Origin of the sequence: Sporocytophaga sp., assembly GCF_017745095.1 — a bacterium.
Taxonomy (GTDB): Bacteria; Bacteroidota; Bacteroidia; order Cytophagales; family Cytophagaceae; genus Sporocytophaga.
Map to the genome: position 1 here is coordinate 20,997 of NZ_JAGHZZ010000010.1, position 115,343 is coordinate 136,339.

Annotated in this window: 78 protein-coding genes (1 of these 78 only partly in view); 34 read left to right on the forward strand and 44 right to left on the reverse strand. The window is 36.2% G+C overall.

Features of this window, described 5'->3' with window-relative positions:
* The first annotated feature begins 226 nt into the window (after positions 1–226).
* Together J7604_RS16170 and J7604_RS16175 are read left to right on the forward strand one after the other, a co-directional pair.
* Positions 227–2,590, forward strand: coding sequence for a glycoside hydrolase family 3 N-terminal domain-containing protein (locus J7604_RS16170; RefSeq protein ID WP_293897543.1), 2,364 nt, complete (start codon positions 227–229; stop codon positions 2,588–2,590).
* A gap of 265 nt (positions 2,591–2,855) precedes the next feature.
* Positions 2,856–3,269 (forward strand): hypothetical protein, encoded by a 414-nt coding sequence (locus J7604_RS16175; protein WP_293897544.1) that lies wholly within the window; start codon positions 2,856–2,858, stop codon positions 3,267–3,269.
* A gap of 96 nt (positions 3,270–3,365) precedes the next feature.
* Here J7604_RS16175 and J7604_RS16180 read toward each other — a convergent pair whose 3' ends face one another.
* The gene (locus J7604_RS16180) at positions 3,366–3,821 is read right to left on the reverse strand and encodes a DinB family protein (RefSeq protein ID WP_293897546.1); all 456 of its coding nucleotides are present in this window, start codon (positions 3,819–3,821) and stop codon (positions 3,366–3,368) included.
* A 325-nt stretch (positions 3,822–4,146) separates the two neighbouring features.
* On the opposite strand from J7604_RS16180, the gene J7604_RS16185 reads away from it, so the two are divergent.
* Positions 4,147–4,746: a hypothetical protein gene (locus tag J7604_RS16185; protein WP_293897548.1), complete on the forward strand. Its 600-nt coding sequence runs from the start codon at positions 4,147–4,149 to the stop codon at positions 4,744–4,746.
* A gap of 234 nt (positions 4,747–4,980) precedes the next feature.
* Here the strand turns inward: J7604_RS16185 and J7604_RS16190 are convergent, their stop codons facing one another.
* The 3 genes from J7604_RS16190 to J7604_RS16200 all read right to left on the reverse strand — a co-directional run bounded on the left by J7604_RS16190 (position 4,981) and on the right by J7604_RS16200 (position 8,344).
* The gene (locus J7604_RS16190; RefSeq protein WP_293897550.1) at positions 4,981–6,003 is read right to left on the reverse strand and encodes an ADP-ribosylglycohydrolase family protein; all 1,023 of its coding nucleotides are present in this window, start codon (positions 6,001–6,003) and stop codon (positions 4,981–4,983) included.
* Between the two features lie 258 nt (positions 6,004–6,261).
* Positions 6,262–6,990 (reverse strand): acyl-CoA desaturase, encoded by a 729-nt coding sequence (locus J7604_RS16195; protein ID WP_293897552.1) that lies wholly within the window; start codon positions 6,988–6,990, stop codon positions 6,262–6,264.
* A 349-nt stretch (positions 6,991–7,339) separates the two neighbouring features.
* Positions 7,340–8,344 (reverse strand): NADP-dependent oxidoreductase, encoded by a 1,005-nt coding sequence (locus J7604_RS16200; RefSeq protein WP_293897554.1) that lies wholly within the window; start codon positions 8,342–8,344, stop codon positions 7,340–7,342.
* A 255-nt stretch (positions 8,345–8,599) separates the two neighbouring features.
* On the opposite strand from J7604_RS16200, the gene J7604_RS16205 reads away from it, so the two are divergent.
* Positions 8,600–11,020 carry an Ig-like domain-containing protein gene (locus J7604_RS16205; RefSeq protein WP_293897556.1) on the forward strand — a complete coding sequence of 807 codons (2,421 nt, stop codon included), beginning with the start codon at positions 8,600–8,602 and terminating at the stop codon, positions 11,018–11,020.
* 80 nt (positions 11,021–11,100) lie between these two features.
* Here the strand turns inward: J7604_RS16205 and J7604_RS16210 are convergent, their stop codons facing one another.
* Positions 11,101–12,423, reverse strand: coding sequence for a T9SS type A sorting domain-containing protein (locus J7604_RS16210; protein WP_293897558.1), 1,323 nt, complete (start codon positions 12,421–12,423; stop codon positions 11,101–11,103).
* A gap of 365 nt (positions 12,424–12,788) precedes the next feature.
* On the opposite strand from J7604_RS16210, the gene J7604_RS16215 reads away from it, so the two are divergent.
* From J7604_RS16215 to J7604_RS16225, 3 genes are all read left to right on the forward strand, one after another.
* Positions 12,789–14,651: an exo-alpha-sialidase gene (locus J7604_RS16215; protein WP_293897561.1), complete on the forward strand. Its 1,863-nt coding sequence runs from the start codon at positions 12,789–12,791 to the stop codon at positions 14,649–14,651.
* A 168-nt stretch (positions 14,652–14,819) separates the two neighbouring features.
* Positions 14,820–17,078, forward strand: coding sequence for a magnesium-translocating P-type ATPase (mgtA, locus tag J7604_RS16220; protein ID WP_293897564.1), 2,259 nt, complete (start codon positions 14,820–14,822; stop codon positions 17,076–17,078).
* The gene (locus tag J7604_RS16225; RefSeq protein WP_293897567.1) at positions 17,053–17,400 is read left to right on the forward strand and encodes a cation transporting ATPase C-terminal domain-containing protein; all 348 of its coding nucleotides are present in this window, start codon (positions 17,053–17,055) and stop codon (positions 17,398–17,400) included. The genes mgtA and J7604_RS16225 overlap by 26 nt, the downstream gene beginning before the upstream one ends.
* Positions 17,401–17,609: 209 nt before the next feature.
* Here the strand turns inward: J7604_RS16225 and J7604_RS16230 are convergent, their stop codons facing one another.
* On the reverse strand, positions 17,610–18,218 hold the full coding sequence (locus J7604_RS16230) for a bifunctional 2-polyprenyl-6-hydroxyphenol methylase/3-demethylubiquinol 3-O-methyltransferase UbiG (protein ID WP_293897570.1): 609 nt from the start codon (positions 18,216–18,218) through the stop codon (positions 17,610–17,612).
* Positions 18,219–18,405: 187 nt separating this feature from the next.
* On the reverse strand, positions 18,406–18,756 hold the full coding sequence (locus J7604_RS16235) for a hypothetical protein (protein ID WP_028978379.1): 351 nt from the start codon (positions 18,754–18,756) through the stop codon (positions 18,406–18,408).
* A 111-nt stretch (positions 18,757–18,867) separates the two neighbouring features.
* Here J7604_RS16235 and J7604_RS16240 point away from each other — a divergent pair, with 111 nt between their 5' ends.
* The 3 genes from J7604_RS16240 to J7604_RS16250 all read left to right on the forward strand — a co-directional run bounded on the left by J7604_RS16240 (position 18,868) and on the right by J7604_RS16250 (position 21,559).
* Positions 18,868–19,755 (forward strand): helix-turn-helix transcriptional regulator, encoded by an 888-nt coding sequence (locus tag J7604_RS16240; RefSeq protein ID WP_293897575.1) that lies wholly within the window; start codon positions 18,868–18,870, stop codon positions 19,753–19,755.
* 144 nt (positions 19,756–19,899) lie between these two features.
* On the forward strand, positions 19,900–20,610 hold the full coding sequence (locus J7604_RS16245; RefSeq protein ID WP_293897578.1) for a head GIN domain-containing protein: 711 nt from the start codon (positions 19,900–19,902) through the stop codon (positions 20,608–20,610).
* Between the two features lie 109 nt (positions 20,611–20,719).
* On the forward strand, positions 20,720–21,559 hold the full coding sequence (locus J7604_RS16250) for a DUF2911 domain-containing protein (RefSeq protein WP_293897581.1): 840 nt from the start codon (positions 20,720–20,722) through the stop codon (positions 21,557–21,559).
* A gap of 66 nt (positions 21,560–21,625) precedes the next feature.
* Here J7604_RS16250 and J7604_RS16255 read toward each other — a convergent pair whose 3' ends face one another.
* From J7604_RS16255 to J7604_RS16270, 4 genes are all read right to left on the reverse strand, one after another.
* A complete protein-coding gene (locus tag J7604_RS16255) occupies positions 21,626–23,323 on the reverse strand; it encodes a sodium:solute symporter (RefSeq protein ID WP_293897584.1) in 1,698 nt (565 codons plus the stop codon).
* A gap of 105 nt (positions 23,324–23,428) precedes the next feature.
* The gene (locus J7604_RS16260; protein ID WP_293897587.1) at positions 23,429–25,960 is read right to left on the reverse strand and encodes a PIG-L family deacetylase; all 2,532 of its coding nucleotides are present in this window, start codon (positions 25,958–25,960) and stop codon (positions 23,429–23,431) included.
* A 141-nt stretch (positions 25,961–26,101) separates the two neighbouring features.
* Positions 26,102–27,268: a hypothetical protein gene (locus J7604_RS16265; protein ID WP_293897589.1), complete on the reverse strand. Its 1,167-nt coding sequence runs from the start codon at positions 27,266–27,268 to the stop codon at positions 26,102–26,104.
* Positions 27,269–27,743: 475 nt separating this feature from the next.
* Entirely contained in the window at positions 27,744–29,033 is a 1,290-nt protein-coding gene (locus J7604_RS16270) for a hypothetical protein (RefSeq protein ID WP_293897591.1), read from the reverse strand.
* 270 nt (positions 29,034–29,303) lie between these two features.
* Between J7604_RS16270 and J7604_RS16275 the strand changes: the two genes are divergently transcribed.
* The 10 genes from J7604_RS16275 to J7604_RS16320 all read left to right on the forward strand — a co-directional run bounded on the left by J7604_RS16275 (position 29,304) and on the right by J7604_RS16320 (position 46,055).
* Positions 29,304–29,696, forward strand: coding sequence for a hypothetical protein (locus J7604_RS16275; RefSeq protein WP_293897594.1), 393 nt, complete (start codon positions 29,304–29,306; stop codon positions 29,694–29,696).
* A gap of 264 nt (positions 29,697–29,960) precedes the next feature.
* Positions 29,961–30,326, forward strand: coding sequence for a heavy-metal-associated domain-containing protein (locus J7604_RS16280; RefSeq protein ID WP_293897597.1), 366 nt, complete (start codon positions 29,961–29,963; stop codon positions 30,324–30,326).
* A 46-nt stretch (positions 30,327–30,372) separates the two neighbouring features.
* On the forward strand, positions 30,373–31,644 hold the full coding sequence (locus tag J7604_RS16285) for an efflux RND transporter permease subunit (protein WP_293897600.1): 1,272 nt from the start codon (positions 30,373–30,375) through the stop codon (positions 31,642–31,644).
* Positions 31,645–31,703: 59 nt separating this feature from the next.
* Positions 31,704–33,641, forward strand: a complete 1,938-nt coding sequence (locus J7604_RS16290; protein WP_293897602.1) for an efflux RND transporter permease subunit — start codon at positions 31,704–31,706, stop codon at positions 33,639–33,641.
* Positions 33,628–34,905 (forward strand): TolC family protein, encoded by a 1,278-nt coding sequence (locus J7604_RS16295; protein WP_293897604.1) that lies wholly within the window; start codon positions 33,628–33,630, stop codon positions 34,903–34,905. The genes J7604_RS16290 and J7604_RS16295 overlap by 14 nt, the downstream gene beginning before the upstream one ends.
* A 76-nt stretch (positions 34,906–34,981) precedes the next feature.
* Positions 34,982–36,166, forward strand: coding sequence for an efflux RND transporter periplasmic adaptor subunit (locus tag J7604_RS16300; protein ID WP_293897607.1), 1,185 nt, complete (start codon positions 34,982–34,984; stop codon positions 36,164–36,166).
* A complete protein-coding gene (locus tag J7604_RS16305; protein ID WP_293897610.1) occupies positions 36,166–37,362 on the forward strand; it encodes an efflux RND transporter periplasmic adaptor subunit in 1,197 nt (398 codons plus the stop codon). The genes J7604_RS16300 and J7604_RS16305 overlap by 1 nt, the downstream gene beginning before the upstream one ends.
* Positions 37,363–37,496: 134 nt before the next feature.
* On the forward strand, positions 37,497–37,868 hold the full coding sequence (locus tag J7604_RS16310; protein WP_293897613.1) for a DUF3703 domain-containing protein: 372 nt from the start codon (positions 37,497–37,499) through the stop codon (positions 37,866–37,868).
* A gap of 429 nt (positions 37,869–38,297) precedes the next feature.
* A complete protein-coding gene (locus tag J7604_RS16315) occupies positions 38,298–39,008 on the forward strand; it encodes an OmpA family protein (RefSeq protein ID WP_293897616.1) in 711 nt (236 codons plus the stop codon).
* 390 nt (positions 39,009–39,398) lie between these two features.
* Positions 39,399–46,055 carry an OmpA family protein gene (locus J7604_RS16320; RefSeq protein ID WP_293897619.1) on the forward strand — a complete coding sequence of 2,219 codons (6,657 nt, stop codon included), beginning with the start codon at positions 39,399–39,401 and terminating at the stop codon, positions 46,053–46,055.
* Between the two features lie 76 nt (positions 46,056–46,131).
* On the opposite strand, the gene J7604_RS16325 is transcribed toward J7604_RS16320, so the two are convergent.
* From J7604_RS16325 to J7604_RS16345, 5 genes are all read right to left on the reverse strand, one after another.
* Entirely contained in the window at positions 46,132–46,320 is a 189-nt protein-coding gene (locus tag J7604_RS16325) for a hypothetical protein (RefSeq protein WP_293897621.1), read from the reverse strand.
* A 12-nt stretch (positions 46,321–46,332) separates the two neighbouring features.
* A complete protein-coding gene (locus J7604_RS16330; RefSeq protein ID WP_293897624.1) occupies positions 46,333–46,674 on the reverse strand; it encodes a hypothetical protein in 342 nt (113 codons plus the stop codon).
* A gap of 134 nt (positions 46,675–46,808) precedes the next feature.
* Complete coding sequence (locus tag J7604_RS16335) at positions 46,809–47,468, reverse strand: hypothetical protein (RefSeq protein ID WP_293897627.1); 660 nt, start codon at positions 47,466–47,468, stop codon at positions 46,809–46,811.
* A gap of 263 nt (positions 47,469–47,731) precedes the next feature.
* Positions 47,732–49,411: a DUF1501 domain-containing protein gene (locus J7604_RS16340; RefSeq protein WP_293897629.1), complete on the reverse strand. Its 1,680-nt coding sequence runs from the start codon at positions 49,409–49,411 to the stop codon at positions 47,732–47,734.
* A 26-nt stretch (positions 49,412–49,437) separates the two neighbouring features.
* Positions 49,438–51,360, reverse strand: a complete 1,923-nt coding sequence (locus J7604_RS16345; protein ID WP_293897631.1) for a DUF1800 family protein — start codon at positions 51,358–51,360, stop codon at positions 49,438–49,440.
* Between the two features lie 275 nt (positions 51,361–51,635).
* Between J7604_RS16345 and J7604_RS16350 the strand changes: the two genes are divergently transcribed.
* A complete protein-coding gene (locus tag J7604_RS16350) occupies positions 51,636–53,036 on the forward strand; it encodes a T9SS type A sorting domain-containing protein (protein ID WP_293897633.1) in 1,401 nt (466 codons plus the stop codon).
* Between the two features lie 102 nt (positions 53,037–53,138).
* Here the strand turns inward: J7604_RS16350 and J7604_RS16355 are convergent, their stop codons facing one another.
* On the reverse strand, positions 53,139–54,311 hold the full coding sequence (locus J7604_RS16355) for a VWA domain-containing protein (RefSeq protein ID WP_293897636.1): 1,173 nt from the start codon (positions 54,309–54,311) through the stop codon (positions 53,139–53,141).
* Between the two features lie 194 nt (positions 54,312–54,505).
* Between J7604_RS16355 and J7604_RS16360 the strand changes: the two genes are divergently transcribed.
* The 4 genes from J7604_RS16360 (at position 54,506) to msrA (ending at position 58,765) form a co-directional block, all read left to right on the forward strand.
* The gene (locus J7604_RS16360) at positions 54,506–56,443 is read left to right on the forward strand and encodes a tetratricopeptide repeat protein (RefSeq protein ID WP_293897639.1); all 1,938 of its coding nucleotides are present in this window, start codon (positions 54,506–54,508) and stop codon (positions 56,441–56,443) included.
* A gap of 13 nt (positions 56,444–56,456) precedes the next feature.
* A complete protein-coding gene (locus J7604_RS16365) occupies positions 56,457–57,203 on the forward strand; it encodes a LytTR family DNA-binding domain-containing protein (RefSeq protein WP_293897642.1) in 747 nt (248 codons plus the stop codon).
* Positions 57,204–57,326: 123 nt separating this feature from the next.
* On the forward strand, positions 57,327–58,022 hold the full coding sequence (locus J7604_RS16370) for a TIGR04283 family arsenosugar biosynthesis glycosyltransferase (RefSeq protein ID WP_293897645.1): 696 nt from the start codon (positions 57,327–57,329) through the stop codon (positions 58,020–58,022).
* 203 nt (positions 58,023–58,225) lie between these two features.
* Positions 58,226–58,765: a peptide-methionine (S)-S-oxide reductase MsrA gene (gene msrA / locus J7604_RS16375; protein WP_293897967.1), complete on the forward strand. Its 540-nt coding sequence runs from the start codon at positions 58,226–58,228 to the stop codon at positions 58,763–58,765.
* Here msrA and J7604_RS16380 read toward each other — a convergent pair whose 3' ends face one another.
* Positions 58,766–59,566 (reverse strand): DnaJ domain-containing protein, encoded by an 801-nt coding sequence (locus J7604_RS16380; RefSeq protein WP_293897648.1) that lies wholly within the window; start codon positions 59,564–59,566, stop codon positions 58,766–58,768.
* 108 nt (positions 59,567–59,674) lie between these two features.
* Here J7604_RS16380 and J7604_RS16385 point away from each other — a divergent pair, with 108 nt between their 5' ends.
* Positions 59,675–61,945 (forward strand): PrsW family intramembrane metalloprotease, encoded by a 2,271-nt coding sequence (locus J7604_RS16385; RefSeq protein WP_293897651.1) that lies wholly within the window; start codon positions 59,675–59,677, stop codon positions 61,943–61,945.
* 474 nt (positions 61,946–62,419) lie between these two features.
* Here the strand turns inward: J7604_RS16385 and J7604_RS16390 are convergent, their stop codons facing one another.
* From J7604_RS16390 to J7604_RS16410, 5 genes are all read right to left on the reverse strand, one after another.
* A complete protein-coding gene (locus J7604_RS16390) occupies positions 62,420–75,301 on the reverse strand; it encodes a gliding motility-associated C-terminal domain-containing protein (protein WP_293897654.1) in 12,882 nt (4,293 codons plus the stop codon).
* A gap of 285 nt (positions 75,302–75,586) precedes the next feature.
* Entirely contained in the window at positions 75,587–77,209 is a 1,623-nt protein-coding gene (locus J7604_RS16395; RefSeq protein WP_293897657.1) for a hypothetical protein, read from the reverse strand.
* Between the two features lie 52 nt (positions 77,210–77,261).
* The gene (locus J7604_RS16400) at positions 77,262–78,884 is read right to left on the reverse strand and encodes a hypothetical protein (RefSeq protein WP_293897660.1); all 1,623 of its coding nucleotides are present in this window, start codon (positions 78,882–78,884) and stop codon (positions 77,262–77,264) included.
* Between the two features lie 27 nt (positions 78,885–78,911).
* On the reverse strand, positions 78,912–79,943 hold the full coding sequence (locus tag J7604_RS16405; protein ID WP_293897663.1) for a type IX secretion system membrane protein PorP/SprF: 1,032 nt from the start codon (positions 79,941–79,943) through the stop codon (positions 78,912–78,914).
* 31 nt (positions 79,944–79,974) lie between these two features.
* The gene (locus tag J7604_RS16410; RefSeq protein ID WP_293897666.1) at positions 79,975–80,268 is read right to left on the reverse strand and encodes a hypothetical protein; all 294 of its coding nucleotides are present in this window, start codon (positions 80,266–80,268) and stop codon (positions 79,975–79,977) included.
* 219 nt (positions 80,269–80,487) lie between these two features.
* Between J7604_RS16410 and J7604_RS16415 the strand changes: the two genes are divergently transcribed.
* The 3 genes from J7604_RS16415 (at position 80,488) to J7604_RS16425 (ending at position 84,296) form a co-directional block, all read left to right on the forward strand.
* The gene (locus tag J7604_RS16415; protein WP_293897669.1) at positions 80,488–82,062 is read left to right on the forward strand and encodes a hypothetical protein; all 1,575 of its coding nucleotides are present in this window, start codon (positions 80,488–80,490) and stop codon (positions 82,060–82,062) included.
* Between the two features lie 35 nt (positions 82,063–82,097).
* The gene (locus J7604_RS16420) at positions 82,098–83,981 is read left to right on the forward strand and encodes a glycoside hydrolase family 97 protein (RefSeq protein ID WP_293897673.1); all 1,884 of its coding nucleotides are present in this window, start codon (positions 82,098–82,100) and stop codon (positions 83,979–83,981) included.
* 90 nt (positions 83,982–84,071) lie between these two features.
* Positions 84,072–84,296 carry a hypothetical protein gene (locus J7604_RS16425; RefSeq protein WP_293897676.1) on the forward strand — a complete coding sequence of 75 codons (225 nt, stop codon included), beginning with the start codon at positions 84,072–84,074 and terminating at the stop codon, positions 84,294–84,296.
* A 14-nt stretch (positions 84,297–84,310) separates the two neighbouring features.
* Here J7604_RS16425 and J7604_RS16430 read toward each other — a convergent pair whose 3' ends face one another.
* Entirely contained in the window at positions 84,311–85,270 is a 960-nt protein-coding gene (locus J7604_RS16430; protein ID WP_293897679.1) for an ADP-ribosylglycohydrolase family protein, read from the reverse strand.
* Positions 85,271–85,729: 459 nt separating this feature from the next.
* Here J7604_RS16430 and J7604_RS16435 point away from each other — a divergent pair, with 459 nt between their 5' ends.
* The 4 genes from J7604_RS16435 to J7604_RS16450 all read left to right on the forward strand — a co-directional run bounded on the left by J7604_RS16435 (position 85,730) and on the right by J7604_RS16450 (position 89,570).
* The gene (locus J7604_RS16435) at positions 85,730–87,598 is read left to right on the forward strand and encodes a T9SS type A sorting domain-containing protein (RefSeq protein WP_293897682.1); all 1,869 of its coding nucleotides are present in this window, start codon (positions 85,730–85,732) and stop codon (positions 87,596–87,598) included.
* 309 nt (positions 87,599–87,907) lie between these two features.
* The gene (locus J7604_RS16440) at positions 87,908–88,882 is read left to right on the forward strand and encodes an NAD(P)-dependent alcohol dehydrogenase (protein ID WP_293897685.1); all 975 of its coding nucleotides are present in this window, start codon (positions 87,908–87,910) and stop codon (positions 88,880–88,882) included.
* Positions 88,883–88,981: 99 nt separating this feature from the next.
* Positions 88,982–89,371, forward strand: a complete 390-nt coding sequence (locus tag J7604_RS16445) for a DUF1801 domain-containing protein (protein WP_293897688.1) — start codon at positions 88,982–88,984, stop codon at positions 89,369–89,371.
* A 25-nt stretch (positions 89,372–89,396) separates the two neighbouring features.
* Complete coding sequence (locus J7604_RS16450) at positions 89,397–89,570, forward strand: hypothetical protein (protein ID WP_293897691.1); 174 nt, start codon at positions 89,397–89,399, stop codon at positions 89,568–89,570.
* 76 nt (positions 89,571–89,646) lie between these two features.
* Here the strand turns inward: J7604_RS16450 and J7604_RS16455 are convergent, their stop codons facing one another.
* From J7604_RS16455 to J7604_RS16490, 8 genes are all read right to left on the reverse strand, one after another.
* A complete protein-coding gene (locus tag J7604_RS16455) occupies positions 89,647–90,708 on the reverse strand; it encodes a TIGR03032 family protein (RefSeq protein ID WP_293897694.1) in 1,062 nt (353 codons plus the stop codon).
* A 75-nt stretch (positions 90,709–90,783) separates the two neighbouring features.
* Positions 90,784–93,348, reverse strand: a complete 2,565-nt coding sequence (locus J7604_RS16460) for a T9SS type A sorting domain-containing protein (protein WP_293897697.1) — start codon at positions 93,346–93,348, stop codon at positions 90,784–90,786.
* A gap of 277 nt (positions 93,349–93,625) precedes the next feature.
* Positions 93,626–94,426, reverse strand: a complete 801-nt coding sequence (locus J7604_RS16465; RefSeq protein ID WP_293897700.1) for a hypothetical protein — start codon at positions 94,424–94,426, stop codon at positions 93,626–93,628.
* A gap of 82 nt (positions 94,427–94,508) precedes the next feature.
* On the reverse strand, positions 94,509–95,330 hold the full coding sequence (locus J7604_RS16470; protein WP_293897703.1) for a hypothetical protein: 822 nt from the start codon (positions 95,328–95,330) through the stop codon (positions 94,509–94,511).
* Positions 95,331–95,500: 170 nt separating this feature from the next.
* Positions 95,501–96,166 carry a hypothetical protein gene (locus tag J7604_RS16475; protein ID WP_293897706.1) on the reverse strand — a complete coding sequence of 222 codons (666 nt, stop codon included), beginning with the start codon at positions 96,164–96,166 and terminating at the stop codon, positions 95,501–95,503.
* On the reverse strand, positions 96,163–97,149 hold the full coding sequence (locus J7604_RS16480) for an alpha/beta hydrolase (RefSeq protein ID WP_293897709.1): 987 nt from the start codon (positions 97,147–97,149) through the stop codon (positions 96,163–96,165). The genes J7604_RS16475 and J7604_RS16480 overlap by 4 nt, the downstream gene beginning before the upstream one ends.
* 114 nt (positions 97,150–97,263) lie before the next feature.
* On the reverse strand, positions 97,264–98,280 hold the full coding sequence (locus J7604_RS16485; protein ID WP_293897712.1) for an AraC family transcriptional regulator: 1,017 nt from the start codon (positions 98,278–98,280) through the stop codon (positions 97,264–97,266).
* A 116-nt stretch (positions 98,281–98,396) separates the two neighbouring features.
* Entirely contained in the window at positions 98,397–98,939 is a 543-nt protein-coding gene (locus tag J7604_RS16490; RefSeq protein ID WP_293897714.1) for a MepB family protein, read from the reverse strand.
* Positions 98,940–99,157: 218 nt separating this feature from the next.
* On the opposite strand from J7604_RS16490, the gene J7604_RS16495 reads away from it, so the two are divergent.
* Positions 99,158–99,595, forward strand: a complete 438-nt coding sequence (locus tag J7604_RS16495; RefSeq protein ID WP_293897717.1) for a hypothetical protein — start codon at positions 99,158–99,160, stop codon at positions 99,593–99,595.
* A gap of 34 nt (positions 99,596–99,629) precedes the next feature.
* Here J7604_RS16495 and J7604_RS16500 read toward each other — a convergent pair whose 3' ends face one another.
* The 12 genes from J7604_RS16500 to J7604_RS16555 form a co-directional block, all read right to left on the reverse strand.
* Positions 99,630–100,301: a hypothetical protein gene (locus tag J7604_RS16500; RefSeq protein WP_293897720.1), complete on the reverse strand. Its 672-nt coding sequence runs from the start codon at positions 100,299–100,301 to the stop codon at positions 99,630–99,632.
* Positions 100,302–100,497: 196 nt separating this feature from the next.
* Complete coding sequence (locus J7604_RS16505) at positions 100,498–101,886, reverse strand: MATE family efflux transporter (RefSeq protein WP_293897723.1); 1,389 nt, start codon at positions 101,884–101,886, stop codon at positions 100,498–100,500.
* Positions 101,887–101,914: 28 nt separating this feature from the next.
* Entirely contained in the window at positions 101,915–102,469 is a 555-nt protein-coding gene (locus J7604_RS16510) for a dihydrofolate reductase family protein (protein ID WP_293897726.1), read from the reverse strand.
* Positions 102,470–102,480: 11 nt separating this feature from the next.
* Positions 102,481–102,906, reverse strand: coding sequence for an SRPBCC domain-containing protein (locus J7604_RS16515; protein ID WP_293897729.1), 426 nt, complete (start codon positions 102,904–102,906; stop codon positions 102,481–102,483).
* Positions 102,907–102,947: 41 nt separating this feature from the next.
* Positions 102,948–103,163, reverse strand: coding sequence for a hypothetical protein (locus tag J7604_RS16520; protein WP_293897732.1), 216 nt, complete (start codon positions 103,161–103,163; stop codon positions 102,948–102,950).
* Positions 103,164–103,232: 69 nt separating this feature from the next.
* Complete coding sequence (locus J7604_RS16525) at positions 103,233–103,610, reverse strand: DoxX family membrane protein (protein WP_293897735.1); 378 nt, start codon at positions 103,608–103,610, stop codon at positions 103,233–103,235.
* Between the two features lie 64 nt (positions 103,611–103,674).
* Positions 103,675–104,109 carry a VOC family protein gene (locus tag J7604_RS16530; RefSeq protein ID WP_293897738.1) on the reverse strand — a complete coding sequence of 145 codons (435 nt, stop codon included), beginning with the start codon at positions 104,107–104,109 and terminating at the stop codon, positions 103,675–103,677.
* 397 nt (positions 104,110–104,506) lie between these two features.
* Positions 104,507–105,034, reverse strand: a complete 528-nt coding sequence (locus J7604_RS16535) for a DUF2911 domain-containing protein (RefSeq protein WP_293897741.1) — start codon at positions 105,032–105,034, stop codon at positions 104,507–104,509.
* A 96-nt stretch (positions 105,035–105,130) separates the two neighbouring features.
* Positions 105,131–105,949: a serine O-acetyltransferase gene (locus J7604_RS16540; RefSeq protein ID WP_293897744.1), complete on the reverse strand. Its 819-nt coding sequence runs from the start codon at positions 105,947–105,949 to the stop codon at positions 105,131–105,133.
* A 108-nt stretch (positions 105,950–106,057) separates the two neighbouring features.
* The gene (locus tag J7604_RS16545; RefSeq protein WP_293897747.1) at positions 106,058–108,001 is read right to left on the reverse strand and encodes a family 2A encapsulin nanocompartment cargo protein cysteine desulfurase; all 1,944 of its coding nucleotides are present in this window, start codon (positions 107,999–108,001) and stop codon (positions 106,058–106,060) included.
* Positions 107,985–108,905 (reverse strand): family 2A encapsulin nanocompartment shell protein, encoded by a 921-nt coding sequence (locus tag J7604_RS16550; RefSeq protein WP_293897750.1) that lies wholly within the window; start codon positions 108,903–108,905, stop codon positions 107,985–107,987. Before J7604_RS16550 ends, J7604_RS16545 begins: the two co-directional genes overlap by 17 nt.
* Positions 108,906–109,657: 752 nt before the next feature.
* On the reverse strand, positions 109,658–115,343 hold the 3' portion of the coding sequence (locus J7604_RS16555; RefSeq protein WP_293897753.1) for a papain-like cysteine protease family protein. 971 nt of this gene lie beyond the right edge of the window; 5,686 of the gene's 6,657 nt are visible here — the last part of the coding sequence; its start codon lies beyond the right edge, outside the window — the gene reads right to left on this strand; the stop codon is at positions 109,658–109,660.

The window sequence follows — 115,343 nt, forward strand, 5'->3', positions numbered from 1 at the left end:
TTTACTTTAATTAAGAATTATGTAATTCTAAACTTGCTTAAGTTGACGACCATGTCCTACAGGGAAGGATTTAGGAGGAGGTCTTTAATACAAAAGCCAGAAGAGCAATCTACTGGCTTTTTGTTTTTATTTTTTACTCTTTGTTACAAGCTATGTTTTTGGCTTAAATGTTTGTATTTTATATCTTTATCTCTCAGTCATTCATTAAATTTTATAATTCTGAAAAATGTTCAATTTTAAAAGTAAAGTCTTTTTTAAGTTGGGGTTATGCGTTGTTTGTGTAATAATTTGTTCGGCATGGTTTTATAAATCTGAAGATAAACCGCTATATAAAAATGCTTCATTATCCGCGGAGGAGAGGGCTGCAGATTTACTTTCCCGAATGACCATTGAAGAGAAGACAGCCCAGCTTATTGGCTTTTGGGATATTGACGGAACAAAAGTACTTACTGGAGACAGTACATTTAAGGAAATGATTTTTAAAGAAATCTTCAAAAATGGTATAGGTGAGATAGGTCCCATGAATATGCCAATAGAAAAAGATGTGAACTGGAAAAATGCTGCACAGAAATTCTTGGTGACCAAGACCCGTCTGGGTATTCCTGCAATTTTCCATGATGAAGGTTGTCATGGTCTTATGAAGCCTGAAGCGACCTCTTTCCCTATGACAATAGGTCTTGCATCATCCTGGGACGAAAAATTATTTGAAGAAGTATATGATGTAACAGCCCGCGAGATGCGTTCCCGTGGAGGTCATCAGGCACTTACTCCAATACTGGATGTCGGAAGAGATCCGAGGTTTGGAAGGATCGAAGAGTTTTACGGAGAAGATCCTTTTTTGAACAGCCGTCTTGGTGCAGCGCAGGTAAAAGGTTTGCAAGGTGGAAACACTGGAGAGGTAGATAAATATCATGTTCTTGCAACACTTAAACATTTTACAGCTCATGGCAGTCCTGAAGGTGGCTTAAACAGAAGTTCAGGCAATATCAGCATGAGAGACCTTAGGGAAATTCATATATACCCATTTCAATATGTAATTGAACAATCAAAGCCTGCTGCAGTGATGGCATCATACAATGAAATTGATGGTGTGCCATCGCACGCAAATGTATGGTTATTACAGGACATACTAAGAAAGGAATTAGGTTTCAAAGGATTAATAGTATCCGATTATGAAGGGGTAAGACAACTACATGCTGATCATAAAGTAGCCGAAGGACCTAAAGAAGCTGCATTACAGGCACTCAAGGCCGGGATTCAAATTGAGCTTCCGCTTCCTGATTCATATAACATGATTCCAGATTTGATTAAAGAAAGCAAACTGGATATCTCTTTGATAGACTCGTATGTTAAACAAATATTGATCTTGAAATTTAACCTTGGTCTATTTGAAAATCCCTATGTAAAAGTATCCGATGCCATTACAGAGGCTAAGAAAGTAGAGTCACAAAAGCTTGCCTTGAAGGCAGCGCAAAAATCAATTATTTTATTAAAGAATAAAGATAACCTATTGCCCCTCCATATAAACAAGTATAAGAAAATAGCTGTAATAGGCCCTAATGCGGATTTTGCATATTTGGGAGGTTATAGCGGAACCCCTTTCTATAATGTTTCTATTCTAGACGGAATAAAAAAACGGGCAGGAAACAATGTTGAAATACTATATGCAAAAGGTTGTGAAATCACTCAAAATCATAGAAAGAATTCTTTTTACAACTGGAAACATGCTTTAGATATAAAACTTGCAACACCACAACAGAATAAGCCTCTTATCGATGAAGCGAGAAAGGTTGCTTCAGCTGCAGATATTGTAATTCTTGTAGTGGGGGACAATGAGACTACTTGCCGTGAAGCATGGATGAAAGGGCATGAGGGTGATAGAAGTTCTTTGGATCTCTTGGGTTCTCAGAATGAACTAATTAATTCTATAGTAGCAACAGGAAAACCTGTAGTCATTTATCTGATGGGTGGGAGGCCTCTGGCTATTGGTAATCTTAAAGACAATGAAGGGGTGAGAGCTATCCTTGAGGGATGGTATATGGGACAGGAGACTGGCAATGCTGCAGCTTCAATATTGTTTGGAGACATTGCGCCCTCTGGTAAACTGACTGTTTCACTGCCAAAGTCTGCTGGACATATACCTGCTTACTATAGCAGAAAGTCCATGTCACGCGCATTCGATTATGCGTTTTCCGATAATGAACCTTTATATGCATTCGGTCATGGATTAAGTTATGTAACCTTCGAGTATAGTAGCCCAAGATTAAGCCAGCCAACCATGAATAGATCAGGTTCTGTGACTCTTAATGTTGATGTAACAAACACTGGGAATATGCATGCAGATGAAGTTATTCAATTATATATCAGAGATCAGGTAGCTTCAGTAACACGGCCAGTTAAAGAACTGAAAGGTTTTAAGCGAGTGACACTGAATCCAGGAGAAACGAAGACCGTCTCATTTACCATAAATCCATCTTTATTATCTTTCTATGATATCAATATGAATTATGGAGTAGAGCCTGGAAAATTTACACTCATGACAGGAGGAAACTCGACAGATTTAAAAAGTATCGAATTGGAAGTTAGGTAATTATTCCGTGCTTAAGGATTGGACTGTGTTAAAATTCTCACGAAGAATAAGGTATTGAGAGATTTACTGATCTTAAGTTTATCTATCTTTCTTTTATCTTATTTATTGTTTTTCTGAACGATATATGAGTTAATGTTCCTTGCAATATTGATAAATTGAGTAGTTTTTGAAACACACATCCCGTCGCAGGACTATGTACTTCCGCAACAATAACAGATTGGGACCGTAAATGAGAAAGGCGTATAAAACTTAAAAATCAATAATAATGAAAAAAATAATTTTACTAATGTTTTTTGGTCTGATAGGAACTTTAGGGTTCTCGCAGTCAATTCCTGAAAAGGCAAATACAATCATAATTTCTCTTCCGGATTCTAATGGCGTGTCCGACAAAGTAAAGGAAGTCTTTTCTGAGAAAGATTATACTTTAAGGGGGGGTAAAAATACTTCTAAAGTAGCCACAAATCCTAAAACGCTTAAGGGAAGCAAGACTAGAGTGAGTCTTGTTGCGGAAATAAAGGGTGCAGAAGTTTGGCTTACAGGAAGTATATCTGTTGCCGCTCAAGATGGAATGAGAATTGAATACAAAGGAAATAAAGGCACTGCCATTATGGACTCATGGGAAGAAATGGAAAAGGTAGCGAAAGCGATTGGGAAAAAACTTAAGTATGAAGTGAAATAAGCTCTTATATTTTCTATTGCAGCAAGGGTTTCATTATAGAAACTCTTGCTGTTTATTTTTTTAATACCGAGGTAAACAGGCTTCTAGGTTAATCACTTAAACAAACTTCCTTATGTTCATCATAAAACCTAGATGAAGCGCTTCATGATAGTTGTTAAATTCAAAGGCTTCTGTTAAAGATCCAAGATGAAATCCGGTGCCTGTCGTACGTTCATTGAAAGTAATGAATACTCCATCATGAAAATCCTTTCTGGTTTTTTCAATAAGAGAAGTTAAAAGTACTTTTAAATTATCAACTTCTTCCTGCGTAGTATTTCCCGTGGGCTTAGTGCCTGATTTATACAGATCAAATAATTCATCAGAAATATGCCAAGGTAATTCCGAGGATTTATAAATCAATGCCTGTTGAGCAACTATGATATGTCCTATATTCCAGACTAGGTTATTGTTAAACCCGTTGGGAATCTTGTTCAGTTGCTCTAATGAATATTTATCTAAATATTCTGAGTAACGTTTTCTGCTTGTTTCCCAAATTTTGAATGTCGTTTCCATATCATTTTAGTTTTAATTATTCCCCAATTTTTAAAGAAAAACCGAATGTTCAAAGGACATTTTATGGCAGTTTTTGCAGGAAAGGAAAAATTGATAAACCCCTTAGGATATCGACATAAGGGACTAATTGTAGATGTACTAAATTTAATATGTTTATAAAAATGAAATCAGGGATAGAAATTTTATAAGAATATTACCTAATGATTTGTAGTGAAAGAGTTCGTTTTTGGTACTTAATTGAAGGATATTCACTAAATTGTAATATAACCAAGGTCGAAAAAACAGAATACTGTAGGAGGTTTTTTAGGATTTCAAATATTATATAATGACCACAAGAGAAGCATTAATAGGGTTTTATAAATTTAATAAACTGAACTTAAGTGAAGATTTTAAATCTCATTGTGTGAGAGTTTATATAGGTTGTATTTTAGCTCCTGTACCTAATGTGAGTGCTAGAAAAAAGTATCTTAAATTTCATGATCTCCATCACATTATGGCAGGATATGGGATAGGTAGAGTAGGAGAAAGCGAAATAAGCGCCTGGGAGCTTGGATCCAGAAGTTGCAGAAAACCTTTGATCTCCATAATGAACTTATTTGCATTATCTACTGGCTTTATTTTAAAGCCTAAACGAGTAATAAATGCGTTTTACAGAGGATGCAGAAGTAAGAATTTATATTATTTATCAGAAACAATGTCTGATCAAGAAATTGATAGATTAAATCTAGATGAAGTAAAGAAAAATCATTTGGAAATTACTAATGAAATTAAATACAAGATGCTAAGGCAGATTGAGTTTGTGGGGTACATAATAATTTCTATGTTTATTCACATATTCATGCTGGTTGCAGGAAAGTCACTTTTAATAGCAGAATCAATTAAGAACAAAATATTAAGTGCTTACTCATCAAAAAAGAATGCATGAAAAGAGTTGTCAAGTCTGGCAAAAGTCACGCTGAATATTATCCTTTTCAAAAAACATATATACTTATTTAGATGATTTGAATAGAGAGTAAATATGGTTAAAAGGCTTTCTGTATATGGTAGGACTTTCGGCGATTATATGATGATGGGTAGAATCTTTTTCAAGTCGATTTCTTTCGTTGTAAGGATTGTCAATAAATAAAATTGCAGTGATTGGTATCGTAATAAATATAATTTATAGCTCTGAAGAATAGTAATAATTTTGCCATAGATCTGCCAATTTTAATAATTTAGCTTTCCCTTCCACATTTTCTTTCATATAATGAGGCATACTATCAAGTCCATATCTTCCTGCCAGTATTCCAGTAATGATAGATGCCACTGAGTCAACATCGCCTCCAAGGTAAATTGCTTGCTTAAAGCCTTCAAATGTTGATTTGGAATGTTTTAAGATATAAAGAGTACTTAAAGCGGTATACATTGCATCTGACGGAAGGCCTGTAATACCTTCAGGATAATAAGGTTTTATGATCGGCTGAGCCCCGCAAAGATTGGAATATTCAGATTCTGAAAGTTGAGAAAAGTTTTGGAAAGTGTTTACTGTTTTTAATTTCTCATAAAATTCGGTATCTATGTTTTGGATAAAGGGTAAACAATAGTCTATGATTTTTTCAGATTCCAATTTTTTAATGATAAGGTATTCTGTCGCTCTTGCAATACAAATGCTTGAAGCAACTGCTTTAGGATTCGGGTGTGTGGCATTTGCATTGATGGTAGCAAAACGATCAATATGATCTTCGCTTACAAAGGCAAAGGGGATCGCGCGCATGGTAGGGCCGTTGCCAGGGTTTGGTCTGTTCTTTTGAAAGTCCCGAACCTCTTCAATTGTCTTTTCTCCATTATAAACCCACCGCATGGATCCATGACCATGACGACCTATACCTTTTTGCTTTTTATCTTCTTCATATTCCTTTATCCAATGCTCCATTAATAGATCTTCGGAAAACTCTTTGTTAGAAAGTAAGGCTTTTATGCATCCTATTGTCATTTCAGTATCATCAGTATAATCCCATTCATTATAGTTTTTTACTGTGTTACCAAAGGAATCAACAACATCAGCGAGGTCAGTCCTTTTGTTTAGAAAACAAGAAAAGTCTATATTCTTTCGTATCCAGTCTCTGTCCTGAAATTCAAGTCCTGCGCCATATGCATCGCCAATAGCTATTCCCAGAAGTATATCTTTAAATTTAATATCCATTGAGTGTTAATGGTAAATAAAGATATTAATATACCTTAATTTACAAAACAATGCAAAAGGAGAGTAGTAATGAATTGAAAAGAAAATTGCTCACTTTAGTAAATTAAAAAAAGAAACGAGGAATGATATAACTTAATTATCTATGTGTATTAAGATGATGGTTTTTAGTTATAAATTTTCTCAGTTTAAAATATCAAAGCCAAAAGGAAATACTTTGACCTTTGACTTTTATTATTCTTTCAATCCCTAAAGCCTGATTCAAAGTTTTTCCATCTTTATAATCCGAAAGAATGAAAATATTTTGATGAAAGGAAATACCGGATCAAATTCAAATTTCTTAATACCGAAGTTTGCTCGACTTGCGTATTTGTGATGGTTGTTCTGGAATAATTCACCAAGCATCAATAAATCTACGGGGATAGTATTTTTTGATTTGTCACCATTCTCAAAATTGCTGTATCCAATTTTATGACCAAACCAGTTTACTATAGCTCCATGTACTGGAGACATAAGAAAATGTAAAGGAAGTAACAGGAACATCCACCATTGTGTGGCAAATATGATATAAAAGGCTATATATATCAAAGCCCATAATATTCTTGATATTCCCATTTCTCCAATCTTATCAATAAGTTTCCATTCGGGAAGATTTTTCTTAAAACCAGCTTCTGCGTTTAGATTATTGTCGACAATGTCATTATAAATCTTCCTTGTCTTCCACATCATAGTAAATGCATTTTTATTATGGTGTGGAGAATGAGGATCTTTTTCGGTATCACTGTAAGCGTGATGCATTCTGTGAAGAATTCCATACACTCTTGGTGTCAAGTATGATGATCCTTGGCTGATATATAGAATGATGTAAAAAAAATTCTCCCATGTTTTATTCATAGTGAACATTCTGTGGGCGCTGTACCTATGCAGAAAGAATGTTTGAGAAAATAATGAAATGTACCAATGTAATATAAAGAAGATTATGATGATCATAATTTTGGGGTCTTAAGGAGATTTGGATGTTTTTGTAAAATGGATCAGACTTTCCCTTATCGATTTTCATCGAAAAAAATACTTATCTAAATTGAAAATTCCTCCGTCTGAGTTTTATAAAATTGATTATCCTTTATAATCAATAAATAGAAGAATTGTTTTAACTCTGATGGGAAATCCAAAAACTGGGTAAAGCCAGAAAATGAAAGTTGAAGGTAAGTAGTTATGTCGGAGTTCTTTAAAAAAGATAATTAGCTTATCAAATGACAGCATTATCAATTCGCCTATGTGAAATGATTTTCTTTCAATAAAAATGAAGAGAGCATTTTTTATGCTCTCTTCATTTTTATTAGCCTTTTGTTTTTTGATCCACTGTTAGTATTATCTTGCCCTTTGCATGATGCGTTTGGCTTAATTGATGAGCCTCTTTTACGTTCTCTAATGAGAAGGTCCGATCAATTATTATTTTTATTAAACCTTTTTCAATTAAGCCTCCAATCTCAGCTAATTTGGCGCCATTAGCAATGGAATAATACGCTATTGTTTTCACATCTGAACGAGGAGATTTTTCGGCAGCATTAACACCTACTGTTGAAACTAAAACTCCACCAGATTTAAGTACCTGTAAAGATTTTACTTGAGTGTCACCTCCAATAGTATCTAGCACGACGTCTATATTTTTCAGCTTAGTGCTGAAATCTTCACTTCTATAATCTATTACTTGATCTGCACCAATACTTTTGACCATTTCAATATTTGCTTTAGAACAAGTTCCGATTACATGAGCACCTGCAATTTTAGCTAGCTGGACTGCAAATGTACCAACACCACCGGAGGCGCCATGGATCAAAACTTTTTGATCTGCTTTTAAGTTAGCTTTTTCAAATAATCCCATCCATGCAGTCATGGCCGCGAGTGGAACACCTGCAGCTTCTATCATAGAAATACTTTTAGGAACGAGAGCTGCTTCGTAAGAGCGGATTGCAATGTATTCAGCATAAGCGCCATTTCTTGCTGTAGTTGGATTTGCATATATTTTGTCTCCAGGTCTAAATCTGGTAACCAGATCGCCAACTTCAGTTACTGTTCCTGCAACATCCCAACCCAGAATTCCAGGATTATTATTATCCAAAAAATCTTCTTTGTACCCTTCTCTAACCTTCCAATCTATAGGATTAATTCCTGCAGCTTGTACTTTAACTAAAATTTCATCTTGTCCAATTTTAGGAATAGGCACTTCTTCTGTACTGAGAACACTAATATCGCCATAATTATGGATTACAACGGCTTTCATTTTATCTCCTGATACTTTTGATTTGGTTCCTATTCCTTCTGATTGTTGAGTCGTTTTCATTTCTTTATTTATTGGTTGATATAACAATGGTCAAATTTGCTCACTGAAACCTTTGGAAATCTCTTATATCCCAGAGGTTAAATAAAGGAAATCGAGAAAAGTAAAATTTGTTTGAAATGAATTTTTAGGAAACTCTAATATTTTTTTTATAAAAATGTTACTTGTGCATTTTGAATGGGGTATTCCTCCTGAAAAAGATGATTAGTCTGTTTGCAAATATGATTGTAAAAGGATGATCATGAAAAACTTAACAATATGAAATCATTCTATAATGTATCCACATTTGGGGCAATAGTATTCTTACTTCTATTCCACACATCTTATGCACAACAACTGGCATTTCCGTCCGCAGAAGGCTATGGGAAATTCACTACTGGTGGAAGAGGTGGTAAATTGTACATCGTAACCAATTTAAATGACGCTGGAAGTGGCTCTTTGAGGGAAGCTTTGCAAGCAATCGGCAAAAGAACTGTAATCTTTAAAGTATCAGGCATTATCAACCTTCAATCCAGTATCAATATCAGCAACGGAGACCTTTCTGTATTAGGTCAGACTGCACCTGGCGATGGAATTTGTATTGCCAATTACACAGTTCAATTATCAGCAAGTAATATAATAATCAGATATATGCGCTTCAGGCCTGGAAGCATTCAAACCAGTGAATACGATGCTTCATGGGGGCGGAATAACAGTAATATTATTTTGGATCATTGTTCTTATTCATGGGGGAATGATGAGCAAGCTAGCTTTTATGACAATACAAATTTCACCATGCAATATTGTATCATCACTGAAAGCTTTTATCATTCTACACATCCTAAAGGAGATCACGGTTTTGGCGGTATCTGGGGGGGTATGGGGGCAACTTTTCATCACAACCTGATTGCTAACCATACCAGTAGAACTCCACGTTTCTGCGGAGCACGCTATCATTTAACAACAGCGTCTACTGAGAAAGTTGATTTCAGAAATAACGTGATATTCAATTGGGGCTATAACAACGTGTATGGTGGTGAATCGGGCAATCATAACCTGGTGAATAACTATTACAAGCCAGGTCCTGCTACCTCAACCGGAAAAGTAAGATATCGGATTGTAGAACCTTCTGATTCAAAATCAGCAGGAAATCCCATCAGCAAGTGGTATGTCAGTGGTAACTATGTTGATGGAAATGCAATAGTGACATCGGACAATTGGAACGGAGGAGTACAACCGGGAGATGCTTCTATTGCACTTAGCGAACTAAAACTTAACTCAGCTCTCACTGGCATAAATATCAATACTCAATCGGCAGCGGATGCTTATACAAAAGTACTTGCTATAGCCGGAGCTAGTCTAAAAAGAGATGCAGTGGATACACGTACTGTTAACTCAGTTAAGAGCGGAACGTCAAGTTATGGAGGAGCTTATGGAGCAAAAACGGGAATTATTGATAATGAATTACAAGTGGGAGGGTTTCCCACTTATTCAAGTTCAACAGCCCCGGCAGATTCAGATAATGACGGGATGCCAGATTCATGGGAGATTGCACATGGCTTGAATAAATCGACAGCAGATCAAAATGCAGATCGTGATGGAGATGGATATACCAACCTGGAAGAGTATGCAGGATGTCTGGTTGGTGAATTTACCACATGCGATCCTACTTCTGTTAATATACTGCCAACAGTGAATATTACATTACCCACAAACAATACCAGTTTCAATGAACCTGCTTCCATTACAATCAATGCTACTGCAACGGATACAGATGGTTTAATATCGAAAGTGGAGTTTTATAACGGGGTAACTTTGTTAGGAACTGATGCTACCTCAGCATATAGCTATACCTGGAGTGGAGTAACTGCTGGAACATATACTATCACTGCTAAAGCAATAGATAATTTAGGAGCGGCAACTACATCTTCTCCAATCATAATAATTGTAAATTCAATACCAAAAGATTGCAACGGTACCACCAATGGCACAGCTACTTTGGATAATTGCAGTCGGTGCGTTGGAGGAACAACGGGTAAAAATCCATGCGCATCCGTGAGTGAAGCTGAAACAGAAACTTGTAGCTTTGATGGTGTTATTGAAACAAAAAATGCAGGTTATAAAGGGACTTCCTATCTCAATATTGACAATGCAATCGGAACTTCAGTCATATTTAAAATTTCTGCAAGCAGCTCAGGTATTGCTATAATCAGCTTCCGGTATGCAAATGGAGGAACAACAGACAGACCCGCTGAAGTTACTCTTAACGATATTGTCCTTTCCAATAAACTTGGCTTTCCATCCACTGGTGTTTTTACTACATGGAGTTCAGTAGATCTGCAAATAAACTTGCAGGAGGGGATTAACACATTGAAATTATCTTCTATTACCATTGATGGACTGCCGAATATAGATCAGTTGGGCTTTGTTAGTCAGGGAATTGCTTTTGCAAATTGCCAGGTTGTTACAGCCTTGGAAGATATCCAAAAGGAAAATTCTGTTTCAATTTATCCGAATCCGAGTAGCAGTAATTTTTATATCAGCTTAAATAAACCCCAAGATATTGAAATTACAAATGGGGAAGGAAAGATCTTGAAAAGCTTCAGTAATGTGTCATATCAAGAGTTTGGTGATGATCTGAAGCCGGGTTTATACTTTGCCAAAACTCTGAATAAAGTTTATAAGTTTGTCAAGTATTAGAAATAAAAAGAGGGCATTACTAATTTGCAATGACCTCTTTTTATACTATTAATATTTCTGAAATGTATTTCTGATCAGAATCATTTTTGAATTATAATTAATCTATTGTAGTTATTGTCTCCTTGTTTTACTTGTAATTGATATGTACCATTACTCAATCCTGGAACTTCTATAATGCCTTTCTCCAATGAGATCTGTTCCTGATATACTTCAATGCCATGCATGTTTGTAATTGTTATTAATGATTCTTCAAGTTTTAAATCAGAGTCTATATACATTAATCCATTTGATGGGTTAGGGTAAATCTGAAATCTTTCGTTTTCATTTGTGGATGTACTGATATTAAGGATTTGTGGATCAGAATCATCTTTCACTTTTAATAAATACATATCCGTTATGTTTTCAGGTTGTCCAAACGAATAGGAACCACTCACAATAAAATATCCATCGGCGTAAGAGATCTTACGAGGACTACCATAAAAAATTTTTGTCCAAAGAGTGTCTCCGTTCTGATCGATTTTAATCATGCTATTTAATTGGTCTGCTCCCCAATTAACAGAACAAATTACGACGAAGTTACTATCATATGCGGTGGTCATGCTATACGTAGAGAGGATTTGATCTTGATGAGTTTTTGTCCAAAGTGTATCACCATTTTGGTCTATTTTCATAAGAGTCAAAAAGATTCCTTTGTTGAGATAAAAAGTACTGCAAGCAGCCATGTAGTTTCCATCTTTTGTCAATTCAATGCCCTTAATATAAGAGAAATAGGCATCCTTTAATTTGTGTTCTTTGCTGAATATTAAATCGCCTGCTGCATTGTAATGCGCAATTATGCTATATCCCGCAAGTACCACTCCATCGGAAACCTTTTTCATTGTAGCAGCAAATTCATTTTCTTTAGTACCTGTCGTTCTTGTCCAAATCGTATCGCCATTGATATTCGTTTTTATCAGATGCAAATCCATTGAAGAATTAGCTTCTGAATATATATTTCCACCAAGATAAAGGTTTCCTTCCTTGTCTTCTCTTATAAAACTAGCTCCATTTCGTTTCTGAATACCTGATTTTTTGGTCCATAGAATATCACCATTTTGATCAAATTTACCCCATACTGATTCATTTTGATAGGACCCGGCAAATGCAAAGTTACCGTCAAGCGTTCTTATCACATCATATGCGGAATTGCCAGTAATTTTTTTTACCCATAAGGTATCTCCATTGGCATGTGTTCTAACTATTAAGAAAGAACTTTCATCCCCGTTATTGCTATCTTTTCCATTTCCTACACTAATTATATCTCCATTTTCAGCAGGAGCGCTTCCATATAATTCTTCAATTGTGTATTTATTTATTTTTCTTTCCCAATCTTGACCGAGACATAATGAGAATGAAAAAGTCATTATTGCAATGATTAGTTTAAATCTTAAGGTTAACATAATAGATTTTAAAAATTGAAATTTTATTTGAAAAGTTTAAATATTATTCAAGTTAATTAATTTTGACAAGTTTATAAAATAAGCTTCTCAAAGTGTATTACTGTGCCATCCTTTTGTCTCTACATTCTATTGTTATCTGACCAAATCAGCCGCTTAGATTTTATTAATTATATTTTTTAAATATATGTTACTTCTAAGTTTTCCTCTGGGTATTCTTCTTGAAAATTTGACCTATTTGCTTTATGTACCCAATTTCTCCATGCCTCTCAAATGTGTGCAAATCTTGGTTGTCAATAGTTATAGTTAAAAAGATTCTCATATCCTTTTTAATGCTATTATGTTTAGGACTATATTCTTATGCTCAGTCATTTACAACTAAAGAAGGTTTGTATGACCAGAGTAAAACCAATGATCTTGGACTGCAAATGGCTATAGGCACAGAAACTGTGACTGTTTTTAAACCTACTGCCACTTCAGATCATTATAGCAATGGGGTGGTTATGGTTGGCTTTAAAGGTTATTTGTACTGCCAATGGCAAAGTTCTTATACCAATGAAGATTCACGGGATACTTGGGTAGCATATAGCAGAAGTAAAGACGGAAAAACCTGGACAGCTCCTATGAGATTAGCCGTGCCGACGAGTACTTATTATTGCACATCAGGCGGTTGGTGGGTAAATGGTGATACACTTGTAGCCTATGTAAATGTTTGGCCAACATCTCTTTCTCCCAGAGGTGGATTAGCCTATTATTCAACAAGTACGGATGGCTTAACATGGTCGTCGATAAAGCAGGTAAAGATGTCTGATGGAACCGTAATGAAAGGAATCATAGAACAAGATCCGCATGCCTTACCAAATGGTCGCATCATATGTGCAGCACATTTTCAGCCAGGATTGATTGCTGCTCCGATTTATACCGATGATCAGTCGGGTATTAGAGGATGGAAAAGAGCAACATATACAAACATGACGTATACCGGTGATGTTACAAGAGAAATTGAACCTAGCTGGTTCTGGCAAAGAAATGGCTCTGCTGTGATGATCTTTCGAGACCAGACAAGCACTTACCATAAATTATCAGCCAAGAGTACTGATAACGGGAAAACCTGGTCTACAGCAGTACTTACAGATAATCCGGATTCAAGGGCAAAACAAAGTGCGGGTAATTTGCCAGATGGTAGTGCTTACATGGTGCATAATCCCGTCCCTAATAAAAACAGAACGCCTTTAACCATAACTTTAAGTCAGGATGGGCAATTGTTTGACAGAGCATTTGTGATGAGAAAAGGAGGGAATGATCTACAAGCGCAGCAATATACAGGAACCGCTAAAACATTAGGATACAGTTATCCGAAATCAACAGTGTGGAATGGCTATCTGTATGCTGCCTATTCTACTAATAAAGAAGATGTGGAATATACAAGAATACCTTTGTCTAGCTTGGGAATGGTCAATCAATGTATTTTTGGGTCATTTGATGAATGTGGTAATTGTACAGGAACAATGACAGGATTAAATCCTTGTGGGTATGAGTCGGAGTTTGTGGCTGAAGTTGAAGTCGATGCTTGTAAGTATGATGGGGTCTTTGAAACTAAAAATGCAGGTTATAAAGGAACCGGATATATCAATATCGACAATGCAATTGGTACTAGTATTACCTTCTCTATCAATGCATCTACTTCTGGAAGTAAGACAATAAGCTTAAGATATGCGAATGGTGGAACTGCTGACAGACCAGCGACGATTATACTTGATGGTTATGACTTAAGATATACTCTTAGTTTCCCTGGCACCGGAGCATTCACTACTTATAAAACAATAAACCTTACAATAAATCTCAGTGCAGGAGCACATCAGCTAGAACTCATTTCTGCTACATCAGATGGATTACCAAATCTGGATCAGATTGATTATTTGAGTAAAGATGTAAGGAAAGATTCTTGCATAACCGTTGTTACCGATATAGTTGAAAGTAACAGTAAGCCAGTATTAGAGTTATATCCGAATCCTAGTATGACTAGCTTTCATGTTAAATTGAGTGTTCCGAAAGATCTTGAGATTTACAATGTTGATGGAAAGCACATCAGGGTCTACAAGAATATATCTGTGCTTGAATTTGGGAATGAATTACTGCCAGGAATATATTTTGCTAAAATTGGAAATGAAGTGCACAAGTTTGTAAAGTATTAAAAAAATAAATTATGAAGGTCTTCAATTGGGTTGTCTTTCTTTTGCAGTTTTTCTCCATACATTTTTTTTGATACTGGGCAAATAATTGATTTAAATCATCTTTTTTGGAAGACCTGATCATTTTTTTTAGATTCAGACTATTCTTTCTTGCAAGTAAGATTTGTTACGATGGAAAAAAATGATTTAAGGCAATTGTCAGGGCAACAATGTGAAAAGGTTTTTGAATTAATGAAATCCTCCGCACATGGAATCGCAGAATATGAGGCTCAAGCAAGACTTAAAATCCACGGATTGAATAATTTTATTAATGAGTATAAGTTCTCATGGGCTAAAAAACTTTTTAAATCATTCAGAAATCCATTTAACATACTTCTAGTTGGTTTGGCCGGTATCTCCTTATTGAGCCATGACAAGAGAGCTGCTATTGTTTTAAGTGTTATGGTTTTATTTAGTTCTATTCTCCGATTTATTCAGGAATATAAATCAGGTAAAGAAGCTGAAAAATTAAGGGCTTTAGTGGGGACTAAAGCCATAGTATATAGGCCAGAAGCAGATCTTGCAAAAAAGTATGAGATTGCCATAAAAAATCTTGTTCCGGGAGATGTCATTCATTTGTCGGCAGGAGATATGATTCCCGCAGATGTCAGAATTATTTCTTCAAAAGACCTTTTTATTAATCAGGCTACACTTAGCGGTGAAGCCTTTCCTGTTGAAAAAACATCTAATGTGTCTGTGAATTTGGAAACAGATCTTTTCGATCTTGAGAACATTGGATTTATGGGATCTAATGTAGTAAGCGGATTTGGAAAAGCCATTGTTCTGAATACCGGTAAGCTTACCTACCTGGGATCTATTTCTGAACATGTTCTTGAAGAACGTGAAACTACAGCATTTGAAAGGGGGATTACGAAATTCAGTTATCTTTTGATAAAATTCATGTTTGTTATGGTGCCTTTGGTATTTGTGATTAACGGGATATCAAAGGGAGACTGGATTCAGGCCTTTCTCTTTGCAATTGCAGTGGCAGTGGGACTTACTCCTGAGATGTTACCAATGATTGTGACTACGAATCTGGCCAAGGGAGCAGTAGCCATGGCGAAAAAGAAAGTAATTGTTAAGCGACTGAATTCTATACAAAATTTTGGAGCTATAAATATTTTATGTACAGATAAAACAGGGACATTGACTCAGGATAAAGTGGTTCTGATAAAGCATATTGATGTAAAGGGTGAAGAGTCTGATGATGTATTAAAGTATGCATATCTGAATAGTTATTTCCAAACAGGATTGAAGAATTTGCTCGACGTCGCGATCTTAAGCCAGGCTGATCTAACAAATGAATTAAAAGTATGCACTGATTATTCGTTAGCTGATGAAATTCCTTTTGACTTTGAGCGAAGGAGAATGTCTGTCGTAATTAATGAACTACATGATCATCATGAGCTAATCTGTAAAGGCGCTGTGGAAGAAATTTTTGATGTATGCACCAAAGTGAAGATAAAGGATCAAATATATGACCTTGATGATAGCAGAAGGTCCGAAATATATCATTTATCTGAAGAGCTGAATCAAGATGGATTAAGGGTTATAGCAATTGCATACAAAGAAATTCCTAATATAAATAAAGTATATTCCAGAGAAGATGAGAATGATTTGATTTTATTGGGGTATGTTGCCTTTTTAGATCCCCCAAAAGAATCGGCTGCCCCAGCAATAATATCCTTAAAGAATGCAGGTGTTACAATAAAGATTCTAACAGGAGATAATGAATTAGTAACCAGAAAAGTTTGCAATCAAGTAGGAGTGCTTTCTGACAAAATAATTTTAGGAAGTGAAATTGAGAGATCACCAGAAGATGAGATACCGGTCATAGCAGAACAATACAACGTTTTTGCAAAATTAAATCCTGATCAAAAGAGGAAAATAATTAAAGCTCTACAATCAAAAGGCAATGTTGTAGGATATATGGGCGATGGAATTAATGATGCACCAGCCCTTAAAGTATCTGATATAGGCATTTCTGTTGATTCAGCAGTGGATATTGCAAAAGAGGTTGCCGATATTATTTTGCTTGAGAAAAGCTTGATGGTTCTGAAAGATGGTATTATCGAAGGTCGCAGGACTTTTGGAAATACAATTAAATATATCAAAATGTCGGCCAGCTCTAATTTTGGAAATATGTTTAGTATGGTTGGAGCAAGCTTACTTCTTCCTTTTTTGCCAATGCTTCCAATACAACTCTTAATTCAAAACCTTTTATATGATATATCTCAAACAGCAATACCTTTTGATAAAGTTGATGCAGAATATACTTTGATTCCCAGAAAATGGGATATATCTAATATTACCAAATATATGTTTTTTATAGGTCCGATTTCTTCGGTATTTGATTATATTACCTTTGCCCTGCTCTGGTACATATTTTAGAGCCAATACAGTTGAGACCCAATCGCTTTTCCAATCAGGGTGGTTTATAGAAGGATTATTTTCTCAGACAATTATAGTTCATGTTATAAGGACTTCTAAAATTCCATTTGTTGAAAGCTGGGCAAGTCCTCAATTATTGTTTACTACTTTGTTGGTTCTTATAGCAGCTATCTATATCCCTTTTTCTCCAATAGGTACTATTTTAGGATTTCATGCACTTCCGCCGGTATACTTTTTATATTTGATAGCTTTGATAGGCGGATATATGGCAATAACACAAGTAATAAAGACGTGGCTAATTAGGAAGTATGGATTTAGCTAAATCTGATACTCGTTAAAACTTGCAGGCTTGAGGAGAAATGTGATTTATATGGTTTAAAAATGAATTAACTTTTTTTATACCAAATGGATATTGGGTTCCGCTATATAATAAAATGCATTCTGGGTATATTTGATTGCATTGTATGTTCAATTCTAAATTTGTTATTATGATATGACGGTAGCTAGAATTATATTTTCACAATAACGACTCTACCTCTTTTGCAAACACCATGTGGTCATACAGCGTAGGTTCTGTACATTAGTTGTTTTAATAGGCTCAAAAAGAACTCCATTTAGTTTGGAGGTATATTCCAATAGCGCTTCTTCATCAATAAGATATCTTACAGAACCGTCAGGCAGCAGCCATGTTCCATTTCCTATATCTTTAATCAGATGTTCTATACCAATGGAAGACGCAAGTCTTGTAAACAAGTAACCTCCAGGTTTTAGTACATTCCATATAGAGTTTAGCATTTGTTCAAAATGAATTTGATCTTTAGCAAAATGGAGCACTGCGCTGCAGATGACAAGATCAAAGTAGTCCTTTGAATAAGGGAGAGCTTCTGCAACACCAGTAATAAAATGATCAGAGGATATGTGGGGGTTCAAGGAAGTCGATAATTTACGTACTTTGCTGATAGCTTCCGGATCCGGATCTATGCCATAAACATCAAATCCATTTTTCAAAAAATATACAAGGTTTCTGCCACCTCCGCATCCCACATCAAGAATGGTTTTGCAGTGATCAAAACGTCCTTTGAGCAACTGATCAAACAGATAGATGTCTATGTCTCCGAAATATTCTTTTAACGCATTCATAAGGTTGATTCAATGTATTAACCCAAAATGAAGCATTCGCCATTGAAAAATCTTGTTAATCACTATAATCAACCGCTTGAAAATATTTTCAAATTGTTAGATTAACATCGATATTTGCTAAATGCTTAATCCCGGTTAAAGATACCAGAATCAACCTTATTTAGGGAGCAATTAAAATAAAATGTTATCAGTCAATTCCGGAAAATAAATAAAGCCATACTACTCTTGAAAATCTAAAGTTGAATGGCGATAATAAAATTATAGCAAGAATAATCGCAACCAGATTAATCATATCAAACATGCCGGTGCCAAATATTCTGCAGATAAAGTAAGTAATAAAGGCTTCAGCAGTTCCCAATGCATAGCTTACATACATAGAGCCCCAGAAGTATCCCGGTTCTCTCATAAACCTTGCTTTGCAATGAGGACAATCATTGTTCATCTCTCCAGACCTATAACTGAAAAGGTTAGGGTTTTTAAAGATCAGTCCTTCATGACAGTAAGGACAACGGTCTTTTAATATATGAATAAGTGCCATAGTAGTAAGTGTTCTGAATCTCTAATGCAAATTTATGGACATAAGTTCTTAAAGTTGAGGCAAAAAGTATCTATTAATAGGATTATCCGGACATTTTAATTATTATTCGGGATGAAAAAAATACCTGTTTATGGCATTAGGGAGTTCTCAAAGAGTGGTTATGAAAATTACTTTTATTCTAATGATTTGCCTAACCACCTGAAAAGCCATCAGTTCATCAATAATCCTCATATTCACAGTACTTATATCACCATTCTGTTTACAAAAGGGAAGGGTGAACATCAGATTGACTTTTCCAGCTATCCTGTGAAACCAGGTAGTGTGTTTTTACTAAACCCAGGCCAAGTCCACTGCTGGAAGCTTTCTGAACAAGCAGATGGCTTTGTCTTCTTTCATACAAGAGAGTTTTATGACAGTATTTTTACGAATAGAAAAATTACAGATTTCCCTTTTTTCTATCTGCAACAAAACCATCCGGTTATATATCTGGATAAAAATGAAATAGCTTCAGTAAGATCTAGGTTTGAAGAAATTAATCAGGAGTTCAATTCCTTTAATTCATTCAAAACGGAGAAGCTTGGTTCTCTGATTGACTTGTTGTATATAGAACTTTCAAGGGTATATAATAAAGATGCTCACGATGAAAATACAGAAACCTCGACCAATTACTTCAAGATAAAAAATCTTCAGAAATTGATTGATGAACATTTCAGAGGGCTTAAGCTGCCACAACAATATGCAGATTTGATGAATATGAGTACCAGGCATCTTAACAGACTGAGCAGGGAAGTGTTAAATAAGACAACAGGTGATCTCATTGCTGAAAGGATAATTCTGGAAGCGAAGCGTTTGTTGATTCATAATGATATACCTGTCGCCAATGTGGCCGATCAGTTAGGGTATGAAGATGTATCCTATTTTATCAGAGTATTTAAAAAACATACAGGACTTTCGCCGAGAGAGTTTCAAAAGAATACAGTGAAGCCATTTTCTGGGTAGGCATAGTTTTTTTTAAAAATATTTTTATCAGGAATAGGGGGAGTTTCAATATTGATTGTCTTGTTATCAGAATGAGCGGAAAGAGGTATCATTTCTGTGAATTCTATATATACCAACAAACTATATTGAAACAAAATGAAACTGATGAAACTAATCTTTCGCCTATTTGTAATTTTATTATTTATACACTTCAGTGCATCATGCGGCAGATGCAAGAAGGGCTCTGGAGATATCGCTAGCATTGAAAGAAGTTTGCCACAATTTAATGGTGTTGAAATCAACGGAAGCTTTGATGTACATATAAAAAAGGATTCTGTTCAAAAGGTTGTTATAACTGCAGACGACAACATCCTTCCAATAATTGAAACAGAAGTTGAAAATGGTATACTTGAAATAGAAATTGATGAGGATGAGTGTTTGAGAAAATCAAGTAAGGTAGATCTTTACATATCTATGCTTTCATTGAGGAGAGTGAGGCTTAATGGTTCTGGCAATGTCAATGGGGATGGGCAATTCACAGGTGATGAAATGGATGTTTCCATTAATGGCTCAGGAAATATTTCTCTGAATTTCAATGGGGGGAATTTGAGAAGCAAAATTGATGGTTCTGGAAATATCACATTGTCAGGAATTTCATATAATTCAACTCATGAGATCAATGGTTCGGGAAGAATTAATGCAAAAAATATGGAAAGTCAGAAGGTAGATACAAAAATTAACGGGTCAGGAAATATTTCAGTGAAAGTAATGCAGACCCTAAAAGCCAATATCTCTGGCAGCGGATCGGTGGGTTATTCCGGAAATCCTGTAAGTGAAGTTTCCATATCAGGTTCCGGCAAAGTCTTTAAGGAATAGGTAATTATAATTTTATCCCGAATGATATCAGAAAATGGTTGGTTTTTTATTGACAAGCTGTATATTCGTGGCAACAAATTTTGTCCACCAAATAATCTACAACACATTCATGAAAAAACTTTCATTATCAGCATTATTCTTCTTTGCTGTTTCAGCCATGACGATTTGTTATGCACAAATTAACTCACCGAAACCTAGCCCTCTTTCAACTGTAACTCAAAAAGTTGGATTGGCAGATGTTTCAGTAACCTATTCAAGACCAAGTGCTAAAGGACGTAAAGTATTCGGCGATGTCGTAGCATTTGATAAAATCTGGAGAACCGGTGCTAACGAACCTACAAAAGTTAGTTTCTCAGATACTGTATCTGTAGAGGGAATCAAGCTTGTTCCAGGTGAATATGCACTTTATACAATCCCTGGAGCTTCTGAATGGACTGTATTATTCGGTAAGAATACAAAAGTTCAGGCAGGTGATTTTAAAGAAGCTGACGCAGCTGCAAAATTTAAAGTGAAATCTGAAAAAGCATGTGCTCATGTTGAGTCTTTCACAATTCAATTTACTGATTTAACTATGACTTCAGCGAACATTCAAATAAGCTGGGAAACTACAAGCGTCAAATTTAAAGTTGAAAATGATGTTGATGCTAAAGTAATGACCGATATCAAAATGAAGACTGACAATGTATTTACTTACTTTCAGGCTGCTGGTTATTACTATGATACCAACAGAGATATGAAGCAAGCTCTGGAGTGGGTTAACAAAGCAGTAGAAAAGAATCCTGCATTCTATATCCTTCATTTGAAAGCAAAAATACAAGTAAAACTTAATGACTGCAAAGGTGCTGTAGAAACTGCAACGAAATCACTTGAAGCTGCTAAGGCTGCTAAAAATGATGACTATGTGAAGTTGAATGAGAAGCTTATCTCAGAGTGCAAAGGCAAAAAATAATATTCGTAATAGTGTTTAATTAATTTTGAGAGTCGGTGTTAATACATCGACTCTCTTTTTTTAGTTTTAAATTTCTGTTTGTTCCTTTTCAGATAAGATTAACTGCAATATATACCCCGCAGCAATCACGATGACTGGCCCGATAAGATTGTACCATAAAAAAGCAATGTCTGAATAGAAATACAAGAAGAATATTGTGACCTGTGCCATTATAGCTGCAATAAATACGGCATTAGATTTTATATACTTAAAGTAAAATGCACATAAGAAGATGCCAAGAATAGTCCCATAGAATAAACTACCTAGAATATTAACTGCCTGTATCAGATTGTCTTGCTTAGATGCGAACAATGCAAACAAAATAGTAAGTAATCCCCATACTATTGTAAGTGCTCTTGAAGCTTTCAGATAATGCCGTTCAGAAGCGTGCGGGTTTAAAGAACGTTTATAAATATCCACACATGTAGTAGATGCTAGAGCATTCAATGCTGAAGCAGTTGAAGACATGGCAGCACATAGAATAACAGCAATTAGAAGGCCCACTAATCCTTGAGGCATCTGGGTCATAATAAAAGTGATAAAAACGAAATCTACATCTTTTACTTCAGAATCAGGAGATGCCTGAAGAATCACTTTTTTTACATCATTACGAATAGTCTGTTCTTCTTTTTTAATTTCAAGTAATTTGCCCTGACTGTTATCAATTGCTTGCTGGTCTTTAGCTTTAAGCGCTGTAACAAGTGTATTTACCTCATCTTTTTTTCTGATAAAATTCTTATCATATTTTTCTTCTAGTGTTTTTAGTTCACCTGCATAAACGGAATTTTTAGCGATTGCAAGTCCCGTTTTGTTGAAAAAAACAGGAGCCTGATGAAATTGGTAAAATACAAATACAAGTAAGCCTATAAATAGAATAATGAATTGCATTGGTATTTTCAACAGTCCATTAAATAACAGTCCCATGCGGCTTTCAGTGATTGATTTCCCTGAAAGATAACGCCCAACCTGGGATTGATCAGTTCCAAAATAGGAGAGGGCAAGAAACATTCCGCCAGTAATACCAGACCAGAAATTGTATCTGTCATTAGGCTGAAAGTTAAAGTCTACTAAATTCATCTTTCCCAGTTTTCCTGCAACCTGCACAGACTCGAATAAAGAGATATCTGCTGGAAGCTTGTAAATAATAACAATACCAGCAAGTATAATTCCTCCCATCATTACAGCCATTTGTTGCTGTTGGGTTACACTAACTGCCTTAGTACCTCCTGTAACTGTGTATAAAATTACAAGGCTTCCAATGATGATATTTGTGACGTTTAAGTTCCATCCCAGAATGGTAGATAAAATGATAGAGGGTGCGTAGATGGTGATTCCAGTACTTACACCTCTTTGAATAAGAAATAAAAGTGCTGCAAGCGTTCTTGTTTTAAAGTCAAATCTTCCTTCCAGGTATTCGTAAGCGGTGTATACATTCATCTTTGCATACAAAGGAACTGCTGTAATGGCAATGATAACCATTGCAATCGGTAGTCCGTAGTAAAACTGAATAAACCGCATTCCATCGTCATAGGCTTGTCCCGGTGTTGAAAGAAACGTTATGGCGCTAGCCTGGGTGGCCATAATAGAAAGGCAGATAGTATACCAGGGCATAGTCTTTGCAAGAAGAAAGTCTTCTATATTCTTACTTCCCCTTGTTTTCCAAATGCCATAACCGATAATAAACGTGAGCGTTCCGCAAAGTACGATCCAGTCTGTAATACTCATTTAAAGTAAATTGTTAATATGTAGAACAGCAGGATAGTAAAAGCAAGATTGAGCAATACAAACCAGTACATTGCTTTCCAGCTTTTAAAGAAAGGAGGCTGATCATCATTTGCCATTTTTTTTCTTTTTTCCTTCGTTGCCCGAAGACAATAGATTTACAAATATTCTGTAAGCTCCCGGAACTCCTGCAGGAAGCTGTCTGAACCATGAATAACTGGTGTATATATAGGTTCCCTTACCAAATTTGGTATAAAGAAGTCCTCCGTCTTTAGGTGTTTCGCCAATGTCGTGGCAGGACAGTAGGGCTTGATATTCTTTACTCCATTCATTGGGGAAATAAAGTCCTCTTTCCTGTACCCAGTTTTCAAAATCTTTATCAGTGATTTTATTAGGAGTATTAAGTACTGGATGTTCAGGTATTAAAAACTTCACAGGAGCGTCTTCCATAGTAACCCTGTCATTAGAGAGTTTGAAAGGATAAGGTCCTATTGAGTCAGTTACCATTCTTCCATCTCCGAATCTTGATGGCATAGTGTTGTATTGCACCACAAGTGTTCCTCCGTTTTTTACATAGTTTAGCAACAGAGGATTAATGTATCTTAATTTTTCTCTTGTATTGTAGGCTCTGATACCTATTACTATGGCATCAAAAGAAGATAATAGAGTTTGAGTAATTGCATCTTCCTTCAGAACGGTAACTTTGTATCCTATCTGGCTTAATGCTCCAGGAATGTCATCGCCAGCGCCTTGCAGGTAGCCAATATTTTTCCCTGAAATTTTGAGATCAAGCTTCACAATCTTTGCATTAGATTCAGGTAACAGTAATTGTGGCTTGATATGATCATATTTGATGTTGATATTACCATTCTGAAGGGTATCATTTCCTGAAACTGCAAACACTTTTAACGTTCCGATCATAGCTTCTCCGGAAGGAAATACTTTAAATTTATACCCATCTTCATTCCCTTTACCCTTGATGGAAAAGTCTTGTACGGAAGGTTCTGCTTTCCAGCCCTTAGGTATTTCTATCATTAGTTTTCCGGAGATATGATCAATCCCGGATTTTAATCTGACTTCCAGTTCTTTTGGAGTATTATCCCCGAAGACAAGCAGACGTTCGGAAAGGTTTACAAATAATGGAGGAATTATCTCCAGTGGTCTGTATTGCTCGCCTTTAGCCGGATCAGCTTTTTTATAAACCACAGGTGTAGAATAACGAATACTTTGTCCATTAATCACAAAGTCAAACGTTGTTTCAATAGCAGGATCATTTTCAGGTTTGCCAATAAGCTGTTGGTCGTTTACATCAAACATTCCCTTACTACCTCTGTGTACCAGCCAGTAAGGCTGTGAATAGGGCATATTTGAAGGAACTTTTATCTGAGTGGAAAATGTCAAAGGAACATTATCCTTTAATGAACTTGTGAAACTACTGTCTTTATTGACCGAAAAAGAAATCTTCTTTATTTCGACAGGAATTGAAGAACGATTAATCAGTTCTACATTTGCTTTTATCTCTTGTCCAGGAACAGCGCTGTAATCTGAAGCGATTACTTCCGTCCATAGTCCAAGACAGGTTTTGATCACATCTTCTATTTCCTGTAGTTTTATGTCTTTCCAATAACTGTCTGGTAGGGCTTTGATAAGCGTTCTGACTTCAAGCAAAGGAGTTACAGAAGCAGAAGGATTGGTTGTGTTAAAGCCAGAATAGATCTTATTCAGCAATTCGCCGATCTTCGCACCACCCTGAATCCTATTCCATGAAACATCAATGTCTTCAAATATATCCGCATTCGGTTTAGGTCCTTTGGTATGTTGAAGATATTCTATAGCAGTACCTCTGGTTCCACTGGTTCCGAATCCCTGGCTTTTATGCATGCTTCTGCTTGCGGCGGCAATTTCAGTATATGATTGTCCTAATGTAGGATTAAAAGTACCTACATCTATCTTTAATAATCCTTCAGTTTTAAAGTCTTTTTCACTTCCATAAAACCACCAGTTGGTATTCCATAATAAACGCTTAGGTTGCCATACCTGAACATACTTCAACTGCTCAGGAAATTTTGTTGGATCTCCTGCAGCTTCAAAGGCTTCCGCAGCAAGGATTGCAGAAGCAGTATGGTGTCCATGAGTTTTGCCTGGTTCTGTATTGAAACGGGTTATCAGTACATCCGGTCTGAATTTTCTGATTACCCATACCATATCAGCAAAGACTTTTTCACGGTCCCAGATCATAAATGTTTCATCAGGGTTTTTGGAAAAACCAAAATCTTTGGCACGAGAAAAAAATTGTTTTCCTCCATCTGTCCTTCTAGCTTCCTGAAGTTCTTGAGTTCTTATCACTCCTAGCTGTTCATTCAGTTCGGAGCCTATAAGATTCTGACCTCCATCGCCTCGGGTAAGGGAAAGATATCCAGTATTATATAGCTTGTCTTTGGTAAAGTAAGTGATAAGTCTTGTGTTCTCATCATCTGGGTGTGCTGCAATATATAGCACACTACCCAATACGTTCAACTTCTTAATGGCCTGTTGAATTTCGGCAGCATTGTACCTTTCATTAGGTTGGGCAATGCTTGAAAATGAATTAACTATGAATAATAAAAATAAAAAGAAAATGCCGGGTTTCTGATTCATCATATTATAGCCTGATCCGATTTTATGATTATATTTTAGTTTATAATGCCGGATCGAAGGGCCAAATTAATGTTGGATGGGTAAATAACAAAATAAAGTTTTCAACCCCGGCATTAATTTAACAAATTATTTAATTGTGGATTTCTAGTGATAGCTATTGAACTTCAGTTGTTTAAGTCCTGATGGTGTCTGTAAGCTGATAATATAAAGGCCTGAAGGTATATCACTGCTGACGGCACAGGAGTTCTCACAGTTCCCGCTTAAGATGTTATTTCCCATAACGTCATGTATTTGATAGTAGAAAAAGCCTGCTGTTTCAATTATTTGCCTGTTTACATTGGTATCAAAATAAAACCTGATATCATTTTGTGTATTCTGATTTATCGAAGTGACACAATCATTAAAAGTTTTTTCACCTGGAATAATTTCTCTAATGCTGACCATCTTGTATTCAGCCTGGTCACCATCTGTTCGTAAAAGGAAGGTACCATGTCCTTCCAGTATTATCGTTTTTGGATCGCTATACGTGCATCCTGTTATCATTGAAGGAGCTGCAGGCCAGTTACCCTCATCAGTTACTTCTCCTACTTTCTCCCAAAAACCTCCATTGACAAGATTTCCATTTGATAATGTGTCTATATACAATTCTAGTGTTACTTTCGAATTATCTTCGATATTATAAATAATGTATTTCATTCCTATCCATTTGTTTTCAGGCATTGGCAGGCCATCCCAGATAGGATCTTGTTTGTGGAAGCCTGATCCTGACCAATAATCACTTGTGGGATGTTTTAGTTCTTTCTCAAAGTCCCATTTGCCATCATGTCTGAAGCGGGCATAGTAGGTTGTAGCATCGCAGTCATTTCCTCCTTGAGAAGCATGTCCCAGGGGACCGCTTCTTGCACCAACCACCATACCTCCATAAGCAGGGCCTGTATTACCTATCCTTCTGTAATAAGCGGTAAATTCAGTATTTAAAAATTGCTGTGCTGGTACTTTCTTATTTATTAAGGAATTGATATGAAATCGAGGGCTTCCTCCGGACATGTTCATAATTCCGTTTCCGTCTATTTTAAATCCGTTGGTACTTCCACTATGATCTTCAGTCCATCCAGTTGGATCGTAAGCATCGGCAGCGTATCTAATCGTTCTAGGAATTCCGTTATTCCAATGAACAGAGTTCCATTCAACTGTTCCGGGTTTGGTCGGATATATTTGTATGATTCCGAATGCATCAGTGGTGCATTGGGCAATTGCATTGTAGCATTGTACAGTAAGTGCTAGTAGTAAAATGGATACAGCTTTTTTCATATATTAATAGCTAATATATATTTTTTTTTCAATGAATCTGTGGATTAAAGGGAGTATACGGAAGAATATTGCGGTAAACCATAAAAAACAGTCCCAACAAAAATGTTTTGTAAATTAATAAAATGACTGAGTGTTGTCTGTATAAATAGTTAGCTATTTGTTTGTGCAAATGACCTTCTTTATTATATTAGCCTTTTCCAGGCTCTAAGTTTTTTGTGACATCGAATTAACGTTCATAATTTTTCATACAATGTTTATCGTCTTTCGAAATGGATTTCCATTGAGAAGAGCTTCTGAATGTTTATCCTTACTTAAGTATAATTCGTTAGGTGAAAATGGCAATCGTTTAATTCATAAGTTCCATTTGCATTAGTTACTGATGATTCGTCAGAAAAAAAATTAAAATTGCTGCGGCTAGTGCTGATTTATTGAGCTTTCTGTTGCCTGAAAACATGTATGTATTCAGGTATACTTTTTAAAAGAATAATGATGAAGCAAAAGATAAAATATATCCTGTTTGACCAGCCAGATAGTACCCAAAAGTGCTCCCTGTAGGAGATTTAAAAACCTTTATTAGTTGTGCATTAACTCGAAAGTTTCTTGTATTAGCTGGATAGAAGTTTGTACCCGCAAGAAACTCATGGCTATTCCTGAATTGTCCGAAAATTTGCGAAGTAGCAGTATAGGCTTCGAGTTTTTTAGGAAGTACCATATATCCGGCCTGTATGTAGAATCCATTGTCGAATATAGAACTTACAGGTAAAGGGCCATCAGCATTAAATTTGCTCAGTGTGCGGAAGAAATATTCAGTCTGCAGAAATAAACCTTTATATTTTATTCCTGCATCAGCAGAGAATAATTTATAATTAGCATCCATTACAGTTACATCTTTTGCAAGGGATCCTGTTTGAAATAAAAGTAGTCCATCAGAATTTCTGATTTGCGTGTTATCCGGTGATTTTTCATTTAAATCATTGTATCTGTTTTCTCTGCTGAACGTGAAGCAACCTCCAATGCGGGTTGCAAGTTTTTGATGATCTTCATAGTCTCCATATGCTCCACGTGGGCCAAATTCACCCGTTGTAGGCATCCACCAGATACTGGCAGAAGGGGTAAGTTTTCTAGTTATTTGAACTGCATTGATACCCAATTGACTAAGGTTATTTCCAAGCATGACTTTATAGAAAATCTTTGGAAGTATTTCACCATTCACCCATACACCACTAGTGAATCCTGGTCTGAAAAATTCATCTGCCATTACTCGGTCTCCGCCAAGCCAGTATGGATGTGAACCCAGCATGGAGCGTGTGCCCGCATTCCCTGAAATACCTGAAAAAAAGTTAAGTGACTTGTTAAAAGAATACCCCAATGCTCCAACTATTGCAACCTGATTGGTAGAGTTGACAGTCCATAAAGTAACAACATAGGAAAGTTTGGGCAAGTATATAAATCCGGAAATATTTCCCAGTATACGGTGGAGTTGTATATCGTTTCGAGGATCAATTTTATGAGTTACTCCCAAGTGATCAGTAAAACTTTGTACACCAGGTAATTGGTTTATGTATCGGGCCAATATATAAAGACTTATATTTATTGTACCATACTTTGTTTTAGCAACCTGAAAACCTTTACCAGGGTCTATAAAGCCCCAGGTTTCCGGCACACGTTGATCTTCATAATTCAGCGTATCTTCATTGCTCTCTTGTCCAATGGCGTTTATAGTAAAAGCAAATGAGAATATGTATATAAGAATGAAAATTCTCATTAATTTCTAAAATTTTCGGATTGAAGGATTGTATGTAAGAACCTATGTTATTATAAAATGTTATTGATCGAATCTATAGTATTATGACTTATAAAAGTTTTGATAGGGGTATAATTCTAATTGGAGCTGATATTTAGGAGAATGCACGTTTTTGATCAATTGAGTTTTTATTAAAGTTTATCTTTTAATTTCTAAGGAGATCCAAAATTTTGTAACTAATACCCATAAAAGTGTAAAAACAAAATAGGGAAAAACTGCATATTTGCATAAATGAAAAGAATTGCCACCATATCTATTTTAATGTTGTACATGGTCTTCAGCACCGGACTTTCCGTGTATACTCATTATTGTGCTGGTAAATTAGCTTCGATATCATTTTTTACTCCTAAAAACAAAGGGTGTGGTAAGTGCGGTATTAAAATAACAAAAGATTGTTGTAAGGATAATCAATACAACTTTTCTTTGGATGACTCACAAATACGTAGCAAAAGCAATTTTGTATTTTCTGATTACTCCAATATCATTGCCATATTACCTTCATACAAATATGAAGTACAGCCACAATTTTCGCTTGAAAATTCAAATTCAGTAAAATTATACTCCTATAAAAATGGGCCACCTAAGACGCCTATTTATATACAGATTCGCTCACTTATAATTTAATATTTTTTCATTTCCCTCTTTGGTAATATTCCTGTTGTGTATAGGAATAGGCTCTGTGCTATCTTCCAATTTAGCATTCCAAATTTTATCAATTTTAATTTAAATGCTTTCATTTGTAGCATTTGAAGATGTCTTGTTATTTGTGTATTGACGTTGTCGAATTAAATGACACTCATCAATCATACAAGAGCAAATCCATTTATACACCCTTTCGAAGAATTTTCGAGAGGAAAAAAAATATTTATCACTATAAACTCAACATATATGAAATCTCAAATTAAAATCTTCGGGTTTGTTTATACCATTTTAATAACGTTGTTCACTGCCAACACATTTGCTAATTCATTACATAATGAAACAGCAACATTCAAAGTATATGGTAATTGTGAAATGTGTAAAAAAAGAATTGAATCTTCATTAAAAGGAAACTCAGCAATTATAAGTGCTGCTTGGGATGTGAAATCTAAAGTGATTAAAGTGGTATACGATCCTCACTCAATTAGTATAGATAAAATTCATCAATTGATAGCTGAAGCTGGGCATGATACAGAAAAAGTAAGAGCCAGTGACGGAACTTACAAGAAACTACCCGGATGCTGCCAGTATGATAGAAAAAAAATATCTGAATAAAATGTAAAGCATAAAGCCTGTCACAGATGTGACAGGCCTAAAAATTATGGTAGAAAAAATAATAGAAATATCGCTCAAAAACAGATGGACTGTTCTATTCATTGCAGCCGGATTATTTGCTTGGGGAATATACTCAGTGCAAAAGAATCCAATAGATGCCATACCGGATTTATCCGAGAACCAGGTAATTGTTTTTACAGAGTGGATGGGACGAAGTCCTCAGGTAATCGAAGACCAAGTCACTTATCCTCTTGTGTCCAACCTTCAGGGAATACCTAAAGTGAAAAATATTCGTGGTTCCTCTATGTTTGGGATGAGTTTCGTGTATGTGATATTCGAAGACAATACAGATATCTATTGGGCCAGAACAAGAGTATTGGAACGTTTGAACTATGCACAAAAGCTGTTACCTAATGACGTGTCGCCATCCTTAGGCCCGGATGGAACAGGAGTGGGACATATTTTCTGGTACCACCTGGATGCTCCACTTATGGATTTAGGAGAGCAAAGGGCTTTGCAGGATTGGTATATAAAATTTGCCTTGCAAAATGTGCAAGGTGTTGCAGAGGTAGCCTCATTTGGTGGATTTCAAAAACAATATCAAATCGTAATTGATCCTCATAAACTTACTTATTATAACCTTCAACTGATGGATGTGCTAAAAACTGTAAAAGCCAATAATAATGATGTGGGAGGCCGAAAATTCGAAATGACTGATATGGCCTATATCATAAGAGGCTTGGGGTATATTAAGAACATAAAGGACATAGAGAACATGCCTGTTAGTATGAGGAATTCTATTCCTGTTAGAATTAAAGATATAGGCAATGTACAAATGGGAGGAGATCTTCGCCTCGGCATATTTGATATGGATGGGACCGGAGAGGTCGTAGGCGGTATAGTAGTAATGAGATATGGTGAAAATGCAGACCAGGTAATTAAGAATGTAAAGGCGAAAATAAAGGAAGTTGAAAAGGGATTGCCTGCTGGTGTTAAATTTAAGGTTTCATATGATAGAAGTACACTTATTGAAGAAGCAGTTGATTCTGTAAAAGGGACGCTTTACGAGGAAATGATCACTGTGTCTATCATCGTAATCTTATTTCTGTTCAACTGGAGAAGTGCATTAATTATCATTATACAATTACCAATATCTGTAGCTGTAGGGTTTATTTTGCTTGAAGCATTTGGGATATCATCCAATATTATGTCACTAACTGGTATCGCATTGGCGATAGGAGTTGTAGTAGATGATGGAATTGTTATGGTTGAAAATGCTTACAGACATATTTCTGTGGAACATGAAAAAAGGGGTTAGCTACAAATGATTGAAAACATTTAAATGTATTCATATCATGAATTAATCATTGAAAAAAAATGAAAAATATATTTCAAAAGTTGTTTAACCGAAATACGGATCCACTTACTCCAGATGAACGGATGGAGATCATCACTGCTTCATCAAAGCAAGTTGGACCTGGGGTGTTCTTTTCTACCATAGTGGTGATCACTTCCTTTTTACCTGTTTTTCTTCTCACTGGTATGGAAGGGAAATTGTTTCATCCACTGGCCTGGACAAAGACATTTATTCTTTTGGTAGATGCATTTCTTGCCATCTCTTTAACCCCAGTGCTAATATCATTTTTTCTTAAAGGTCGATTAAAACCTGAAAGTCAAAATCCAATTACTCATACGCTTGAAAAAATATATACACCTATTTTAACCTGGTGTTTGCATTGGAGAAAAACGATTATTGCCGTTAATGTAATTTTGTTGCTTTCAGGGGGAATTATGCTTTCCCGTTTGGGTTCTGAATTTATGCCACCTTTAGATGAAGGTTCTTTATTATTCATGCCAGTAACCTTGCCCGATGTATCTAATTCAGAAGCAAAACGCTTATTGCAAATTCAGGATAAGTTAATTAAAACAGTACCGGAGGTGATGCATGTGCTAGGAAAGGCTGGCAGAGCTTCTACGGCGACCGACAATTCTCCTATAAGTATGATAGAAACCATCATACTGCTAAAACCAAAATCTGAGTGGAGAGAGGGAATTACGAAGACTGATATTCTCAATGAGTTAAATGCTAAATTACAAATTCCTGGTGTTACCAATGGCTGGACACAGCCAATTATAAACAGGATCAATATGCTTTCTACAGGAATCAGAACAGATGTTGGTATTAAGGTTTATGGACAAAATATTGATTCCATCTATTCTTTATCGAATAAGATAAAAGAGTCATTAAAGAATGTAGATGGGGTAAAGGATTTGTATGTAGAACCCATTGTTGGAGGAAGGTATATCGATATAGAAGTAAATAAAGAAGCTATCGGAAGGTATGGACTTACCACTGATGACGTAAATATGGTAGTTGAGAGTGCACTGGGAGGAATGAACCTTACTAATACCTTTGAAGGCAGACAAAGATTTTCAGTTAATGCCAGAGTTGCCCAGGCATATCGTGAAAGTCTGGAAGATCTAAAACGTCTTCCTGTACAAACAATGCAGTTTGGAACCATACTTCTTTCTGATGTTGCAAATATTAGAATCTCCGAAGGTCCTCCGATGATCAATTCAGAAAATGCTATGTTGCGTGGAACCGTGCTATTTAATGTACGTGAGCGTGACCTGGGAAGCACTGTTCAAGAGACACAAGAAAAACTTAATACCATGATTGCTCAAATGCCACAGGGGTATTTTATTGAGTGGAGCGGACAATGGGAAAATCAGATTCATGCCAATAGAACATTAAAGCTAATTATGCCTATAGTGATCTTCATCATCTTTATGGTTTTGTATTATACTTACAAATCAGCTAAAGAAGCAATGGCAACAATGATCACAGTTCCATTTGCACTTGTCGGCGGTGTATTTATGGTTTATTTCTATGGAATCAATCTTTCGGTAGCTGTCGCAGTCGGTTTCATAGCTTTATTTGGAATGGCAATAGAAACAGCAATGCTTATGGTTATTTATCTGAATGAGGCTATGCAGCAATTAGTTGAGGAAAAAGGAAACTCAAGAGAATTTATTACAAATGAAGATTTACGTGAATACGTGATTAGAGGTGCTGCTAAAAGGTTAAGACCTAAGCTAATGACAGTCTCAGTTTCTTTGTTCGGTCTTGTGCCAATTCTTTGGGCGAGCGGAGTAGGAAGTGATGTGATGTTACCCATTACAGTACCTCTCATCGGAGGTACTATATCATCTGTGATTTATGTATTGCTGGTAACACCAATTGTATTCGAAATGATGAAAGAACACGAATTGAATAAAAATGGTAAAATTGAATTGCTCGATGTCAAAGAATAAATATATATGCTTCCTAATATTAGCCTTGCTGAGTTTTAATGCACCAGCGCAAGTGCTTAACTTTGATTTTGTTAAAAAATCCATCTTATCAGATAATCCTGAGCTTGAAATGTACAGACAGCAAGCAAAGTCGATGGATTTAATGGCTGAAGGTGCAAAGGCATGGGAAGCTCCACAAATAGGTGCTGGTTTTTTTATGACTCCTTATAAGACTTCTTATTGGCGTCCCCAGGTTGAGACTTTTAATGGAATGAATGCAAAGATGCCTGGTATGGGTAATTTTATGATCCAAGGAAAACAAATGATTCCCAATCCTGCAAGATTAAATGCCAATCAGGAATATCTACGAAGTGTTTCTTCAATTGAAACCCAATCCGGAAATACGATTGCCAATAAGCTGCTCTATGATGCGAAAAAGTTATTCAATGAAATTCAAATCATAGATCGAAAAATAGTTATTCTAAAGGATGCAGAGCACATTCTGGAAACAATGATAACCTTTGGTGAAAGTAAGATAGCCTACAATCAGGAAATGCTTTCGAGTATTTATAAAGCTAAATCCCAAAAAGCCCAATTGCAGAACGAACGTATCATGCTGGAAAATGAACGAAAACAAAAGCTGTATTATCTCAGCTCTCTGATGAATAGAAGCAGAGAGGAGCTTTTTCAAGTGGATTCACAAATTGTGGTAAAAGACTATGAAAAGTCTGTAATTGATACAGCTTATCTAAAATCTAATCGAAGTGATTTACTAACACTGGATAAAAATATACAGGCTACTTTCTTAAAGCAAAAAGTAGAACGTTACAAATCACGTCCTGATTTCGGGGTTGAATTTGGCCATATGTTTGCTTTTGGAGATAACCCCAACCAGTTTACCCTAATGGGTATGATGAGTATTCCTTTCGCTCCATGGTCATCAAAGATGTATCGGTCCAATGCATTAGCTTACGATTACCAATTAAAAGCTTATTATAGTCAGAAACAAGCCATCATGAATGAATCAGTTGGTATGATATATGGATTAAAAAGCGAAATTTCTTCCGCCAAATATCAGATGGAATTATATAAGACTATGATTTTACCATCTTTAAATAAATCATATGATTTGGCAATGCTTGCTTACTCACAAAATACGGGAGAACTTTTTGTAGCGCTTGATGCTCAAATGAACTTTCAGATGGCAAAAATTCAATATGAAGACATAACATTAAAACTACTGCTTTTGCAGGCTGAATATGAGAAACAATATCAATTATTTTAATATAGTAATCTTTATTTTGTCAGTTTTACTTATTGCTTCATGCAATTCAAAATCTGATAAACATATAGATCACGAAATGGAACAAAATACAAAACATTCGGATCACAAGTATTATTGTCCTATGCATCCTGAAATTGTCTCGGATAAACCAGGAACTTGCCCTAAATGTGGTATGGACCTTGAACTCATGACTGAGATAAAAGATACTTTAAGTTACCTTATTGAACCTACTAATCAGGTTGTTATTTCTTCTCTTAAACCTATTGTATCTTCATCCAACAAAGGAAAGAGTCAAATAAAAGCTCAGGGTTACTTAACATATAATCCAAATCAGACTAATAGCATTTCAGCCCGTGTTTCCGGTAGAATAGAAAAGCTCTATGTGAAGTTTAATTTTGAAAGAGTTCATAAAGGACAACTTCTTATGGATGTTTACAGTCCAGAATTGCAATCTGCGCAAGATGAGTATTTGCTTATTTATAAATCAGCCTTAGATTCTGAACATAATATTATTAATGCTTTATATCAAAAGCTTATTAATCTCGGCATGACTGAGGCTTCAATTAAGCAACTTGAAAAGAACGGAATGGTAAATGCTACTGTTTCTATTTATTCACCTTATGAAGGTCATATCCACTTTTTAACTCAGGCAAGTGAAATAGCAAATCATGGATTGGAATGGCCTTCTGCATCAGGTTCAAGTACTATGAGTAATAGTCTTGAGGAATCGGAGCTTTTAGTAAAGGAAGGTAATTATATTAAAAAAGGTGATTTGCTTTTTACCATTGCAAATGAAAAAGATATATGGGCAATGTTTAAAATTTACCCGAACGACATACCTCTAATCCAAGAAGGAGAGAAGGTAGAGGTAAACATAAATAACAATATTTATGATGGCAAAATTGATTTTATTGAAAAGTCGTTTGTCGGAAGTATTGATTTTTATTCAGTAAGAGTGTACTTGAATTGTATCAATCATAATAATTTAACTATAGGAACTCTTATTGAAGGAAATATTGCTATTAAGAGTGATCAAGCTCAAAAGCTTTGGGTTCCTAATTTATCTGTTATACATCTTGGTAAGTCTCGCTCAGCTGTATTTGTAAAACAAGATATTGGATATGTAGCAAAAGAAGTTCGTACAGGAAGTACAATGGACGATTGGACTGAAATACTTTCTGGAATATCAGAAAATGACAGTATTGCACCGGTGGCATCTTATTTTGTAGATAGTGAGGCATTTATAAATATTAAACACTAATGAGAAAATATATTTCAATACTATTCATAGTAACGTATCTACTTTCCTGTGAAAGTAAAACAAAACATACTGATCATTCGGATAATGATTCTCTCTATTACACGTGTTCAATGGATCCTCAGGTAATGGAAAAGAAGCCAGGTAAGTGTCCCATATGTAAAATGGAATTAACTCCTGTTAAAATAAGCAATTCTATAGGGATAAAACTAAGTGAACAACAGGAGAAGCTGGCAAACATCAAAACTTTACGTGTTGGATATGATTATATTGACAGTAAGATTTATGCCACTGGGGTTGTTAAAGAAAATGAAAACAATATTATTTTCATCAATGCCAGAATGGATGGAAGAATTGATAAATTGAACTTCAAGACAAAGGGTGCATTTATTAGAAAAGGAGACATCATTTACAAAATCTATTCAGAAATGCTGGCTTCTACTCAAAGTGAGTTGATAAATGCTAACAAAAAGCTTCAGGGAAATCCTAATGATGTATCTATGCGAGCTATTATGGATGCAGCTATTAAGAAGTTGGAATTATGGGGTGTTTCCAAAATACAAATAGAGAAAATTAAAATACAGAAGAAACCTTCTATACCATTTCCGATTGAAAGTCCATCTACGGGATATATAAATAATGTTAATATTACGGAAGGAGCTATTGTAATGGAAGGAAACCCCTTGATTGAACTAACTAATTATAAAACCCTTTGGGTCGATGCTGAATTTTATTCTACAGAAATTATAAAAATTAGAAAAGGAAGCTTGGTTGACGTGAAGATAGAAGGCACACAAGATTCCATGATAAAAGGAAAAGTTATAGAAGTCTTGCCACAAGTTTCTTCTGGTTCTGCAGTAACCATTGTAAGAATTCTTGTCGTACCGGATTCGCTAAATGCACGGCCAGGTATGCAAGCTAATATTTATTGGCATCATTCTAACGAAAAGACACTTATGGTTCCATCTAACGCTGTATTGAGAGATAGTAAAGGAACAATTGTATGGGTTAAAAAAGGTGGTATTTATGAATCAAAAATAGTACATATTGGAGAAATTTCCGGTGACAGAGCATCTATACATCATGGATTAAATGAAGGTGATACTGTAGTAATCTCCGGATCTTACCTTTTGCAAAGTGAAAATATTTTGAAGAAGGGTGGTAGTCACATGGAAGGACATAACATGTCTACCATGTAGAATTTACTTGCAGTATATAGTCTGCAATCGAAATATTGCCGAATTGTAATACAGCAAATTTATTGTTAATTTACTTTAATAAGTATTTGAATCTATATGATTTAATTAATTTGAATGCTATAAAAATATCTATCATGAAACTTTATTTTAAAATTCCTCAGAAATTAAAGACCTATTTCGATAAAGAAATAACGTTATATCAACAGGCTTTTAATGATGGAGAGCTTCAAGTTGCATGGCGCCATTTAGAAAGAGCTCACATACTTGGACAAGCTTATCCTTTTGAGCATTCATATGCCCATTGGCTGATGTTGAGATTCGGAATTAGGATAAAAAGTATAAAAGAAACAGTGGGGCAAATTCCACGTTTGCTTGTGGGTGGTGTAAAATCATTCGTAGGGATAATTCCTGTTGGCAATACAGGTGGATCTAATGTTCCTCCTCTTAAAACTATGGAAATTCCAGAGGATCTTAAAGAGATTTTATTACTACATAGTGGATTATAAATTTGAAAAACTGCGTTTTATCACTTTTTCATTAGTTTAACATGGGACATTTTATTGTCCCTTTTTTTTGAGTTTTATCTTACTTGATTGGTTTATCCTTCTTATTTTTAATATTTATCCATCTATGATTTAGGATACTCTTTGCTCTCTTTAATAGTGAATTTGTGCAATACGGAAATTCCTTTAAAAGGATACATATTAAATGCTATTTAGATACTAAATGGAAAGAAACTATATCTGTGTAAAAATATTTTTGGGAAATTAAATATATAGTTATTTCAAGGGTAGACAGAGGATTTTTATGAAGTTAAATTTCTACCTGTAGATTTTTTCGAACACCCCTGAAAACATCGTTAGGGAATTGTCGTATAGGGTCGAAGTGCTAATGTATATTATAAATTTTATATATAGTTAAGCAATATTTCGATTATGAAAAACGCATTTTATATCATTTTATCATTATGTATTACAGCATCGGGTTTAAAATCACAGAACCTTGTGAATAATCTTAATGCTAAAGAGACAGAAGCGGTTTTAATAGGAATAGTTACAGATAAAAATAAAATTCCTGAAAAAAATATTGTCTATACCATTAAAAGTGACGATAAAACTTACAATAAAAAAGGACTTACAGATGAAGATGGAAAGTTTACTCTCATCGTGCCTAAGGGAAAGAAATATAATGTAAAGGTGACTAAAATGGGGTTTGAATATGATTTCACATCTCAAGTTCCCACTGTTAAAGGCCCTCTTGAAATCGTTCAGAATTATATGATGACCTTTACTATGGATTTCAGACGGACCTATAAACTTGAACATATCTATTTTGACCCAAATAAATGGGATATCAAAAGTGAATCACAACCTTCATTGGATTCATTGGCCAATACATTTGTTACAAATCCAATGTTTGTTGCTGAAATTGCAGGATATACAGATAATGTTGGAGATGATGTAGATAATCTAAGATTGTCACAGAGAAGAGCAAATGCTATAAGAGATTACTTACTAGGTAAAGGTGTAGATCCTGCTCGTGTTTACGCCAAGGGATATGGAGAGAATTACCCAATAGCATCTAATGAAACTACAGAGGGAAGAAGTAAGAATAGACGTACAGAGGTTAAAGTGATGTTTGAATGAGTATCCTGATTTTGCTTATTTCATTATTTATTAAAATTCAGTTTTATCGAAGAAAATTTACAAATAGACATATGTTTACAGGTTCAAAAGAAATTATTCAAATCAATAGTGCTTGATTTTTTGTATAAATGAATTTAGAGGTTAGGTTAAATAAACTTCTGATTCAGTCAATCGTCAGCTAATTCAATAGATACAGGTATTATTTATTTATATATATACCTGTAGTGCATATTTACTTTAAATCAATACTCCTAAGAAAATTCTTGTGAATCATTCTCTTTAACAGAGAGATAGAGGGTTATATATTGAATATTTATAAATAGGAAAGTAGAATGGTTTATTGGATCACAGATTTTTCAACAGCAATTATTATATCAATAACCTAATTATATGCATTTAAAACGACAAATTAAGCATATATTATTTTCTCTCTTGCTCTTGTTCATGTACTCTCATGGATATGGGCAGACAGATGAAAATAGTTCAGGAGTAAGGATTACTCAATCAACTTTGACTAAAGTTAAACTAGTCTATTTAAAAAATAACTTATGTAATGGTGACAATAAAGGTGCCATTGATATAAACGTAACTGGTGGTATTCCTCCGTATTCATACAAATGGAGTAACGGTGCAACAACCCAGGATATTACTGGTCTTAAAGCCGGAACATATAAACTTTATGTTGCTGACTCCTATAAATGTAAAGACTCAATTGTAGTGGAAGTTTCTGAACCTTCTAAATTAAGTGTAGAAACTGATTCGGTAGCTCATATACTATGTTTTGGTTTTAAGAAAGGATTAGTAGCAATATCAGTTAAGGGAGGTGTTGAACCATACAAATATAGTTGGAGCAACGGTGCTACAACTCAGGATATTCATGAAGTACCAGCAGGTACTTATTCTGTTTTGGTTTCTGATGCTAACAATTGTCAGGAGATTCTATCTGTAAATGTTGAGCAAAAGCCTTTAATTGTAAGGTCTATTGATGATGTCTCAAATATTAAATGTAGTGGAGATAGTACCGGAAAAGTTGATATATCAGTTTCAGGTGGTGTTCCTCCATATCGTTATTTGTGGAATAATGGATCAACAAAGGAAGATCTTCATAACGTGCCTGCCGGCAAATACTATGTTGTGGTAACAGATGCGAACAATTGCCAGGAAGCATCAACCACAAATGTAAAGGAACCTGATAAGCTGACTTTAAAGATAGATGAATTAAAGCACATCAAATGTTATGGAGATAAAGGTGGTGCAATAAATGTTTCAATTCATGGTGGCGTAGGTCCTTTTAAATATAAATGGAGCAATGGTGCAACGACCCAGGATATTACGGGGATCACAGCAGGTAGCTATACTTTAAATGTAGTAGATTTTAATGGTTGTAAAACAACTATATCTGCTACAATTAATCAACCTCCATTATTAAGTGCTGCATTAGGTGAACTTAAAAATGTTAGCTTTTTCGGTGGAAAAGATGGTTCGATAAATATTAAAGTGGATGGAGGCGTTCCTCCTTATTCTTATAAATGGACTAATGGTGCAACGACTAAAGATGTTTCAGGGCTTCAGGCTGGTAGTTATTCTGTTATAGTATCTGATGCTACAGGATGTAGTAAAACTGTAATTGTAAATATCACACAGCCTCAGTTGCTTTCTCTAAAACTTGATAATCTTAAAGATGTTAAGTGTAACGGAAATAAAGAAGGAGAAATTCAGATTGCTGTAACTGGTGGTGTGGCTCCTTATAAATTTAAATGGAATAATGGTGCAACTACACAGAATCTTTCTGGAGTTGGAGCCGGAAATTACTCTGTTGAGGTAATTGATGCTAATGGTATAACAAAAAGTTTGAGCTTTGTTATCAATCAACCAGAACCTTTTACGTCCAAAGTAGAAGGAGTAGAAAATATTTTATGTAATGGTGATTACAAAGGAGCTGTGAATATATCAGTTGGTGGAGGTATTAAGCCTTATACATATAAGTGGAGCAATGGAACAATTACAGAAGATTTGGTTAATATTCCTGCAGGAAATTATTCAGCAGAAATTAAAGATGCTAATGGCTGTTTAACTTCTGTTAGCACAACTATTACAGAATCTCCAGCGATTGCATTACAGGTTGGTGAGGTTAAAAATATTTTATGTAACGGAAATAAATCCGGGGCTATTAATATTTCAGTTAATGGAGGGATTGCTCCATATTCCTATTCATGGAGTAATGGTGCTACAACAAAAGATCTCGCAAATATTGGTTCAGGTGATTATTCACTTAAAGTAACAGATTCTAAAGGATGTTTTAAAACAGTTAAGGCAAGTGTTACACAACCAACTCCTCTTACTGTTGATAAGCAATCATTGAAAGATGTTAGCTGTAATGGCGGTAATAATGGAACAATAAATATTGCAGTAGCAGGTGGTGTTCTTCCATATACATATAAATGGAGCAATGGGACAACTTCAAAAGACCTGAGCAATGCAATAGCTGGAAGTTATACTGTAAATGTTTCTGACGCTAATGGATGTACTAATTCTTTAAGTGCTACCATTACTCAACCTACTAAAGTAGTTTCTACTTTGGAAGCAGTAACTAATATTAATTGTAATGGAGACAGTAAAGGTGCTGTTAATATCTCAGTTTCAGGAGGTGTACTTCCTTATTCTTATAAATGGAATAATGGAGCTACTACTCAGGACTTAGTTGGCGTTAAGGCTGGTTCGTATTCAGTGAGTATCGCAGATGCTCATGGATGTAAGGATACTTTGTCTGCAAAGATCAATCAAAATTCTTTGATGGAAGTTTCAGTAGAATCATCTAAAGACATTAAGTGTTTTGGCGAAAGTAAAGGTGCTGTAAATATTTCTGTTAAAGGTGGTGTTACTCCATATACATATATTTGGAATAATGGTGCCGTTACACAGAATATTTTAGATGTTCCGGCGGGATTATATTCAGTAACTGTTACAGATGCTGTTGGATGTAAAAAAATAGCTAGCTCTAAAATTTCTGAGCCAGTTTTATTTCAAGCTAATCTTGATGGTGTGACAGATGTTAAATGTCATGGAGATAGTACAGGATCAATCCAAGTTTCTGCTAAAGGTGGGGTAACACCTTACTCTTATAGATGGTCAAATGGATCTACTTCTGAAGACATTTCAAAATTAAAAGCTGGTTCTTATTCTTTGAAAGTATCTGATGCGAACGGATGTACTGAAAATATTTCAGCTAACATTTCTCAGCCAACTACTCTGATAACTTCCATAGAATCTTTAACAAATGTTGAGTGTAATGGTGAGAATACAGGTATAGTCAATATCTCAGTTAAAGGAGGTACTAGCCCATATTCGTATACTTGGAGTAATAGTGCAAAAACAGAAGACTTAACAAACGTTTCTGCAGGTAATTATTCTGTAAAGGTTTTAGATGCCAATGGATGTCAGAAGTCTTTAACCGCAAATATTACTGCACCTCCTGCACTAATTGTTTCTCTTGATGCTGCGAAACATATCAATTGTTATGGAGAGAAAAAAGGAGCTATCAGTGTTTCTGTAAAAGGTGGAGTAGGTCCGTATTCTTATACCTGGAGTAATGGAGCTACTACTGAAGATATTATGGATGTACCTGCTGGAAACTATACCGTAAGGGTTTCTGATGCAAAAGGTTGTATTACTACTTTAAATCAAGAGATTAATCAGCCTGCTATGTTAACTGCTTCAGTTGATGCGGTTAAAAATATTCCATGTTATGGAGATACAACTGGCTCAATTAATATTTCTGTTAAAGGTGGATCCCTACCATATAATTTCAAATGGAGTAACGGGGCAACTACTGAAGATCTTAAAGGATTATCAGCTGGAAACTATACTGTAACTATTACAGATGCTAAAGGCTGTATAGAAACTCTATCTGCTAAAGTTTCAAGCCCTGCAGCTTTAACTCAATCTCTGGAGTCTGTAAAGCACGTTCAGTGTAATGGCGATAAAAGTGGAATTGTAAACATAACTGTTGTGGGTGGTACTGGACCTTATGTTTATAAATGGAGCAACGGAGCAACTACACAAGACTTAACAGAAGTTGGTGCTGGTTCATATTCTGTCACTCTTTCTGATGCAAATGGTTGTTTGGGTAAAACTATTTCTGCTACAGTAAACCAACCCACAAGTCTGGTTGCAAAAGTTGAATCTGTGAAAAACATCATTCGCTATGGAGAAAACACGGGTGCAATTTCTGTTTCAGTTTCTGGTGGAGTTGCTCCTTATAAGTTCAGCTGGAGTAATGGTACCTTTGCTCAGAATTTAACTGCAGCTCCTGCTGGAAATTATACATGTCTTATTACAGATGCTAACGGATGTTTAAAATCTGTAAGTGCTGTTATTGAAGAACCTTCTTCTTTGGTAGCTACTATAGAATCAGTATCTAATATTCGTTGCGCTGGTGAAGTTTCTGGTGCAATTAATATTGCAGTAACCGGTGGTAACCCTCCTTATTCTTATACATGGAGTAACGGATCTAGTACTGAAGACCTTAACAATATTCCCGTTGGTGCATACTCTGTATTGATTAAAGACGCAAACGGAAGTACTCAAACTTTAAAAGCTAATATCACTCAGCCTTCAACATTGAAATTAAAGGTAGCTGAAGTTAAAAACCTTTCTTGTTTTGATAATAATTCAGGATCTATTACTACAACGATCACTGGAGGAGTACCTCCATATAACTTTGTATGGGATAACGGTGCCAGAACTCAGGATTTGAGCGGTATAGCTGCGGGAACATATTCAATAAGCATTACAGATAAGAATGGCTGTTTAAGTTCAGAGAAAGTTACAGTGAAACAACCATCTGTACTAACTGCGAAAATAGTTGATGTTAAGAATTTGTCTTGTTTCGGTGATAATAAAGGAGCTCTTGATCTTTCAGTAGAAGGCGGGGTAGCACCTTATAGCTATAGCTGGAGCAATGGCGCTAAGGTTCAGGATATAACCGGCTTGAGCAAAGGTAACTACTCGGTAAAAATTATCGATGCTAATGGATGTACTGAAACAGTTGCAGAGTCAATTTCTGAACCCGAATTATTGACTGCGAGTATTGCTTCTGTGAAAAGTAACATGTGTGCAGGTGAAAAATCAGGATCAATTAACCTTTCTGTATCAGGTGGAACGGCTCCATATAAATTTAAATGGAATAGTGGCGATTCCCTTCAGAATCTACAGAATTTAAAATCTGGTAAATATAGTGTAGTTATTTCAGATGCCAAAGGATGTACTGCAAAGGCAGAAGCTACGATTGAGGAACCTAAGTTACTTTCGGCTACATTGGATAATCTAAAAGACATTAAGTGTTTTGGTGAAAGTTCAGGTGAAATAAATGTTACCGTTGCTGGTGGTGTTGAACCGTACGCATACAACTGGAATAATGGTGCTACAACTCAGGATATTGCCGGAATTGAAGCTGGTGATTATAACCTCACTGTTACTGATAAAAATGGTTGTGCAAATAATAGTATAAAAGTAAATGTTAAACAACCGTCTTTACTTTCAGTGAAATTAGATTCTGTAAGTAACATCTCTTGTCAAGGCAGCCGCCAAGGATCAATTAATATTTCTGTAACAGGTGGCACTCAACCATATGTGTATAATTGGAGTAACGGAGCTATTGTAAAGAATATTTCAGGCCTAAGCGCTGGAAGTTACACTGTTAAGATCAAAGATCACAATGGTTGTATGGAAACTTTGACTGCTGATATTTCAGAACCAGCTGAACTCGTTACTGCTATTGAAAGTGTTCGTCACATGAAATGTAATGGTTTAAGCGAAGGTGAAATCATCATATCTGTGAAAGGTGGAGTTGCTCCATATAAATTTAAATGGAGTAACGGTGAGACTTCTCAGAATATTCAGAATGTTCCTAGTGGTGACTATTCTGTGACTATCACTGATGCTTTAGGATGCAGCAAAACACTTAAAACTACTATTGAGCAACCTGTAATGCTTGTAAAATCATTGGATGCTATTATGAATCTTAAATGTAATTCAGATACTTCAGGTGAAATTCATGTGAGTGTTAGTGGAGGTGTTCCACCTTATAGCTATCAGTGGAATAATGGCGCTACTTCTCAGGATCTTATAAGAGTGCCTGCTGGAGAGTATTCTCTGACAATTACAGAAGGAAATGGTTGTTTAAGTACTATTACAGCTACAGTTACAGAACCTACTTTATTTAGCGCAAAAGTTGCCAAAGTTACTGACATACTATGTCATGGTGAGAAAAAAGGATCAATTGTACTTGATGTAGAAGGTGGAGTTCCTCCATACAAATATCAGTGGAGTAATGCTACCAACGCTAAAGACCTTTTTGATCTTCCTGCAGAAAGCTATTCTGCCTTGATTAGCGATGCTAATGGTTGTCTTAACTCTGTATCTGTAGATATCACGCAGCCAAATCCACTTTCTCTTAAAATTGACTCTCTATGGACAGTTAAATGTTGCGGAGACAGCAGTGGTGCGATCTTTATCTCAGTTACCGGTGGTGTAGGTCCTTATTCATATCAGTGGAGTAATGGAAAGACAACTGAAGATGTGATTGGATTAAAGATGGGACAATATTCTGTAACTGTAACTGACGTTAACGGTTGTTCTGTAAGCACACCAAAAGAAGGTATGACTCTTTATGATCAAATCATGAGTCAAGGTAAATTCGTAACTAGAAATATCTTGTTTGATGTAGGAAAAGCGACTATCAAAATGGAATCATTCCCTGAGATCATGAAGATTGCCACTGTTATGAAAGAACACCCTGAATTGATGTTCAGTATTGAAGGCCATACAGACAGTGATGGTGATCCAGTGAAGAATAAAATTCTTTCTGATGACAGATCAAAAGCTATCAAAGAAGCATTGATTAAAATGGGTATAGATAGCCAAAGACTTGAGTCAAGAGGTTTTGGACAGTCTAAGCCTATCGATACCAATACTACTAAGGAAGGGAAATCTAATAACAGAAGAGTTGAGTTCGTTCTTATAACACCTACAATTTCTGCTAAATAATAGTCTAAGGATTTAATTTTTAATAAAAAAAATAGTCCGTACATAATGTACGGACTATTTTTTTATCTATATATTTTTAATAAACTCTATTGCAATTGATACTGAATGTTGAAAGAGGTAACCATTGCCAATCTTCTCCGCCAACACAACCTAGTTTAGTCCATTTGTTTAATAAGTCAGAAAATGAGTTTGCCATTATATATCCATGCCCTTCGCCATCATCGTGACCTAGGTATACAATCTTGCCGTAGTTATTAGGTTCCAAGTCAATTGAAATTTAATCAACATTGCCCACTTCCTGGAAAACAAATTTGTTGTGCCAAACCTTATCATATTCGTTGTCAATATTGGGGAATACTTCTTTTATCCAACCATCTTTACTTTCGTTAAATTGTAATATGAAGTTAAGTCCCCAATGCAATTCTCCACAAAATATTTGTCTTAGTTGTTCTGGCAATGGAAGGTCGTCAGGTAAAAACCATTTGAACTCGCAGTGAGATGAAACGGTTAATAATGTATTTCTAGAGTCAGCAGGTAATTGATAGGTCAAACTTTTTTCGTTGTCTTTAACGTCTGAGACCGTTGCAGGTTTTTCACAAATTAAAATCCCGACAGTCACCTCCTAATTTGTCTATATGGGTAAAATATTTATCTAAGAGTTCTTTCATGACATAGCGTACTGCAATATGTGTTTTGGTTCATTAAATCTCTGATATTGGCTAAAAGCAAATGCTTCGATATTGACAATTGAAATTATGGAAATTCAACCCAATTTTTACTGCTTATATTTGCTTTGTGCTGTTTAATTTTTTCAGAGTATTGAACAGCTTCTGTGTCATTGTTACTCATTAAATATTCGTCTAAAGCTTGTTGAGCTTTGTCATTCGCTACTTTGGCATCTTCAAGTTGATTGGAAATATATAAAAACCAACTATACTTGTCCCAGGCGAAATAATTAGTTTTTCTTGTTTCCTCATTTAAGATAGTATTTAGATTAACTATATAATATATCTTATAAGAGGGAGTATAAGATAAGACAAGAGAAAATGCAAAGCATACAAACAATACAATTTGCGGAAATCTAACTTGCACTTCTTTAGTGGTATGTAAAACCAGACAGATTATGCTAGATAGAATTGGTATTAATACCATTATTTTATATCCAGCAATATCAATTCCTACAGACCAATATTGAATTCGAAACAAAAAATAAATTGCCCATAAGGATAGTGATAAGTTTAAAAATGAAATAGGTAAATCTGTTTTGAGTTTTTGTATCAAATAGATAATGCTATGAATAAATAGCAATAAGCAGCTAAGTGCTAATAATGCGGAAGATCCTGATATATGGAATAGCTTAAATAGTACTCCTATTACGAATATTGTCCAGGATATGATTTGAAAAATTTTCATACAAATAATGTAATTTGTACTAAAATATCGATTTAAAGGATAATTAACAAAGTCATCTAATGTTGAGCTAATAATTTTTGTATTACCGAAGATTAAAGAATTGTGTCAGTTTGTTTTACATATTGAATATTTCTTACAGACATAGGTTTTTAAGCTTGTCTTTTTGGTTATAAAATTAACTTAAGCCTTTCGCTTTCAGCTTAAAAAAAGCTGGTGCAACAACCTCGAAACATTGCACCAGCTAAAAATGTAATCACACTGACTTAATATATCACCAATTTTTTAGTTGACTGATAATTCTCTTTACGCATCCTGACTAAGTAAATCCCTGGCTTCAAGTCCTGTTTTTCAAAAGACATTTCGTGGTAACCTTGGCTAATTTCTTTCTCCACCAGTGATCTGACTTTATTGCCTTTGGTATCAATCACCTCTAAACTTATTGAACCACCTGTAGTATTGAATGAAATGGTACCAGATTGCTCAATTGGGTTAGGAAATATATCATGTAGCTTATCCACTCGCTCTATATTGGACGTATCAGTATTAGAGGTCACTGTGCCCGTACGGAATAAGTCATGGTATTGACTTGCATATTTTGCTGTCTTCGTAGCACCGCCAAATACTGACTCCAGCTGAGAGTTTGTAAGACAGAACCAGTCTTTCAATACGGAATAGTACACACTTCTATAGTCAAATTGAATAGGTACCTGTGTTTCAACTTTATTAGTATCTGGATTTAACAATACCGGATTAGTACCATAGCGACCACCTTTTAAGGATGAACCAAATAACCAGATAGGAGTGGAGCGCCCATGGTCAGTTCCTTTACCACCATTAGATCGTACTGTTCTTCCGAATTCAGTAAAGACAATTCCTATTACTTTATCTGCTACTCCCATTTTTTCTATATCTTGCTGAAAGCCTGATATTGCTCTGGATACGCTATTTAACAGACCTGTATGTGTACCATCATATGTATTGCCTCCGACCTGGCTTGTATGTGTATCAAAGCCACCTTGATATACAGTGTATACGCGAGTTTGTAAACCTCCTTTGATCAATCTGGCCACGTTTCTAAGGTCAGTCGACAAGCGATCATTTCCGTACAGCAGGGATTTAGGAAATGAACTGTCTGGTGCTTTACTGGCTGCGCTTACAATTCGCGCATTATATTTATCAGTATCTACTGAAACCTTTCTTAAGTAAGTTAATTCGTCCCCAGCGCAATTCTGAGGAGCGAGATCACCATATCCACCCAATAGGGGATAATCGTTTGTGATCGATGTAACTGAAACTCCTGCAGCCACACCTGTAAGGTCATTCAAAGCAAGGGGAGACACAGAACCCATGTTGATACATAGAGGGTCTTCATATCCATTTTTAAGTAGTTCTGTTGGATCAGGGAATCCATAGCCACCATAAACACTTTCCAATTCCCTTCCAATCCATCCTGATGAAAGAAACTCATTAGAATCTGCTCCCATCATCCAGATGTCTGTAGCCCTGAAGTGTGAAAAGTCAGGATTGTCATAGCTACATCCCATGACAATTGACATTTTGTTTGCTTCAAACAAATCATATAAGCCTTCCATCGCAGGATGAAATGCAAGATCTGCATATTTACTCGTGGTGGTCTTACGGCTACCAAGAGTAGCTGTTCCATTATTAACAGCAGTAGCAAATCTTAGATTGTTTTCTGCTATCATTACATTTGATCTTACTCCTTGTAAGGTTGAGTACTGGTCGAGTGGTATGAATGTATTCAATCCGTCATTTCCACCGAATAGTTGCACAACAACCAATATATTATCAGTGCAGGAGCCTGAAATAGCGTTAAGAAAAGAACTTTGAGCATACAGACTCTGGCTTCTCATGATCTGTTCTACAAACATAGTTGCTGCACAAGCCTTTATTCCATTATTTATAAATTTTCTACGATTCATAGTTGATAGATTTTGTTTGTTATGTTTTAGGTTAATTGAAATTCTTCCAGCCTTACAAGCACGTCAAATAAAGATTTCAATCTGGTAGTGACTACATTTTTCTGCTGGGTAGTTGCACCGGAAGCAGCTGCAGCATTCCAGGCCTGAGTCCAGTAATTATCAGTTGTCTGTCCAGTGAGCAGCGTTTGCATCTTGATAGTGCTTTTCTGATTGGAAGTAAGAGGAATTCCTAAAAACAATTCACTCAACTCATTTATAAGAGCATTTGGATCGGAGGCGTCAGTAAGTGTTTTACAAAATTCTATATGATTCAGTGTAGGTTGAAATGCATCGAAAGACCAGGTTCCGCCACCTCCATTGCCACAATAGCGTTTGGCAAAGTCCTGTCGTTTTGGTAATGTATCAGAGTTGATCCAGAGTTCATGGAACTGTGGCATTTGATAGTATGGAGACCATCCTGCAACATTTGGAGATTCTATTGCACCCATTGCCATACCCAATGATTGCTGATGCAATGCATTAAAGTGTGTATAACGTTGTTTTACATCTGTTACATTAACTAGTGACTCTCCATTTGTCGTTCTCAATAGGCCTATAACTACATCATAAGGCGTTTTTATCATAGCTCCTCTGTGACGCATGTCAAAGAAATGTTGACTCGCAAGGAGCGTTTTTACTACAGGAAGTATTTTAAAGTTGTTCTGCTTGTAAAGGTTAGCAAGTGGCTTAATTACATTGGTCTTTATATTGTCATCTATATAAGAAAATACAAACCATCTGTATAATTTCTTGACAATAAAATCGGCAACAATATCAGCTCTAGACCAACCCTGAAATTCAGTACCTGCAAGGGTTGCAATGTTTTTGTCGGTATCATCGAACATGATATCCACCAGTTGGTTTAATTCGCTGTCACCGGCAGTGGCCGAATTTCGTGTACTATCCGTAATTGTCTTGTTACTATAAAATGCAGAAAGCTTTTTAGCGGGTTTTGCAGGACTGCTATTTACTCCATAGTCATGGTCAGAAGGTTGAAATCCATAATCAGCCCCCAAAAAGTTATAAGTAGTACCTTGTCTGAATATTATGCCTTTGTGACCAGTTAGGCAACGAGCAAATATCTTTACATCATCTTCAGTATATCTTTTATCGAATGGAACTTCTTTACCTATACAAAATAGCTCCTGAATTTCTCTGGCAAAGTTTTCATCAGGGTAGTTGACAGTATTATCTTGGCCGTTGAGATACATTAGGTATGCAGGGTCTTTGGTTATTCCTTTTACAAGGTCCCTTAAATCAGAATTGACGTTTTCCCTGATAAGCTTTGTGTAAAGAAAAGATCGCTGAGAGTAATTGAGCGTAATGGAATTCATGGCAAAATGATTGAGCCAGAATAGGACGAGCTTTTCATAGACACTTCGTCCCTGGTTCAATGCAATACCAATGTTCCATTTCTGTAGAGATCTATCTCTCCAGAAGTTATCCGCAGTGGGGTCTGAAATTCCAAGTTGTCCTCCACTTCCGGAAAGAATATTTTCAGTACGGCCCCATTCTTGTCCAAGAGCCACGCCACCCCAATCTACAGAGCCATCACCATTTTTACCTACTGTAGAATCATATTCCCGTAATGGGTAGTGGGGAATTGCCGTGGGAAGGCTGCCAGTCAGCTCATTTACGACCTCTGTCAAAGATTTTCCGGTAAAGTAATCCAAATCAGATTTTTTTACCCCGTACATGGCGCGCTTAAGCAAATGGATTAGCTCGGCTCTCCCAAATGTGCCAGTATATGGACTAACCCCCGAAGTGGTGGTAGTACAATTGTCGCCTTGTGTTCGGGCATTGGCATTGCCTTCATTGCTTTTTCTTGCATGAGGGCTGATGTTCTTTAAAAGGGGGTCCTGATCTTTGTCAATGGTTAAAAAAGACCTTCTCGACAATGTGTTTTTCATGTTAAAATGGGTTTAATATAACATCTTGCTTCGGGTGGGAATAAAGCAAAAAGAACCGCAACACGATAGCATTGCTATGCAAAGGGGGAAAGCCTTTACAGGTCCTTTAAAAACATCAATTAGGGAAGGGAAATTCTTTACTATATTACTAGTAATGAGATTGCTAATATAATAGGGGGTAAATTAGCAAACAAGGAAAATCCAAAAAAATATTTTATAATTACAATTGTAATCATGTATCTTCAAATTCTCCGAATTATAAAAATCATATAATCATGGCACTTCTCTCCCTATACTCACTTACAAATATGACATATACAATGGTCAGAAATAGTATTAAATTCACGACCATCCTTGTGGTACTGATCTTTATATTTCTGTCAAAATCTGGTTACAGCCAGGTGTCTGATTTACCATTTTATTATGAAAAGAACCTGCCATTAACCGGACATCCTCCGAAGGTTGAAGAATATTATTATGAATATCATTCTCAAACAAAAGCTCATTATTATAATCATTTTATTGAATATGATCTACAGGGAAGGGTAAAGAAACATATTAAAACCAATGAAGGGTTGCTGGATGATGTACCTCTGATATTTCAATCTATCATTGATCCAAGACCAGTTACCATTACATGTTCCTTTGAATATGATGATAATAACAGACTGGTGTATTTTGTAAGAAATCAGCAACAGGTAGAAGTGGACGATTGGAGGCAGGATGAAGAATGGATATATGATACTTACGGAGCCATTATGGAACATAATTTCTGGGATGTGTCAGAGGGACAAAAAGTTATTAAAAATCCTTCAGTAAGGTGGAAATATCAGAGAAATGATAAAGGACAAGTAGTAAGAGTTGAAAAACAAAGCTATTCCTTTAGTGCAGCAGGTCTTGTTTTGAGTGAAATAACTGAATTTGGATACAAACAGGATGTGTTGGATACTATTTCAGTTTATCGAGTACTCAATGGAAATGTTAATCTTAAGGAAAGACGCTTCCAGCTTAGCTTTCAGAGATACAATGATTTACTTCCTGATTCTATCCTTTTATCTTCCTTTGTTAGTATTGTATCATCAAGTGATACTACACTTCAGACGATCACTTATGACGAGCAAAACAGGAAGCTTTCATCTTACACTGTTGGAACATCAGATGACACAATTTCTCATATAGATTGGGTGTATGATGAGTTTTCTGTTAAACAAACTTCTAATAACATTGACAGACTTGAAATTTACTATGATGAAACAGGTTATGAAAAATATAGGGAAGATTTTCAGAACAACCAATCACTTGCTGTTCCAGCTGACCTTAATACGCGCGTTCTAAATAACGGTAAAATGATTAGTGCACTTAGAGAAATATGGGATCCTGTAACTTATTTTTACCGAAAGGATACTGAATATCTTTATTACTATGATATCACGTCAATAAAGGCAGGATATTCTGTAAGAAATAAGATTTCTGTATATCCTAATCCCGGATCAGGCACATTTTATCTTGATAGGTCTAATGATGTGGTAGAGCTTAATTTATATGCAACGGATGGTAAAGTATGGAAGTTTTCCCCAGGAGCAAGCTTCACATCAGAATGTTCTGCAGGGATCTATTTACTTGTAATAAAAATGAAAGATGGTAGTGTTGAAAAGACGAGGATAGTTATCGAGTAAGAGAGCTGATAAGATATCTATCTTAATAAAATTATTTGTTCTTCAATAGAAAAAAGAGAAAGGCCCAATCACCTTTCTCTTCCAGATAAAAATATAGTAAGCTTAAAAAGTGAGATTTTTCTGAGCTGCCTGTTTTTTTATGGCTTCTATCATCGCTTTGTCTAGCGTATTTTCAGGAGCTTCAGATTTTTTCTGTTCAACAATATATTTTTCTCTTTGCACATTTAATTGTTGTATTTCTGTCTTGATTTTTTCTCTGTCAGCCTTCTTCGTTTCAATATACTTCTGCTTCTGAGCTATAGTCATACTTTGCATTTCCTGAGGTAGATCAGAGGTTTGAACTTCTTCTACTTTGAAGTCTTTTTCATCTGAGGCATCTACCAAATCCCAGCTTTTGTTTTTATAAACATATGAGCTCTTGCTCACTGCTCTGTTTACTTTATTTTCTTTGCCGTATTTCTCAGCATTAGCATCTTGTTCTACCTGTTTTATTTTCTTTTCCTTACCAAGATTACCATATTCAATATATGTGGTATTTAATTGAGTGTTCAGGTCAGAAATTTTGTCATCATATGGAGATGGTATATAAACTGTCTTTCTATCCTGTTCAATACTCATATAATTCCCTTTGGTAATGTCCGCTCCACTTTTCCAAAGGCCATTAATCCCTTCCTGATATGGACCACAGTAAATTGTATTGACAATCACATTTCTGGAGCTTGCGAGTGCACAGGCCTTTTGATATGGAACTCCTCCCTGGTTAAACGGCTCATTTCCTGCTATGAAGATTACCTGCAAATCGTTTCCATCTGGAGACCAGTCCAGCTGATTGCATGCTGTCTGTATCACATGGCCACAAAATTCGCTACCTCCATTGGTCGTCAGTTTAAAGAGATCTTCTGAAATTTTATCAAGATCATCAGTAAGTGGAGTAACCATTTTGATATAACCTTCCATAGCGCTAAGTCTGTCATTTCCATATTCATATAAAGCTATCTGGATTGTAGGTTTGATACCATCACACTTAGCCTGAGCAAGTTCATTGACAATTGTCCAGAGTTGGGATTTAGCCTGATCTATCAGTCCATCCATACTGTTACTGGTATCCAGTAGAAGTGCGACTTTAATCTTCTTTTGCTGGGGCGATGGATTCGGAGGTGTTAATGCTTCTTCAGTACTTTTCTTTTTAAATAGCGAAAGGATGTTATTTCCGTAGAGAGAACAGGCAAAAGCAAACCAAAATGTAGTAAGCAGGAAAATGTTTTTTTTTCTCATTAGCATATCCATAAGCGTTTTATTTTTTCAGAAAGGTATATGGAATAAAGACATGCGTAAAGTGAAACTGAGCCAACATACGGTTCTACTTAGTGAACTTGTCTCAGGACTTAGTGAAAATATTTATAGTAATGTAAAAATCTGTTAGTCAATTATTTTGTAATTTTGTCGTTGATGGTTTTAAATGAATTGTGATGCGGAAATTAGTATTGATAGTTATTGTGCTGTTAGTAGGAGTGCATCTTCAGGCACAGGATAAAAAGATAAAAAAGATTAGTAAGTCTTCAATGGCTCCGGATCCTGCTTATTCACTTATAAATAAAGCTGAAAATATAGCTAGTAAAGATCCCGCCAAGGCTATTGATTACATCCAGGAAGCTTTGACTTTAAACCTTAAGGAAGGAGATAAAAGAGTAGAAGGATTATGTTACAAGTTGCTTGGAGAAATTAATACAAATCAAGGTATATATTCCAAAGGTCAGGAGAACTTTCTGAAAGCACTTGAGATCTTCAGAAGTTTAAAGGAATTTGACCTTGTAACTGAGACTCTTATTGGCTTGTCTCTTTCATATGAAAAAAGTAATAATTCTAAAGAGGCTATTGAAATTAATAATCAATTAATTAAAGATGCATTAACTAAATCCAATAAAAGGGATCAGATTAAATGGAGAAATAAAAACGGGGATCTGTATCTGCTACTCGGAAATTATCAGCAGGCTTTAGCAGAATATACTACTGTACTTGCTATAGAAGAAAAGGATAAAAACAAAGAAGGAATAATTGAGGCGAACAACAGGATAGGAAAGGTTTACCTGGAACAGGAAAAAACGAACAAGGCTATTCAGCATTATGAAAAACTTGAAGAAATAGCAGAGGGAAGCAAGGATGAAAAAACCAAGGCGGACATTTACAATAACATTAGTCGCGCTTATAGCAAGCAAAACAGAATTGATGATGCATTAAAGGCTAAGCAGAAATCATTAGAGGCAAATATAAAGCTTGACGATAAAAATACATTGGCAAAAGAATATGTTGATGTCGGCAATTTATACCTGGAACAAAAGAGTTCTGCGAATGCAGTACCTTTTATTGAAAAAGGAATTCAGCTTTCTGAAGAATCCGGAGATCTGATAAAAAAAGCTGATGGATTAAAAGCCTTGTCAAAGGCTTATAAAGAATCAGGTAATATTAAGAAGGCAACGGCTTTGTATGAAGAATATCTATCTCTAAAAGATTCTATTTTGTCAAAGAAGGAATATGAGTTGAATAATTTTTTATATGGAAAAGATGATCTTATTTCCAGACAAAAGAAGTTAGAAATACTGGAAAAGGATATGGCTCTGAATCAAAAGACCATTGACTTGTTACGAAAGGATCAGAAGATCAGAGAGGCTGGATTGAAGCGTCAGCAACTGATTATCTATGGCTTATTGTCAGGGCTCTTGCTTGTATTTGGCAGTTCGTGGATAGTATTTGCCAGCTCACGTAAAAGAAGGATTTCCAATCAGCAGCTGGCATTAAAATCCTTGAGTAGTCAGATGAATCCTCATTTTATTTTTAATGCATTGAATTCAGTGAATAACTTCATAGCAAAAAATGATGAAAGATCTGCTAATAAATACTTATCTGATTTTTCAAAATTAATGAGAGCAGTAATGGAAAACAGTCAGCACGACTTTGTTCCGATGGCCACAGAAATAAAGATACTTGAGTTATACCTGCAGCTGGAACATTCACGCTTCCCGGATAAGTTTGACTATAATTTTGAAATAGATGAATCCATAAACAGGGAAATTGAAATTCCTCCTATGTTGATTCAGCCCTATATTGAAAATGCAGTATGGCATGGATTAAGATATAAAGAGGATAAGGGAATTCTCAATGTTAAAGTTTCTCAGGTACAGGGTGGTATAGAGGTAGTGATTGAAGACAATGGTATAGGAAGAAAGAAGTCTAAAGAACTTAAGACCCAGAATCAAAAAGAAAGTACTTCTCTTGGTATGAAGAATATTGAAAGCAGACTTGGAATTATTAATGAATTATACAAAACGCAGATGAAAGTTGTGATAGAAGATCAGGATGCTGCCAGTCAGTCTGGTACAAAGGTTATAATCACAATTGGCACAAAATAAACTCAGGTCGGATATGGTATTGAAAGCAGTTATTGTAGATGATGAAGTTTCTGGCAGAGAGACATTGTCGCATTATATTCAAAAGTATTGTGAGGATGTGGAAATAGTAGGTTTTGCAGATTCAGTAAAATCAGGTTTGGAGGTTATTGAAAAGAGTAAACCGGATATACTTTTCCTTGATGTGGAGATGCCATATGGCAATGCCTTTGATTTGCTGGAGCAGGTGAAAGAAATAACATTTGAAACTGTATTTGTGACTGCCTTCAGCAATTATGCAATGAAAGCTCTCAATTGCAGTGCTGCTTATTATATTCTCAAACCTATAGATATAGATGAACTGGTTGCAGCTGTTGATAAAATAAAAGCTCAAAGGGAAAAGTCGAAAGAATTCATTCATACTAAAATTCTTATTGAGAATATTAATATTGTAAATAAGCAATTGCAGAAGATTGTATTGCCTACAATGGAAGGGTTTGAGGTAGTTCAAGTGAAAGATATTATAAGGTGTCAGGCAAATGATAATTTTACAGATATCATTTTAGCAGAAGGTAAAAAGATGCTTATCTGTCGAACTCTGAAATACTTTGAAGGATTATTGGAAGACTATGATTTTATGCGGGTACACAAATCTCATCTGATCAATATCCAATTTATTAAAAGATACAGGAAGGGTAAAGGTGGACAGGTAGTAATGTCTGATGGTTCTGAAATTGATGTCTCTCCGGCAAAGAAACAGGATTTACTTGACCGTTTTGGATAGAACTTTTTATACTAATAGAGTTTATTTTTGTTTTTTATTTTTCATTAATCTCTTTTCCCTAAGTGGTAAACCCTTTGGAAACATTGAGATTTGATCAATGTTATTTTTGATATTTTAAACTCTATGAAAATCAGTGTAATAATTCCCACTTTTCAGGAAGAGGAGAATGTTGGACGATTAATCAAGTATCTTAAAAGACAAGCAAACACCGCTCTTTTGCAGGAGATCATAATTGCTGATGGCAATAGTGATGATGAGACTGTAACGATCGCCCGCCAGCAGGGAGCCAGGGTTTTGCCATGTCCTGTAAGAGGAAGGGCGGCACAAATGAATTATGCTGCAGCGCGCGCAACCGGAGATATTCTTTATTTCTTGCATGCCAATACTTTTCCTCCGAAAGGTTTCTGTGACGATATTATTTTTGCAGTGAAGGAAGGTTATTCTGCAGGCTGCTTCAGGCTTAAGGTTGATCATAATCACTGGTTTTTACAGCTGAACTGCTGGTTTACCCGATTTGACTCTGATTATGTAAAATTTGGTGATCAAAGTTTATTCATAACTAAAGAACAGTTTAATCATTGCAATGGCTTTGATGAAAAGCTTTATTTTCTTGAAGATCTGGAATTAATTCAAAGAATTAAAAGTAATGCTAAGTTCAAAATTGTTAGCAAGCATGTTCTGATTTCTGCGAAAAAGTATCTTGAGAAAGGCATTTATAAACTTCAGATGACATTTTTTCTGTTGTTTATTATGTATAAATTAAAGTATTCTCAGGATAAAATGCTGGAGGCCTACAAACGAATGACTCATTCCAGATAAAATCGATTGAAAGAAACAAAAAAATGTCCGATAATTGTTATCTGTTAGTTGTACTTTATCCAAAGTATATAAAGATTACTATGTTGAACAAACTAAAGTTTCTTTCATTTGCATCTTTGCTCCTTGCTTTTTGCTTGACATCATGTGCAAAATCAAAGGTGAAGGAAAACAATTCTAATGTTAAAGAAGAAATCATAGATCCAATGGCGAATATTGATACTGCCACATTCGGAGCGGGATGCTTCTGGTGTGTTGAGGCAATTTTTCAAGGCATGAAAGGTGTGCAGAAAGTTGTGTCAGGGTATACAGGTGGACAAGTTGAAAATCCTACTTATAAAGAAGTTTGTACCGGTAATACCGGTCACGCTGAAGTGATTCAGGTTTATTATGATCCTGCAGTGGTTTCTTTCAAAGACTTGCTGGAGGTATTCTGGCAAACCCATGATCCTACTACTCTGAACAGGCAGGGCAATGATGTTGGTACTCAATACCGCTCATCGGTTTTTTATCATAATGCAGAACAAAAAGAACTAGCGGAGAAATATAAAAAAGAGCTTGATCATTCAGGAGCATTCAGCAGCCCTATTGTAACAGAAATTGTACCTATCAGTAAATTTTTCCCTGCAGAAGACTATCATCAGAATTACTTTAATTTGAATCAGGGACAACCGTATTGTACCTATGTAATAAAGCCAAAGGTTGAAAAATTCAAAAAAGTGTTTGGTGATAAGGTGAAAAAATAATCAGCTTTTTGCCAACAAGAATTGAACTATGATAAATAAGATCATAGATAATATTGAAAGGGAAAATCCTGTCTCGTTGGATTTTACAAATAGAGCTGCACAACTGGCTGCCATGGCTAGCAGAATCAAGAATGTAAAAGGGTAGTAGATTGAAAAGCCATCAGCATAATTTAACTTTTCATCTGAAATTGGATGGCAGGATTTTACTATACCAAAGATGGGAGTGATGTCTACACTGATTGTATCATAGGGTGTTATAGAGTTAGCTGTTTCAGAGTTAAAATTAAAATCAATTTTTGAACTCTGTATTTCATGATTGAAGTGATCCGTATAGTTTGAGGTTTTAGCTTCAAAGTGTGAAATATCTTCTACGATCGTATTATCATATCTTTGAGAAATCATATAATCGATACAAAGGATGAGGCAAAAAAAGAATACAAAAGAGGAAAAAAACTTTCCTTTTAATGCATAGCTTTTATAAGGGTCTTTGTTTTTAAACTTCTGTTTGCCAGGAGATTTATGAAAAGGTCTGTGGCTGTCTGTAGTCGATTTTTCTCCGGAATAGCTTGCTTTTGATTGAAATGACTGATTTAACCGGAAATCATAATTATTTTTTTTGACAGGATCACTAAGTACATCATATGCTTCGTTAATTTCCTGAAATACAGCTTTAGCCTGAGAAGATGGATTTTTGTCAGGATGAAATTGCAAAGCAAGTTTTCGGTATGCTTTTTTAATTTCCTCCGAAGAAGCTGTGGATGAAAGATGTAAAACTTTGTAATAGTCCTTCAATTTCAACAAATTTGCCTGTTTTTAATAATTTTCCTTTGGTGTAAATATTCTTCTGAGTTCGGAAAAAATTTCGCCAAAGAAAGTATTAATTTAGGAAAATTAGCGAAGATTTAATTAATGAATTTTAAAAAAATAATTACGTTTATCACATTGTGTTTCTGTCCTTTTTTGCTTTTTGCTGAAGGGAAAAAAACTTTTTTTGTAGGCCGTTCACTGTATTTCTGGGTTTTGCTAGGTGGGGGAGTTTATATCTTTTACCTGTATCATATTAATAAAGCTGAAAAGAAGGAGTTTTTTAAAATTCCTTTTGTCCGGTCGCTTTCCTTGTCATTGATACTGCTGCTGTTATCTTTTTTTGCAATCAATTTTTTTATTAAAGAACCTGATATAATAAAAAGTCCGACAGAAGCTTTTGATGAAGAATATTTACCGGTAAAGGATTTAAATCAAAAGGAGGATTTATATATCAGAAAACTGGAAATGTCTTTTTCTGATCCGGATCTAAATTTTGAATGTATTCAGAATCATTTCAGAATACCTCAGTCCTGGGAAGAGAATAGTCGATATTATGAAAGAGATGATTATACATTATTGAATTTTTTTTCTGACAGACTAAACTTTAGTGATTCTGCTTATGTGGATCAGGCAAGATTGTCTATAGGATTGTTCAAATATTTTTCCGATAGTCTTCCTTCAGCCATATCTTATTTCAATAGCGTAAACAACAGGAACCTTCCATATTTGAATTATTATTCAGCCGTTACTTATCTGAAAACCGGTGATACTCTGAAGGCCAAAAGGTTTTTTAGTAATGCTATTCAGATCAATGATGTTTTTAAAAATGCAGCATTTGAAGAATATACTTTGCTTCTTGAAAAATATAATGATGAAGAAGGTGTCAAAAAATTACTCTACTCAGCCAAGACTGAACAGTTTGTGCCATTTCAAATGGCAACAAAATTCTATTTCCTTAATGGAGATTATATAAAATACTATTTAAAAGTTCTATCTCATTCATTCAAAGATTTTAAGTGGACTGGGTTTTTAGCTGCCTTGGGAATTATGTTGGTCTGGTTGTTTTATATTATCCGTATCGATATTTATGAAAAGGAAGATTGGTTTCCCTTACTATTAACGCTCTTGTATGGAATGACGTTTACATTCCTTGCATTCTTCTTTTATGATTTTTTCAGATACTACTTATATTTTGACAGGTCTGGAAATTTTTGGAATGATTTATTGTATTGCATTTTTGGGATAGGTGCTATTGAAGAATTTGTTAAGATTATTCCTCTATTCTTACTTGTTGCTTTTTTTTCTGAGCACTTGAATGAGGCTTATGACTATATTCTGTATGCATGTCTTAGCGCATTAGGGTTTGCGTTTGTTGAAAATATCCTGTATTTCGATGGAGACCTTGCTGGAATTGTACAAGGCAGGGGAATGACATCGGTTCCTTCTCACATGATTGCATCATCCATAGTTGCATATGGCTTTGTATTAAGTAAATACAGATTTAAAAATTTCCCCCTCTGGATTTCGTTTCCTGTGTTTTTTCTGCTTGGCAGCATTACACATGGATTGTACGACTTTTGGATTTTTAAACAGGTTTTCCCTGTATTTCTTTTACACTTTGTGATTTCTGTTTCAGTATGGATCATTATTATCAATAATTGCATGAATAATTCACCTTATTTCAACTACAAAATGAAATACAGGTCTGAAAACATGCAAACCTATATGGCAGTATCTTTAACCGCAATTTTTGTGCTTCAGTATGCTTTGGTGGCATGGGAGAGAGGTCCTTCAATAGCAGGACATTCTCTGACGACTGCATTTATCATAGGGGGAATCTTTACTGTTTACTATACGGACAAATTAACCAATATGGACCTTGTAAAAGGTTACTGGAATACAATATCAGTTCATTCTGTTACAGACAAAAGGAGAAACAATGCATTCAACCTTCGCTTGTTTTTTGTAAGGCTTATTTCAGGAGATATTATTCCTCATCATTTTGTCGGCGACAAAGTCAGTCTTTCTTGTGAAAAAAATAATCTTAAGTTGCTTACTCATTTTCCACATCCGATTAATGGAGAGATCATTGATAGGCTTGTTGTCACTTGCAAAGTTCCAGGGACTGGACACTTGTTCAAAGATCCATACTGGTTTAAATTAATAACTGAAGAATCAATAAGTCCTGGTGCTGATCCTGAAACAATATTTTTATTCAGATTTTCTGATGATCAACCGGCCTTTAATGAAAACAAACCATTGTTAATTCATTTGTACTGTTTTAGAAATCACCATGTCAAAGACGACCTACTTCAGAAAGAAGATCTAAGGTCATTGGGAAAGGCAATGTTGAGATTAAGGTCAGTTGAGTAAGCCTTTAAAATTATTATTCATATTGATAAAGTTATCTGAGGTGTTTGATTTAGGTCCTTATGCGGACTGCTAGAGAAGGCATGCATGACTTCACTCTAGCTAATCTTGGCATTTTTGATTGAATCTTCATGACTTGCTCCCGAACTATTATAAGTCCTTGACTCTTCTTTATGCATAATAGAAGGTAATTCTTCCCAGTTCATTATACTATATTCTTTACTCAATTTGGAAAGGTTGTATGACCTTGGATGCCATATTGAAGATCTGCTTGATCAAAATGTAATCCCCGTTCTATTTCTCTAACTACTGTAATTTAAAGGCTAAACTGTAATCTCGTTGGCTGTGCTTTCGCCTTAGGTGTGTGAGGCTTGTCATATTGTTGATTTCGGTGTCAACTTATTACAGGATGACAGTACTATAAAAGAAAAGACTGCCCTTTTGAGACAGCCTTTTCTTTTACAAAGTTTAAGAATTCTATTTTAATAATGTTACTTTACCTTCTTTTTTATAAGGCCCTCTGCTTTCTGGATCTTCCCCTTCATATGTGATGATATATGGGTAGGTTCCGATAGGCATTAACTGTCCTTTATAATATCCATCCCAGGCTTCATCTTTATCTCCTGTTTCAAATATTATTTCACCCCATCTGTTGAAAATCATCATTTTGTAATTAACAACATATTTTCCATATGCTCTGAATGTTTCATTTTCAGGAGTTTCATGCTTTCCTGGAGTGAACACGTTTGGTACATCCAAACGAGGGTTGCAAAGATCCCTCACGAGAATTGTATCAGTTATAGAACAATTTTCTTTATTTGTTATAAGTACAAAATATGTTCCAGGTGTAGGTACTTCAATTTTACTTGTGTCTTTGTCAGATACAGGATTTATTGATGTCCATTTGTACATGTAGTTTACATTGTAACCTGCATCAAGTGTTACTTTCGCTCCATATTCAGGACAAAGTTTGGTGAATTCAGGTAGTTGTGATACTGGTAATGCATTGAATAGAACATGAGCAGAATCATTAGTTGTACATTGACCTAAAGTTATTGAAACTACATATAATGCTGACTCTGTTACATTAAGTGAATCGTTATTTACATGCATGTCATTATTTTCTTTAAACCATGCATAGTCAGGAACAAATGGTGCAAATTTATCCATGTTTGAAGGTGTTCCAACCAAAGTTACTGTTTGTCCTGCACATGACACCACATCAGAAAGATTGATAATTGGTCTTTCTATACCGATAACCATTACACTATCAGAACTATTGCAACCAAGAATATCCGTAACAGTTGCTCTAAAATAGTTTGTATCTGCTGCAACCGGAACATTAATGGAATTTAGGTCTCTACCTTGCTCACCAGTTATCCATGAATAGTCAACATTGTTAACATCAGATACTATTGTAATTGGTAAAGTAGTACCAATACACCCAAGAACCGGCTGTCTTGTCAGAGCAGGAGGGTTGGTTACATTGGTTGTCTTTTCAGTAGAACAGTTACCATATTCATAAACAACTCTGAACAAACCATCGCTTTGTGGTGCTATGGCAGATTTGTTCTCACTATTTAGAATGACACCATCTCTGTACCACTGATATTGACCAGGAACAGCTGGTAGTCCACTTGCCAAAGAGTGAATGATCAAAGTATCACTGTAGCAATAATGATCAAGCATATCAAATTTCGAATTGTTGAAATCAAATACTCCTACATTGATACTGTCTAAAACTGGGCATCCTTTATAGTCTTTAACTGTCAGAGTAATCGCTGAATCACTTGCAGCAGTTATGCTAAAGACAGGATCAGTGCTGATAATAGTACCTGCTTTGTTTTTCCACTCATAAGTAATACCCGGACTAGTTTTAGCTTCAAGGATTATCGTGGTTCCTCTACACACAAACTGATCTTTTCCTGCATCTGCAATTGGCAGAGGATCAATTTTCAACACAGTACTGTCAGAGACAGCAGGGCAAGCGCCATTGATGAATGAAGTAAGTTTAAGTACTACCTGTCCCTTATTAAAATCATCCATAGTAGGGTAGTATTTAGCATTCAGGTCTGCTGCATTTATTGCAAATACTCCTGTTCCTGAAGTAGACCATTTACCACCAGAAGCATTTTTGATATCTCCAGCAAGCTGTGAACCATCCTCTATGGCACAAATCATAGCTGTTCCAGCATTCACAATAGGAGATTTGTCAACATAAAGCGTCATGGTATCCTGACTGAATTTGCATATACCATTTCCTGTTGTGATAAATACTAGGTCTACAGAACCAGATGTTTTATCTGCATCTGATGGGAAATAGATTGCATCCGGTTTGTTGAAGTCGTCAAATGAACCTGTACCCGATGTGAACCATGCCCCGCTTGTAGAGTTTTTATGTATTCCATTCAGACTATAAGAATTCAATATATTACAAGTTGTCTGATCAGGCCCAGCATCTGCTTGTGGAGCCGGAAGTATAGTGATTACCGAAGTTTTTGAAGTTGCAGGACAGCTTCCTTTTCCTGCAGCAGTTAATTTTACCACTACCTTTCCTATAGATTTATCCGCATCTGTAGGAGAATAGATTGAAGTTACTTTGTTATTAGGATTAAATGTTCCTGTTCCTGTACCTGTCCAGGTAACTCCATTATCAAACTGAGAAGTTCCTCTTAAAACAAGCGTTACAATGTCAGAGCAGTAGGATTTGTCTGTTCCTGCATCTACGACTGGTGGTTGTATAATTTTTACCTGAGTAGTTTGCATTACTGGAGCACATGTTCCATTACCTGTTGAGGTTAATGTTAATCCTACTACTCCATTTTGTATATCAAGTTTTGATGGGAAATAAGTAGCAGTAAGTGTTGCAGCATCTACTGCAAATACACCAGATCCACTTGATTTCCAGATACCACCGGTTGCTATTGTTACATTACCATTTAATGGGATGGAGGCCTGAGCTAATCCGCATATGTCAGGATATGATCCTGCAGTAACAACAGGAATAGGTGTCAAAGTTACACTCATATCATCTGATACCGCGCTACATTGGCCGTTATTAGCAGTTGTTAAGGTCAATACAAAATTTCCAGTAGCTTTATCTGCCAATGATGGAGTATAAGAAGCATTTAGAGTATTTATATCAGGAGTAAATGTTCCAGTACCTGAAGTTGACCATATTCCACCTCCGGCATTTGATACATAACCTGATAATTTTACAGATCTGAGATCTTTACACGTAATTATATCTGCTCCTGCATTTACTATAGCTGATGGAGAAGGGATCACATTGATTACAATGAAGTCTGAAACAGCATTACACAATCCGTTACCTGTGGAATTCAGCGTAAGTATTATCCCTCCGGCTTCGTTATCTGCAGGTGAAGGAATATAAGTAGTGGATAAAGATGTTCCATTAGCAAATGTACCGGTACCTGTTGTAGACCAAACACCTCCAGTTGCGTTTAGTACTGTTGCTGAAAGGATTGCGTTAGCCTGACCTGCGCATATTGTCTGATCAGCACCGGCATTTACCACTGGTTTCGGTGCAATGTCTATTTGGAGATTGTCAGTAACTGCATTACAAGTTCCATTGTCTGTTGAGATAATAGAAAGTGTTACAGCGGTTTGTCCTTTATCAGCATCTCCAAGGTAATACACTGTACCTAATGAATTTGCACTCGGTGCAAAATAACCATCTCCGTTACTGCTCCATTTTCCACCAGCAGCTACAGTTACAGCTCCAGCAATGTGGATAGTATCTTTGTCTGCGCAAATTGAATGATCTAATCCGGCAGTGATAGTAGGTGCTTTAGTAAAGCTTAGAACCAATTGGTCACTTACTACATTACAAAGGGGATTACCTGCTGAAGCAAATGTCAATGTCACACTACCGTTGGTTTTGTCAGTTGAAGATGGTGTATATATCGCATTAAGAGCATTTGCATCATCAAATGATCCGGATCCTGATGTTGTCCAGATACCTGCCGGAGCATTTTTAACTTTTCCGGCTAACTGGTAAGAATTAACATCAACGCAGGCAGATTGATCCAATCCGGCATTAACAACAGGTATTGGAGTAATCAAGATGGAAACTGTACTTGAAACTTCATGGCACAATCCATTATTGGTAGTTGTTAATGTTAGGTTTATCGACCCTGCCGCTTTCTCAGCTGCTGTAGGAGTATAGGTTGTATTTAAGCTGTTGGGATCAGCGAAAGAACCACCGCTTGTACTGCTCCAGATAGAGCCGAGTGCCACAGTTCTGTTTCCTGACAAGGTAATTGCGGTATTGTCAGCGCAAACAGTCTGACTTGGACCAGCATTTACAGTAGGTGCAGGATTAATTGTAACAACTTTATCTTCTGACACAGGAGTACATGTACCATTTCCTGTTGTTGTAAGAGTCAGAGTTACTCCTAAGTTGTTAATATCATCAGCAGAAGGGATGTATGTAGCATTTAGGGTATTGTCATTAGGACTAAATATCCCGGTTCCGGAAGTAGTCCAATGCCCTCCTGATGCAATCTGAACAGAACCATTCAATACAATATGGTTAGCATCAGCACAAATGGTTTCATCATTTCCTGCATCTACAGTAGGTGCAGTGCCGATATTAATTACAAGGTCGTCATAAACAGTACTGCAATTGTCTGTAGGATTTGATGTTAAACGTAGAGTAACACTTCCATTGCTTATATCGGCAGGGGATGGCGTGTAGCTAGTTGAAACTAGTGCAGCGTTTGCAAAAGTACCGCTTCCCGATACTATACTCCAAGAACCTCCAGTTGCCCCTGTAACTGTACCTTTAATATTGATAGCACCCACATTTGCACAAGAAGTGATATCGCTACCTGCATCTACTGTTGGAGCAGGAGTAAAGGTAAGTGTCAGCGTGTCAGCTTCAGGTCTACAAATATTGGTGTTTATTGTAGTTGCAAATAATCTTATAACACCAGTTATAATGTCTTGAGGTGATGCAGTGTAAACTGTCGATGCAGAAGATGCATTAGAGAATGTTCCGTTACCTTCTGTTTTCCAGATGACGCCGTCAGCATCTGCATATGTTGCGGTAATATTTGCTATAGGATTATTTTCACATATAGAAAGATCAGTTCCTACGTCTATTGACGGTCCGCGTAATAAATCAATTACCATGGTATCTTTACCCGCTATACAAGATCCTAAGGCTGCTCCGGTTAATATCAACTGTACTTTTGTACCTATTTCAGCTGCAGTTGGTGTATATGTCGCACTCAAGGAAGTAGAATCTGAGAATGTACCCAAGCCGCCTGACCAGGTTCCATTACCAGAACCATTTAATTGTACTGGTAACATATTTGAACAGAATTGCTGATCCGGCCCTGCATCTACTGGAGTAATTTTAAAGCTTATGGTCATGTCATCAGTAACAGGAGTACAGAAACCATTACCTGTTGAAGTAAGTGTTAACTGAACAGTACTTCCGTTTACATTTTCAGCAGCTGAAGGCACGTAAGTTGCATTCAATGCAGTAGGATCCGGAACAAATGTTCCAGTTCCTGAAGTAGACCAAGTTCCACCTGTAGCTTTCTTTACTGTTCCGGAAAGTGCTATTCCTGGAGCTCCGGCACAAACCTGTACATCAGGTCCTGCATTTACCACTGCAAGTGGAGAAATATTAATTACAAGATTAGCTGATACTGATTTACAGTTGCCGAATCCAGTGGTTGTAAGTGTCAGGTTAGCCTTGCCATTAGCAATCTGATTTGCAGAAGGCATAAATGTCGCATTCAAATCTGTGTTTGAAGGACTAAATGTACCATCTCCTGATCCTGTTGCCCAAATTCCGCCAGTAGCACCTGTTGTTATGACTCCATTTAATGGAACTCCTGTTGTAGTTGCACAAATGTTGATAGTAGGACCAACATTTACAGTTGGAGCAGGAGTTATAGTAACAGTCATGTTATCTGTTACAACTGAACAATTCCCATTCCCTGTTGAGGTAAATGTAAGTGTTACATTTCCGCTGGTTTTATCCTGAGCAGATGGTTTGTAAATTGCATTTTTATCATTTACAGAAGGTGAGAAAGTACCTGTTCCTGATGTAGTCCATATTCCACCTGTAGCGACTGTATAGTCACCACTAAGCTGTATATTTGCATTGTTAGCACAAACAGTTTGATCAGGTCCTGCTGTTATTGTCGGAGCAGGAGTTAAAGTTACATTCAACTGATCTGAAGTAGCGTTACAAGCTCCGTTTCCTGTTGTTGTAAGTGTTATTGCAACTGAACCTCCAGCAATGTCATCCGCAGATGGAATATAGGTTGCTGAAAGTGATGTATTTCCTGGTGAGAATGTTCCATCTCCAGAGCTTGTCCACATAACGCCTGTAGCAATAGTTTTAACTCCACTTAAAACAACGTTAGAGTTATTAGCACAAAGCGACTGATCGGCTCCCGCATTTACTGTCGGTACTGGATTGATAGTATATATTTTCTGATCTGATGCAGGTGGACATGCACCATTACCAGTTGAAGTTAATGTAAGTACCAGCGAAGTTCCAGAAAGATCTGCAACTGAAGGGTTATAAATCGCATTGAGTGTATTGTCATCAGGAGTGAAGGTTCCACTTCCGCTTGTACTCCATGTTGCGCCAGTTGCATTTACAACACTACCTGACTGCTGAAGGAATTCTTTGTCAGCACAAATCGTTTCATCAGGCCCTGCATTTATTATTGGAGTTTTTTGAATGGTTACAATAAGACTATCAGAAACAGGAGTACAATTTCCATTACCTGTTGTAGTAAGTGTCAATGTCACTTTTCCACTGATGGTATCATTAGCGGAAGGTACATAAGTAGCAACAGTGCTAAATGCATTCGGACTGAAAGTTCCTGATCCTGAAGTTTTCCATGAACCGCCACTTGCAACTGATATTGTTCCGTTCAGAGGTGCACCTGTACCACTGGCACAGATAGTCTGATTCGTTCCGGCTTCAATAGTAGGAGCAGGTGTAATAGTTATATTGACTGTATCTGAAACAGCATTACAATCGCCGTTGCCGGTTGAAGAAAGAATAAGTTTCACAGAACCAGCAGTATTATCGGCTACAGAAGGAGTGTATGTTGCAATCAGACTGTTTGGATCAGGTGAAAATGATCCACTTCCAGTGGTAGTCCATGTTGCTCCGGTAGCAACCGTAACAACACCATTTAGTGAAATCTTAGAATTATTTGCACATACGGTTCTGTCAGCTCCTGCATTAACAGTAGGTGCAGGTGTGATAGTAACAGCCAGTTGATCGCTAACTGGTTTACATAAACCGTTTCCTGAAGAAATTAATGTAAGAGTAACGGTTCCTCCTGAAATATCTAATGGAGAAGGTATGTATGATGCATTTAAAGAAACTGTATCAGGAGTAAAGGTTCCTGTTCCGCTTGATCTCCAGTATCCTCCGGTCGCAACAGATACTGTTCCATAAAGGCTAATTTCAGCATTGTTTCCGCACACAATTTTATCGGCTCCTGCATTAACAGTAGGTGCTGGTGTGATTGTAATATTCATTGTATCGACAACAGCATTACAATTTCCGTTTCCTGTTGTAGTTAATAATAACCTTACTTTTCCTGACGCTCTGTCAGATACTGAAGGAACATATGTCGCAGTTGGAGTGACCTGGTTAGGGAAGAAAGCGCCACTTCCTGAACTTGTCCATTCAACGCCTGCCAGACTGGTTCCGGTAAATGAACCTGCAAGTGTAACTCCCATAAGGTCTTCACAAATAGTCTGATCTGGACCAGCATTAACTGTTGGAGATGCCCCTACAGAAATAGTCATCTGGCTGGTTTTGGCTTTACATAGTCCGTTTCCGGTAGTTGTTAATGTAAGTGTTACACTGCCATTGTTAATTTCAGAAGCAGAAAGATTATAGGTAGCATTCAGAGCCGAACTATTCGCGATGAATATTCCAGTTCCTCCGGACCAGATTCCTCCAGATGCTACAGTTACAGATCCATTAAGGGTAAGCGTTGCATTATTAGCACATACATTTCTGTTGGTACCTGCATTAACTGTCGGAGCAGGAGTGATGATTACCGCAACTATATCTGATACCGGTGAACAAGCACCTGCTGCATTGGTAGTTAGAGTAAATGCTACTATTCCCTTGCTTATATCTGCTGCTGAAGGAATATAAGTTGTAATAGGCGAATTCGAATTCGCAAATGAACCCGTTCCATCTGAAGTCCAGAGGCTACCAGATGCAACTGTGATTGCACCGTTTAGGTTGATTGCTGCAGTATCAGCACAAACTGTCTGATCCTGACCTGCATTTACAGTAGGCGTTGGATTCAGGTTTATAATAACTTGATCAGATGTTCCGTTACAAATTCCACTTCCTGTACTGCTAAGTGTTAATGTAACAGCAGTACCTTTATCAGCTTCAGATGGTATATATGAAGCATTCAATGCTGTAAAAGAAGGAGAGAAGGTTCCACTGCCTGATGTACTCCAACTAGCGCCTGTGGTATTCGCTTTATAACCTGCTAATTGTACCGATGGAACATTCGCGCAGAGAGTCTGATCTGGTCCTGCTTTTATTACTGGAGCAGGTGTAAATTGGATTGTTACATTATCAGTAACTGAAGCACAAGTAGGTGTGCTGGCAGAAGTAATTGTTAATGTAACTGATTTGGCTGCAGTATCCGCGGATGACGGAGTATATGTTGCCAGCAATGTTGTTGCGTTTGGCGTAAATGAACCAGTTCCAGATGTAGTCCAGGTAATTCCTGTTGCATTATTTGCAGTACCATTTAACTGAATTCCTGTAAGACTTGCACAAAGGGTTTGGTCAGGACCTGCATTTACGGTTACAGTTGGTGATATTGTCAACTGCATTGTATCTCTGGTAGTTGAACAAATCCCTGTTCCTGTAGTGGATAATATTAAATATACCGAACCTGCAGTTCTATCAGCAGTGGATGGTGTATAAGTTGCACTTAATGTTGAAGCGTTAGGAGTGAATGAGCCAGTTCCGGTAGTTGTCCAGAAACCTCCCGTCGCAGCATTGTTTATTGTTCCGTTAAGTTTGTAATTCGTTAAATTTCCGCACATTACAAAGTCAGCTCCCGCATTGGCGGTAGGAGCAGGTGGAATTGTAAATTTAACCTGATCAGAAACTACAGGACATGCACCACTTGCTATTGTAGTAAGAGTTAGCGTAACTGTACCAGTGGTTATTTCTGATGCAGAAGGCATATATGTACCATTCGAAGTATTAGCATTTGGCGTAAATGTTCCGCTTCCTCCTGTCCAATTTGCTGCTGATCCTGAACCTGCTAATTTTATAGGAAGGTCATTAGCACACACTACCTGGTCTGGTCCCGCATTTACAGTCGGAACGGTTGTAAAGGAAAGTACAACCTGATCTTTAATTGCTTGGCATAGGCCATTACCTGTCGTAGTTAATGTTAATGTTACATTTCCTGCAGTTTTATCTGCTGTAGAAGGAGCATAACTCGCATTAAGCGTGTTTGCATTCGGAGAAAATGTTCCAGTTCCGGATGTTGTCCATACCCCACCTGTTGATCCTGTTACATTACCAGATAGTGTAACTGAAGATACAGCTCCGCATAAGATTTGGTCTGCTCCAGCATTTACTGTTGGAGCAGGTGCTATTGATATTATGATCTGATCTGACACTGGATTACAAATTCCATTTCCTGAGGTTGTTAAAGTAAGAGTAACGGAACCGGAATTAATTTCAGAAACAGTGGGCTGATAGGTTGTAGTCAAAGTAGAATTGTTAGGTGTAAATGTTCCCATTCCACCTGACCAAGTACCACCAGTTGCAACAGTTACAGAGCCTGTCAAAGAAATTGCAGGACTATCTGCACAAACAGATTTGTCTGCTCCTGCATTTGCAGTAGGAGCAGGGGTGATGCTTACAGAAACCTGATCAGAAACCGGAAGACAATTACCATTTCCTCTTGTAGTAAATGTAAGTGTTGCTGTTCCAGCTGCTATTTCAGCTGCAGATGGTACATATCTTATATTTAATGAATCTATATTCGGTGTTATAGTTCCACTTCCCCCAGTCCATGTACCTCCAGCTGCAATAGTAACTTTTCCACTAAGATTTACCGCAGGATTGTTAGCACAAACTGTCTGATTTGTACCAGCATCAATGGTTGGAGTTTTGGTTATAGTTATTACTACCTGATCCTCAACTTCATTACAGTTTCCATTAAGTGTTGATTTTAAAGTAAGAGTTACAGATCCTGAAGCAATTTCACCTGCAGTAGGGGTATATTTGGCATTTAATGTAGAAGCATTTGGTGTGAAAGTTCCTGCTCCCCCAGACCAGATTGTTCCATTTGCATTAGTAGCTGTACCATTTAGGTTAATAACGACGTTGTTAGCGCAAACAGATTGATCCGGCCCAGCATTTACCACTGGTGCAGGTGTAAAATTGATAGTGACCTGATCTGAGTGTGAATTACATGATGCTCTATTAGCAGTTAGAGTCAATATTACAGATCCTGAAGCAATTTCATTCGGAGTTGGAATATAAGTAATATTTAAATCAGTAGCACTTGGTTGGTATAAACCAGATCCGCCTGACCACGATGAAGATGTAGCGTCTGTAGTAGTACCTGCCAAAGCAATATCTGGTTTGTTTTCACAAACCGATTTGTCAGATCCTGCATTGGCTACAGGAGATGGCTCGACAAGTATTAGAGTTGAATTAGAAACGGCATTACAAGTTCCATTACCAGTTGTGGTAAGTGTAAGAGAAATCAAACCAATTGACACTTCATTGGCACATGGAATATAAGTAGCATTTAACGTAGCATCATTTGGTATAAATGTTCCACAACCACCAGTCCATTTACCACCAGTAGCTCCAGTTACAGATCCGTTAAGTGTAACGTTTGGATTGTTAGCACAAACTGTACTTCCCGAACCAGGTGTTGAAATTGGTGATGGAGTGAATGATACCTGAACTTGGTCTGAAACAGATGGACATCCTGGTTTTGAAGCGGTAAGTGTTAATGTTACCGGACCAGCATTGGTTTCAGAAGTTGGTGAGGTATATGTAGTTGTTAATGCATTTGCATTTGAAAATGTACCAGCGCCTCCTGACCATGTATAGGTTGTTGCATTGGTGGAAGTACCCGAAAGATTTGCAGTCGGGTTGTTTTTACACACAGAAATATCTGCACCTGCATTTACAGTAAGTGCAGGTTGAATGATCACATTTACTTGATCAGTAACAGTAGCACAACCAACTTTAGTTGCGGTAAGTGTAAGTGTTATTGAACCTGACTTTTCTGAGCTGTGTGGTGTATAAACAGCATTTAAGCTGGAATTATTTGGTGAAAATGTACCTTTTCCTCCAGACCAAGTTATAGTTGTGTAATTTGTAGCGCTCGCAGCTAAAGTAGCGGTTCCACCGGCACATATCGTTTGGTCAGGTCCTGCATTTACAGTTGGGGCTTGCTCAATTGTTACAATTTTTGTAACACTTTGCGTTGCAGGACATACACCATTACCAGTAGAAGTAAGTGTTAAAGAAACATTTCCTGATGCAATATCCGCCGGTGATGGAATATAAGTCGCTACCAGATTTGTGGCTGCAGGTGTGAAAGTACCAGTTCCTGAGCTGCTCCAAATTACTCCTGTAGCATTTTGCACCGAACCATTCAAAGCAACCTGAGGGTTATTGGAACATACTGTAACTGCAGGTCCTGCTATAACTGAAGGAATTGCCTGAAACCTAAGTGTCAGAGTATCTCTTATAGATGGACAGGCACCATTACCTGTAGAAACTAGAATAATTCTCACTAATCCTGCCGCTTTATCTGCTGCAGAAGGAGTATAGGTTCCGTTCATATTTGTTACATCGGAAAATGTTCCTGTGCCTGTTGTGGTCCACATACCTCCACCAGCATTTTGCACAAGACCACTAAGAGTATAAGCACCAACAGATCCGCAAATTGTCGAATCATTGTCTTTTGCATCTGGAATTCTAGTATCAGCATCTACAACAATGCCTGGAGGAACAGTATTGTCAGTAACATCTGAAGTCGAATCCGCATACCACCAGGTGTTGACTGTATTTCTATTTCCATAATCTTTTGAAGTATTATCGGAACCATACCATGTCCATTGATGGCAAGGGTTATTACATCCTGCCAGGTTCTGACTTCCATTAGCTGCGGGAATATTTTTATCATCCCAATATAATTTTATGGGTGTTCCTGTTACAGGTCTTACAAGATTTACAATATACCCATTGGGGTTTCCTTCCACATCATATAAAGGGATGTGTGTAAGCCCATTATAAAAATCTGTACGTGTTCTGATTGTTACAGCTGTCGTTACTCTGTTACCTAAACCATCTTTTCCATCCCATGGTATACATGTTTTAGGAGGGGTTACCACTGCTGAAATTGCCCGGTCTTTTGTTCCTGGCTGATGACCTGGAATTCCATTCAAATCAAGGAAGATTTGGGCAAAACCGGGTTTGTCTACAAACACATTTAAACAAAAGTTTGTAGGTGGGCAACCTGAAACTGTTGTTGGAGCTGTAATTTTACCAAACTGACCTGTAGGGAAACAAGATTGATCCGGATCGTTAAGAAATACTTTGTATTTAGGATAGGTTGATGAACCTACTTTTGATTGTCTGTCTAAATCAGGATTACCGGTATTTCCTGTACCGGTCATGTTAGCGTTCAATACGAACACATAAGGCTGCATTCCGTTAAAATTCAGAGAAGTAACAATACCATCATCTGCATATATATACATCAAACCTTTGAACGCATTGGTAAAACTTTTGGTAGACATCATCCAGGATTGAGACCAGATTCTTCCTTTTATGGGAGTATTGGCAGCAGATGCTACAGTAATATCAAACAAATCAAATTCTCTTCTTGGATTTCCATTAGGAAGTAAAAATTCAATGTAGTAATCACCTGTTTTTGTAGGGGTAAAAGACATAGCGTCGTATCCGCTAGTCCCAACAATGGCAGAAGGTCCTGCTACTGCACGATTGTATGAAGAAATATAACCAGAGCCAGTATTTGGAACATTAGTCTGGGGGACTACAATAACTCCACTGGAGTCTTTGATTCTAAATTTAACGTCATTATTCGGTTGATTAAAACCGAAATATACTTTTTCACCAATGTTACAGATTCGTATATTTAATCTGCTGGTAGTCGGACAACCATATGTTGCAAATGGCGACCATCCAGGATCAAGTACAACATATCCGTTATCCGTAGATGCAGGTCTTATCTCTTTTGTACCCTCTGAAAAACCCTGAGTAAAGAAGATAAACGAAAACAAGATCAATAGTGAGAATTTCATTCTCTTTTTGATCAATTTGTTCGATTTAAAATCTCCCGGAAACATGTTAGTAGTATTTTGTTTGACAAATTATAGATCCTTCAATATCCTTTTAAATCATTTTAATAATTGTGTATGGATAATTACGACACAATTATTACTGCCTTTTACGGAAATCAAAATCTATAGTTGTTTTGTCTAATAAAATATTTATTTAATCTAATAGTTTTGAGGAGAGAAAAGTCAAAAAAAAGTAACAAAAAGTAAAAAAAAGTAAAAAAAATGTAAAAAAAAATTGTGCCCTAATTACTTATATTTAGGACACAATTTTATATTTTTTTCAATTTCTTCGAATTTTTCAAGATTAGAAAAATTCAAAACGTCAGCACATACATTATAGTTTTGGCTGGTAATTGAGAAATTATAATTTCTTCCTTCAGGAAGGATGACGATATATTTGCCAGTGGAACTGTTAGAATTAAAAATTCCGATAATTTCATTGTTCTTGCTATCTAATACCTTTATAGTTGCATCCAAAGGCCTTGAGGTTAAAGAGTCAGATATGATTCCTTTTAAAACAACTAATTTAGCGGCTTCTTTATATACTTCTGAGTAATATATATCACGGTCACCAAAACCTTCAGGACGAGTAGTAGAGAAATAGATTTTTTTACCATCTGCGGTCCAGGAAAAATGCATATCATCATGAGCAGTGCTTATCGGGTAACCAATATTCTCTGGTTCACTCCAGCTAAAGGTTGATAAATCAAATTTGGACATGAAGATGTCAAATCCTCCCATACTTTTATGACCATTGGAGCTGAAATATAATGTTTTACCATCATGGTGAATAAATGGTGCGTCTTCGTCATATGGTGAATTGATTACTCCTCCAAGGTTCATGGGGAGAGCCCATTGGCCGTTGGGAAGTTTTTTAACGATGTATAAGTCCAGACCTCCAAATCCTCCGGGACGGTTGCTAGAGAAAATCATAAACTTTTCATCAGAGGAAACACTTGCACTTGGCTCCCAATTTTTGGTGCAGATTTGAGATGGCAATACTACTGGTTTTGTCCAGTGCATCCCCTTTAATTCACTTACATAAAGGTTTCCCTGTGAGCTTAAACCAAAATATTCCTTTTCAGATTTATATAGTAAAAGTTTTTGCCCATCGGCTGATAATGAAATACTTGCATCGTGATCTGCTGTATTGATGCTGTCGCCAATGCTTACAGGAGCACTCCAGCCTGTATCTGTTTTATGAGAAATATAGATATCTTCAAAATACTGACCGTCTATTTTGTCAATATTTCCACCTGTAGTGGTTGGTCTTCCGGAAGTGAAAATCAATACACTTTCATCAGCAGATAAAATAGGTCCGTGCTCAGGAAAAGGAGAGTTGATAGAACTTCCAAGATTAGTAATTTTAATATCAAGGGGCTTAGCTATAAGTTCTTTACCGTTGTGGCACATCTCAATATCTCTATAGACCTCTTTCAAAAGAGCCTTATTGCTTTTTTTCTTTGCAGCTACCAAAAGTGATTTATAGGTTTCATAATTGGTAAGTGCTTTATCAAATTCCAACTGTAAATGATATGCTTTTCCGGTATAATAGTAAAGTCTGTCCGGATATTTAGATGGTTCTTTCAGACATTTCTCAAAATAGCTAAGTGCTTTTGCCTCTTCAACTTTGTTCAGATAACAAACTCCTAACGGATAAATGTATTTAGGGTTATTGGGAAGCAGACTATCAAGATAATGATAAATGGGAAGAGCAAGATAAAACTGTTCATTTATCATCAGTTCTTTTGCATGCGCTTCAACTTCTTTATATTCTTCTCCAACATGGTTATATTGACCGTTGGTAATAAAGGGGACCAATAAAAATAAATAAATGCTTAATCCCAGAATGTATTTTCGGCACTTCATTGCTTAAATTCCGATGGTTTTTTTTTAATACCTTAAAATTAACATATTTAACTTAATACTTTTCAAGTATTATATTTTTTTCGAGTTCTGTTGAATTATTTGATCCGGATAAATCAATATTTTCGGTAATTATCTGAAAATTAATTGATTCAAATGAAATTCTATATTTTTTTCCAGTATGCAATACAGCAATATATTTGCCGGTAGTACTATTGGTGGTTACGTTGGTAATTATTTCGTTGGTTTCAGGGTCACTAATTCTGATTAAAGCTTCTAACGGTTTTTGATCCTTTGCATCTAAGATTTTACCCTTTAAAATCAGAATATTATTGTTATTTTTTTTAATTGATGCGTAATAAATATCCTTGTCACCATATCCTCCTGGCCTTACACTTGAGAAATATATTCTGGTTCCATCGGCAGACCAGCTGAAATAAAGGTCGTCCTGAGCAGTGCTTATAGGATAGCCAACATTTTCCGGGGAAGTCCATTGCTTTTTGGTATCATCAAATCTGGTTATAAAAATATCATAACCACCCATAGAACGATGACCTGTAGAGCTGAAATACAATGTTTTACCATCAGGAGAAATAAATGGAGAATCTTCATCATAGGGTGTATTAATCACAGGGCCAAGATTCCATGGTTCAGCCCATTCACCATTTGGAAGTTTCTTTATGCTGTAAATATCTGTTCCTCCAAAACCACCTTGGCGATTGCTCACAAAATAAATTATCCTGTCATCGTCTGGCAGACTTGCAGAAGGCTCCCATCCGGGAGAATTGATATTGTCTGCCATTCGTTCTGCTTTTTGCCATTGGCCATTTTTATGTTCGGATAAATATAAATCTCCCGATGCAGAAGATAAAAGCTTATCTTTTCCATATCGGTATATAATCATCTTTTCACCATTTGGATTAATGCCTTTGCTCGCATCATGTCCAGAAGTATTCAGTTCTGCCATCTGCACAGCAGAAGTCCATCCATTTGAGGTCTTTTGGGAAATGTAAATATCTTCATAAAAAATGCCATCATCAGTTTTTTGTCCTCCAGTAGTATTTGGTCTGTTAGAAGTGAATATAACCTGCTCTTCGTCAGCTGTCACAACCGGGCCATAATCAGGATATGGCGAATTAATATCGGGTCCAAGATTAAAAACTTCCAATGGAAGTGGAGCTTTAATCAGCTCTTTTCCGTTCCTGCACATCTCAATTTGCCTGTTGAGGTTAGCAATGATAGTAACTTTGTTTTTGTCACCTTCTTTATTTACAAACCCTTTATAACGCTCATAATATTTTATGGCTTCATCAAATTTATGATTGAGATGATATGCTCTAGCAGCGTAATAGAGTATAGCTTTGGGATATAATGTAGCTTTTTTTAACCCAGCTTCAAATATAGGAAGAGCTTTATCTTCCTTGTTGTTATAGATATAGCAGACTCCAAGTTTATAGCCGTAGTCCGGAGTGTTTGGCTTAAGGGAATCCAATTTATAGTATAAAGACTCTGCCAGACTATATTTCTCCAATGAAAAATAATTGCTGGCCTGGTGTTCCAGTGGTTGTAAGTCTTTTCCTGAAACAATTGGCTGATTTTTTTGTGCTAAACCAGTAGATAGATAGCTAACAAAACAACCAAGAAGGAAAAGCACTTTAAAATCGAAACTGAATTTCATTTGAGAATAAATAAATATGCCCAAGGATTAGAAACTTGGGCATGGCATACGACGCATCGGTTTTTTCTTCTTTAATTTTTTGGTGAATACATAAGTAAGATTAAACTCATGGGATCCACCGGTTCTTGCTATGGCCAGTTTAGAAACTGTAAAGTCATAACTATAACCGAACTTTAGTCCGACAGCTGTTTTAAATCCAAGAAATATTACAACTGACTCATTATTCTGGAACCGGTGTTCATACCTTTTAAATGGTATACCTCTGTACCATCCACCTGCTAGAAACTGATTATAAACTCCGTAAAGACCAAGATCGAACTGATCAGATTTACCTTGAGATTTATAATTGAATGTAGGAGTAAGACTTATTTCATTGTCCTCATCTGTGTAATATTTTTTCTTATCATTGCTGAAGAGAAATTTATAACCTCCCAACACAGCAAATTTAGCCGGTAATCTGCTTATATCTCCATAAAAACTTTGATTAGGAGTGTTGATGTGATGTGTTGAAAAACCTAACCACAGGTTTTTAGAATAAAATACCCCACCTGCAGATATGTCAGCAAATGATTTTCTTGGAACACCTGCATAGTTGTTATTTGGGTCAAAGAATCCCTGCTCATCATTAAACTGAATAGGAAATCTCAGATCTGCATAGTCTATATACCTCGAAATCATCGCAAGTTGCAAACCAGGTCTGAAGACAAGCTGACTGTTGATGTGTAACTCATAGCTATATTGAAATCCTATTTCAGTAGAGCTGATCGTATTGGATCCTTGCCAGTCTTTTAATGCATAAACACCAAATCCACTATTGTATTTTGGTGAGTAAGTGTCGAATGAAGCAAATGATGTAATGTATTTTCCGTCGAGCTTTGGCCACTGTAATCTTTGGTGGATCGTTGCTCTCGGTTGATGCACACTTCCTGCAAATGCCGGGCTTATAAACAGGGGTACATTATAAAACTGACTAAATTGAATGTCCTGAGCCAACACCCCCGTATATGTAAAAAATAAGAGGCACAGCAAAATCCCGCTGACTGTTAACTTATTTTTCATATTGTAAAATTTATTCATTCAAGTTAATCTGTTAATAAAAACTGAACTTCCCACTGTTTACTTTGGAATCCTTGTATTTATTGGTTTTATTCAAAGTATTCAGGTATTGGGCCTGAGAGTTTTTTCTCTTAGCCTCATATTTCTTATATTTCCTGGATTCCTTTAAATCTTTATGCGCACGGAGTGTAGGGTCTTCAACCTTTTCGTAGGTTGCTGCACTCGGATGATATTTGTTAGATCGGTAATTAGCTTTTACTTTTTTGTTAGATGATTTTTTACTCTCGGAAGCTACGGCACCCGAAGAAGATGCTTTTTTATGACTCATTTTGTTTTTTCCCCCTGTGATACAGGACGAAAGAGTCAAGGCAATTAAAATTAAAAGAGTATAAATTTTCCTCATAATTCCGGAATTTGTCTTCATCGAATTTATACGTGGGTTTATTGTAAAAGGATGAAAAAATAGAAATATTTTTGTACACAGAAGTGAGGCTTTGTTGTGGATTTTATGGATTACTTCTTAGTTTTGAAATATTTTCAAAACTTTATGAATCGTCAAATTATTTTACTTCTTGTATTAATTACTTTTTCACAATCTTATTTATACGGCCAAAAAGTTTTATGGGGGAAAATGGAGCAAGAACCTATAAACGGAATGCTCAGAGATCCTGAGACTTTGACAGATCAAGGAATTTATGCTGTAAAAGGCTATGGCGGAGGACCTTATTCTGATTTTTATACTTTAAAGAAAGAAATAAATCTTGAAAAATTTGACCTGGCATTTAACCTGAAATATACAATTGCATTACCACTTCCTGATTATGAGGGTTCAAAAGTGAGGCGTGAAGGTATTGTCAGTTTTGCAGGGAAAGAGCTTTTGTTCTCTTCCTGTGTAAAAGGCGGAGAACAAATATATCTTTTTACTCCATTATCTCCGTCCGGAGTAACTAATCCATATAACGTATTAGGGCGACTTACAATTGAGGGAAAGGATCCTGCAGAGTTAGTCATAATTAAAAAGAATGATAAACTTTTTATTCATAATCAGAATTCAAAAGCAAGAAAAAATTATTCCTTCTTCTATACCTTCGTTTTGAATAAAAACCTTCAAGTAGAAGTTACCAATAAAGTAAAATTAGACTTGCCATCGGAATCGTACTCGATACTTAAATGTGAAATAGATAGGTTTGATAACTGGCATTTACTTGTTAAGAATAAATCGGGAAAAGATAATACCGAGACCAGTTCAAAAAAGGAGTTTGAGTATCAGTTATTTTCACTTATGAAGGGGGCTGTACAACAAACTAAAATAGTGGCTGAGTCAAAAGCAATCAAACAAATTAAAATGTCATCTCAGGGAGATGATTTAATTATCACGGGATTCTATAGCGATAAGATTATAACAGGATCAGGGGAGTGGAAGACAGTAACAATAGTAGATAAGCAGTCAGGAGTTTTTTATGGAAGGGTTAATTCTTTAGAACCATTTAAACTTAAAATTGCAAACATTGATTTTGGGCCTGAATTTATTGATGTTGAAGATAAAAAAGATAGTTATGTAATCTCTGCTGATTTTCTGTTACAGGATATATCTGTAACTGACGATGGCAAGTGCTATATCTTCTCAGAAGAAATTTCAAATAGTAGCTACGGTACTTTTGCAAATTTTTCAAGTAATGGAGCAGGGCCATTTTTTGTTGGTGCTGCGGGGTATACTATATATTACAGAGATATACTCATAATTGAATTGGACAAAGAGGGGAAAATTAAACGTCATGTTGTGGTCAGAAAAAAGCAAGATGGAAAAGATAGTCTTATTCCATATTGTTCATATGTTAAATCTGTCAAAGATGGCAAGATCAGATTAGTATTTTCAGATGATAATAAAAATATTCCTGGAGAGAATAAAAAGGCTCATTTTAAAAATTCCAACTATGCTATTACTGTGGTTTGTACAATTGATGAGCAGAGTAATGAGAAAAGGGTTGTTGTTGATTTTACCGATGAAATAGGATTGATTAAAATTTCTGAAATAATTAAAAAAAATGAATCTGAATTTGTAGTGTATAAAAACAATACAAGAGCTGAAACTTTTATGTTTGGAGTTTTAAAGCTTGAGTAAAGTATTATAATATACTAAATCCAATATAACCTGATATGAAGTTAGAATCTCCCGATGCGCGTTTAAGTATAAATATTGAGGAATCACAAACTGGGGTAATTCTCTTATGCGCATATCAAAGAAAAAATTTTCTTAAATGCAGTCTTCGAGGCTTTGATACAACTGAAGGAAAAATTGGGGAGCATCTAAAAATCAGAAGTGCTGAACGTGTGTCATCGAGGGAGAATTATAATCTTTTTTCAGGAAAATCCAGTAAAGCGATAGCAATATATAATCAAATCATCTTGCATTGTCAGGATCGTTCAGGAAGCAGGTATCATATTGATATAATTGTAAGGGCATATAATGAAGGATTAGCTTTCTATTATAAGTTTTCTGAAAGTGAAAATTATGAACTTCATATAATTAACGAGAACAACCACTATTCTCTGATTGATTCAGATGTTACCTTGTGGCCAATGTATCTTAATTCGTTTGCCACCAATTATGAGGAGTTGTATCATAAGCAGACTATTTCTGAATTGATACCTGAACGTTTAATAGCCTTACCATTTTTAACTCACAATGAACACCTTGCTTTTGCAATTACAGAAGCAGCTCTCATAGATTATGCCGGAAGTTATCTGAAATGGGATATTGAGACCAAATCTATGTATAATGTATTGTCTCGTCGTTCTGATGACCTTATAGCTGTAAGAAAAAGTGGTCCATTTCAAACTCCCTGGAGAGCTGTGATGACTGGAGATCATGCTGGTAAATTAATAGAGTCAAATCTACTGAACCATTTAAATCATCCTTCTAAAATTACTAATGCTGAAGAGTGGATACATCCTGGAAAATATGCCTGGGACTGGTGGTCGAATGCGGTGGTTAAAAAGGAAGGAATATCGGGGGGGATGAATACCGATACCTTCAAGTATTATATAGATTTTGCCAGTTCTTTTAACCTTGAATATATACTTATAGACGCCGGCTGGTACGGCAGTCATGATGATATAGAAGCAGATATTACAAAATTCATTCCCGAACTCAATCTTCATGAAATTATAAAATATGGAAAAGAAAGAAATGTAGGCATTCTTTTGTGGCTCAATTGGAATTGTATAAAAAGACAAATGCATGAAGCATTTCCACTATTCAGACAATGGGGAATTAAAGGAATAAAAATGGATTATATGGATAGAGATGATCAGGAGATGGTTCGTTTTTATGTTGAAGTTACGGAATTTGCAGCAGAGAATCTTTTGCTCCTTGATATGCACGGAGCCCATAAACCAACCGGCTTATCTAGAACTTATCCTAACTTACTTACATATGAAGGTGTTAGAGGAATGGAGTATAATAAATGGGCTAGTACTATGCCTTCTCATCATGTAACAATACCATATACAAGAATGCTTGCAGGTCCTATGGATTTTACACCTGGTGCATTTCGTAATGTATCTTTGGAAAAACATAGACCGGATTGGCAAGAGCCAATGGCTATAGGGACAAGGTGCAGTCAGCTTGCGATGTATGTTGTATATGAAAGTGGTTTACAAAGTCTATGCGATTATCCTGATGCGTATTATGGGCAGCCAGGATCAGAGTTTTTAAAGATTGTACCTGCATCTTGGGATGAAACAAAGTTTCTGAAAGGGGAGGTTGGACAATACATTGTATTAGCGAGAAGAAAAGGAAATCAATGGTTCATAGGGGCCATGACAAATGAGGAGGAGCGATTTGTAGAAATAGATTTATCTGTATTGGGAGAAAAAACATTCAGTTACATTTTATATAAAGATATACCAGAGTCCAAAGTATATCAGGAAAAGCTGGAAGTCGAAGAGGGAACATACTTAATTGAAAAAACTTTTATAATATGGATGGCGCCAGGTGGAGGGATGGCAGGTGTTCTGAATATAATGGATAATGATTAAATTCTGAATGTTTAACCAAATTGAATGTAACTTAACTTTTAATTTTGGGTTTGATAAAATTAAAATACATTTGAAATAAATTAGAAAGTCATGAAAAAGAATTCACTTTTGGTAATCATCATTTTTGCAGTGCTTGGTGTCTTTGCTTACGCAGTAACGGAGCATTTAAAATTGGAAGAATGTAAGAAAGAAAAAGATAGTAGCCGTAACACTTCATTTAGTGTGATTAAAAATCTAACAGAAGAAAATCATTTACTGCGAGCTGCAAATGATTCACTGCAAAATGAATTGAAAAGTCTCACACAACAGAAATAGCTTTTTCCAATGATTTATGAGTACACGAAGTCTAGTCGGTTTGCAAGATCCTGAATATATTTTCTTTTTGTCAGTTTTTCAATCCAGTTTTCAGGAATAGATTTATAACCATAATATAGACCAGCCAGTCCTCCTGTGATGGCTCCATTAGAGCTTGTATTGTTGCCAAGATTTATTGATTTGAGCACAGCTTCTTTGTATGAATCAGTCTTTAATAAACACCATAGTGATGTTTCCAGTGATTCTATGACATATTCTCCTGATCTTAAATTTACTATAGAACAATTAGTGATATCAGATTGAATTATCCTTTCAAAGTATCTTGTCTCATTTTTGTCAAAGCATATAACATCCCAAAGTTCCTTTATATCAAGCCTTGCCTGATAATATGCATCTGATTTTTCATGACCATTTAAAATGTATTCTGCCACTTTTAAATAAATCATACAACACATAGCAGCCCTGATATGGTTATGAGTAAGTGATGAGTTGCTCCAAATGATATCAAATTGAGTTTTAATATTTTTCTCTTTTATCACATATAGCAAAGGAAGAATTCTCATTAAAGAACCATTACTATTGTCAATGCCAGAAGCATAAGAGAATAAAGTTTGATTTCCTTCCTTACTTTGATTTATTATCTTTTCCAGTCTGGATATGGCTTTAACGGTTGTATTGTTATTATTAAAAATATACCCTTTCGCGCTCTTGAAAGATGCATTTTTCCACCCTATAAAATTTGTAGCTGTTGTTTCCAGATCATAACCATTAGCTATGGATTCTGCGAGGCAAAATGTAAGAGCACTACTATGTGACCATGTTCCAGGAGGTTGGTTATATGCTTTAAAACCAACCATATCAGAAGCAGGGTTTTTAAACATATCAATTCTTCCCAATGATTCAAATGGTACTCCAAGCGCTTCTCCCACAGCGATTCCAAAGAGAATGTCTTTAGCGAATCCTTTTGTATTCATAAATATAACAAGTTGGGCTTATATCAATTTTCAGAATTATTAATCCATTGATCCTATGAATCTTATATGAAACTGTGTTTGAGATATTTGGTTATAACCCAAAAAGAGCGCGAATCTATTAATACCAAATGTGTAATTGAAGTCTAATGTATTGTATTGAAAATCTTTACGTTAAAAGTTTTGAGATGATGGAAAAAATAAACAACTTGTAATCAGATAGAATAATGGTGATGATACTATCCGCAAAATCACTATTAAAATTATAAAATTATAAGTTCCAGAAAATCAGACAAATGTTAGAATTGATTGCATTCTTGCGTAAATTGAAGGTAACTAAGATTATGTAAGCGGCGTATCAAGCTCTCTACAAAGGATTTATAATATTGGTCCTTACCACTTTTGTATTTATTCCTCTGATTATTAAGTTGAATTAGTTTTTCTTTCTAAATCTATTATTGCATGATTAAAACTCTACGATGGATATTTGTGATTTTTTCAATCACAACTTATGCCCAGAAACCGACATTTACCGCCAATGATGTTGTTGAACCATATTCAGGAATTTTTGCATATGGTACAAACCCGGGTTATTATAGCGGATTTAATAATAATGCACCTACAGACAAATTGTTATCTGACTTAATGGAAAAGGCTGGCTTATACTCCATGCGTCCAAAGCTTAATGATAAGTTTGTTGAAGACTATGGAATAAATGTGAGACTTAGCGAATTCAAATATTATGTTGAGAACAAAAAAATGCATGATATTACTTTGTTTCTTGATGGTGATATTTTAGCATCTCATCAATCTACCGAAACTATCACATGTGGAACGAAGACTTTGAATAGTCAGGTGTTTAAGAACATGTATCTTCCGATATGGGATGCCAGTGATCCTAATAAAACTCCTATTAACGAGAATAACTATTATGCAAATTTTGTATATAAAGTTATTCAGACATATGGTGATTATATCAGATTTGTAGAGGTATGGAATGAACCTGATTTTACCTATAGCGGTCTTGGTGATAAGAATAAAGGGGAGACAGGTAACTGGTTTGATAATGATCCTAATCCTTGTGACTTGCCCAATTTGAATGCTTCGATACCTCAGTATGTGCGTTTGTTAAGAATTACCTATGAAGTTGTAAAGGCGTTAAAGCCCAATCTATATGTGACTACAGGTGGTATTGGATATGCAGGTTTTTTAGATGCTATGCTCAGAGTAACAGATAATCCTGATGAAGGAAAAGTTTCAACAGAATATCCGTTAAAAGGCGGTGCTTATTTCGATGTATTAAGTTATCATTCCTATCCACAATACAACCAAAGAACATGGAACAATTCTAAAGGTGATTTTGATTACTTCAGACATTCTGATAAAGCTGTTCAGGCAATGTTGGATCAAAAAGAAAAGCTCAATAATGTTCTTGATAAGTTTGGATATAATGGAACTACATATCCTGAGAAAATATGGATTATCACTGAAACCAATATTCCAAGAAAGACTTATACAGATGCAACTTGGATAGGATCTCCTGAGGCACAACGCAATTTTGTTGTAAAAGCATTTGTAAAAGCTCAGATGAATAATATCGTGCAACTATATACTTATAAGCTTGGAGATGATACTGATGAGTCTGCTAGTACTTCACCAAAGCAAGGAATGGATTTAATGGGAATGTTTTATAACCTTAACACTGCAACACCTGCAACAGCCAAAATTACTCCTGCCGGAGTTGCAACTAAGTCGCTTACATGGCTTATACATGGAAGTGTTTATGATCCGGATAAAACACTTGCACTCAACCTATCTGCATCAGGAGCAGATGGAGCTGCATTTACAAAAGGTAATGAAACTTATTATGTGCTGTGGGCGAAAACAACTCTGGACAGGAATGAAACTGCTTCTGTTCAATATACACTTCCTGGTACTCCTGCAGCTGGATCTATGATTTATAGCTGGGACTATTCTTCTACTAATAAAGGACAAGCTCTTACCGCTAATACAATAACATTAACAGGATCTCCCATTGTAATAAAGGCAGATTTTACTTCAGTCACATCAGGAATAAATAGCTCTTTATTAAAGGCCTCTGTTAAATTTTATCCTAATCCTGCTGATGATTCTTTAACAATTGAAAGTACCAATGAGGTAGGATATCTATCTGCAGATTTATTAAAAACAAATGGATCTTTAGTTCGTAAGATTGATATCGGGCTTCAATTGCAAAAGACATTAGATATATCAGATCTTAATTCAGGTATATACTATCTAAAGTTTTCAAATGGTAAAGGTACCTGGACACAGAAGCTTGTAATAGAATAGTAAATTTAAAAAAAATAAAATACGCCCCATCATAACATCTGGTTATGTTGGGGCGTATTTTTTTAGAATACAATCAGTTCACCTTAAATTTTTTCTGGTCCATTTTAAAAATGGGTGATTGACTGTTTTAATAGGATAGTAAATATTCTTTTATTAGATATTGTACACTGTTTCAGATTTTTATGTGTTGCTCTGTCATCTAAATTACTTATCTTACAGACATAGTGAATTGATCATCCATTTCTTTTCTATTAAAAGTTGTGAATGAATAAATTAATTAACTGATTAATTGAATCTATCATGAATTTAATGAAAGCAATAACTTACTCCAGGTATGGTAATCCGGAAGTTCTTCAAATGAAAGAGATAGAAAAACCTGTACCTGGTGACGATGAAGTGCAAGTAAAGATTTATGCAACTTCAGTAAATTCATGGGATTGGGATTTGCTGAGAGGAAAACCCTATTTATATAGGTTATTATTCGGTGTATTTAAGCCTAAGTATAAGATTATAGGTTGTGATATAGCTGGAAGAATTGAATTGGTGGGAAAAAATGTTAAATATCTAAAGGCTGGAGATACAGTAATGGGAGATATATCTGCATGTTGGGGAGGTTTTGCGGAATATGTTTGTGTTCCTGAAAAATTGCTAACATTAAAACCTTCTGATCTGTCTTTTGAACATGCCGCTGCAATACCTCAGGCAGGTGTACTTGCCTTACAATCTCTGTATGATGGTGTGTCAATTAAACCAGGTTATAAAGTATTGATCAATGGTGCCGGAGGAGGTGTGGGGACCTTCGCACTACAGATAGCAAAATCACTTGGGGCAGAGGTGACTTGTGTTGATAGTTATCAAAAGCTGGAGATGTTGTACAATCTTGGAGCAGATCATTTAATTGATTACAAACATGAGGATTTTGCAGAAAAGGGTTTTCGATACAATCTGATTATTGATGTTGTTGCTAATCATTCTGTCTTTGCTTATAAAAAAGCTTTATTGCCCGGAGGAAGGCTGTTTGTTATAGGAGGAACAATACCCTGTTTATTACAAGTTGGTATACTAGGAGCTTTAATTTCTGTAAATGATGACAGAAAGCTACGGATTCTGGTACACGAACCGAATAAAGGCTTAGGCCTTCTGCTTGACTTAATTAAAAAGGGTCTTGTAAAGCCTGTTATAGATTCTACATATCATTTAAGGGATGTTCCCCAAGCATTGCAACATCTGGGTGATGGTAAGGCAATGGGGAAAATTGTAATTAAAGTAAACGAAGAAGGTTGATTTGTTTAGAAGCATTATTGACATCTTGGGAGCTATCCTTACATTGGGACTCTCAATAAACATTTCGTTTGATAGAAAGTAAGACCCAAAATTAAGCCCGTGAATAAAGATATTCAAGAATACAATGATGCATTATCTATCGAAGATAAAGCGATCAGCGACTTGTTGGCAAAGGAAATTAACCGCAATTTGCCTGAAGCTGAAAATAAAATATGGCATAGACATCCTGTATGGTTTTTAAACGGGAATCCTATTGTTGGTTATAGCAAATTGAAAAACTGTGTCCGGTTGTTGTTCTGGAGTGGACAGTCATTTGAAGAGGATGCCTTGCAGGTGGAAGGAAGTTTTAAAGCTGCAGAAGTTCGATATACATCAGTGGAGCAGGTCAATATAAAGGATCTGAAGCGCTGGCTTGAAAAATCAAAAGTAATTCAATGGGATTATAAGAACATTGTTAAGCGCAAAGGTGTTCTGGAGCGGTTAATGTAAATAAATAAAGAAAAGACTTATATCATTGTACCTATCTACATTAATCAATGACATCGGTTACAGAGTAAGTTACTTTTATATGTTAAATATTGCAGCTATTGCGATGATTTTTGTTATTGAAAAGTACAGAGTAATGAATGGTCAAAATCGCGGCGGTGTCAGAATTCTTTGTGACTATCCTGTGAGCATTCTTGTATAGATTTATGCTATGTATAAATGAATCCTGACTTGTATTTTTCAGCATATTCGTGTCCTAAATACTTAAAGTCCTATAACTATTCGTTTATTGACCAGAAGGAATTGGATTCTGTTACAAGAGCTCTGCGGTGTTCTTCTCTAAGTGTATTTAGAATAGCTGGTCTTCGAAGGTCCTCTAAGAATTGAACATCATAAATTTCTTCCACACTGTTCTCATAATTGATATATCCAATCTGATTTCCGGTAGGAAGGTGTATTGCTGCAATACCACAGGAGAGAGGCTCCCGGGTTATCGGCAAATCCCGGAATGTACTTGAGCTCTGGCGTAACTTTGATAATCCTATAAAAAGTATGTCATCTTTTTTACACATACCTCTTAAAAAACCTTTCAATTTAGTAATAACATCATACTTGCCGGTTGTGGTATCTACACATATTAACTCACCTGTGGCAGAGCACAGGGCATACAACTTGCCATCATAAAGTCGGGGAGAATGCGGCATTGGCAAACCACTTACTATAATCTCTTTAGTCTCCACATCTATCAGAGCACCTCCGTTTTGGACATTGGATCTCCAAGCTTTAGGTTCATTGGTTGTTCCCAAAGCTGTTACATACTTCGGTTTTCCTCTTTCCATCGCCATACCGTTCAAGTGACAACGGTCGTCCGGAGTGAGGTCCGTAATGAATGATGGAATCCATTTGCTTTTAAAGCTATAATCCTCATTGATTAAACTCAGACAGGAAAATCTTGTATTTACAGCCCATAAGCCTTCATTTCCCCAGGCCATATCATGCAGATCAATCTCTCCGCTATAATAGGTAGCACGAGGAAGATAAAGCCCATCATAAGATCCTGGTTTGGTTCCATAATTTTTTGCAAGGTCATTGGAGTTAGCTAATACTTGCACTTCGTACTGAGTGGCAATAGCAAGCTTATTCTGGTATACTGCTAAGCCCATTGCCTTATCATATTGGCGAGGTAACTGGATGATTTCTTTATTATTTATCGAGCTGATGAATATAAGTTTGCCAGCTTGGTAGGTCGTAATAGCTAATGTGCCTCTTAGGTTCCATAAAAGCTCCGGCACATTTGAAGAAATAGAGCAGGAGAAGGGAGGTAAAGATTGTGTGTTCATTAGATTGAGTTTTAACAGAAAAAGGATATAGGTTATCCTACATCCTTTTCTGAAATATTTAAATATTAAATAAAGCTATTCAATTACAAGCTTTTTCATTCCGGTCTTTCCATCCTGAGTAAATTCAAGCATATAAATTCCAGTAGCAAGTCCTTCCATACTAATGATCTGATTATTCATCTGACTTTGTCTTACAACGTGCCCCGATAAATCCAGTATACGAACCATTACAGATCCTTCCAGGTTTGTCATAACTGTTTCCTTGGCAGGGTTAGGATATAGCTGTATAGTGGCTGAAAATTCATTTTTTTCAGCAATTCCTGTTTCTGCTACATTTTCTATTGTAATGTCGAAAATGCGTTCCAAGCTTAATCCTCCCTGATCAGTTGATTTTACTCGAATAGTATAAATATCCTTTGTCTCAAAATCAGGACTTTCAACGATGTGTAATTTATCTCCGACTATGGTAAAAGATGAGTTATCGTCATCCCCAACACCTGCTACAAGTTTGTATGTGAAAGAATCAGTCTCATCTAAATCAGTCGTTGCAAAAGTGCCAACTACTGCATTGTCAGGCTCATTCTCATCCAGTGTTGTAGAGCTTATGTAAAAATCTATTGGAGCTTCGTTTATATTTATAATATCAATGGTTAATACTTTTTCAAAGCTTAATCCTTTCTGATCTGTTGAGCGCACACGAATACTGAAGTCGTCCATCGTTTCAAAATCAGGACTTTCTTTTACTAATAGTTTATTTCCTTCGATAGCAAAAGAGGCATTATTATCACTTCCTGTTCCTTCTACTAAAGTGTATATAAATGTATCAGCAGCATCTTCATCAGTTGTTGTGAACGTGCCTACTTCTGTATCTAAGGGTATATTTTCAACTACAGATGTAGAACTGAATGAAAGATCTGTTGGAGCTTCATTTACATTTATAATGTTAATAGTGAATACTTTTTCAAAAAACAATCCTCCCTGATCTGTAGAACGCACACGGATGCTATAGTTATTCTTTGTTTCAAAGTCTGGAGTTACTTTTATTTGAAGTTTATCATCTGCAATTATAAATGAAGCGTTGTCCGTATTACCTGCTCCAGCTACCAGTGTATAAGTGAACGTGTTGTTGATATTAACGTCTTCAGTTGTAAATGTGCCAATGGTTGTATTAGCTGCTGCGTTTTCATTTACAATGTTTCCGCTAAGTGCAATACCTGAAGGAGCTTTGTTTGCCTCATATCTTTGAGCATATACTCCATTTGCGCTACCATCCTGATTTGCACTTGTCCAAGCAATGATAAAGTCATTATCATTGTCAATTGCTATCGCCGAACTTCCTTGTGAACCAGCTATATAAGAATTAACTCTGAATTCATCTCCTTGTGCAAGTCCAGAAGCATTAAAACGCTGCGCATAAACTCCGGTTTCACTTCCGTCTTGTCCATTGCTTGTCCAGGTAATTATAAATTCATTGTTATTCATTGCAACTGCCGGAGTGGATTGCGCACCTGTTTGATAGGTATTGACATGAAATTCTGTACCTTGTCCAACTCCACTGGCATTAAATCTTTGGGCATAAATACCGTCACTATTGCCAGTACCTTCCTGACCGATACTTTGCCACGCAATTACAAAATCTCCGTCCTGATCCATGGCTGCAGCTACTGATTTTTGGCTATTTTCGGTAATTGTATTTACTCTGAACTCAGATCCCTGAGGAACTCCATTGACGTTAAACCTTTGTCCATAAATACCATAAGAACTACCATCTTGTTCACTTTGCCACGCAACCAAGAAATCTCCATCATTGTCCATAGCAATAGTTGAGAATCGTTGAATTCCTGTTGTGTAAGTGTTAACATGTATCTCTCCAGTTTTAGCAGCTCCTGTGGCATCAAAACACCTTGCATAAACACCATAGGAAGGATCTGCATCATTAGGACTACTCCACGTAACAGCGAAGTCTCCATCACTATCCATAGCTACAGCTGACGAATATTGGTTCCCAGATGTAGTAGTATTAACCTGAAACTCAGATCCGATAGCTTGTCCAGCTGCATTGAATCTTTGTCCAAACACTCCTCCCATATTTCCATCCTGACCACTACTTGTCCAGACTATTACAAAATTACCATTATCGTCCATGGCTATTGCCGGATTGCTCTGTCTGTCAGGAGTGTAAGTGTTTACTCTGAACTCTGCTCCCTGGGCCACTCCTTGAGCGTTATATCTTTGGGCATAAATTCCATATTCAGTAGGGGTATCTTGCCCTCTGCTTGCCCAGGTAACTACAAAGTCGCCATCACTATCCATTGCAGTTTTGGCATACATTTGCACATTTGTGGTGTATGTATTTACTCTGAATTCATCTCCTGCCGGAAGAGTCTGAGATGATGATTCTGTTGCTGTCAAGCCAATTCCAACAGTCGTTGCAAAAGCAAGACTACCGTATTTTAATTTATTTTCAATTCTTGATAACTGCAATTTCAATTTTTCAAGTCTTCTTAAAAGCTTGAATTGTTTTTGTTTGCTAAGTTCTTTGAATCTTCCTGTAGAAAAGTTTTTGTTTAATCGCAGTTTCAGCTTATAGAACAAAGCCAGTATACGATTGTAGTGATGATTAAGTAGAGGTTTTTTCATGTAATTCTAAAAAGGTAATTGAACTTTGCAAGATACTAAAGAAGAGGTATTTTTTACTTATTAGATTAAATTTTCATTAAAAAAGGTATGAATATAAGGGGGATTAGGCTTGATAATAAGGGGATTATCTGATAAATGTTGATCTAAAATTGAGACTGAATTAGGTGATTGAGAAAAAGGTGTTAAGAAGGTCTGATATGTGGGATAATAATTAAGTAGAAATCAGAGATTGGGTAAGGTTCAATGTTTTAAATCAGAAGAATTGCAAGAACACTCTTTACCATCCCGTCACCAATAGATTTCTTGCTGATTTTTCACTGCATTTCTGATACTTCGAGTACGCCATTGCAGCTCTTGTTCTTATTTTTTCATTAGTTTCATTATTTACATATCCACTTATGGAATCGTGTATAGTATAAGCTTCAGGACACATAAATCCTGTAGTCCATACGATTGGGTTAATCTTGGCTGATTTTAGATGAGACGAATAATAATTTTTACTTATGCAAGCCAAAATGATTACATCTCTTGTTTTGTTATCTGTATTTCTGAAAGCTTCAGATAGTTGAAAATCCATGAGACCATTATGTCCGATATAAGCCATTAATTCTGCGTTTCCTGATATTCCAATTACCTTATTATTTATCCTTATTGTATCTTTTAATTGGCCTGAACTGCTTCTGAGAAAGTCAGTGGTACATTGCTTAATGTATCTGCCATTATATGCATCTGCAATCAGATAGTAATTTTTAGCAGTGTGTTTAAATATTAGTCTTTCCAGTCTTATTGAATCTATTTTTTGAAGCTTTACTAGTTTCCATTCTTTACTTTTTTTAAAATATGTTTTTATTCCAAATCCACAACCCCAATATAAATTGTTATCAGGATCGTGGCCATTGCCTATTTTAGTTGGTACTGGTACAATTCCCTGATATTTGTTATCGCAAAGAGCTACGAAGATATGAATAACTTTAGCACTCGTGTCAATTTGAGCGGTTGGGTTTTGCTTTTGAATATCTTGAGAATAACTGAATAATGCTTTGCAAAAAATTATGATTGTTAGAATTAATGGTTTCATGAGGCTAGTTTTATGGAGCTTTATTAATCGTTGGAGCTTTATTTTTAAAATAGCATTATTAAAAAATGTCAGATAGAAGGTTTTAAAGAGATTTAAATAATGGTTCACTCATATCCCAAAAATCATCCTTATTCTTTTCTGTTAATTTTAACTGTTTTGATCTATATGCTCCTGTTGTTTTTTCAATTCTGTATTGAATAACATCCCAAGTTTCACTATCGGCTTGTTTAATTCTTATGCTATCTTCAGATATCCGTTGCCAAAGGAAATGGAATCCATGATTTTCTTTAATAGTACCTTCCCAAAAATTATATTCTCCTGCATCATTGTCTTTGAAATTCAAACTCCATCCGAATATAGCCAATAATCCACTGCCATCATCTTCTCTTGTCCATATTCCAAGCAATTCGTCTTTAGCCTCTTTTTTCTCTACAAATTTTAAAGTCAAAGAACCGGTAAGGAAACATAGACTGAGTATTATACTTAAAAGGTAATATCTGTCATAAGGCACTTCGTTGTACATCAAATTCCTTATGCCATCCCTACAAGCAGTACATTCTGCGATTAGCCTTTCGCTGTCAATGAGAGTAATGATGAATGTTGTTAAGAAGAAAATGAGGACAGTGCAGATAATAATCTTTGATATGTTTATCCTTGGGGTAATATATAAAATAAAAAAAGTCAATGAGATAAATAGACCTGAAACAACAACAAAGAGTTCACTTGGGAATAAGTGAAAGTTCTTACCTGTAAACTGGATATTTTCTCCATTGAATAAAATGAATAAATACCTGATTAGCCTTCTGTAATAGTCTTCAAACATAATAGCTAAAGCAACACCGATGATAAAAAGTCCTGAGGTTGTTAAAAGAATTTTATAATTGAATTTTATTATTTCCCGCATATACCTGATGTTAGATAGAAAAAATTCTACAATGCTTCAAAGTGAAGCTAATGTGAAATTCATCCTAATTAACTTATGGAGAATTTCATCTAATTAAATTTATATAATTTTTAGAAATTAAATAAAAGATATTTAGATAACATCATTAAAAGGGATCTGTATTCGGGATTTCAAAACCATTTCTGAACTGAAACTTCAGCAAAGAAGGGCAGGGTAGGATTGTCTTTAAAGTTTTCTCCGTAATGTTTACCTACTGTTAGAAAAGCGCTCCATGAATTAAAAGTATACTGGCCTCGTATACCAAATTTGAATGTTCCTCCGGATGTTCCGTACCAGCCATCTCTTATTTCAGGATAATATTCTTTAAGCTTTTCATTTTTGATATATGTTGAGATGTTCTTGTCATAGCAAGCTATTGCAAGTAATCCCCATTTGGGTCTCAGGTAACCAAAATTGACAGATAAATCAGCTGCTGTATTGTACATCAGCGCTAAAGGTGATTCATATTTTCTTACAACAAATGACGGTTTAATGGAAAAGGAGAAGTGATCATTATGCCATACTTCAGCCTGAATGCTGAGTTTACCTTTCCAATCATCTAGGATTTGCTTTCCAAAAGGTAGTATAAATTCACCACCTATTACTACTGGAGTTATTTTGTTCTTCAGAAGATAACCATAGGAAGCTCCAAAATAGGAACTGTAGTCAGCTCCAAAGTATAAAGAAGCAAGATACTTTTGATTATCTGTTATGCTCCTCCAATTCACATCTTGCGCCCATGCTGAATTTATAACGACAAATGACAGTATTGCTATGAATAATTTTAATCTTTTCATTTTACTTGGTTTAAATAGTTTTTCACTTTTGGATAAAGGTCTTCCCAGCCAAAATAAAGCATCTCATGGCCGCAATTGTACACCAATTGAATTTCTTTGTTAGGATAGGGCGCAGATACTTTTTCAGCCCAGCTTGGTCCATAAGCTTTATTGCGCTCACTATAGAGAAAGAGAATCTTAGGAGTATACTGATTCAGATTTCCTGTAAAGTCAAAACTGTTTCTTTCGGCATTATCTATCAATGATTCAAAAGCTACAGCTCCGTTTCTCCAGAATGGGTAAGGGCCTGCATTGCCAATGGTATTGCCAGGTGCATTTTCATAGTTGGAAAAAAAACACGCTTTATAATCCAGAACTTCCTGTTCAGGGCGACCTGATATTATCTGTTCCGGGAAAATGGCGTCGTTAAGTGCCTCAGAGAAAAACTTTATCTTATTGGAGCGGCTAAGGTATTCCTCTGTTTGGGGCCAGGTTAAGCCACCTGGCTCGGCTAATATGGCTCCGCTGATCCTTTGTGGGTTTTGATTAATATAGGCAGTGGCCAACATGGCTCCCCATGAATGTCCTAAGAGATAGACCTTTTGTGAAGACGAAATCTGGAAATGATTGATAAGGCTGTGTAAATCATCAATATATAGCTGGACAGCATTGGCCTGTTCGTATTGAGACTTATCTTCTCTTTTGGAAAGGCCGGATCCTCTTTGGTCATAAAAAACCACATGAAAGCCTTCATTCGCAAATGCCTTGGCATTCAGCATTGAACGATAATCGCCTCCAGGTCCTCCATGAATGATTACAAGTAAAGGATTAGATGGATTGCCGTAACTTTCAATATGAAGTAGTGTTCCGTTAATCTCGATAGAAGGGAGGCTGGAATTCTGATCCACAGTAAGGGGAACCAGAGCACCGGGCTTTGCAAGGTCTTCTTTTTTGCATGCACCTAAAAGCACACAGATTAAAGCCGTAAAAATTACTTTACGCATAACAGAGTTTTTTTTCAGTAAAGAAAATCAAATGTGAGTTCTCTGTCGTACGTCCTTACAAGGCCGCACATGGTTTAAGCGTTCGCCTGTAATTGTTCTCTGTAAATGAGCATATTAAGATTGAATCAGTTCGGATGGAGTTTTACCTGTATAGATCTTAAAGTACTTATTGAATGTCGTTTTTGAATTAAACCCACAATCATAAGCCAGGGCAAGAAAAGTATATTTTTTATTTTCAGGTAAAGATGAAAGACGTAAAAATTCTTTTACCCGATATACATTGATGTAATGATAGAAGGTATTACCTGTTTTAGAATTGATTACCTGAGATAATTGATTGGGATGGATGTTTAACTTTTGAGATAAATCGTTTAATGTTAATTCACTGTTTTTAAATGGTTTTTCCGTAATCATTAATTGTTCAAGCCTTTCCAAAATTTCATAAACTTCATTTACTTCAAGGCGGGATTTGGCATATTTTATTTTTTCTGCAGGCTCATTACTTAACTCGATAGTTTTTTTAGTTTCCAGGTTAATTGATTCTACTTCTACATAGGAAAACACAGGTGCCTGATTAATTCCAAAGAAGCCAATAAAAAAAACAAATATTACGACTCCGCTGTAAATAATATGATCATCAAAAAACAAAACTAACAACCAGATGAGAGCCAGGCCAATGGATAAATATTCCAGCCATTTCAGCATTTTTTTATCAATATTGGACTGTCGATCCTGAATATTTTTTCTGTGTTTATGTATTTTGATGATACTGGCAATTGAATAGGAAAATCCTGAAACCAGAATACTCATAAGTTGAATCATAGAATACCATTCAAACCCTTTACCCTGATTTTTGAATACTTCAATTTTTTCCTGAGATGGTAAGATATAAAAAGGGACAGCAAGAACTAACAATAAAAAGAAAGGAATCAGGTGGAATAGAAAATTAGACTTAAATAGAACTTTTTTTCCAGTTAACTCTGAAGTATATCCATACAAAAATATTCCATTGAGGATAGGCAAAGCTAAGGTGAGCCCAAGGGTTTGCGGGTATTTATAAGTAAATCCGGTCTGATGAGAATAAAAAGAAAGTAGGAGGATTGTGATTAATGTTATCCATCCTGTTAACATATAATCTGAATTTTGTTTTCCCTTTTTAAATAATAACAGCACAAGCAGGAAAATAGCTATTATTATTCCTGTAAAAAAAAACATTGTTGATGTCATCCTTCTGATTATTAATTAATCTACTTTATGATTAGTGTTTCGTTCTGGTATAACTTGGTGGCTCTTTCTATGTCAACATTTGCATCCCCCTGAATTCGGAGGAAATATCGCAATTGCCAGCCTTGTGTCTTTTCTGCTTGCTTACTTGTTGCTTGTTCCCAGGGAGGGTATACTCTGATGCCTCTTTTACCATCTTTATTGCTTCCGGAGATGATTCCTTTTTCCAACAGCATTGATTTGGGAAATACAAACTGTCCTAGATGATTGTCTTTCCTGGTGCTGATGACAATTAAATCAAAGTCATCAGAAATGTCATATGGCTGTATCGGCCCATTGTTAATTCTTTTCCATATAGTAACAAATTGTCCGTTTTTAGTTGGAGTGGTTTTAGCAACTCTGAATATGATTGTTTTTTTATGAATGTTGAAGCTACATGCTCCGTATTCAGCACTTTCAGGTTCTGCTTGTGGAGCGGAGCATATGAAGCCACATTGGTTATAAACATGTTCTTTGGCAATAAAAAAATCTTCAGATATGAGATTGGGAATAGGCAGGTTACTCATCCTTTTTTAATATTACTTGTTTTATGTAAAAGTACTTTTTATATGAATAAAAGTAACAATTATCTAGTTAAAGTTAATTTGTAAAAAAGTAAATGATTTTTAAATCAAACACTTATGTTATCTCTTTGGTGCCAAGGCCTTAATATGTTGTTTATTTTTCTTAAATTTGAACTTGGAGATCCAGAGAAAAGCTCTTTTGAAAGGGAGTAAGAAGTTCAATGAAAAAATTAATATTATTTATTCTAGTTATTTTATTGGTTTGTGTGAATTTACTTTTGCCATATGTAAGTTTTGATCATGGCATCAATCAAAAGAATTCATTGATTTATTTAATAGTAAATGAGGAATACAGAGAAGAGACGCTTATTGCATTAACCGCTCTCTATCCTTTAGTTTCTACAATTTTATATTTCATATTTAAAAATATATCTGGATCAATTTATGGAAAGGTTCTTTTATTCTTTTGGGGAGGCCTAGGGATCCTATCTACAGCTTTACTTTGGTTGATTATGAATCTTCATCTTGATGTAAAAATTGTATCTTATAACTTTTCATACTATTCAATTCTCATTACTCAGATTGTTGCTTCACTTATTACCGTGATTTTCTCTTTAATGCCAAAGAAATTTCTTAAACCTTCTCAGTTGGCTATATAAATTGACAGGTATTGTTGCGAGCTGAAATTATTCTTTAATATTTTTCGTCAGCTTTAAATAATGCACCTTGCCCTAATATCTCTTCAAATGATTTATATGCATTAAAAACTCTTTGATTAATTTCAGAAGGTTCCATTTCCATTCCTGCTCCAGGCTCATAATCTGAATGAACGAAAATTCCAATGTTTCCAATTAAGTTATCAGGTAAGATGATAACTTTTTTAATGGCTTGTCTTTCTATTTCATTCAATATTTGCCAATTTTTTAAATAATCATAAGGACGTTCTAAAAACATATTAGGATTTAATTTTACATACTTCCACTCCAAACTATCATAATGGGCTATAAATCTATGTTTAAGTGGCTCTATAATCATTTTATTCTTTTGTTTGACAGAATCGACCTTTCCATGTGACCAGTTATCTTCTAGCTTGATCCTTACAGTAATAGTGTCTGGTTTGTTATAAATACCATTTCTGTTATAAATGGGACTTATAGAGGCATTTATAAAAAAAGTTTCTGAGAAATGTAGGAGTATTTCATCAGATCTGTTTTCAATTCTCCATGAATTGTCTAGTAATTTCTTTCTAAGTTGTTTTGAGAGTTCAGATTTAACTGAATCAATGGAGCTCTGGCATTGAGAAGGAGTTCTACCTATAAAAGTTAGTATTAATATTTTAATATGTATTTTTAGATTAATCTTCATTCGGCTTACCATTTAGTAAATCACATCTATAATTGATTCAATAGGTTTTTATAAAGTTAAATATTTTTTAAGTGATGATAAAATCCATATGAAGAGGAGAATTTTGATTGAAATATTTTTCTCTTAAATAAAAATAATAAAAGCTCCGGAGTTTTATATTTCCGGAGCTTTTCTAATGACTTTAGTTGTATTCATTTTATACTTTTATCTCTTTCCATTTTCCTAGGTTAAAGTAGTACCAGGAAAGAAGTGCTATAAGCGCCTGTGCTGCCGGAACTGCGATGATTGCTCCTGCTGATTTCATGTCCAATCCTTTGGCAAGGAAATAGGCGAATGGAATCTGAAAAACCCAAAAGCAAATGATGTTTATGATAGTTGGTATTTTAGTGTCCCCAGCTCCATTTAAGGCTGATGTCATGACCATTCCGATTCCATAGAATATATAACCGCCTCCAATGATCTGAAGCGACTCTACACCATATTTTATTACTTGTTCATCGGTGCTGAAAAATCTTACAATAGGTTCGGAAAAGAAAAGAAATAAAATCATTACCAATCCTGTGAAAATGCTGTTGTACTTTGTAGCAATAAGTACACTTTGTTCAGCTCTTTCAAATTCCTTAGCTCCGAGATTCTGCCCCACAAGGGTTGCGGCAGCATTGCTAAGTCCCCATGCAGGTAATATAAAGAATACAAAGTTTCGGAATGCTATCTGATAACCGGCAGATGCAGCAGTGCCTTCCAGTTCTGCTACCAGTCTTGTAATGACGATCCAGCTTCCGCTTGCTACAAGAAACTGAAATGTGGCTGGCCATGCAACATTGGTCAATGATTTTATAATTTCTTTGTCAAAGTCAAAATGTTCTTTGCAAAACTTTATTATTCCATTTCCTTTCATCAGGTGATATACCTGATATAATACTCCGCTGCTTCTTCCTATTACAGTAGCAATAGCTGCTCCCATTAATCCCCAGAAGTATATCAAAATAGGGCAGAGGACTATATTGGTAAAACTGGCGATCCAAAGGCTTTTCATAGCCATAGAAGCATCACCAGCTCCCCTAAAGATTCCGTTGATTAGAAATAATAACATGATGGCAAGACTTCCTCCCAGCATGATCTGAGTGAATATAGCACCTTCAGCGATTACATCTTTATCAGCACCCATAAGAGCAAGTATTTCTTTTGCATAAAAAATACCTGCAATGGTAATAGGTATGGTAATTATTGTTGAAATCAGTATCGATTGAGCTCCAGAATGTGCAGCTGCATCAGGATTCTTTTCGCCAATCCTTCTTGCAACAATAGCAGTGGCTGCAGTACTTAAACCTATAGCTAAAGAGTAAATAAGCGTGATAAAAGATTCGGTTAAACCTACAGTTGCTATTGCGTTTTTTCCAAGTTTACTTACAAAAAACATATCCACTACGGCAAATACACTTTCCAGACTAAGCTCCAGAATCATTGGTATTGCCAGTAAAACAACTGCTTTGGAAATATTGCCGGATGTAAAATCCTGATGTTCTCCGTTCAAAGATTGCTTTATAATCGCAAAAACTTTACGGGAGTTATTTAATGTAATCATTATAAATTCTATAAATTATGTTTATTCCTCAGAATGCTTCATAGCAAAGCATGACATTCCCGGATTTAAATATTTTAGCTGATTTCAGCTTTAGATTAAGTTTTTCAGTGATGCCTTCAAATAGCCTTTTACCTTTTCCTAAAACGAGAGGATTTACCATTATTCTGTATTCATCTATCAAATTATGCTTAATAAAAGTAAGGGCAAGATCTGAACTACCGAATATTGCCATATCTTTCCCTTGTTCCTTTTTCAGATTCATTACAAGCTCATTGATGTTCTCATTTATTACTTTGGTATTCTGCCAGTTGGCGGATTTTAGCTTTTTTGAAAATACTATTTTTGATAGGTTATTCATTCTTTCTGCCACAATAGGACTATCTTTTATCGCTTCTTGCGTTGGCCAGTAGCTTGCCATCAGGTCAAAAGTGATTCTTCCGAAAAGTAAAATATCAAGGTTGTTAAGCAGGTCAATGGCGTATTCGTTAAATTCCTCATCTACATTATGCCAGTCTATTTCTTTATTGGGGCCTTCATAAAGACCATCCACAGAAATCATCATCTGAAATATCAGTTTTCTCATAGCTGTGATATTTATTTCTCCAAATATTCTTTTAATGATGTTCCAATAATGTAGTTCCAGCCTTGTACAAAGTTTTCCTTAGCGAAATCAGGAACATTATCAGGAAAGGTTTCCAGGCCTTCATGTGTTAGCTTTAATCTTGTATTGGTTCCTTCTTCAGATAGTTCGAATGTAACAATTGTATATCCTTTGTAACCTTCGTAGGTCCAGCTATAAGACAGTTTTCTGCCAGTAATTACTTCTACAATCTTACAAACATGCGTGTATTGATGATCAGGATCCTTTCCTCCTTTAAACCTGAACTCAAATCCTGGTTCAGGTTTAAAGTCGGCAAGGTTGAAATACCAGTTTTTCATTTCATCCTTGTCTGTAATTGCTTTCCAGACTTTCTGCGAGGGAGCTTTAAATACTGCTTCTATTTCAAATGGGTGAGTCATAATATATTTTTTGATTTCTTTTCTAATAGCTGTTTTGCTATCTAATCAGGTAAAACTTCCGCATGGCATCCAAGTTTGCTGAGAAAGGTTATAAGAAAATCTGTATTGAACTCACTTTCACTCTTTACCCGAAGGATATTTTCTTCATCATCAAGATCAAAATTAGCTTGATATCCTTCAAAATTTTTGTGGATCAGGCTGACTAAAATATCAGCCATGGCCTGATCACATATATTCGTTTTAAATACTTCTATCATCTCTTTACTGATTAAAATGCTTTCCGATATCCCAGAGACTAATAGATTAATTATTAATAATCTTTAGGATTATCTCAAAGCAAGTATGGATTCGTAATTTTTTCTGTATACAAATGCTAAGAACAGGTTCGCCGCAAGTATGGCTATTGCCATTGGCACTTGTTCCGGAGCAAGAAATACATTGACTAATACAATATTGACTATTATTGGAAAAATGACTACAGTTGCCAGAGGTGCAAAAAAACCGGTAATGAGTGCAAGTCCGCAAACAAGTTCGATGGTTTTTACGACCGGAAGCAGATAGCCAGATGCATTCATTCCCTCAAAAAAGGTTTTCATCGGTCCGGTTAATTCTGGCTGAGGTCCTAGTTTGAATAGAAATACTACACCCGCAAAAGCCATCATAAGGCCAAGAAGAACACGTACTACAATTGTTGCTATTTTCATAAGTTGTTTTTGTTATGTTATATGGTTATTAATTGTTGAAGTTTTATTTAGAAAGAACATAAGGTTAGTTCTTATTTTCGTAGTCATAGTTGACCATCCAATGTATTCCAAACTTATCTGTAAGCATTCCGAAATAAGCTCCCCAAAAGGCCTTTTCAAGGGGCATGATAATTTTTCCTCCCGCAGATAAGCCATCAAACAATCTTCTTGCTTCTTCTTCGCTTTCTGCGATTACAGCAACAGAAAAGTTATTGCCTTGCACTACAGGATCTCCTCCGAATACTTCAGGACTATCACTTCCCATAAGAATGCTATTTTTTCCAATGGGTAAAGTCATGTGCATAATCTGTTCTTTAGCTCCCTCTGGTAATGGATGTTCCGAAGGTACATCCTTGAATCGCATTACAGAAGGAAAATCTCCTCCAAAAACAGATTTGTAAAAATTAAATGCCTTCTCACATGTGCCATTAAAGGTCAGATACGAATGAATTGCAGCCATATTTTATGGTTTTATTTTTACTGTTGAAAGATGAGTTTGAGTTGAACTTGCAACTTAAATCATTTAAAGAAAACTTATATCATTCACTCCATTAATTTTATTAATTGAATTGCTGATAAGAATCTTCATACAAAACTATATTGATTTACTCAATAAATCAGGGTGTGAATTTGCCAATAAAAGGGTTGTTTGCGACAGGAGAAAAGGCCTTATAAGGAATCTAATGCATTGATAAAATGTTGAAAAGTAATATATTAACCTTGCTCTTTTTTCAACATTCAAGTACTTCTTTCAAGAAAAGTCTTTTTGAGGAGGCTTAAATAACAAAAAATAAAAGTAAGGCTGCTTCAGATGAAGCAGCCTTTGGTAGTAATAATCAATTTTTAAACTTGACTTATTATTTTATTGCAACTGGTATTTCAGTATTTTCCCAAAGCAATGAAAAGCCTGTTGGGGTTATTTTATAAGCCAGTCTTTCGTTGGGTGATGTTGTTTTACGAACCTTTACATGAGTTCTGAGTGCATCCTGCTTTTCATCATATTTATAAGCTCCCCATTGATTAAAGTTTTTATTGAAGATTGCCGTCCAGTCACCTTTTTCTGAGGGTATCACAAAGAAAGAGTAACTTCCTGCAGGAAGCGTTTTACCCTCAATGGTGATTGGTTGATCTGTTTTGAAAACGGTAGCTTCATTTGCTCCGGCTCTCCATACCTGATCATATGGAACAAGGCTTCCCCAGATTTTTCTGCCTTTTACGGATGGACTGCTATACTTAATGGAAATGTTCGCTTTTCCAACTTTCCCGCTTACGCTGTCAAGAGGGCTTGCACGATTTTCGGTTGGCTTTTGCGCGAATGCGTTGATTGAAAATAATGTTCCGAAAAGAAAAAAGGAAAAAACTTTAAGTAAGAGATTCATTTTCATTTTTACAAGTTGTTTAGATAGATATGATTGTAAATTAAGCTATTGAAAACTAAATAATTCAGGAAAATGTTTAAAGAGTTTTTTAAACCTTGCTCATTAAACTACCTGCTCTTTTGAATCTATTCGTAGCTGATGGGTATTAAATACATTGGAATATGCTTTTACGCTCCTTGTTAAAAATACACTTCCTCCGATAATACTGTCACGACCGATCACAGTATTACCTCCGAGAATGGTTGTTCGGGCATAGATAATCACATTGTCTTCAACCGTAGGATGTCGTTTAACATTTGACAACTGTTTGCTAACTTGAAGCGCTCCCAGAGTGACACCCTGATAAATGCTTACATTATTCCCGATGACAGCAGTAGAGCCTATTACAATACCTGTTCCATGATCTATAAAGAATGGTACTCCAATAACTGCATTCGGGTGAATGTCTATGCCTGTCTTTCCATGAGCTAGTTCTGTCAGGACTCTTGGTAGAATAGGAATGCCTAAAAGTGAAAGTTTATTCGCAATTCTATAAACAGCAATGGCATAAAAGCCTGGATAAGTCACTACAACTTCGTTTACACTGGTAGCAGCCGGATCGCTTTCAAATATTTTGAGAGCATCACATCGCAGATTATTATAAATCGTATCCAGGTCATCATAAAATGCATTAACTGCAAATTCAATATCGTAATCCTTAGGGTCGAGATAGCTAAGTAGCATGTTCTCCAGGTCAATTTGATTCTTTTTAAGTATACCTTCATAGGTGGAATACCTGTTGAGCCGAGTGTTAGGGAATAGAAATTCTATTAAATCCGAAAGCCAGGCTGAAGCTCCCTGAATAGAAGGGGAGGCTTCCCATTCTGCTTTATGGGTTTGGTTCAGTAGTTCAAGAAATGAATGTACTTTGGTATTTTTCATCCTTTCTAATTTCTGTTAAAAAATATGAATAACCTTGAAGGTGTATGAAAAAAAAACTGCACAGCTTTTCCATAGAAAAGTGTACAGTTTTTCTAAATTATTCCGTCTTTATCTAAACGAGATGGGCTTAGCGCTACGTAATCTGTGTAATGTAGCAACTAGCGTATCAATTTCTCCGCAGGTATTATAAAATGCAAGAGAAGGCCTTACTGTTGCTTCCACACCAAATCTTCTGAGGATAGGCTGGGCGCAATGGTGACCTGATCTTACAGCTATTCCTTCCTGATTTAAAGCCTTACCAACTTCTTCGGTTCGATATCCTTCCAGAACGAAAGAAAGAACGCTTGCTTTGTCTGGAGCGGTTCCTATAAGTCGCAGTCCAGGAACTTCCTTAAGTAATCTGGTAGCATAGACTAACAAATAATGTTCGTATTGATAAATAAGATCCATGCCAATCCTGTTTACATAGTCAATAGCAGCTCCCAAGCCTACTGCATCTGCAATGTTTCCAGTACCAGCTTCAAATCTTGCCGGTGCATTATGATAAGTGGTATGCTCAAATGTAACATCCATGATCATATTTCCTCCACCTTGCCAAGGTTGTGTTTCATTGAGTAAGGCCTGTTTACCATAAACAACTCCTATCCCTGTAGGGCCAAATACTTTATGGCCGGAGAAGACAAACCAATCACAGTTTAGAGACTGCATATCAACTTTCATGTGAGAAACAGACTGGGCTCCGTCAACTAATACTTTAGCTCCTGCAAGATGTGCCATTTCGATAATCTGCTTGGCAGGGGTAACAGTACCAAGAGCATTGGAAACCTGAGTAAAGGAAACCAGCTTTGTCTTGGGGCCAAGTAATTTGGCATATTCACTCAAGATTACCTGTCCCTCTTCATCTACTGGAATTACTTTAAGTTTCAATCCTTTTCGTTCTGCAAGCTGCTGCCAGGGAACTATGTTAGCATGATGCTCCAGGTGACTGACAATGATTTCATCACCAGCACTTAGATTTTGCTCACCCCAACTTTTGGCCACAAGGTTAATAGCTTCTGTAGCTCCTCTTACAAAGATAATTTCATCCGGAGAAGAGGCATTAAGAAAGGATTGTACTTTTTGACGAGCAGCTTCATAAGCATCCGTGGCACGAGCTGCAAGTTCATGAGCGGCTCTGTGAATGTTAGAATTCTCGTGTTGATAGAAATATGCAATTCTGTCTATTACCGATTGGGGCTTTTGGGTTGTGGCAGCGTTGTCAAGCCATATCAAAGGTTTTCCATTGACCTTTTCTTTTAGAATAGGAAAATCCTGTCTTACAATATTTACGTCAAAAGGTGGACTTGCAAGACTTGAAATTCCTTTGTTTGGCGATATAACGTTTTCTGAACCTTTAGTAAAACTTAACGGCTCATTGACTGAAATAAAGTAATAAGAGCTATTGTTGATTCCAGAAAAGTCGCTTGGGAGCTGTTGCTTCGGAAGTGATAAGTTAACACTCTTCAAAGCTTCTTTTAACTCCGTTTCAAATGGTTGTTCCTGCTCATAAGGCAGTAAGTTTAGAGCACTCTTTGGATCAAGTAGTTTTGCGCTTTGAAAAGGATGTGATGGATTAAAAGCGTTACTATTACCCTGAAAAGGATTGCTGTTTATCAGGGTTTCCGGATTTTGTTTTGATAGTGATGGAGATATTCCGCTTCCTGCGACAGACTTAGGACTTAATCCATTGCCGGTCAAATAAGGATCAGGTGAATTATTGAACGATTGCTGAAGATCTATCGGAGCAGTTTTATCAACTGCTGTCGGAGATATTCCGCTTCCCGCCACAGACTTAGGTATCCCTGTTTTTTCCGGAAAATGTGGATCCGGAAGACTAGTCTGAGGATTAGTCAGGTCAAAATGATTTTCCTTAGGAACCAAAGGATCCTTTGCTTGTAGTGATTGGAGAAAATCATTAGGAATCCCTCCAGGCAGAGCAGCGAAGAATTCATTAGCTAGTTTCTCCAAACTGCGTTCGTCAGGAAATAGATTTGGATTAGTAGTTGTACTCATAATAGTTTCCGATTTCTACATCATCAAGTACTGCAATAGCATCATCTACCAATACAGCTAATGAGCAATAAAGAGAAACCAGATAAGATGCAATTGCTTTATCATTTATTCCCATAAATCTTACTGAAAGACCAGGTGTTTGTTCTCCAGGAAGGTTAGGCTGATAAAGACCTACTACACCTTGGCGACTTTCTCCGGTTCTGATCAGAAGGATTTTGGTTTTGCCATTCTCAATTGGAACCTTGTTGGAAGGTATAAGTGGAATACCTCTCCAGGTTATAAACTGGGAGCCGAAAAGAGAAACAGTTGGCGGGGGAACACCTCTTCTTGTACACTCACGACCAAAGGCAGCAATAGCTAATGGGTGAAGCAAGAAGAAGCCTGGTTCTTTCCATACTTTAGTAATAAGTTCATCCAGATCGTCAGGAGTTGGAGCACCTTTACGTGGAGTTATTCTCTGGCAAGGAGCAATGCTGCTGAGTAAGCCATACTCTTTATTGTTGATTAGCTCACTTTCCTGTCTTTCTTTTATTGTTTCAATGGCAAGTCTAAGCTGCTCACTGATCTGATTATAAGGTCTGCTGTAAAGGTCAGAAACACGAGTGTGTACATCAAGTACGGTATTTACAGCACTCAATAGATATTCTCTTGGATCTTCAATATAGTCAACAAAAGTTGAAGGAAGTTCTCGTTCGTCTCTTGCAGAGCAATCTACCTGTACGCTGTTTGCATCTCTTACCTTGTTTACTCTGTAAATACCTGATTCTACCGGTATCCAGTTTAGCAAGTGTGTTAACCAGCGAGGGGTAATGGTTGATAATTGTGGGACAGTACGCGTGGCGATAGCCAACTGCCTAGCTGCCACATCACCTAAAGCGGTTTGTGGAATTTTTTCCTCAGACATGAAAGTATATTTTTTAAATCAAACAAAAACGAAAGAGACCACAACAAGTCATTTGATAACTGAACAATGATTGTTTAGATCATTTAAGACTTGTTTGGCTAAAACAATTTATCATTTGGCCGGATGATATTCAAAAGTATGGCTTTATCAGAAATATGCAAAAAATATCTGGGTATCATACCAGTATAAAGAAGTCTATAATGTTGGTCTATTATTTAGATTAATAGTAGTAGAGTAGAGTTTTCGTTTTGCATCCATATATAAATGAAATAATTTTGGTGTCTTAGAAAAGTTATAATTTAATAAAAGTGGTTGGGTTGTTCTTTATTACGTTTTGAAGTAGCGAAGAAATCGCCATTTTCTTGAATACTTTATAACTTTATTTTCTATCGTAAAGTGAACAAGGAATATTATTATTTGTGCATAGTTTTATATATGACAAGTTCCTGTTATGCGGAACTGTATATCTTGTGACTGAACTACTTTTAAATTGTGGCCAGTCACAGACGATAGCCGTCAACTTAAGCAAGTTTAGAATTACATAATTCTTAATTAAAGTAAATTAGCAACAGTTTGAGCAACAGCAAGACTATTTCTGGAATATTTTGTTGCTGTTGCTCAAACTGTTGCTCTCTTTTTCCATTATTACTTCTCTTTTATATAGCAGGGAAAACTATTTTTTTACTTGTCTCATCACTAAGTTGACGGCTATGGTCACAAACAGGCCACTGGTAGAAACTCTTCTATATCTATTAAAGCATTTTTAAAATCTCTCCAGCTTTTCGGACAACGTAAGGCAGACCTGTTACATTATCTAATGCAATATCAATACCTGCACCATCGTAGCTTATCCAATCACCTGTAGAATGGAGTTTATAAATAGCAAAATTGTCTGCATTCGCAGGAGTGGCGCCGATTATCCATGTTTCATCATTCTGCCCAATGGCAAGACTGCTTACCTTTTCAGGTGTAGTTTCCTGACTCCATGAAGTTCCGTCAAAGGAAAACAAGTCGCCAGGCTTATTGATGACCCAAGGGATATTATTTGAAGCCATGAAGATTTTTATTGCTCGCCCAGTTATTTGATCCGTAGATGAATTAGATACATTGAATCTCACTACCTCAAACCCATTGGCATCGCCATTCTGATCTTTTAAGATCCAGATATTCCCATTGTCATCTATGCTCACATCTGTTGCTGTTGTGGAAAGTCCTGGAAACTTCTTAAACGAATTATTCTCTACATGAAAAATCATATTATTGGAATCAATTAGCCAAGGGGCAAGCGTTCTATCAACTAAAACTTTTTTGGCCCCATCAAAAATAGGAGCTGCTGAAACTATAGTCGCCTTTCTATCAACAGAGTATAATTTCACATTATTGTCAAGAAGAGTAGAGCCGACTATCCAAAGAAAATCTTTTCCAATGGCAAAATCTGTTGCTGAAAGTTCGGGGATTCCAGTTGAAACTTTAGACCATGAGGTTCTTACAAATCCAATTTCAGCAGAACAACTGTTAGCGTCCATGATAGCTTCAATGGATTGAAACAGGTCATAGCAGTCTTTAGTTATTGTAACTGTTCTTTTTTGCTTAAGGGGGCCCCAATGTTCTCTGTTCATTCTAATCCCCAATGCTGCCAATACAACCGAAAAGGCTGGATTTATATAAATGAGCTGCTGGAATTTTACACCAGCCGCATTACTACTTTCATTGGACGCTCGGTGTGGTCTTGGATTTGAGATTTTGTTATTCCCAATTTTAAAAATATCAAGCATATTTCCTCTTGACTGTAGTTCAGTGTATATCTCATACAAATCATGTATATCCTTAAAACGAGGAGTTGTATTTCCCACGCCAATACTTCTTGACATTTGAAAAAAGCCGGCTTCCGATGCCTCGCTCTGCTTTGTTTCAGCTGTTTCCCCTGTATCCAGATTTAAACCTGCGCTATACTGCCCTTCACTTTCCTGCATCCCGAGACCGAAGAGAAGAGTAAATACCTTTCTTAATGTTGGGATTCCGGCGGCATGATCAGTAATTCCCAGGCCGGGCTTGCCATTGCGACCAGTTGTAAATTCTAGATCGTAATGATTTAATGCATCAGTATCATCATTGGCTACAGGAGCCTTACTCATGGCAGTAGCGAAACGTTCATTCTTTTTTATCAAGGCATAAAAACGCCCATACATAAGGGCCATACCCACCACAAAACCAGCATGATCAATTGGTTTACCGCGATCTGCAGAATAGTTTTGATTAATCCATGCTAATCCACTGACTGCGTCGATAATCTGTTTCTCACAGGCAGTCTTTGCAAGACTTTTTAGAGTAGCAAAAGTTTGGGCTGCATCTGTACCTGAATTTTTGCCTTCTCCAAGAATGGCATCTTTAAAATGAACAATCTGAATAAATAAATTGCTGGAAGGATTATCTGTCACCATTGCCTGGTACTGACTCAGAAAATCAGAGAAGGATTCTTTCTGCTCTCCATTTACGGCTGGGTCTAAAAAGACTAGCTGGCTGTTTTCTTCTGTACCATCTCCATCATATCCTATAAGGATTTTGGCATGAGGTGAAAGATTCGAAGTGGCATCACTGTCAACCGTAATCCAGAGTGGACCATAGGTTTTCATCCAGTCCAAATAGGTATTGAATGTATAGTTTGCCGGCGGCTCGCCTATCATTCCAAGAGGTTCAATAAATGCTGTCTTTTCACTTGCCAGCAATGGTTGATTATTGTTGTATTTAGTTAAATATTCGTCTGAAACCATTGATAAGACATCCTGTATTGAATACGTTTTACCATCTTTCCAGCTTTTCATCATCGTGGCGGCAGCAGCCCAACATGCATTTGCCTTATCACCTTGAAGGATGAGAGGAACTTTTGGCCCCGCTACTCTGTAATTTTGTGTATTACCAGCCCCAATCTCTACTGACTCAGATTTTCCTTCACTATCGATACTCGTCGCTTTTACTGGCTTGCCCTGGTCTGCTGCTTTTACTGCAGCATCTGTGAGAGATGGTTTTGTGTTCTGTGTATTTTCCTGTTCTGCCTTTTTGGTCTGACCTCCGTCTACCATTTGTCCGAAATGGTCTTTTAATAGTTTCGCTTTCTCCTCTTTTGTCAGCTCAGGTGAGTTCCTGATTGAGTCAGCGATCTTGTCTGAATGCTCTGTATTATGGCCAATGGTATAAATTTCTTTAGCCATTTGTGCAAAGTCTTTTGCATTCTGCTGGTTGGATAGGTAAGTCTGCATTGCATTCTTCTGGTTTTGATCCAGACCAGTAATGTCTTTAAATACATCGCTTTTGCCGAGTAGATCAGAAATGCCCGCCAGACCTGCACCTGGTGTTGGAGTTGCCGGTGCATTCTGGATATTGACGATAGGTGTGGCAAAGTCCTTAAATGCCGCCTTCCAGTCTGTAACAGTAGGTACAGGGACAGTAACAGGATTGATAGGAGTTGGTTCATCCGTTTTGAATACATTCCAATCTTGCGAGGAGTTTTCCTTTACTTTTTCACAGGCATCACAAGCTCCTTGTACTGCTTCTGCAAAGACTCCTTTGCTTGGAATACTTATGCGGTAAGGAGGGATAGGAGTAAGGGGCTTATAATGTTCAAGCAGATCTATTTCTACTGCAGGGCCTTCAATGGGTTGCTCTACCACAAATGTCCTGTCTATTTTGTATCCAGGCGCTACCGGCATAATCAATGAGTTTCCAGAGATACCAATCAGTTCATTTTTTACTACGGAAGCTAAACTTCTATATCCTACAGGAAGTCCGAAATCGTTATATGTTTCGATACTGAAACCATCCAACAACATATATCTCCTATCAGGATCAAGCGCTCGCCACAATACTTTATTGTAGTATTCAAGATTGCTATTAAGATGTACAATAAGCTTTTGAGCCATGTACTGATCTTCTTTTTTAGGGTTGCGTTTTTCGTTGGCGTTTTCCGGAGTATATAATGTACTTCCGTCAACTAAATCATCGCCTACAAAGCCACTATATAGAATGCCATTATAATGCGGGGTAGAGTAACGAACTGTCACATTTTTAACAATGAGTGTAACAAGGTCATTGGTAAGACTTGCTGCATTAAAGAAACCAATTTGTAATTGGGAAATCTCATTCCTCTTCTTATTGGATCCGCTGCCTCTAAGATTTATTCGCATTTGAGTATTTCCCCCTTTGTATTTGGTCTCTGTTGAAAAATCTACCGCTGAAAAACTACCGAGACTCAGGCTTCTGGATATTGTTTCAAAAATAAGAGGTGCTATGTCATTGTAGAAGATGCTATCCCATTCAGAGATCAATCGATCTTTAAAATAATATGCTAGCATATCAAAGGTGCCTTTGTTAAGTAATTTTGCATAGGCATCCCATTGTGATTTATCAAAGCCTCCTTCTTCGAAGAAGTTCTGATCAATCTTTTTTATTCGAATACATTGGGCAGGGGGAACGCTTGCAAAATTTGCATCCACAGAAATGTAATCATCGATCACACTATATGCATCAGGTTTTAAGCTTCCATCCGGATTTAAATAACCTCCAACAATTGCACCAAGAGGTCCTCCAAGGATACCACCGATTAATGCAGCTGACCAAGACCAAATAGATTTTTTCTCAATCGGCCATGATTTTATCCTGTCATATTTTGATTTTGGACGAGGCAGATTCGTTTGTATATAGATCTCGCCGGTAATAAATGTAATGACCTCCTCATCATAGGCACCATCGGGAAAGTCCACATTTTCATAATTGGTTTTTATCCTGTCAATAGCATCAAAAGCTCTCAGCAAAGGATGCTGGCGACCAATTCCTACAAGAGTGAATGGTTGAAGATAAGTTTCAGAAGGCATAGGTAATAAATGGCTTGCCAACACATCACGCCATTTGAAGACATTTTCCCTCGTGAAATTTGTCATTAATAAAGGAATAAAAAGACATTCTTCTACAAATGTAAGTTCTTGATAAATCGCGTAGTGTCTCAGTACCTCAAAATACATCATAGTAAGAGAATGACAATGATTGTGGTTGGCAATCACTTCTGTAGTTACTCCATAATTTTGTCCTTCCTTCACTGTCGATATCACGGAGGCATTCAACTCACGGTAACTTTGTGCATTCTGATTTATTGCATTTTTGAATTGTTCATTAAAATATTCTGATACGGATCGGGAACTGTTTTGAGAAGCGGTAGAGTGAGAATTGGCAACTCCTCCAGATACACCAAATGCACCACCTATTCCCTGAATAATACCTGCAAGACCAAACCCAGCACTTACTCCTGAGGTTGTGGCAGAACTACTGCCTTTCGTTGATTCACTTAAGTTCCCCGCAATGGTGTCTGTTATACTTCTGTCATTGACAAGAGAAGAAGTCAATGATTCACGTTGAGAGACAGTTTGAGATTCGCTTCCAGTCAAGGTATGACTTTGTTCAAATATGACGATCTCCTTTTTTTGCCCAGGAGCAAGCGGTAAGGAGTACAATAATTCTCCCATGGAGTAACCATCTGCTTTAGTCACTATGTTGTAATGAAGGATATGGCCAGTGGCTACAGTGACTGCCTGATAAATAGAAAGGTTCACATGGGCATCAGGTGCATCCTGCCAGTAAATTGGGTTGCTTAAATCAATCGGCTTACGGACAATTTTAGTCAGGCCTCCTTCCAACCTAAAGTTGCCTTTTTCATCTCTGGCAAGGGTGTAGTTGGCCACATCAGGATCGGATGTCCTGACGATCGCCAATTGAGAATACTCATTAATCGTCCTATTGGGTGTAGAAAGATTGACACATGAACCACCTATATCCTGAGAGTAAGAATCAGATTTTATCAGGTCATCTTGACCAGGAAGACGATTTGATTTTTTTACATCATGACATCCACAATCATCCTCTTCGTCTTCATTTGTCTCGCAATTGGCATCCTGTAATAACAAGTAGAGAAAATCATCTGAGATAGTTTCATTTATTGAAACGTGCTCTTCATCCGCATAAACGTTGATATCTGCCGGACTATTTGGTGTCAATGAGACCAATGCCTGAGCGGATAAGTAATTTCCATATGGATAAGGCAGTGAGAAATTTCCAGAACTGTCTGTAGTTGCCGAACCTACAATTCTCCATATGGTATCACCTTGTTTTTTTGCTTGTATTACTATAGTAAGATCATTTAACTTGCAAAGGCCAGACATCTCAAGCACTTTACCCGTTAATTTTTTATTTCCCCCAGATGGCTTGGGTCCATTGTCATTAGTTATGACTTGAGGTCTTGTAAGTGGAACTTCAATGAGTAAATTTTTTAACTCAGGATTGGTGGCTTCATACTGATTTTCCCAAGGGATCGACCCATCATAGCTTTTGACTCTTATGCTTAGTGGACCGCTTATGAAATTAGTTATAAGTGGCTGGAATATGAATGGAATT

Bases quoted from the DNA above. Each gene is read 5' to 3' on its own strand.
- J7604_RS16250 (WP_293897581.1), top strand. From the start codon at position 20,720: ATGAAAAAACTTTCATTATCAGCATTATTCTTCTTTGCTGTTTCAGCC.
- J7604_RS16405 (WP_293897663.1), bottom strand. From the start codon at position 79,943: ATGAAAAATAAGTTAACAGTCAGCGGGATTTTGCTGTGCCTCTTATTT.
- J7604_RS16335 (WP_293897627.1), bottom strand. From the start codon at position 47,468: ATGAAAATTTTTCAAATCATATCCTGGACAATATTCGTAATAGGAGTA.
- J7604_RS16280 (WP_293897597.1), top strand. From the start codon at position 29,961: ATGAAATCTCAAATTAAAATCTTCGGGTTTGTTTATACCATTTTAATA.
- J7604_RS16410 (WP_293897666.1), bottom strand. From the start codon at position 80,268: ATGAGTCATAAAAAAGCATCTTCTTCGGGTGCCGTAGCTTCCGAGAGT.
- J7604_RS16355 (WP_293897636.1), bottom strand. From the start codon at position 54,311: ATGAGAAAAAAAAACATTTTCCTGCTTACTACATTTTGGTTTGCTTTT.
- J7604_RS16300 (WP_293897607.1), top strand. From the start codon at position 34,982: ATGGAACAAAATACAAAACATTCGGATCACAAGTATTATTGTCCTATG.
- J7604_RS16275 (WP_293897594.1), top strand. From the start codon at position 29,304: ATGAAAAGAATTGCCACCATATCTATTTTAATGTTGTACATGGTCTTC.
- J7604_RS16360 (WP_293897639.1), top strand. From the start codon at position 54,506: ATGCGGAAATTAGTATTGATAGTTATTGTGCTGTTAGTAGGAGTGCAT.
- J7604_RS16490 (WP_293897714.1), bottom strand. From the start codon at position 98,939: ATGAGTAACCTGCCTATTCCCAATCTCATATCTGAAGATTTTTTTATT.
- J7604_RS16240 (WP_293897575.1), top strand. From the start codon at position 18,868: ATGAAAAAAATACCTGTTTATGGCATTAGGGAGTTCTCAAAGAGTGGT.
- J7604_RS16500 (WP_293897720.1), bottom strand. From the start codon at position 100,301: ATGAAGATTAATCTAAAAATACATATTAAAATATTAATACTAACTTTT.
- J7604_RS16210 (WP_293897558.1), bottom strand. From the start codon at position 12,423: ATGACTTTTTCATTCTCATTATGTCTCGGTCAAGATTGGGAAAGAAAA.
- J7604_RS16290 (WP_293897602.1), top strand. From the start codon at position 31,704: ATGAAAAATATATTTCAAAAGTTGTTTAACCGAAATACGGATCCACTT.
- J7604_RS16515 (WP_293897729.1), bottom strand. From the start codon at position 102,906: ATGACTCACCCATTTGAAATAGAAGCAGTATTTAAAGCTCCCTCGCAG.
- J7604_RS16470 (WP_293897703.1), bottom strand. From the start codon at position 95,330: ATGCGGGAAATAATAAAATTCAATTATAAAATTCTTTTAACAACCTCA.
- J7604_RS16415 (WP_293897669.1), top strand. From the start codon at position 80,488: ATGAATCGTCAAATTATTTTACTTCTTGTATTAATTACTTTTTCACAA.
- J7604_RS16475 (WP_293897706.1), bottom strand. From the start codon at position 96,166: ATGAAAAGATTAAAATTATTCATAGCAATACTGTCATTTGTCGTTATA.
- J7604_RS16170 (WP_293897543.1), top strand. From the start codon at position 227: ATGTTCAATTTTAAAAGTAAAGTCTTTTTTAAGTTGGGGTTATGCGTT.
- J7604_RS16525 (WP_293897735.1), bottom strand. From the start codon at position 103,610: ATGAAAATAGCAACAATTGTAGTACGTGTTCTTCTTGGCCTTATGATG.
- J7604_RS16425 (WP_293897676.1), top strand. From the start codon at position 84,072: ATGAAAAAGAATTCACTTTTGGTAATCATCATTTTTGCAGTGCTTGGT.
- J7604_RS16535 (WP_293897741.1), bottom strand. From the start codon at position 105,034: ATGAAAATGAATCTCTTACTTAAAGTTTTTTCCTTTTTTCTTTTCGGA.
- J7604_RS16310 (WP_293897613.1), top strand. From the start codon at position 37,497: ATGAAACTTTATTTTAAAATTCCTCAGAAATTAAAGACCTATTTCGAT.
- J7604_RS16320 (WP_293897619.1), top strand. From the start codon at position 39,399: ATGCATTTAAAACGACAAATTAAGCATATATTATTTTCTCTCTTGCTC.
- msrA (WP_293897967.1), top strand. From the start codon at position 58,226: ATGGCGAATATTGATACTGCCACATTCGGAGCGGGATGCTTCTGGTGT.
- J7604_RS16480 (WP_293897709.1), bottom strand. From the start codon at position 97,149: ATGCGTAAAGTAATTTTTACGGCTTTAATCTGTGTGCTTTTAGGTGCA.
- J7604_RS16255 (WP_293897584.1), bottom strand. From the start codon at position 23,323: ATGAGTATTACAGACTGGATCGTACTTTGCGGAACGCTCACGTTTATT.
- J7604_RS16540 (WP_293897744.1), bottom strand. From the start codon at position 105,949: ATGAAAAATACCAAAGTACATTCATTTCTTGAACTACTGAACCAAACC.
- J7604_RS16345 (WP_293897631.1), bottom strand. From the start codon at position 51,360: ATGAAAAACACATTGTCGAGAAGGTCTTTTTTAACCATTGACAAAGAT.
- J7604_RS16195 (WP_293897552.1), bottom strand. From the start codon at position 6,990: ATGATCATCATAATCTTCTTTATATTACATTGGTACATTTCATTATTT.
- J7604_RS16400 (WP_293897660.1), bottom strand. From the start codon at position 78,884: ATGAAATTCAGTTTCGATTTTAAAGTGCTTTTCCTTCTTGGTTGTTTT.
- J7604_RS16485 (WP_293897712.1), bottom strand. From the start codon at position 98,280: ATGTTAACAGGATGGATAACATTAATCACAATCCTCCTACTTTCTTTT.
- J7604_RS16505 (WP_293897723.1), bottom strand. From the start codon at position 101,886: ATGATTACATTAAATAACTCCCGTAAAGTTTTTGCGATTATAAAGCAA.
- J7604_RS16390 (WP_293897654.1), bottom strand. From the start codon at position 75,301: ATGAAATTCTCACTATTGATCTTGTTTTCGTTTATCTTCTTTACTCAG.
- J7604_RS16180 (WP_293897546.1), bottom strand. From the start codon at position 3,821: ATGGAAACGACATTCAAAATTTGGGAAACAAGCAGAAAACGTTACTCA.
- J7604_RS16455 (WP_293897694.1), bottom strand. From the start codon at position 90,708: ATGAACACACAATCTTTACCTCCCTTCTCCTGCTCTATTTCTTCAAAT.
- J7604_RS16185 (WP_293897548.1), top strand. From the start codon at position 4,147: ATGACCACAAGAGAAGCATTAATAGGGTTTTATAAATTTAATAAACTG.
- J7604_RS16200 (WP_293897554.1), bottom strand. From the start codon at position 8,344: ATGAAAACGACTCAACAATCAGAAGGAATAGGAACCAAATCAAAAGTA.
- J7604_RS16260 (WP_293897587.1), bottom strand. From the start codon at position 25,960: ATGATGAATCAGAAACCCGGCATTTTCTTTTTATTTTTATTATTCATA.
- J7604_RS16495 (WP_293897717.1), top strand. From the start codon at position 99,158: ATGAAAAAATTAATATTATTTATTCTAGTTATTTTATTGGTTTGTGTG.
- J7604_RS16340 (WP_293897629.1), bottom strand. From the start codon at position 49,411: ATGAATCGTAGAAAATTTATAAATAATGGAATAAAGGCTTGTGCAGCA.
- J7604_RS16510 (WP_293897726.1), bottom strand. From the start codon at position 102,469: ATGAGAAAACTGATATTTCAGATGATGATTTCTGTGGATGGTCTTTAT.
- J7604_RS16265 (WP_293897589.1), bottom strand. From the start codon at position 27,268: ATGAAAAAAGCTGTATCCATTTTACTACTAGCACTTACTGTACAATGC.
- J7604_RS16420 (WP_293897673.1), top strand. From the start codon at position 82,098: ATGAAGTTAGAATCTCCCGATGCGCGTTTAAGTATAAATATTGAGGAA.
- J7604_RS16545 (WP_293897747.1), bottom strand. From the start codon at position 108,001: ATGAGTACAACTACTAATCCAAATCTATTTCCTGACGAACGCAGTTTG.
- J7604_RS16430 (WP_293897679.1), bottom strand. From the start codon at position 85,270: ATGAATACAAAAGGATTCGCTAAAGACATTCTCTTTGGAATCGCTGTG.
- J7604_RS16270 (WP_293897591.1), bottom strand. From the start codon at position 29,033: ATGAGAATTTTCATTCTTATATACATATTCTCATTTGCTTTTACTATA.
- J7604_RS16385 (WP_293897651.1), top strand. From the start codon at position 59,675: ATGAATTTTAAAAAAATAATTACGTTTATCACATTGTGTTTCTGTCCT.
- J7604_RS16550 (WP_293897750.1), bottom strand. From the start codon at position 108,905: ATGTCTGAGGAAAAAATTCCACAAACCGCTTTAGGTGATGTGGCAGCT.
- J7604_RS16465 (WP_293897700.1), bottom strand. From the start codon at position 94,426: ATGAAACCATTAATTCTAACAATCATAATTTTTTGCAAAGCATTATTC.
- J7604_RS16315 (WP_293897616.1), top strand. From the start codon at position 38,298: ATGAAAAACGCATTTTATATCATTTTATCATTATGTATTACAGCATCG.
- J7604_RS16440 (WP_293897685.1), top strand. From the start codon at position 87,908: ATGAAAGCAATAACTTACTCCAGGTATGGTAATCCGGAAGTTCTTCAA.
- J7604_RS16395 (WP_293897657.1), bottom strand. From the start codon at position 77,209: ATGAAGTGCCGAAAATACATTCTGGGATTAAGCATTTATTTATTTTTA.
- J7604_RS16520 (WP_293897732.1), bottom strand. From the start codon at position 103,163: ATGATAGAAGTATTTAAAACGAATATATGTGATCAGGCCATGGCTGAT.
- J7604_RS16285 (WP_293897600.1), top strand. From the start codon at position 30,373: ATGGTAGAAAAAATAATAGAAATATCGCTCAAAAACAGATGGACTGTT.
- J7604_RS16305 (WP_293897610.1), top strand. From the start codon at position 36,166: ATGAGAAAATATATTTCAATACTATTCATAGTAACGTATCTACTTTCC.
- J7604_RS16350 (WP_293897633.1), top strand. From the start codon at position 51,636: ATGGCACTTCTCTCCCTATACTCACTTACAAATATGACATATACAATG.
- J7604_RS16235 (WP_028978379.1), bottom strand. From the start codon at position 18,756: ATGGCACTTATTCATATATTAAAAGACCGTTGTCCTTACTGTCATGAA.
- mgtA (WP_293897564.1), top strand. From the start codon at position 14,820: ATGGAAAAAAATGATTTAAGGCAATTGTCAGGGCAACAATGTGAAAAG.
- J7604_RS16190 (WP_293897550.1), bottom strand. From the start codon at position 6,003: ATGGATATTAAATTTAAAGATATACTTCTGGGAATAGCTATTGGCGAT.
- J7604_RS16460 (WP_293897697.1), bottom strand. From the start codon at position 93,348: ATGAAAAAACCTCTACTTAATCATCACTACAATCGTATACTGGCTTTG.
- J7604_RS16245 (WP_293897578.1), top strand. From the start codon at position 19,900: ATGAAACTAATCTTTCGCCTATTTGTAATTTTATTATTTATACACTTC.
- J7604_RS16175 (WP_293897544.1), top strand. From the start codon at position 2,856: ATGAAAAAAATAATTTTACTAATGTTTTTTGGTCTGATAGGAACTTTA.
- J7604_RS16530 (WP_293897738.1), bottom strand. From the start codon at position 104,109: ATGGCTGCAATTCATTCGTATCTGACCTTTAATGGCACATGTGAGAAG.
- J7604_RS16370 (WP_293897645.1), top strand. From the start codon at position 57,327: ATGAAAATCAGTGTAATAATTCCCACTTTTCAGGAAGAGGAGAATGTT.
- J7604_RS16435 (WP_293897682.1), top strand. From the start codon at position 85,730: ATGATTAAAACTCTACGATGGATATTTGTGATTTTTTCAATCACAACT.
- J7604_RS16295 (WP_293897604.1), top strand. From the start codon at position 33,628: ATGTCAAAGAATAAATATATATGCTTCCTAATATTAGCCTTGCTGAGT.
- J7604_RS16365 (WP_293897642.1), top strand. From the start codon at position 56,457: ATGGTATTGAAAGCAGTTATTGTAGATGATGAAGTTTCTGGCAGAGAG.
- J7604_RS16205 (WP_293897556.1), top strand. From the start codon at position 8,600: ATGAAATCATTCTATAATGTATCCACATTTGGGGCAATAGTATTCTTA.
- J7604_RS16230 (WP_293897570.1), bottom strand. From the start codon at position 18,218: ATGAATGCGTTAAAAGAATATTTCGGAGACATAGACATCTATCTGTTT.
- J7604_RS16215 (WP_293897561.1), top strand. From the start codon at position 12,789: ATGCTATTATGTTTAGGACTATATTCTTATGCTCAGTCATTTACAACT.